Genomic DNA, 115,343 nt, shown 5'->3' with positions numbered 1-115,343 from the left:
ATGCTAAAAGCGCATAAAGATCAAGGCACGCCAATCGACTTGAGTGTGGTACTGCGAGATTACCTTGCACAGCACCCTTACACTCATCATTTTGATTTAGCTCGCATTATCGTCGATCAAGCTGTACGTCTAGGGTATTCAGAATCGGATTACCAAGCGATTCAACCAGACTGGAAAGCAATCAACGAATTTGGGGCAAAGGTACAAGCGAATGTCATCGACCGATACTAATGAATACATGTCAGAGAATCTGGCAAAAGCAATTTCTAACCCTCTGTTCCCAGCGCTAGACAGCATGCTTCGAGCAGGGCGTCATATCTCAAGTGAAGATCTAGACAACCACGCGTTGCTGTCGGATTTCGAACTTGAGCTTTCTTCTTTCTACCAACGCTACAACACCGAATTGGTGAAAGCGCCAGAAGGTTTCTTCTATCTTCGTCCTCGTTCAACGTCTCTGATTGGCCGTAGTGTTCTTTCTGAACTGGATATGCTGGTGGGTAAGGTACTGTGTTTCCTTTACCTAAGCCCAGAGCGTCTTGCGCACGAAGGCATCTTCACTAACCAAGAGCTGTACGACGAACTGCTTGCTCTAGCAGATGAAAATAAGCTGATGAAGCTAGTGACGAACCGTGCTACCGGTTCTGACCTTGATAAAGAAAAGCTGTTTGAAAAAGTACGTACGTCACTTCGTCGTCTGCGTCGCCTAGGCATGATCATCAACATCGGTGAAACCGGTAAGTTCAGCATCAGTGAAGCGGTATTCCGCTTTGGTGCCGATGTACGTATTGGCGATGACATGCGTGAAGCGCAGCTGCGTCTGATCCGTGATGGTGAAGCGGTAGTGCACACCAAAGAGCCAAGCCAAGGCAGCTTATTGTCTGAAGAAGATCAAGACGACCAAGCCCAAGAAGAAACAACAGAAGAGGGTGAAGCATGAGCATGATTGAACGCGGTAAATACCAATCGCTGACCATGGTCAACTGGAACGGCTTCTTTGCCCGTACGTTTGACATCGATGGTCTGGTCACCACGCTATCAGGTGGTAACGGTGCAGGTAAATCAACCACAATGGCGGCGTTCATCACCGCATTGATTCCTGACCAAACGCTGCTGCACTTCCGTAACACGACAGAAGCAGGCAGCAGCCAATCGTCTCGCGACAAAGGTCTGTACGGTAAGCTACAGCCGGGCGCGTGTTATGCGGCGCTTGACGTGGTTAACTCACGTAACCAACGCCTATTGTTCGCAGTAAAACTGCAGCAAGTTGCAGGTCGTGATAAGAAAGTAGACATCAAACCGTTTGTTATCCAAGGTCTTCCAAGCCATGTGAAACCAACAGATATCTTGGTTGAAAGCGTATCTGCGACTCAAGCTCGTGTACGTCAAATCAATGAAGTAAAAGAATCAATCGCAGAATTTGAAGGCGTTCAATTTAAAGCCTTCTCTTCTATCGTGGATTACCACGCACAAATGTTTGAATTCGGTGTGATTCCGAAGAAACTGCGTAACTCTGGTGACCGTTCTAAATTCTACCGCCTGATCGAAGCATCGCTTTACGGTGGTATCTCAAGTGCGATTACCCGTTCGCTACGTGACTACCTTCTGCCACAAAACGGCGGCGTGAAGAAAGCGTTCCAAGATATGGAATCGGCGCTGCGTGAAAACCGCATGACGCTAGAAGCGATCAAAACTACGCAAGCAGACCGTGACTTGTTCAAACACTTGATCACAGAGTCGACTAACTACGTGGCAGCGGACTATATGCGCCATGCTAACGAGCGTCGTAAAAAACTAGAACAGACATTGTCTTTGCGTTCAGAGTTATTTGGTTCTCGCGAGACCTTGATTGAGCAAAACAATCTGCTTAATCGCGTTCAAGAAGAGCTGGAACTGCTGATCGAATCAGAATCTTCTTTAGAGCAAGACTACCAAGCGGCTTCTGATCACTTGCAACTGGTGCAAAACGCGCTGCGTCAGCAAGAGAAGATCGAACGCTACCAAGAAGATCTTGAAGAGCTGAGCGAGCGTCTTGAAGAACAAATGATGGTAGTGGAAGAAGCGCAAGAACGCGTGATGATGGCTGAAGAGCAAGCTACCGTTGCAGAAGAAGAGGTGGATAGCCTTAAGACGCAACTTGCTGATTACCAGCAAGCTCTTGACGTTCAGCAAACTCGCGCCCTTCAATATCAACAAGCAGTTCAAGCGCTGGAGAAAGCGAAGCAGCTACTTGGCGATGACAGCCTAACGGCGGAATCGGCTCAAGCGCTTGTCTCTGAGCTTAAGAGCAAAGAATCAGAACACACCAATGCGTTGCTATCGGTTAAGCACAAACTGGACATGTCCTCTGCAGCGGCAGAGCAGTTTGAAACCGCGCTTAAACTGGTACAAAGCATCGTTGGTCAAGTTGAGCGCAAAGACGCGTCTGAACATGCGAAAACTGCAATCGCGAAAGCGCGTGAGTCACAACAAATCGCACAAAACGAACAGCAATGGCGAGCACAACACCGTGATCTCGAACGCAGCCTTAACCAGCAGCGTCAAGCACGTGAACTGGTTGCTGAATACAAAAAGCAATATCACGTTGAACTAACCGATGAGGTTACGTTTGAACAAGAACGTGAACGTCATGCGACGCAAATCGAATCACTAGAGATAGCTCAAGAAGAAGTTCGTGATCAGCGTGGTGAACAGCGCCGTCTAGAGCAAAACGCGGTGGCAGAAATCAGTAAGCTTGAAGCAATAGCACCAGCTTGGATCGCGGCGAACGATGCGCTAGAGAAACTGAGAGAGCAGAGCGGTGAAGAGCTTGAGGATCGCCATGCGGTAATGAACCACATGCAAGTTGTCCTTGAACAAGAAAGGGAGCTGTCTTTAGCTAAAGATAAGCTTGCTGAGCGCCGTAGCCAGCTAGACTCTGAGATTGAGCGTCTTGCTTCTCCTGGTGGTTCAAATGACCCTCGCCTGAAAGGTTTGGCAGATACGCTGGGCGGTGTATTGCTGTCTGAGATCTACGATGACATCACGATTGATGACGCGCCTTATTTCAGTGCGATGTACGGTCCGGCTCGTCACGCTATCGTTGTTTCTGACTTGTCAGGCATCGAAGAGAAACTGGTAGAGCTAGACGACTGTCCAGAAGACTTGTACATCATTGAAGGTGACATCGATGCCTTTGATGACAGCTCGTTCGATGCAGAAGAGTTAGAGGGCGCGGTTTGCGTTCGTATGAACGATCGCCAAATGCGTTACTCTCGCTTGCCTGAGATCCCATTGTTTGGCCGTGCGGCACGTGAGCAGCGTCTAGAGTTGCTGCGTAACGAACGAGAAGAAGTGGTAGAGAAACACGCAAAAGCGGCGTTTGATTCTCAGAAAATGCAGCGCTTGTACCAAGCGTTTAACCTATTTGTGTCTAACCACATTCAGGTTGCTTTTGACGCCGATCCAGAACAAGCACTGGCAACTATTCGTGATAAGCGTAACCAAATTGCTCGCGTGTTGGCGGATCTGGATGCGAAAGAGCAACAACAACGTTCTCAGCTTCAAACCAGCAAGCAAGCGTTGTCTTCTCTGGACAAGCTAGCGTCACACATGGTGCTTGTTGAAGATGAGTCATTGCAAGCGCGTTTTGATGAGCTAGAAGAGAAAATCGCTCAGCTTGCAGAGGCGAAGAACTTCTTAAGCAACAATGCAAAAGCCGTCGCGCAATTAGAGAATATTGCGTCTGCGCTTGATGCTGACCCAGAGCAATTCGACGCGCTAGAAGCAGAATACAAAGCGGCAGACGAACAGCTACAAGATCTTAAGAAGCAAATCTTTGCACTCTCAGATCTCGTTGAGCGTCGCCACTACTTCGCTTACTCAGATTCAGTAGACCTACTGAACAAGAGCAGCGAACTGAGCGAGCAGCTAAAAGCAAAACTGGTTCAAGCTGAACAAATGCGTACACGCTCTCGTGAAGAGTTGAAACAGTCGCAAGGCCAAATGAACCAATACAACCAAGTATTGGCGTCATTGAAGAGTTCACACCAAGCGAAACTGGAAACGGTTCAAGAGTTCAAACAAGAACTTCAAGAGTTTGGCGTGAACGCGGACGAAGGTGCTGAAGAACGTGCAATGCGTCGTCGTGATGAATTGCATGAGCGTCTACACACGTCTCGTAGCCGTAAGAGCGAATACGAGCGCACAATCACCTCTACTGAACTAGAGATGAAAGGCTTGGCGAAACGTCTGAAGAAAGTTCAGAAAGAATACGTTGAGCTACGTACCTTTGTGGTTGCAGCGAAAGCTGGCTGGTGCTCTGTACTTCGTCTGGCGCGCGAGAACGATGTTGAACGTCGTCTACACAAGCGTGAACTGGCTTACATGTCAGCGGATGAACTGCGTTCGATGTCGGATAAATCACTGGGTGCGCTGCGTCTAGCGGTTGCGAACAATGACGACCTGCGTGATGCGCTGCGTCTATCAGAAGACAACGCTCGCCCAGAGCGTAAAGTTCTGTTCTATATTGCTGTATACCAACACCTTCGTGAGCGTATTCGTCAGGATATCATCCGTACTGATGACCCAGTTGAAGCAATCGAAGAGATGGAAGTCGAGCTGGCGCGTCTAACGGAAGAGCTAACGCAACGTGAAAACCGTCTAGCGATCAGCTCTGAGTCGGTAGCGAGCATCATCAAGAAGACGATTCAGCGTGAGCAAAACCGTATTCGTATGCTGAATCAAGGCTTGTCGAACATTTCGTTTGGTCAGGTGAAGGGCGTACGTCTAAACGTGAAGATCCGCGAAAGTCACGAAGTGCTACTGAACGGTCTAGCGACACAACAAGAGCAGCACAAAGACCTGTTTGAATCGACTCGCTTTACTTTCTCCGAAGCAATGGCGAAGCTGTTCCAACGTGTGAACCCACATATCGATATGGGTCAACGTTCTCCTCAGGTTTTGGGTGAAGAGCTACTGGATTACCGTAACTACCTAGAGCTAAGTGTAGAAGTGAACCGTGGTACAGATGGTTGGCTACAGGCTGAGTCTGGCGCGCTATCAACAGGTGAGGCGATCGGTACTGGTCAGTCAATCCTACTGATGGTTGTTCAAAGCTGGGAAGAAGAATCACGCCGCCTGCGCAGTAAAGACATTGTGCCTTGTCGTCTGCTGTTCTTAGATGAAGCAGCGCGTCTGGATGCGAAATCGATCGCGACATTGTTCGAATTGTGTGACCGTCTGGATATGCAGCTTCTTATCGCGGCACCAGAAAACATCAGCCCAGAGAAAGGTACGACCTACAAACTGGTGCGTAAGGTGTTTAAAGACCACGAACACGTACACGTAGTGGGTCTGCGCGGTTTTGGTCAAACGGATAAGCCTAAGACCGAAGCACAAGAGATGATTGAAGAGTTTGAATCGTAAACTTCGAATCTAACAAAACGCCTGCAATTAATGCGGGCGTTTTTGTATCTGTTTACGAGGCAGGCTTCGAAATACATAAGATAAGCCGAGACTGTAGGACGGCAGTCTCGGCTTATTAGCGGAACTTAATGAGGAAGCGACGTTTATTCCTCTGGAATATCGTCCCTGACTTCGATCATTTCAGCAAGCTCTTCAAGTGCTTGGACAGAAAGCTCAGACAAGCGTTGTAGGTGTTGGTCTAAGCTCTCTTGTTCTTCAAGCTCTGGTTCATCATTGTTTGTTTGTTTTATTAGCATTTCCCAACCTCTCAAGTTGAGTAAGGGGAGCTCTCATCATACTCAAAAGGCAAAGTAGAAAAGAAACGATCTATGTTGATTTTGTTAGCTCGATCATTGATTCAACTTATATATGAGAAGGATGTGTTTAATAAGGAGAGCAACTGCAAGGTTTTTGGATGCGGGAACAAAAACGCCAGTAATCATGACAATTACTGGCGAGTAATAACGAACATTATGTCGGAGGGTTAGAACAACGGCTTCACACCGAACTGCTCTGCCGCGTAAGCGACGCGTTCAATCGGTTTTGGATACTCAGCAGGTGTGCCAAGGCTCTCTATGTGTTTCAAACGAGGAAGCAAGCCTGCACCATTAGCGATTTGGATTGCCAGACCAGGGCGAGCGTTAAGCTCTAAAACCATAGGTCCTTCATCTTTATCCAGCACCATATCCGTACCCATGTATCCCAAACCTGTCATTTCCCAGGCACTTGACGCAAGCTCCAGCAAGCGCTCCCAATGCGGTACTTGAAGGGTCGAAAGGTCTTTACCTGTATCAGGGTGATGAGTAACTGGATGATCGAACTGCACCGCTCTGACGGCTTTACCTGTCGCGATGTCAATGCCTACTCCTACGGCACCTTGGTGAAGGTTTGCTTTGCCGTCGGAAGCCGCTGTAGAACAGCGCATCATCGCCATAACTGGATAACCTTTAAATACGATGATCCGAACATCTGGTACGCCTTCATAACTGAAGCCATCAAAACAGTCATCAAACTTGATTAAGTTTTCAACCACAGCAACGTCATTTTTACCACCAAGAGAGAAAAGGCCAGCAAGCGCATTACTAATGTGACGCTCGACCTCATCCCTACCAATTGTAGAGCCGGAGGGTTTGGTATATACCCCGTTTTTGTGAGACGTAACAACCAGAATGCCTTTACCGCCACTACCTTGTGCAGGTTTGATTACAAAACCAGGCCAGTTCTCAACCATTTTGTGGATAGTCTTAACTTCAGCTTGGTTGTGAATAACACCGATCAGGGCAGGAACTGTTGCTCCTGCTGCCTGTGCAATAATTTTGGTCTTTAGCTTGTCATCGACAAGTGGGTATTTAGAACGATCATTGTAACGGCCAATATAGCTGTGGTTACGCTTGTTCATCCCCATAATGCCTTTATGGCGAAGCTTAGACGGCGAAGTAAAACTTTCGAACATCGTTTAGTCCTCCGCTAGTGGTTTGAAGCGTCGTAGCTCAGTGAGGCGGTAACCTGTGTAAGTACCTAGTAATAGAATACCGGCCAGAACAATCAACTGTAGACCAATGAAGTTAAAGGTTAAGTGTTGAATGTATGAGTTCGTCATTGCAAGGTAAACTAATACCGCTGTCAGCAATGAACCACCACCTTGCAGAGCAACTTCCTTCGCACCTTCTTCTTCCCATAGGATTGACATACGTTCAATCGTCCAAGACAAGATGATCATAGGGAAGAAGGTAATTGTTAGGCCTTCTGTTAAGCCCATTTTAAACGCAACAACGGTGAACACCGAGATGATCATAATAACGGTAATAATGACCGCAGATATCCTTGCTACCAGCAATAAGTTCAACCTAGACAAATAGCTTCGAATAATCAGGCCTGTACCTACAATTAGCAAGAAACCGACAATACCCGTTAATAGTTGAGTTTGAACAAAAGCAACGGCAATCAACACCGGCATGAAGGTACCGGATGTTTTCAGGCCGATAATCACACGCAAGAACACAACGATCAGAGCACCAATAGGGATGAGCATGATGGTTTTGAACATCGCTTGCTCTTCCAAAGGTAAGCTATGAATTGAAATATTCAGTAATCCATCTGCTTCTATTTTGTTGTTTGTAGCTTGTTGTGGTGTCATTTCTTGCTTAATCATCGAGAAATGCACTTGGCTATTTTTACCACCAACAAGGTCAAGTAAGGATACGTTTGATTCATCCCACACTAACAAGTTGGGTTTCACTGCTTTTTGTTCGGATTTTGGCGAAAACAGTACCCAATCTTTACCTGACCAAACCTGAACCATTGGTTGAATTGTTTGGCGTCGACGACCATCTTCTAGTTCGATAACACCGACGGTTTTGCTTTGTATACCTGCGGTAAGCAAAATATTATGCAGTGCATCAGTACGGCTGAAATCGTTCAGTAGTAGCGACGAGTTTTGGCTATCTGGGTCATTAAGCGCTTTGATAAGCTCACGAGTAAACGTCACATTATCGGCTGAGCGACTCATCGCACGTTCGATAAGGGCATTTGCCGCTGCTGCTTGTGGTGCTGATAGCGTTGGTGGCGTAATGTCTTCCGTTGGCGGTAAAGGAGTGACTTTAGCCTGAGGGTCTACTAAGAACTGGGCTTTGTAGTATATGGTTTGTGGCCCTTGAGCTTGGCGAATTGACCATTCTGCACGACGGCCTGAATCGTCATTGATGTAGGAAACGCCATAACCTGATGAGGAAGCAGATTCACCGATAAGTGTGTAACCACTTTGTGTATGAGGTGCTGCAAGTGACGCTTTTACTTCGTTGCCGTTAGCATTGAACTCAATACGAGCTTCTACATCCCACACCTGGCGAGTTTCGCCTGGCGTCCAAGGCACGCCGTAGTTTTCATGTCTGAAAACACTCAGAGCAATGCCCGCAATCACCAATAAGATGATAGAAAGGTAAAACGGTATTTTTGACGTCATAATCTACCTTATTATTTTTTATCTTCGTCCGTTTGGATATAGGTACGACTTACATCGACAAGTGCTATGTCGCGCATAAATTCTCTACCCAGTAAAATAGGATGGTTCATATGTGAGCGATCTGCCAACGTAAATTGCGCTTTTTCATGAATTTTTCCAACGCGCACCCAAAGTTCTACCACAGCGCGGCGTTCTAACTCTTCACTGGTAACCTGGCGGATTTTGACGTAGCGAATGACAGGAGCTTCGATCCAAGTACTTTTCTCTTCTTCGGATTTACTGGTGTCTGCTAAGTGGAATCGGACCCATTTTTTGCCATTTCTTTCGAACTCTTCAATATCAACGGCATTTAAAGACGACGTCGCAGCACCAGTGTCGATACGTGCATCAAAAGTTTGCTTAATCGACTCTACCGTGACCTTTTCGATAGAGCCAAGGACAATATCGTGAGTTGGGGTTGGTTCCACAGGAGCGGGAGATTGGACAATAATCGGCTCTTTCGGTTTTTTTACTTCTGCCATTGCTTCATCGCGAAATGTAAGAAGTTCAACCTGTAGTTTATCGACTTGTTCTTCAAGGCTGTCGATATAGTCCGATTGGTTGCTGAGCTGTAGCTCTAGGTTGGTAATGCGATTATTGACATTCGCTTCTGAATTTTGAATCGCCGCTAACGTTTCTTGGTGGTACTGTTCGCCTTTGGTTAGTGAGCATCCAGATAGTAAGGCGATGGCAACAATCGGGGTCAATCGTAATAACATTGAAAACCTTGGGATTGGATTAAGTTGTTTATTTTTTAGGAGTTTAGCTTATATCGATAAAGCCTCACAAGTAAGAATGTTTCTCTATTACTTATTGTTTGAGGAATAGTGATGAAAAGCCAAAAATCAAGGACATAAAAGCGCATCCTTATTTAGAGCGTGCTTATATTTTGACGTGAAAAATGGATTCAAAAAACAAACTCGCTCATTACGAGGAAAGAGGGTAATGTCTTAACTCGTAAAATGAGTTAAGACAATGTCAGGAATCTCAGCGAATTATGATTTGCGAGCGACAAGAACCGCGCGGCGAGGGGCAGGATAGCCTTCTACAGTTTTGCTTGGGTCGTTCGGATCTAAGTAGTCAGGTAGAGAGTTATGCGTCATCCAATCTGTGGTACGTTGTTCGTCTACGGACGTGATGTTTTCATCAACGATACGAACATCTTCAAAACCGACCAATTCTAGCCACACTTTTAGGGCTTTTGCTGAAGGGAAGAAATAGACATTACGCATTTGCGCGTAACGAGAAGTCGGGACCAGTACTGCATTCTCATCACCTTCAATCACGAGTGTTTCCAATACGAGTTCACCACCAGATACCAATTGATCTTTTAGTTGCACTAAATGATCGAGAGGCGAGCGGCGATGGTAAAGCACGCCCATGCTGAATACCGTATCGAACGCTTCTAACTTAGGTAGTTGTTCAATGCCCAATGGCAGTAGGTGTGCACGTTGGTCATCGCCCATTAGTTTACGAATTGCTTCGAACTGAATCAGGAACAGGTGAGATGGATCGATACCGACAGTTAAGCGTGCACCTTCGCCTAGCATGCGCCACATGTGGTAGCCGTTACCACAACCTACATCGAGTACGCTGCGATTCTTTAATGGTGAAATATGCGGAAGCACGCGGTCCCATTTCCAATCACTGCGCCACTCAGTATCAATATGGATGCCGTGTACGTGGTATGGGCCTTTGCGCCAAGGATGGAATGTACGAAGTAAGCTTTCTAGCTTTTTAAGTTCCCCTTGAGGCATCGGCTCATTGTTTGAAATCGTGACAGAATCAACAATGTCGATGTTGTCCGGCCTACCCGCTGGGATTTTGTTCAGGGCTTTCAACCAGCGACCAAAGTCACCGTGCTCTGCATTTTGCCAATCCGTTAGCTGTTGTGGAAGCACATTAAGCCAAGGTTGAAGACGGGTGTCTTGTGCAATCAATTGGTAGAAATTTGCAAAGTTAAACATAGTTAGTTAATCGCTGAGTTGATGGGTATAAATTATTAACAAAAGCCGAAATCGGCATGGTTCAGGCTTTGTATGCATGGTCTATTTAATCGCGAACATGGAGCCGAAGTTAAAGCATTGGAACCAAACATCGTAGCTAGAAAAGCCAATTTTAGCGAAACGCTCTTTATGCTCTTTCTTTGAATCTGGGCGCATTACATTTTCTATCGCGCTGCGCTTTTGGCTGATTTCTAGTTCGCTATAACCATTCGCACGTTTAAAGTCGTGGTGAAGGTCAATTAATAGTTCATTCGACACTTCATCTTCGAAGACGAATTTCTCAGATAGAATCAAAATGCCGCCCGGACGAAGGCCAGCGTAAATTTTTTCGAGCAAGGAGTAACGATCTTCTGGAGAGAGGAATTGCAAAGTGAAGTTCAACACCACCACTGACGCGTTTTCAATTTCGATATTGCGAATGTCTGCTTCTACTACATCCACAGGAGTGTCACTGCGGTAAGCGTTGACGTGAAGTTTACAACGCTCAACCATCGCCGGAGAGTTGTCCACTGCGATGATTTGGCAACCTTCTTGTTTGATATGGCGACGCATAGACAATGTTGCAGCACCCAAAGAACAGCCAAGGTCATAGATGTTTGAGTGAGGTTTTACAAAACGCTCTGCCAGCATACCGATTGCAGAAATAATATTGCTGTAACCCGGTACCGATCGTTGAATCATGTCAGGAAATACTTCCGCTACGCGTTCATCGAACGTGAAATCCCCAATTTTATCGATTGGAGCCGAAAAAATAGTATCTGGATTGCTCTTAGGGTTCATAACTAAGTCTCTGCATACAAGCCGCCTGAAAATGTCAGGCACCAAAAAAGGCGCGTATTTTATGGGAATTTCGCGCCTCTGTCATGTGTTGCGTTAGAACATCTGTAACTGCGAGTTGCCATCGTCAGCTGGGAAAGGTGCTAACTCAGGGAGCGTGATACGTTTTTGTATGTCTTTATACAGGTTTGCAGCCAACTCTGGCGCAATTATATTGTCTGCGGTATGGATCATGACATATGGCTGTTTACCTTCGGCAATCCATTGTGGCAACTTGTTGAGCCATGGTTTAAAAAACTCGTAATTTTGCTGTTCTTCTGGATGACCAATAAAGCGAATCAAAGGGTGTGAAGCGGTAGCAATGGCGTGAACAGGGACTCGTGGTTTTTTCATTTGCGCATCAATGATCGCCTCATTGTCGGGCTTAGCGGCAAAGACTGGGCGGCTATCCATAATAATACGGTCAATATTATTCTCTACTAACCATTGGTTAAGTGCTCGCTCTTCTTCGCCTTTGGAGAAAAACGCCATATGGCGAACCTCAACACCGAGAGGGAAGTTAGGTGGAAAGTTCGCACAGAACTTTTTCAGTCGATCAAGGTGCTCAGGACCAAATGCGGCTGGTAATTGAATTGTCCATTGGCCCACACGGTCATGCAAAGGCTCCATGACTTTCATGAAGTCTCTCAGTTGTTCGCTGCAACCTCTTAGCATTTGCTCATGAGTGATGGCTTTAGGAAGTTTGAAAGTAAAGCGAAAATCATCGTGGGTTGCGGCTCTCCAGTTTTGCACTGTATTGAGCGTCGGTGTGGCATAAAATGTCGTGTTGCCTTCCACGGTATGAAACACTTGCGCATACCTTTCTAAACGTTCAGCGGGCTTTGTCCCGCTGCCGTAAAAACTTTGTTGCCATTGGTTGTGTGACCACATTGTCAATCCAAGTCGAAGAGGTAAGTTATCCATTATTCTTTACTGCTTGCTACTCGTGTGAATACTTTACGAGAGTTTTGCTGAAATAGGTAATTTCACGCTATAATCCTCCCCAATTTTTTCGCTTTGGTGCGCTTTTGAACATTTGTTGTACTAAAAAGCACCAGTGAATGATAAAACACACGTAATTGTATGTTGAGTAGTCGATTTTCGTGGACATTCAGCGTATAACTGAATCTTTACTCTGCTTAGCAATGAGGCTGACAGAGCGTAGTTAACAACATTTGAGAGATTGGGAATTTCATTATGCGTACCCATTACTGTGGTCACCTGAACAAGTCCCTTGCAGGACAAACTGTAGAACTTTGCGGCTGGGTTAACCGTCGTCGTGATTTAGGCGGTCTTATTTTTATTGATATGCGAGATCGCGAAGGTATCGTTCAGGTAGTTGTTGATCCAGATATGGCGGATGCGTATGAAGTGGCGAACACACTTCGTAATGAATTCTGTATCAAACTAACGGGTGAAGTGCGCGTTCGCCCAGAGAGCCAAGCAAACAAAGACATGGCAACAGGTGAAGTCGAGATCCTTGCGAAAGGTCTTGAAATCATCAACCGTTCTGATGTTCTGCCTCTAGACTTCAACCAAAAGAACTCTGAAGAGCAACGCCTGAAGTACCGTTACCTAGATCTACGTCGTCCTGAAATGAGCGACCGCATCAAGCTACGTGCTAAAGCGTCTAGCTTTGTTCGTCGTTTCCTAGATGACAACGGCTTCCTAGACATCGAAACGCCAGTACTAACAAAAGCGACACCAGAAGGCGCTCGTGACTACCTAGTACCTAGCCGTGTTCACAAAGGCAGCTTCTACGCGCTTCCTCAGTCTCCACAGCTATTCAAACAGCTTCTAATGATGTCTGGTTTTGACCGTTACTACCAAATCGTTAAGTGTTTCCGTGATGAAGACTTGCGTGCTGACCGTCAACCAGAATTCACTCAGATCGATATCGAAACGTCATTCATGACGGCTGACCAAGTTCGTGCAACGACTGAGAAAATGGTTCGTGAAATGTGGCAAGAGCTACTAAACGTTGACCTAGGTGAATTCCCAGTAATGCCGTTCAGCGAAGCGATTCGTCGTTTCGGTTCGGACAAGCCAGACCTACGTAACCCACTGGAACTAGTAGACGTTGCTGACCTAGTGAAAGATGTTGAGTTCAAAGTATTCTCTGGCCCAGCAAACGACGAAAAAGGCCGTGTTGCCGTTATTCGCGTTCCAGGTGGTGCATCTTTGACTCGTAAGCAAATTGATGGCTACGGTGAATTCGTTGGCATCTACGGTGCGAAAGGTCTAGCTTGGATGAAGGTTAATGACCGTGCAGCGGGCATGGAAGGTATCCAATCTCCAGTCGCTAAATTCCTAAATGAAGACGTGATCAACGGCATTCTAGATCGTACTCAAGCGGAATCTGGTGACATTATCCTATTTGGCGCTGATAAAGCGGGTATCGTTGCAGAAGCAATGGGTGCGCTACGTCTGAAACTAGGTAAAGACCTAGAGTTAACGGATGAGTCTGCATGGGCTCCACTATGGGTTGTTGACTTCCCAATGTTCGAAGAAGATGACGAAGGCAACCTACACGCGATGCACCACCCATTCACATCGCCTCTAGGTGTGACTGCAGAAGAGCTAAAAGCAAACCCTGCTGCGGCAAATTCTAACGCTTACGATATGGTTCTAAATGGCTACGAAGTGGGCGGCGGCTCTGTTCGTATCCACAACGCAGATATGCAAGAAGCCGTATTTGATATTCTAGGCATCACACCTGAAGAGCAACAGCTTAAGTTCGGCTTCCTGCTTGATGCGCTGAAATTCGGTACGCCTCCACATGCTGGTCTTGCATTTGGTCTAGACCGTCTAGTAATGCTGCTATGTGGCACAGAGAACATCCGTGATGTTATCGCGTTCCCTAAAACAACAGCAGCGGCGTGTCTACTAACAGACGCACCAAGTATTGCGAATCCAGCAGCGCTAGAAGAGCTAGCAATCGCAGTAACTGCAGCGAAAGAAAAAGACGCAGAATAAGCGCACAACATTTGAAGAAAACTCCCGCAACTGCGGGAGTTTTTGTTTAAATAAACCCAAGAAACTTCCAAAGCAATTTCCCAAGCAACGCTTTTAGAACATGTTTTGTTATTAAGCGTCAAAATACATTAAAAGGTGAATTATGGCTGGTCATAGTAAATGGGCGAATATTCGTCACCGTAAAGCAGCGCAAGATGCGAAGCGCGGCAAAATCTTTACTAAATTAATCCGTGAAATCGTTGTTGCGGCAAAAGAGGGGGGCGGTGAGCCAGAAAATAACCCACGTTTGCGAGCAGCAATTGATAAAGCACTGTCTAACAACATGACACGTGACACTGTCAACCGCGCGGTCAGCCGAGGTGCTGGTGGTGAAGGCGACGACAACATGGAAACCGTGATCTATGAAGGTTATGGTCCAGGTGGTACGGCGGTCATGGTCGAATGTATGACGGATAACCGAAATCGTACGGTATCTGGCGTACGCCATGCATTCTCAAAGTCAGGCGGTAATCTGGGGACGGATGGTAGCGTCAACTATCTTTTCGACAAGAAAGGCGTGATTTCATATGGCCCAGGTTTAGATGAGGATGCGGTAATGGAAGTAGCATTAGAAAGTGGTGCTGATGACATTGAAACGGCAGAAGATGGCTCGATTGATGTCTACACGGCCCCAGGTGACTTTGGATTCGTAAAAGATGCCCTTGATGCCGCAGGTTTTGAGGCAGAGAACGCGGAGGTGTCGCTGATCCCATCTACGAAAGCAGATTTGGACGCGGATACTGCGCCAAAACTACTTCGTTTGATTGACGCTTTGGAAGATCTGGACGACGTTCAAGAGGTTTATCACAATGGTGATATCTCTGACGACGTTGCGGCTACGCTAGATTAAACTCAAGGTGTCGGGAGCGGTATTTGCTCCGAAGTTAGCAAGTAATAATAAAAAGACTGAGGCCGAATTAGGCCTCATTTTTAGGAACATTCATGTCAATTATTTTGGGCATTGACCCAGGTTCGCGCATTACCGGCTATGGGGTCATTCGTCAAAATGGACGCCACTTGCAATACCTTGGTAGTGGCTGCATTCGTACTTCAGAAAAAGAACTTCCGGGTCGACTTAAACAGATTTATGCAGGCGTCACGGAAATCATTACCCAGTTTCAACCGGATGTTTTCGCGATCGAGCAAGTGTTTATGGCCAAAAACGCGGATTCAGCGCTAAAACTTGGCCAAGCTCGTGGCAGTGCAATTGTTGCTGCGGTGAATGCGGAGTTGCCGGTATTTGAATACGCGGCTCGTCTTATTAAGCAAGCTGTCGTCGGCACTGGTGGCGCGGACAAAGCGCAAGTTCAGCATATGGTTCAGCAGATGCTTAAATTGCCCGCCAAGCCTCAAGCGGATGCGGCCGATGCTTTAGGTGTGGCGATTTGTCATGCCAATACTAACAAGACTCTCGTTGCCTTAGCGGGCAAAGCAACCAGTGCCAGAAAAGGGCGATATCGATAAAATTAACTGGATGTCTATCCAGTTCTTTATTATCCTGTCGCAAATTCATTTCCAAAGAGTATTTATAGTGATTGGACGTCTTCGTGGCATACTGATTGAAAAGCAACCACCTGAAGTATTAATTGAAGTTAATGGCATTGGCTATGAAGTCCAGATGCCAATGAGCTGTTTTTACGAACTGCCAAATGTTGGCGAAGAAGCCATTATTTATACTCACTTTGTTGTCCGTGAAGATGCGCAATTGCTATACGGTTTCAACACGGTAAAAGAACGAGCACTTTTCCGTGAAGTGATCAAAGCCAATGGCGTTGGTCCTAAACTCGGTCTTGGTATTCTCTCTGGTATGACAGCAACGCAATTTGTTACTTGTGTGGAACATGAAGACGTTTCTACACTGGTTAAGCTTCCAGGCGTTGGCAAGAAAACCGCAGAGAGATTGGTTGTTGAAATGAAAGACCGCTTGAAAGGGTGGGGCGCTGGCGATCTATTTACACCATTTACGGATGCTGCTCCTGCGGATTCTGGTGCGACATCCAACAACGCGGAAGAAGAAGCAATCAGTGCGCTTCTAGCTCTAGGTTACAAGCCGACTCAAGCGTCGAAAGTGGTATCTCAGATCGCTAAACCGGACATGAGCAGTGAGCAAATGATCCGTGAAGCTCTAAAATCAATGGTGTAACGCTGGTTGCACAGTGAACATTTGTTCAAGATAACTCATTCTCTAAGGTTAATGCCAATCGCTTAACGATGTTTTTGTGTCATTCCAGCGAGCCTGGCGAGAGTGGGAATCTAATAGCAGCACGCTGAGCGGTTAATGAAACAATTTGACCATAAATCGCTCGGATAGAAGATCCTGTATCACGCTCCTTCGTCGCTGTACAGGATGACGAGATATAGAAATATGCCACTTGCTGTTAAACGAGCGGCATTATTCTCTCAGGTAACCATTTTTCAAGGTAAAAAGATGATTGAAGCCGATCGTTTAATCGCGCCAGAAAACCCTGCCTTTCGTGATGAAGATGTCATTGATCGTGCTATTCGGCCAAAAAAATTAGCGGATTACCAAGGTCAGGACCATGTCCGTGACCAAATGGAGATCTTCATTAAAGCTGCTCAGTTACGTAGCGAAGCACTTGATCACCTTTTGATTTTTGGTCCCCCAGGTTTGGGTAAAACCACACTTGCGAACATCGTTGCCAATGAAATGGAAGTGAACATTCGCACTACTTCAGGCCCTGTACTTGAGAAAGCAGGCGATTTGGCCGCGCTGTTAACCAACCTCGAAGAAAACGATGTGTTGTTCATCGATGAGATTCACCGCTTGAGCCCGATGGTTGAAGAGGTGCTGTATCCGGCGATGGAAGATTATCAACTGGATATTATGATCGGTGAAGGTCCGGCCGCTCGTTCTATTAAGATCGATTTACCACCATTTACGTTAATTGGTGCGACGACCCGAGCGGGCTCTTTAACGTCACCATTGCGCGACCGCTTTGGTATTACTCAGCGCCTTGAGTTTTATAAGATAAAAGACCTCCAAGATATCGTGCAGCGAAGCGCGGATTGTTTAGGTTTATCAATGGAACCTGAAGGTGCATTGGAAGTGGCAAGACGTGCGCGTGGCACACCACGTATTGCTAACCGTTTGCTACGCCGTGTTCGTGATTATGCGGAAGTAAAAGGCAATGGTCACATTTGTGCCGATGTTGCCGATAAGGCGTTGAATATGCTTGATGTGGACGCCGAAGGCTTCGATTACATGGACCGTAAGCTACTACTCGCGATTATGGAAAAATTTGGTGGTGGTCCGGTCGGGCTCGACAACATGGCAGCGGCGATAGGTGAAGAAAAGGACACTATTGAAGACGTTCTTGAACCTTATCTTATTCAGCAAGGTTATTTACAACGCACTCCGCGTGGAAGAATCGCGACAGATCGTGCGTATTTGCATTTCGGAATTGAAAAATAAGATTCCCTCGCTGGGCCTTTGTTGCCCAGCGCTTCATTAAAGTTGACCAAACTCACATTTTTTGAATTTTTTCTCATACTGGTTTAGTAAGTAAAAAGCATTGATTGTTAACTCGATGTTTGCTTGCAACTGGTTAATTTCTCTCCTGATTACTCTCTCTTAACATCCGTATCCAATACTGGTTGATCTAGATCAATGTGATGGATTTTTGTGCAAATTCCGCGCATAAACATTGATGTATATCAAAGCGCGTTACGGCTATAAACCTTTTGAAACAATCTGTTTTTACAAGTAATATTAGCCCCAGCTATATTAGCTGATGCTTAACAATTAACTAACCAATGAAGCACATTTTTGCAACAATGAGTTGTGATAATTCAACATTTTTCAAGTGTAAATAACACCTGAATATGGATTGCAATATGTAGAGAGTGTCATTCAGCCGACACATAGGAGTTACCATGATTGACGTAGTTGATCTATCGCGGTTGCAGTTTGCACTGACAGCGATGTATCACTTCCTATTCGTACCATTGACCCTTGGTATGGCCTTCCTTCTGGCCATTATGGAATCGATGTACGTAATGACGAACAAGCAAATCTATAAGGACATGACCAAGTTCTGGGGTAAGCTATTCGGTATTAACTTTGCACTTGGTGTGGCGACAGGCCTTACCATGGAGTTCCAGTTTGGTACGAACTGGTCTTACTACTCCCACTATGTAGGTGATATCTTCGGTGCACCGCTAGCGATCGAAGCACTTGTCGCATTCTTCCTGGAGTCAACTTTTGTTGGTCTATTCTTCTTCGGGTGGGATCGTCTATCTAAACGCCAACACTTAGCGGTTACCTGGCTTGTGGCACTAGGCTCTAACTTCTCCGCTCTTTGGATTCTTATCGCAAACGGCTGGATGCAAAACCCAGTAGGCGCAGATTTCAACTTCGAAACCATGCGAATGGAAATGGTGAGCTTCTCTGAGGTTGTACTAAACCCAGTTGCTCAGGTTAAGTTCGTGCATACGGTTGCTTCTGGTTACACTTGTGGCGCAATGTTTATTCTAGGCATCAGTTCATACTACCTATTAAAAGGTCGTGACATTGCGTTTGCTCGTCGTTCGTTTGCTATTGCTGCTTCTTTCGGTATTGCAGCTATCTTATCTACCATCGTTCTTGGTGACGAATCTGGCTACGAGCTTGGTGAAGTTCAAAAAGTGAAACTCGCTGCAATTGAAGCAGAGTGGCACACTGAACCTGCACCTGCCGCATTTACGTTATTTGGTGTTCCTAACCAGGAAACGATGCATACCGATTACGCAATTAAGATCCCTTACGTAATGGGTATTATCGCGACACGCTCTTTTGATGAGCAAGTAACAGGTCTTCGTGATTTACGTGATGAACACGTCGATCGTATTCGTGACGGCATGTACGCTTATGAACTTCTAGAGAAGCTTCGTGCGGGCGACAAGTCAGAAGAAAACATGACTGCGTTTGATGAAGTGAAAGGTGACCTAGGTTACGGTCTACTTCTAAAACGCTACACAGACAATGTTGTTGATGCAACAGAAGAGCAAATCCAAGCTGCTGCGGACGACTCAATCCCAACAGTATGGCCGCTATTCTGGTCATTCCGTATCATGGTTGCTTGTGGCTTCATCATGTTGTTTGTCTTTGGTGCGGCGTTTATCCAAACGTGTCGTCAGAAGATTGAACAGAAACAATGGATTCTAAAAGCTGCACTATTTAGCATTCCACTACCTTGGATTGCAATTGAAGCGGGTTGGTTCGTCGCTGAGTACGGCCGTCAGCCTTGGGCTGTAGGTGAAATTCTACCAGTGCATGTTGCAGCTTCTGCGCTAACTGCAGGTGAAATCTGGACTTCACTCTTCGCAATTCTGGCGCTATACACGGTATTCCTGATTGCAGAAGTTTACCTAATGTTGAAATTCGCTCGTAAAGGCCCAAGTAGCCTGAAAACGGGTCGCTACCACTTCGAGCAAAATGCTGACTCTGTTGAAGACAAAGTTAGTCGCCAAGTAGAAGCGTAAGGTAAGGAGATAACAAGATGTTTGATTACGAAATCTTGCGACTCATCTGGTGGGTACTAATCGGTGTTCTACTAGTTGGTTTTGCAGTAACAGACGGCTTCGATATGGGTGTAGGCGCGCTTGTACCTATCATCGGTAAAAACGACACGCAACGTCGTGTCATGATTAACTCAATTGCTCCTCACTGGGATGGTAACCAAGTTTGGCTTATCACTGCTGGTGGTGCACTGTTCGCAGCTTGGCCTTTGGTTTACGCAACGTCATTTTCAGGCTTCTACTTAGCGATGATTTTGACACTAGCAGCGCTATGGCTTCGTCCTCTTGGCCTAGACTACCGCTCTAAAATCGAAGATCCAAAATGGCGCAATAGCTGGGATATCTGTATCTCAATCAGTGGTTTTGTTCCGCCAATCATCTTTGGTGTAGCGTTTGGCAACCTTCTACAAGGTGTACCATTCCAATTGAGTGAGTTCTTGATGCCAACATACCATGGCTCATTCTTTGGTCTACTAAACCCATTTGCACTGTTGTGTGGTCTAGTAAGCTTGTTCATGATTTTGATGCAAGGTTCTACTTGGCTACAAATGAAAACAACAGGCGAAGTGCATGTGCGTGCGCGCAACGTTGCTCAGTTGGCTGGTTTACTGACGGTTGCTGCGTTTGTAGCGGCTGGTTTCTGGATCCAAAATATCGATGGCTACGTCATTGTTGGCGGTATCGACACTAACGCAGCTTCTAACCCTCTAAACAAAGAGGTTATCCGTGAAGCTGGTGCGTGGATGAAGAATTTTGAAAACTACCCATTACTATGGGCTGCTCCTGTACTAGGTGTTGCAATGCCGCTTCTCGCTGTATTGGCATCTCGTCTTGAAAAATGTGCGATTTCGTTCATTACTTCAAGCTTGGGTGTTGCTGGTGTTATCTTTACTGCAGGTTTTGCGATGTTCCCATTCATCATGCCTTCAGACTTAATGCCAAGCCACAGCTTAACAATGTGGGATGCAACGTCATCTGAGCTGACTCTGAACCTAATGACAGGCGTTGCGTTTGTTATGGTGCCAATCATCCTTGGCTACACATCTTGGACTTACTACAAGATGTTTGGTCGCCTTGATGACCAGTACATTGAAGACAACAAAAACTCACTTTACTAAGGAGCATTTACTATGTGGTATTTCGCATGGATTCTAGGTGTACTACTTGCTTGTGCATTCGGTATCATCAACGCTCTTTGGCTAGAGCACTCAGAAATGATGGATAAAGACAGTGAGTAACCTCGCTGATAAGGTAGCGAAACTTCACGCACCAATGGATAAGACTCTGCTACGAGTCTTATCTCTCATCCTTGGCTTTATGCACGTAGGATTGGTGATGTGGGACCCTGAAGCTTACCATCAAGCAATTGGTGGTTTTAACTCAATCATCGCACCAGCACTGATTTGGTCTGTATGTTCAAGCATGGTGTATGGGGTGGGCTTCAAGCCAAGAAACTGGTACTGGCAAGTTTTGTTTAGTCCTTATTTCTCGTTAGCTATCTTAATTTATCTAACGGCACTTTATTTCATTTAGGCTGAAATATGCTGTAATAAAGTCGGTTACTAAATCATCGAATAAAAGCTAGGTATCTCGCCTAGCTTTTATTTTTTCTACAAATTTCAAAAATATTTCCTTAGCTCGGTACCAATTGCTGTCGCTTCAGTTATAGTAATTACTTTAAAGAATTGAATATATTGGTACTTCCTTGCAAGGCACATCAAATCTCTTTCACTGGCCGATCACCGTGTACTATGAAGACACTGATGCGGGCGGTGTTGTATATCATTCTAATTATCTAAAATTCTTTGAGCGCGCACGGACAGAGATGTTACGTGCTAAAGGCATTTCTCAACATGTTTTACTGGAACAAAATATCGGCTTTGTTGTCCGACACATGGATATCGATTTCAACCAAGGGGCTAGGCTGGACGAGCATCTGACAGTCGTAACCCGAGTGTCAGAAATAAAACGTGCTTCTCTGCAATTCTGTCAAGAGTTGGTCAATGATCAAGGCAAGATATTGTGCAAGGCCTCGGTTAAGGTAGCATGTATCGATAATAAGAAAATGAAACCAATAGCTATTCCAACCTTTATAAATTCGGAGCTAACAAATAGTGACTGCTGATATTTCCATTTTAGATCTCTTTCTTCAGGCCAGTCTGTTGGTAAAGCTTGTGATGCTGACGTTGCTTGGCATGTCAATTGTGTCATGGGCAATGATCATCAAGCGCAGCAAAGTGCTTTCTCAAGCATCAAAAAATGCAGAGCAGTTTGAAGACAAATTTTGGTCGGGTACTGATCTTTCTCAGCTTTACCAAAAAGTAAAAGCGCGTAAAGACGAAATTGAAGGCACAGAAGAAATCTTCTACGCAGGTTTTACAGAGTTTGCTCGCCTACGTAAGAGCAACGCAAATTCACCAGCTTACATCATGGAAGGCACTGGCCGCGCAATGCGCGTTGCTGTTTCTCGTGAAGTAGATGAGCTAGAAACAAGCTTACCGTTTTTGGCAACAGTCGGTTCTATAAGCCCTTATATCGGCCTATTTGGTACCGTTTGGGGCATCATGCACGCCTTTATTGCGCTGGGTGAAGTAAAGCAAGCTACGTTGTCTATGGTTGCACCGGGTATCGCCGAGGCACTTATCGCGACAGCGATGGGGCTATTTGCGGCTATTCCGGCAGTAATGGCGTACAACCGCCTAAGCAATAAAGTGAGTAAACTAGAGCACACTTACGCAACATTTTCTGAAGAATTCCACAGCATCCTTCATCGTCAAGCGATGGCTGGCCGAGACAGCGCGGATAAGGAATAAAGCATGGCGGGTTATCAACCTAAAAAGCGAAAAATGACAGCGGAGATCAACGTTGTTCCGTATATCGACGTAATGCTCGTACTGTTGATCATTTTTATGGCGACCGCTCCATTTGTGACTCAAGGCGTCGACGTTGATCTTCCGAAAACATCGACCGCAGAATCTATGCAAGACCTTGCTGGCGAGACTGACAGTAGCTTTATTATCATCGAAATTGATAGCGAGGGTAATTTAGGCCTAAGCGTAAATGATGAAGAAGTTCAGCGAGGTTTGTCGTTGCAAGATGTTATTGTGCGAGTGAAAGCGGAGCGAGAGGTTAAGCCGGATTCACCAGTTGCGGTAGGTGGCGACGCGGCAACACCATATGCCGATGTTGTTCTATTGCTAGATGAACTAAGTCGAGCTGGTATCCCTAAGGTAGGTCTAATGACCGATATCAGGGAATAGACATCAATTATCTATGAAAGATCACAAGAAGAAACCCAACCAATACGCCAAACCGATAGCAATATCGGTTGGTTTGCATGCAATTCTAGTTGCAGCCCTGCTTTGGGGGACGGACTTCAACATGTCTAAACCAGAGCCTACAGGGCAAATGGTTCAAGCTGTTGTCATCGATCCAAAACTTGTGCAGCAACAAGCGAAAGAAATTCGCCAGCAACGCGAAAAGGCAGCGAAAAAAGAACAAGAGCGTCTTGATAAACTGAGACGCGAAGCAGAGCAGCTAGAAAAAAACCGCAAAGCTGAAGAAGAGCAAATTCGCAAGTTGAAAGAGCAGCAAGCGAAAGATGCTCAAGCGGCGCGAGAAGCAGAAGCTGCACGTAAGAAAAAAGAGCAAGAGCGCAAGCAGGAAGAAGAACGTGTTCGCAAAGAAAAAGAGCGAGCTGCTAAGCTAGAAAAAGAGCGCAAGGCAAAAGAAGAAGCCGTGCGTAAAGCTGAGCAGGAGCGTTTAGCAAAAGAAGCGGCTATAGCAAAAGCTGAGCAAGAACGTTTAGCTCGCGAAAAAGCAGCAAAAGAAGCGGAAGAAAAAGCACGTCGTGAGCGTGAAGCTGCTGAAAAAGCTGAACAAGAGCGCATTGCAAAAGAGAAAGCGGCAAAAGAGGCAGCGGAGCGAGAGCGTAAAGCGAGAGAAGCAGCTGAGCGTGCCGAGCGTGAGCGTAAAGCTCAAGAAGCCGCGTTAGATGATATTTTTGCGGGTCTTGAGGATGAGGTCAGTAAAAACAGTGCTGCGCGCAATCAATTTATTGACGACGAACTTTCTCGTATGTCATCCATCTATACTCAAAATATTCAGCAAAAGCTGATTAAGGATGACTACTTGCTGGGAAAGGAGTGTAGGGTAAACATCAAATTGATTCCGACAGGAACTGATATGATGGTCTCTGGTGTTACCGTTTTGAGTGGCGATACTCGAGTATGTGCTGCGGCGAAGCGAGCAATAGCTCAGGTAGGGACGTTCCCTAAATCTTCAGAATCAGCGGTCAATGAAAGACTAAAAGACATCAACATAACTGTTGCTTTGGACTAAAAGGAATAAGACGTGATTAGACGCCTTTTACTAGGAATGTTTGTACTGTTTAGCAGTATGACAAATGTGGCGAATGCCGCATTAGAGTTGGTCATTACCGATGGTATTGATTCAGCACGACCAATTGCTGTTGTTCCGTTTAAGTGGGAGGGCACACAAGCGCTTCCAACGGATGTTTCTGCTGTTATCGCCTCGGATTTACAACGTAGTGGTAAATTCAGCCCAGTTCCAACGAGCAAAATGCCACAAACACCGTTCAGTGAATCAGAAGTTAATTTTGATGCTTGGACCAATTTAGGTGTGGATGCGCTATTGACTGGTTCAATCAAGCAAAACGACCAAGGTGACTACGTTATCAACTATCAACTTGTTGATATTGTGCGTGGTCAGTTAACAGGTGGGAAGAGTAAGGCGCTTGGTAGTGACGGTGAATTGGTTCTGTCAAAAGATCATGTGCTGTTCAATAAAGTAGCCACTGTTCAAGGGCCTCGTATGCGTGAGTACGCTCACCGAATCTCTGATTTGGTGTATGAGCAGTTAACTGGCGACCGTGGCGCTTTCATGACTCGTATCGCATATGTGGTAGTGAACGATAAAGACCGTTTCCCTTACCAACTTCGAGTCGCTGATTACGATGGCTACAATGAGCGTCTGGTTTTACGTTCTAAGCAACCATTAATGTCACCAGCGTGGTCACCAGATGGTAAAAAGCTTGCGTATGTTAGCTTCCAAAATGGCCAAGCAGAAATCTTCATCATGAACATCTACACCGGTGAACGTGAGAAAATTACTTCATACCCACGTCACAATGGTGCGCCAAGATTTTCGCCAGATGGCAATAAGTTAGCGATTGTTCTTTCTAAAACAGGCTCGCTTCATGTTTATACGTTTGACCTTAACACTCGTAAGCTGACGCAAATTACGCGTGGCAGATCAAATAATACGGAACCGTTCTGGCATCCGGATGGAAAATCGTTGATTTTCACATCGGATAGGGGTGGTAAACCACAGATTTATCAAGTAAATTTGGGCAGCGGTTCTATTGACCGTTTGACTTGGCAAGGCAGCCAAAATTTGGGTGGTCAGATTACTCCTGATGGGCGATTCCTAGTTATGGTGAACCGCAGCAACGCAGGATTTAATTTGGCGAAACAAGATTTGGAAACTGGTGCTCTTCAAGTCTTAACTAAGACCTTGCTTGATGAGTCTCCTAGTATTGCCCCAAACGGTGGCATGGTTGTGTATAGCTCGATTTACAACAAGAAAAACGTACTATCGATGGTGTCAATTGATGGTCGATTCAAAGCTAGATTACCGGCAACAAATGGGCGTGTTCGAGCGCCTGCATGGTCACCGTTTTTGTAGTAATAAGTTTGATTAATAAAGGAAAATAAGATGCAACTGAACAAGGTTCTAAAAGGGCTACTAATCGCGCTTCCTGTAATGGCTGTTACAGCGTGTAGTTCAAGCGACGACGCTGCTTCTAACACTGGTGCAGCAACAAACAACAATGGCGCAGTGGAAACAACAGTAGCTACGCCAATTGATCAAAGCGGTCAGTTGACAGAGCAAGAGCTAAAAGAGCAAGCGCTACGTGAAACTCAAACAATCTACTTTGCTTTTGACAACTCAACAATTGCAGCAGATTACGAAGAGATGCTAGCGGCTCACGCTTCTTACCTAAGCAAGAACCCAGCACTTAACGTAACTATCGAAGGTCACGCTGATGAGCGTGGTACTCCTGAGTACAACATCGCTCTAGGTGAGCGTCGTGCACAAGCAGTAGCGAACTACCTACAAGCACTAGGTGTTCAAGCTGACCAAATCTCAATCGTTAGCTACGGTGAAGAGAAGCCACTTCTTCTAGGTCAATCAGATGAAGTTTACGCTAAGAACCGTCGCGCGGTTCTAGTATACTAATTCGAGGTAATCCTCATGTTCAGTAACACTAAGCGCGCTGTTGCGCTTACGTTACTGGCAAGTGCAGCGAACTTTGCGTTCGCTGCACCAGCTCCAGTATCCGATCTCAACAGCACATCATCCGTCTCTAAGAGCCGTTCATCTGAAACGGAAGTAGAGCGTCTAGAGCGCTTGCTACAAAACCGCAATCGCGTTCAGCTCCAAATGCAACAGCAAATTGACCAAATGTCACAAGAGATCAGTGAATTACGTGGTCAATTAGAGCGAAATAGCTACGAAATGAAGCAAATGTTGCAACGTCAACGAGAGTTGTTTGTCGAGCTGGATCGTGTTCGTGGAGAGATAAAATCCGCGCCTGCGCAAGAAGCGAAACCGGCTAAAACAGGTGGTCAGTACACACCAAATGTTGATGAGCAAACGGCATACCAAAATGCAGTCGACCTCATCCTCAAGAAACGTGACTACACTGGCGCAATTGCAGCGTTCCAGCAGTTCCAGAAAGATTATCCTGATTCTACATATTCAGCGAATTCTCACTACTGGCTAGGTCAGTTGTACTTCGCTAAAAAGCAGGATGAGGATGCAGTGAAAAGTTTTGCCGCTGTTGTGTCTTATAAAGACTCCAATAAGCGAGCCGATGCGTTGCTTAAGTTAGGCGAAATCGCTGAGCGTAATAACAATGCAGCTCAAGCGAAAAAGTACTACCAACAAGTGGTTGATGAATACCCAGGTAGTGCATCTGCAAAACTTGCCAGCTCTAAGCTGTAAGACGTTATGTTTTGAAAAGGAAGCTTCGGCTTCCTTTTTCTTTTCCATTTTCTGTTGGTGCAGAACGGCTAAGTCGATAGCAATGATGCAGAGCCTCTGACCTTATGTTGCACCGAATTTAGCTACTCGGAAATGCTACCTGTAACAAAGATATACGGCTAGACCGCTAGAAATCCCCGCGACAAGTTGGTTTTTGAAAATTAACGAGGTTACAATACTCGGATTAAAGGAAGTTGCGTAGAGCAAGAGCAATGAGCCATATATTAGATAAAATCGACACTGTTTACCCATTCCCACCGAAACCAGTTCCATTAAGCGAAGAAGAAAAAGCATCTTACATTGAGCGTATTAAAAAGTTACTCAAAGAAAAAGATGCGGTACTTATCGCACACTATTATACCGACCCTGAGATTCAAGCCCTAGCTGAAGACACTGGCGGGTTTGTTGGTGACTCGTTGGAAATGGCGAAGTTTGGTAATCGTCACCCTGCAAGTACATTGATTATTGGTGGTGTTCGCTTTATGGGCGAGTCGGCAAAAATTCTGACACCAGAAAAGCGCATTCTAATGCCAACGTTGGAAGCGGAATGTTCGCTCGACCTTGGCTGTCCTGCGGATAAGTTCAGCGAGTTTTGTGATGCTCACCCTGATCATACGGTTGTAGTTTACGCAAACACCTCAGCAGCGGTTAAAGCCCGTGCCGACTGGGTCGTTACATCGAGTATTGCGCTTGAAATCGTGGAACACTTAGACGCTGAAGATAAGCCAATTATTTGGGGACCAGACCGTCACCTAGGATCGTACATCGCTAACAAAACTGGCGCAGATATGCTGCTTTGGCAGGGTGAGTGTGTGGTTCATGATGAGTTCTCTGCTGATGCGCTACGAAAAATGAAGAGCGTGTATCCAGATGCGGCTATTTTGGTTCACCCTGAGTCACCAGCAAGCGTCGTAGAACTTGCCGATGCCGTTGGATCAACGAGTCAGCTGATCAAAGCAGCGAAAGAGCTTCCTCACAAACAAATGATCGTTGCGACAGACAAAGGCATTTTCTTTAAAATGCAGCAACTTGTGCCAGAGAAAGAACTTATCGAAGCGCCAACCGCAGGTGCAGGCGCAACATGTCGCAGCTGTGCACACTGTCCTTGGATGGCAATGAACGGTTTGAAAGCAATTGAGAAAGCGCTTAGTGAAGGTGGTGAAGAGCACGAGATTTTTGTTGACGAAGAACTTCGTGTTAAATCCCTTATACCGCTTAACCGCATGCTAGGTTTTGCTGAGCAGCTAAATATGCAAGTGAAAGGTAATGCTTAAAAAGTAGGCGTAACTGAAAGTAAATCTCAAAAACCAGCCGAATATGGCTGGTTTTTTTGTGTCTTACTATCAATGAGTTACTATTGATGCAATCAATGAATATCGAGGTCATAAATTTATGGCGGTGTGGTTAGTAGTTAAAAAGTGGCTTAGTTCCCACCTTCTTAAATTGAGCAACCGAAGCCTTCTCATCTTTAGTGGCTTATATGTGAGCCTTTCATGGTGGCTGCTGGTTCTCGCTGGTGAAACCGCATTAACAGACAGTTTCGCTAACTTTATCTATTACCTCATGGTTACGGCGAGTACGGTGGGTTATGGCGACCATTCTCCTGTAACAGATTTGGGTAAATGGGTTGTCGTACTATTTGTAATCCCCGGCGGTTTGAGCTTATTCGCCGCATTATTGGGGCGTGTCGCTGGAGCAGCGATGGACTATTGGCGAGCGGGTATTTTAGGAAAACGGAGAGTAAGAGTGGAAAACCATATTGTATTGTTGGGCTGGAATGGAGCGAGAACGATGCACCTTATTCGCATGTTACAACATGAAGAAGAGGGAAAGCGCCCGATTGTTTTATGCAGCCGTTCAGAAATAGAGAACCCGTTACCTGGCGAAATCAGTTTTATCAAAGTGACCAGTTATACCGATTCGCAAGAGATGAAAAACGCCAATATTGCCGAAGCCGCTTGCATTATTGTGGATAATCTCTCGGACGACATTACCTTGTCAGCCGCTCTGTACTGCGCATCTGTAAACCCTTCCGCTCATTTGGTCGCTTACTTTAAAGATGAAGCGCTAGGCCGACTTCTAAGTCAGCATTGCCCGAAAGCGGAATGCATACCTGCTGTTGGCGCAGAAATGTTGGCAAAAGCGGCGGTTGACCCGGGCTCAAGTGCGCTTCATCAGGAGCTTTTGGCTTCAACACGAGGTATGACTCAATACTCAGTTATTTATCCTGAGGAGCAGTCTGCCACCACTATTGAGAATCTCTTCGTTTTTCTCAAAAGACGCCATCATGCCACGCTGATTGCTTTTGATATTGGCGATGGTATTCAACTCAACCCAGATTTAGATGCTGAAGTACCCGCGAGTACCAAGCTGTTTTACATTGCAGATGAACGTATTGAAGATTTTGCCTGGAAAGAAATGAACAAGGAACAATAATGCACATGATTGCTGGCCTGTTAGCAGGCTTCCCAAACTTTTTACTCTATTTCTCTGTTTCTATTATTTTTGTATTGGCGTTTAAGTTCATCTACGTCAAGTTGACGCCATACGATGAGTGGCATCTGATCAAAGAAAAACAAAATACAGCAGCAGCGATTGCGCTAAGTGGGGCCTTCCTTGGTTACTGTGTCGCGATTTCGGGGGCGGCAAAAAACTCGGTCAATATCGTCGATTTTATGGTGTGGGGCGTTGTTGCAATGCTTGCTCAAATTATCGCATTTGCAATTGTACGCTTTATTTTACTTCCGAAAGTGGCAGAGCGTATCGAAAAAGATGAACTGCCAGCCGGTATTGTATTAGCCGCAGTTTCTGTTTCGGTCGGCGTATTGAATGCCGCTTGCATGACTTACTAGGAGGAACGATGAAGCGGAGTTCTAACGTTAAACGTTCTTCCATGGACAAAAGCTTAAAGCTTGGGAAAATTCTTCCCTTTGCTGCCTTTGGTGGTATTTTCTTCTTTGCTACGTACGAGTCAAAAACAGAAGGGTACATTTTTTCTGATGCTGATGAGTGTAAATCTAACTCGCCTGAGTTTAGTGAACAGTGTGACATTGCATACCAAGAAGCTTTAGCTCGTGCCGAACAAAATGCCCCTCGCTACCGCAGCGAGTTCGAATGCGAGAATGATTTCTACGAGGATGATTGTTACTACAGTTCCAGTTCCCGAGCTTATGTACCTAACTTTGGCGGTTTTTTTTACAGTCGCTCATTAAGCGGGTTGAAAGGTTATAACAAGAGCTATTACTCAGAGCCGATGTACCGTTATAAATCCAAATTCTATAATGGAGCAGGACAATTCTTTGGCTCCTACCGAAATCAGCCGACCAAAGTTGCGACGAATAGCCTTAATAAACGTGGTGGCGGCACCATTGGCAGGGCGATGTCTCGAGGCGGGTTTGGTAAAGCGGTGTCGGTCAGTCGAGGCGGTTAAAAAGCACTATGTTTCGACGAGAAATACAAGAGCGCGAAAACTGGCGTGAATTAGCACGCCAGTTTGGTTTTGGTTTCCATACCATGTATGACCAACCGTATTGGGATGAGAGTGCTTACTATCAATTCACGCTGGAGCAAATTGAGCGCGATATAGAAGCGCCCACTGAAGAGCTGCATCAGATGTGCCTGGCTATTGTGGATGAAGTCGTTCGGAGTGAGCGGTTGCTGACGCAATGTGCGATCCCTGAATCTATGTGGGAGCAGGTCGCTTCTTCATGGAGACGAAGCGAACCTTCGCTTTATTCGCGGCTGGATTTCGCGTACAACGGGACCTCGCCAGCAAAATTATTGGAAAACAATGCGGATACGCCAACCAGCTTGTTTGAAACTGGCTTTTGGCAGTGGGTGTGGCTAGAAGATGTTGTAAATAAAGGTCGAGTTCACCAGAGCGCGGATCAATTCAATATTCTTCAAGACTTTTTGATCGAGCGCTTTGCTGAAATAGCAAAATACCAACCAGGACAAACACTTCACTTTAGCTGCTGCAAGTACACTGAAGAAGATAAAGGGACTGTCCAGTATTTAGAGGATTGCGCGCGAGAGGCAGGGTTAGCAACGGCATTCGTGCATGTCGAAGATATTGGAGTGACGGAAGATGGTCTGTTTGTGGATGCTGACGACAGAGCGATTCGTTGGATGTTTAAGCTTTACCCTTGGGAGTTTATGTTTGAAGAGGAATATGCGAAGTACTTAGCGACTGCGAACGTAAACTGGTTAGAACCGATGTGGAAGTCGATTCTATCCAATAAAGCACTTTTACCGTTATTGTGGGAGCGCTTTCCTAACCACCCGAACCTTTTGCCCGCTTATTTTGCTAACAATTCAAAAGCGAACACTATGAGAGATTATGTCATCAAGCCACTATTTTCTCGAGAGGGCGCGAACATCGAGATCGTCATCGATGGAAAACGTTTTGTTAAAACGTCAGGGCCTTATGAATCTAAATTTAATATCGTCCAGCAATACCATCCACTACCTAAGTTTGGGCAAAACCATACGTTAATTGGCAGTTGGTTGGTCAATGATAGAGCTGCCGGTATTTCGATTAGGGAAGACAGTAGCTTAGTGACTCAAGATATGGCGCGGTATATTCCACATGTAATTTTAACATGATCAAAAAAGCTCTCCATTTGGAGAGCTTTTTGTCTATTCAGCCGTTCAATCTTGATGGTCGACAGCGTTGCGTCTATTGTTCTTCAGCTAATGCAACACCGCGCTGGGTAAGACCACATAACATCACTGGCATTGCATTGAAGATCTCTTCAAACTGCTCTAAGCCTTCCATACCTTGTTCGGCCAATGTTTCAATGGTTGTTTCTGGGTCGTAAAGCATAGTAAGAGAAAGTAAAACACCACCGAGTAGGGCATTATCTTCGCTATCCTCAGGCATCAACGTTTCCCAGTCATCACGCGCAAGTTGCCAGCCTTGTAATACACCTTCACAGAAATCGCGAGCCTGACTTGTTACAATGTCTTGCTCATCTAGCGCGCACCCTGCAGGCCACTGCCAAGTGCCTTCTAGGAGAGCGGGACGAGTTTGGTTCCACATTTGTACAATCTCGTCAATGTACTGCTCTAGTTGTTCACCGTCAGTAAATGGCGCTGTTTCTTCTCCACCCCATAAGAATGGCAACCACTCTTGAGGCATTAATACGTTTGGCGCTGCAGCCATCGCTGTTACAAAGCCTTGAGTTTTTGCTAGGTTTAGTAGTTTACCGTCAAGTTCTGGGAGAGAAAGGATGTCTTGTAGTTTCAAAATAGAATACCATTTGTTAATGGGCTGGTTGATTGCGCTCATCTTACCAATCAATTAGTGATAAATCGATATTAGGGAATGATTCACACATCTATGGAAATTCGCTCATCACTTAGAAAAAAAAGCATTCTCGCCCTAACACTTTACCTGTGCTTCTTTATCGCCACTATCGGTTCTGTCGCCTATTTGGTTGTTGAGCCACCGGTTAGACAAAAGCTAGAGCAAAACCTAGAGTTACGTACCCAACTCCTGGCTCTTGAGATAAAAGAGCCCCTCCTCAGTTCTACAGGTGTATTGAGCAGCTTAGTAGGGCTAGCCCAAGGGACTGAAAATATTCAATCTCTCAACACAATAATTCCACATATACTTCAATTGAGTGACAAGATGCTTGTTAGTGGTGGCGTATGGCCTAAACCCGAACTAAAAGCAGAACAATGGAGATATAAAAGTCTATTCTTCAATAAAAACAGTGATAGTGGTATTGACCAAATTCACTCCTACAATAACCCCGAATCTGGCGGTTATGATAATGAAGCCTGGTATGTCGCTGCCGCCGATGCTCCGGTAGGTTCTGTTAGTTGGTCTACGGTTTACATCGATACCTTTACTCAGGTCCAGATGATTACCGCGTCTTCTCCGTACTACCAAAACGGTCGATTCGCTGGAGTTGTAACGGTAGACCTATCACTTGATGCACTTTTTCAGTTTATTCGAGAGCACACGAACCAGCATTCTTTGGGGGTAGTGGTTCGCGATGCTGACTCAAACGTGATTATTGAACACAACTTTCAACTGACGGACGAAATTTATGTCAGCGAGCTTGATTTCGGAGAGTTCGATTGGCGCATGGAAGTTGTCAACGCAAAAGCTAAAGTCGCTGATCAAGTGTTTGAACAAGTGATGAGCGTTGAGGGGAGGATCATTCCATTTTTGCTCTTGTGTGTCTTGGTCGGTTACTACTTACTGAATCGCTATATTGTTGAACCAATTGTTCGCATTGCCGCTAAGATTGATGACTCGAAAACTGGTGGGATCATAGATATTGACTACGATAGCGATGACGAAATCGGACAGCTTATCGAGAAGTTCAATGAAAAGACGATCTATTTAGAGCAGGAGAGAATAAAAGCTCAGGCTTCGACAAACGCTAAAACGGCATTCTTAGCCACATTGTCCCACGAGATTCGCACACCAATGAACGGTGTACTAGGAACTGCCCAGATACTGTTAAAAACACCACTTACCGATGAGCAGCGTAAGCACCTGAGAACACTTTATGATTCAGGTGATCACATGATGACATTACTCAATGAGATTTTAGATTACTCAAAAATTGAACAAGGGCATGTTGAGTTTGAAAATAAGCCTTTCCCAATTGAGTCGATTATCGGCAGTATCAAGAGTGTTTATCAAACGCTATGTGCAGAAAAAGGTCTTCGCTTTAGAGTAGTCTCGCATTTACCAACGGGTCGTTGGTACAACAATGACAAAGCCCGTTTGCGTCAAGTACTGTTCAATCTACTCAATAACGCTGTTAAGTTCACCGATCGTGGCATCGTAGAGGTAGAGCTAGCCGAGAAATCGAGTAAGGCTGGCACCAAGCTGATACTAAAGGTAAAAGATACAGGGATTGGTATTTCAAAAGAGGCACAAAAACGCATTTTTCGTCCTTTTGAGCAAGCAGAGTCATCAACGACTAGACGGTTTGGTGGTACAGGGCTTGGTTTAGCAATAGTCAAAGAAATCGCGGAACATATGGGTGGGCAAGTGGTTGTAGAGAGTCAGGAGGACGCTGGAACGACTTTTACTGTCGAAATTGCCCTTACACCTTGCAAGCCGGGTAAAGTAGAGTCAATCAATACACATAAATTGAACTGTAAAGGGTTGAAAGCACTCATTGTTGAAGACAACCGAACAAATGCGATCATTATGGAAACTTTCCTCCGAGCCAAGGGCTTTGAGTGCACAAGTGTCGAAAATGGTCAGCTTGCAGTCGATGAGGTTGCGAGCAAACCATTTGATTTGATACTGATGGATAATCATATGCCTGTTCTAGATGGCGTTGGGGCCATATCAGCCATTCGAGCAATGAGTTCACCTGCTAAGTCGGTACTGATTTTTGGCTGTACAGCGGATGTGTTCAAAGAAACACAAGAACGTATGATTAATGTAGGAGCAGACCACATAATAGCGAAACCAATAGTGGAGTCTGAATTAAATGATGCACTGTATCTTCATGCGACACAGTTATATCAGTACCAATCGGACTTTGATGGAAATGCAGCAGATAGCTTTAATGCTGAAAAGTGGTTACTCAACTTCTATGTCGCTCTAGATAATGGACATCTTAATGAAGCACTTGAGGCTATTTCAGCGATCATTGCGGAGGCTCCCCCTTGAACTCAGTGACGACGTTTCTTCAGTCGCTGAACGGATAAGAAGTAACTTAAAGCGTCAGCAATCCCCAGACCAAGATGATATCGATACATTAACGATTTTGCTGGCCTCACCATAACTGAATCAATATGGCGCAACTGTGAATTGTTCTTACTATTCATACGTCATCCAGCTTCGTGACAAACTCTTCTAACCTGCAATGAACAGGCTTGCAGTTTTACTTTTACGAGTAAAGCAGCAAGACCTTCTACTGTGATTATATCGGTAATACTCTGAATTTTCGCAGCTTGGTAGCATAAGCTATAGGAGTGACTGTTTACAGTCCGAGTTTTGTTCTAACTTTACGTCAAAATAATTATCGTAACCCCTTTTTATGTAAGTGAAATCCGTGTTTTTGTACCATTTTTACGTAATTTTAGGCGTTTTTACTCGTCATTGGTGAAAAAAACTACTTTTACTTTAAAAGTTGGTTATAAATTTACAACTTAATTTTAAATACAGAGCCATAAGCTAGTTTTTGTGTGTTCTAATTGCGTCATTAACTGGCTTGGTGTCTTTTTAGTGGTTAATAGTTTTATTATTTTTATTAATTGCAGTGTTTGATTTTAAGGGTTTTGTAAATGAAGTCTCGTGGACCATTTTGTATTCGTCACGCCGCAGCGGATACCTTTGCTATGGTTGTTTTTTGCTTTATCACAGGGATGATTGTCGAGATTTTGATTTCAGGGATGACATTTGAGCAATCTCTAGCATCGCGTACGCTATCGATTCCAGTGAATATCGCCATTGCTTGGCCGTATGGGGTTTTTCGTGATTGGGTGCTGCATCAAGGTAGTAAGGTGTCACCGTCTTCCTTTATGAAAAACATCTCTGATCTGGTCGCTTATGTACTATTTCAATCTCCAGTTTATGCGGGTATCTTATTCGCAGTTGGCGCGTCTACAGATCAAATTGTGACCGCAGTGGCAAGTAACGCTGTTATTTCTTGTGGCATGGGTGTGTTGTATGGGTACTTCTTGGACATGTGCCGCCGTTGGTTCCGTGTTCCCGGTTATTCTCAAAGCATCTAAATGCCCCAGTTTTGCTCAATTTAGTTACTTAGTGAGCAATCGATTCGAAAAGGGCGCTTTTTTTTATGTTTAGCCTTGACCATCAGGCACATAATCATTAAATTAGCGCCTCGTTAGCCAATGATGCTAACCAAAATTTGATTCGGTGAGTTGTCCGAGTGGCTGAAGGAGCACGCCTGGAAAGTGTGTATACGGCAACGTATCGAGAGTTCGAATCTCTCACTCACCGCCACATTCTATAAGCCCTTGTAGTGTAAGAACTTCTTATAATACAGGGGTTTGGTGTTTTAATGTAAGCTGCCTACTGGTACAAAGAGTAGGTACAATGTCGAACATCATGGCAAGTCCTTATAAGCATCCTCAAACTGGTGTTTACTACTTTAGAATGGCTGTCCCAAAAAAGCTGGTTCCTATAATCGGTAAGACAGTCTTCAAGAAATCTCTTCAAACGAAAAACCTTTCTGAAGCAAAGCAGCGATTTCCTCAGCATCTTGATGATGCGCTCAAGCAAATCGAGTTCGCTAATTTAAAGCTATCTAATTCATCTGATATTGAGCTTAATGTCCGTGATTGCGCGATCATTGCCGAGCGTTGGTATCTGCGTGTCAAAGATGAGGTTGATGGTAATGGTAACTATGATTGCTATCTTCGATATGAATGGTATGGCGTTGAGGGCGATAAGCGTCTCCACGTATTCGGCTTGTCTGACACATTTGAGTTTAGTGGTCTAGATGCGTCAAAAGCTACTGAAGAGGAATACCAAGAGCTTTTGGAAGGTTTTAAAGACTTCATTGAGGAACAGCTAAAGATAGAAGGTTTAGTTGTATGTGAGACAAGCGCTTCATATAGACGTTTGGTCTGTGCCTTTTACGATTACGCCCGTCGAGTTGAGTCTCTCTGCTTGGCTCGTCACAAGCGAGACTTTGGGTATGAGCCCGTAACCAGTTCAATCGCTAGTGAGCCCATTTCAGTACCTAGGCCTGATAAGATACCGTCTAGGGCTTTGAAACCATCTCAGAACTCCATTTCGAGTCTATTGAAGCGTTACCTTGAGTCTGCATCTATTAATGGCAAAGCTTCTCAATCCTTGGCAGAGGTTGAGTCTCAGATAGAGCGTCTTATAGAGATAATAGGGGATCTAGATGTTGCTGATGTAACGAGAGGTCATATCTCAAAATACAAAGATACCCTGTTACAATTGCCTAAGTCTAAAGCTAAAGAGATTAGAAACAAATCAGTACCTGAGCAGCTTGAGCTTGTTAAAACAAAAGGGCTTGAGACAATCTCTCCTTCAACCGTTAAGACTATTCTCAGAAAGACTTCTCCTGTATTTGGCTATGCTGTTGAGCTTGGTCTGATAGACGTCAACCCGTACAAAGGCGTAACACTTCCTAAAGTACAGAATAAGTCTGCGGTAGCGGAAGCTAAAGGTTTTACTCCTAGTGAGATCAATCAGTTATTTAAGCTAGATATATTCACTGATGTCACTGCTAGTAAGCCTTATGGCATGGCTTGTTATTGGGTGCCTCTTCTATGCAGGTATACGGGTTCTCGGATTGAAGAAATGGTTCAACTTAGAAGTTCAGATATACAACGATCAGACGAAGATATTCACTTTATTTATGTTCGTGAGGGTGAAGAGCAGAACGTAAAAAACGTTAAGTCTGTTCGACAAGTACCGATTCATGAGCACCTCATTGATTTAGGCTTTTTGGATTATGTGGCGTCCTGTGGAGAGTTTCTATTCCCTGAGCACAAGCCAAACAAACACGGTAAAAGGTCTGGTGCTATTGGTAAATGGTGGAGTAAACAGGTCAAGACGGTAGGCATAACCAAGCAGCCATCACACTCGTTTAGGCACTCTTTGAGAACAGTTTTGCGTGGTCTAGGAGTGGTTGATTCTGTTAGTGATGCTATCACTGGTCACGCTCCGGCTAATATCGGTGCAGCATACGGTACGGTTGATATGAAGGCTAAGAAGAAAGCAATAGACTGTTTGCCTAGGTTGGCTGTCCCACGCCTTTGGTAGCTTTTAGTTAATGTATTTACACTGTTGTGTACACCTAAAGTCTCCCCACTGTTCACACGTGTACACTTTGGTCTTAAATAGCCCGTAGGCCTTGTGGTATAAGGCTTACGAGCTCGCAATGTCATTTCTAAAAGTCGTAGTTTTCGGTTACGTTAGGAGCTTTATTTCCACTATTTTTATCTTGAATACTCCCTTCGATAGTCCCAGCTTGTTCCAGCCACTTACTCCGTTGAGATATCGAGATACCTAATTGAGATCCCCTAGTGACCTTTCTTAAACCTTCCCTGAAGATATCCTCTCCAAAGAACTCAATGAGGCGGCTGATGCTATTTGAGACGTCTTTAATTTGCTTTTGCTCCCACTGCTCATCATCTTTGTCAGATATATTATCTTTGCCCTTAAAAGCATCTGAGAGGCGTCTAATCTTCGGAAACCCCTTAGAGTCCCAGCAGCTTTGGGGTAGGTAATAACGTGACTCCAAGCCAAACTGGAGGCCTTCAACAAAGCTCTCTAAGTCGTTCATCTCGATGTCAGTCCCTAATGCTTCTTTACAAGCTTTTAAGCCGTTAGCAATGTGTGCAGCCTGACCACGACTACATCCAACAAGCTCACATACTTGAGAGACGCTCAGGTCAAACTCTCGGTTAACAATTAGCTTGCGAAACTGAGCTTGCATTATTTCATCCTTAGTAACTCCAACTCCATGCGCTTGATTGACATCTTGGGCTGCTGAGAATGCCTCAGCGTAAGTACGGTTTTCTATGATCAACGAGTTAATCATCAATTCAGCATCAGGGTTTTCTTCAAGGTACTTCAAACAAGCTCCAGTGCGGTGGAAACCATCCACTACGTAATACTTATCATCAACCACAAAAACAGTGATAGGCTGCCTTATAGGCTGTCCATTACGAAGGTCTTCAAGAATCTCCTTGCTTTGACTCTCTTGCTTAATCTCTTGCGCTGAACGTACTCGTTTTTCTTTAATGAGTTCAACGTCACGGGCTTGCATCGCGGGATCGAGTATGAGAGTTCGAGGGTCTAAATACGCAAATCTGCTATCTGCCATGAATTGATTCATAGTGTGTTATGTACCTGTAGGTCTATGACTGATTATTAATGTTTCTCTTTTTGGTTTGATTGGAACCCTAGGAGGGGGGAGGGTTCGGGGTAATACATATCGAACATGATTGCGGCTAGTAGTAATCTTTACACCAAATGAGCGGATCGTTTTTTCATTTTTTTGTGATTACGGTATTTTAAGCTTTTACCAAGGCTCTTTGGACTGTGGATAAGGAGACTCCCACTTCGGAGGCGATCTTTCTTAAAGACATTCCTTGTGAACGTAGCTCAGCGATACGCTGGTGGTTAGTTGTGTTAGTTGGTCTACCTTTATACTTCCCTGCTGCTTTAGCTTTCTCAATGCCTTCCTGACGTCTTTCCTGAATCATTGCTAACTCGAATTGAGCTACAGCTCCTAGCATGTTCAGCATGAGCTCAGACATATGATCGCTTCCACCAGCATTAAAGCTTAGGTTTTCCTTGTGGAATCTCACGCTAACACCTTGGTTAGTCCAGTCGTTTATTAGCTGCTTTAAATCAACCAAATTACGCGCTAGGCGGTCGATGCTATGAACGTGGATTGTATCTCCTTCTCGAACGTAGTCTTTAAGAGCTTCTAACGCTGGCCGTTTAGTTGAGCCACCACTGCATTTATCTGTAAAGCTCTTATCAAAGGTGATACCAGAATCTGTAAGTTGACGGTCTGTATTTTGGTCTGTGGTCGAAACTCGCAGATAAGCTATGTGTGCCATTAGGTGTACCCGTTTAACTCTGAGATGTTAGAAATTTTATTGTGGTCACAATTTTAATTCAACCCTAATGGGTACTGTTTGATCAAGGTTTGACCGTAGTCGTTTGGGTATACCTAATGGGTATGTTGAGCAATATACACACAAGGCGTCTAGATATTACTCAATCAGTTCAGTGGGTTACTTACATAATTCAAATGATATGTAATAATCCGCCCCCCAAAAAAATTAATAACAACAGAGGCTGGAAATGAAAAAAGTACTATTGTCTATTGCTATCGCCGGTTCACTGCTGTCTACGGGTTGTGCTCAGCGTGTTGCGGATTTCACACTGGCATCGACCAAAAATGTCGACCTAAATGGCGGTGAATTTGTCAAAGGCCCTCGTGTAACTGGTGAGGATGCAAAGCCTATTATCATTGTTCCTTTAGGTGTTCCTAGCGTTAAAGAGGCTGCTGATAAAGCGATTGAAAATGATACATGTGCAGTAGGTCTAACAGACGTTACCGCTGATTCAGAGTTCTTTTCATTCCTTGTGGGTTTCATCTCATACAAGGTTGAGGGAGACTTAGTGATCGACAAGTCTAAATCTGGTTGTGAGAACTGGAGTAGTTAATTAGCTGCGATATCATGGGGAGTGTGTTGAGCACTCCCCAATATTTTTGTAAATGAACCTTAGCTTAACCAATCCCTCGTGGTGATTCTCTCCGCGTCCCATATTGATTCAACCACTTCACAACCATAGAGCAGAGTGTGCTCTTATAGTTCTTAATACCGCTTCGCCAAACTCCTGTAAGGATGAAGTCTTCTATCAGAATAGCCTTTCCGGTACGCATTATTATTCCACTTCTTATCTGAGCAATTTACTGTCCTGTTTATTTCTCTGTAGTTTTGTAACTCTATGAAAAAAAATTCTAAATTGTAAATTCAATAACCAGCGTTACGTATGTCTGAGTATCATTGTAGTGGTTGGTAGCTGCCCACTCACATCATGTTTACTGTAGGAGTCGATTTACCAAGTGTATTCCTGTTTGGAATCACGATTGAGAGTGTCTAGGAAAAGGTACAAAAAACTGGTACAAACAATGGAAGTTGTATATATTTAAGTGGTTGATTTTAAATGTTTTAAACTTGGTAGCTAGCAATCGAGAGTTCGAATCTCTCACTCACCGCCACATTCTAAAAGGTCTGATTTATCAGGCCTTTTTTCGTATCTACACTAAAGTAATGCGTCATTGAAAGTACACAAGAGTGCTCAAGGTGCAAGCGCCATTCTATCTACAAGCCAACTATTCACATCTCACCTCGATACAACGCCAAAATTGAAGATGCTATACAGAGGCCGCCATAATCTGATTGGTGCGGGTTAGCCTATCCGCTTTAATCTAGAATTTAGCAGCCATATCACATGAGGTATGAATACGGCCACAAGAATGAACGTAGTGCTACTAGATGCTAAGCAAAACAGCCATGAACACGAATACAACAGCAATCATACCAAAGAGATCTGTGTTTGGATTGAGGTCATCAGGGTTAAATTTTTCAATGCTTTGCGTCGTTTTGCATCTTATCTTCATGTTCTTGTCCTTATTTCATGTACGATTTCAACAGCAACATAACATGCAATTGAGTGTTCACAAGTCATAAAAAGCATAAGTATACTTGTACCTCATTGAGCGCAAAAAATACTCAAAACGTTTTAAAGTGGTGGTCTACCTTTTGTAACATCAAATATTCTTTCTGTTTTTGTGCCTGTATCGCTATAGTTGAGAAACGGTTATCTCGTTCTAGTTAGGAACAAACTACTGGCTGCCGCTACATTCTCTCAGCGTTCCCACTCAGTCGCCTTGGGTAGATACTTTAGTCGTGAGTACTGCAAAAAACGCCGCATGAGCAGCGGCGCTTTGTTGAGGAATTACCTTTCCTACTTGTAGCTAAGTTCTGTCGCTTTGCCTTTGAAGATCCGGTATACCACAAAGGTGTAAAGCAATATCACCGGCATAACAATCATCACACCGTAGCCCACGATTATTAATGTCGCAGGTGAGGAGGCCGCTTGTTGTGCGGTCATCAACCCCGGCACAACTTCTGGGAAGAAGCTGTACGCAAGACCTAGAAAGCTCAACGCGAAAATGACGGTGACACCAAAGAAAGGCCAGCGCACACCCAGATCATTCACCATTGGAACCTGACGCAAATAGCGATCAACTAGGAAGATGGTTGCCAATACAATTAACGGAACTGGGGCAAGCAACAAGATTTCTGGGAAGCTGAACCAACGCAAGGCAACTTGTTGATTTACAATTGGGTTTACAACACTCACTACCAAGATACCCAGAGCCGCTAACCAACCAGCACGGCGAGACCAACGCGCCGAGCGTATTTGCAAATCACCTTCCGTTTTCAGTACCAACCATGCGCCACCGATGTAAACGTACGCCGCTGTTACACAAAGTGCGCTTAACCATGCAAAGCCAAATGCTTCGGTTGATTGCTCAAACCCCATGATGTAACGACCCACCATGTAACCTTGGGTTAGTGCGGTGACTAGAGAGCCAATTCGGAAGCACCAATCCCAATGAGGTTTATGATCCGAGTTGGCTTTGGCTCGGAAGTCGAATGCCACGCCACGCATTATCAGTGCGATAAGCATGATGGCGGTCGGCATATAGAGCTCCGTTAAAATCAAACTGTGAGCGGTAGGAAAGGCAATCAGCAGAATACCGACGGCTAACACCAACCACGTTTCATTCGCGTCCCAGAAAGGGCCGATAGAGGCTATCATTCGGTCACGTTGCGCTTCATTATCACTTGGCAACAGGATACCGACGCCAAGGTCGTAGCCGTCGAGCACGGCATACATAAAGACCGAGAAGCCAAGCAGCAGAAGATAAATTTCTGGTAGATAGTCGAGCATGATTAGGCCTCTTGTTGTGTCAGTGGGACTTCATGGGCAGCAACGTCTTTGCGCGCCAAATAGAACAGGGTATGGATGTACGCAACCAGTAATGCAGCGTAAATGGCTAAGTACATAATGAGCGAAGTCATCACACTGCTGCTCGCAACCGTGGTGACGGCTTCTGATGTACGCAATACACCGCTGACTAGCCAAGGCTGTCGACCAATCTCAGTAACATACCAACCCGCAAGTGTGGCAATCCAACCAGAGAACGTCATGGCTAATACCGTGTACAGGTAAGGTTTAGGTAGCGTTTTTTTGCGTGCTAGTTTCACCGCGCCATACCAGCTAACCAGCAGCATAAGAACACCCACACCGACCATCACGCGGAAACCAAAGAACAAGGGCTTCACTGGCGGGTGATCAGGTGCAAACTCGTTAAGTCCTTGGATTTCCCCGTCTAAGTCATGAGTAAGAATCAAACTCGCCAGCTTTGGGATGCCCACTTCAAAATCATTGCTGCGAGTTTCTTCATTTGGCATCGCAAACAGAAGAAGGGGCGCGCCTTGCTCGGTCTCCCACACACCTTCCATTGCTGCTATTTTTGCAGGTTGATGTTCAAGCGTGTTTAACCCGTGCAGGTCACCGACAAAGATTTGTATCGGGATAAATCCAGCCGCCGCGAACAGCGCGACTTTTAGGCCAAGTTTGGCTGAACGGTGATCTGGCTTTTTCATTATTTGATAAGCCGAGATACCTGCAATCAAGAAGCTGGCAGTCAGCGCCGATGCTAATAGCGTGTGTAGAAGACGGTACGGTAAAGAAGGATTGAAAATGACTTCTTTCCAACTGGTCACATGAACAATGCCGTCAATCACTTCATAGCCACTTGGTGTGTGCATCCAGCTGTTAAGCACCAGAATCCAAAATGCGGACATACTTGTCCCAACAGCAACCAGAACGGTGGCGAGAGTATGAACCCATTCCGGTACTCGTCCTCGTCCAAAAAGCATTACACCCAGGAAGGTGGCTTCCATAAAGAAGGCGGTCATCACTTCGTATCCGAGCAATGGTCCAGCTACGTTTCCGACTCGTTCCATAAAGCCTGGCCAGTTGGTACCAAACTGGAAACTCATCGTAATGCCGGATACCACACCCAAGGCGAAAGTGAGAGCGAATATCTTGACCCAGAAGTAATAAACATCGAGCCATACGGGGGCTTGGGTGCGGTTATATCGCCACTTGAAAAACACCAACATCCATGCCAACGCAATGGTGATGGTCGGGAAGAGAATGTGAAAGCTGATATTGGCCGCGAACTGGATCCGCGACAGCATGAGGGTATCTAACATCTTGGTTCCTCAAAAACGTGCCATACTAAAAATCGTGTCTATCTGTAATTTAGTTACGAAAAGTCGGGCAGTTTGGATTCATGTATCGAGAAATACAGGTGATTCTGTTTTCTTCTAACCATGATTTATATCAACTAAGACAAAGAAAGGAGTGTAGGAAATTGTCTCAAAATGCCACTAATAGTCGCGAGAAGTGAGTAAAAGAAAGCAAATGTAACTGAAGGAGCATGGATTAAGATTAGTTCGAATTATCCTTATGATGGTTTCGATAATCCTGAAATAAAATTACAGAAACAATATTTTTAGTAAGGAAATTTGCCTTGCCTTCACTTTGAACCTCCATACTATTTATACACTAGTCATGTCGAGATCATCTCAAACACAGCAAGCTTACTGACAGTTAAGGTGGGAAACTTTAGCTAATTGATAAACTCAAAATTGCGCCGTTAATGACATATGCATCATAAGTTCGTTAGCACTCGACCAGAAGTGCGATAGGCTACATTTTTATACTAGCGAACGATTTAGCACTAGGTAATTCGGCTTTCACTAAATCAACAAGTCGACTGCGGACCATTTTCGATTCCTGATGAGTTTCAATCCAAACTGACACTTACTTTTCAGCAAGTGTGCTAGTGTCTTTCTTGTTATTTATTAAATAATTAATAAATGCCGATATGGTAAAGAGAGTTGTGGACAGCTATCTCGAGCAGTAGACTGACGCTAGCCAGAGAGTCTGACTTTGAGGGGGGCATTCTACATGAATCTTGGATTCTGCCACCGCAAAGCTGATATTGAATTTGATGGAGATGGATAATGAACGACAGTTGGGCTAATTTCTTTCCTTACTTTGCTGGAGCTTTTAAGCTTATTGTATTAGGGATAGGAGCCTACTTAGCCATTAAATGGCATTTTGACGAAGAGCGAAGGGTAAGAGAAGCGGAAGGTGTGGTGTTTGATAACCCAAGTCTCATGAAAAAGTTTGCGAAGACGCTAACTCTGCCATTCCTTTTGTGTCTTCTAGTTCTTCTTGTTATATATGCTACCAACTGGTTCCTGTACTGACGGCTTTATTGTTTGTTGTAGTAAAGTTGAATGCTGCCACCTCTGAGAGTCGAGCCGTAGTTGAAGTTAACGCCTATGCCGAAATTGTCCAACCAATCAAAGGGCTTTGGTGCATAAAATAGCCATCCTATAGAAGCTTCGTAGTAATGCGGACTTCCAAGTTCGTCGCTTAAATCATGCGAAAGGTCGACTCTTTTAATCCCAGTAAATAAAGCTTGCTCACCGTGATAAATATTGTAGTAACCGGTGATTTCATTAGATAGGTACCAACCTTTAGGGTTGCCTATATTGCCGTTATTTGCGCTTCCCCAGCTGTGCCCAATGAATGAATTCAATGTCGAACTGGCATGCCATTTCCCCCAACTTGTGGGAGACGTGTATTTGGCTTTAATGGATGGTTGAACTATTGCCGCCCATGCTGAAACGTTAACGGCACGGCCGTCTAGGATTCTTCCAATGATGGATGAAAGTTTATTATCGGTAGAGAATGAGTTTTTATAACGCATAAGGTGAGTCGTCGTTCTGGTGCTAAGGGTGACGTTTTCACTTGCTTTGTATAGATACCCATAACCAATCGATGCACCGTATGTCCTTTCCTTGAGAAGATCCTTACTTGTGCCGAATAGTTTGAGATCATTCTCTGTTTGTATCGTAAATGCCTTAAACGACAGCTCATGTAAGTCCTCGCTGCCCTCTATGTCAAAGTTAGTCGTGTAAGGGAGAACATATACGGATTTGCTTCGACGTTCATTGATTGACTCGTCAGTCCCGAACTCTGGGTTGGCGGTATCAAATAATGCATTCGGATCAAAGTCGCCAATACCAAACGCAATTGCGTCAGTGTCGGACAGCAACACCGCGATAGAAAAACGTTGTTGGAGAAGGTTGCTAATTTCCTTATCTAGTGGATCCGCTTGAGCAGTGTGAGGAAGAGAGAGTAGGAGAGCGAGCGAAACGACTCGCCACTCCACTGAGGCGAAGTTGGGTTGGAACATTTTGGCTCTTTCAAATGGTTCATGCATGGAGTTTTCGGACGTACCGGTACGCTAACATTAGTTTAATCGTTGAATGGTCGGTGTAACTTTGAGAAATCTATGTTTTCTCATATTGATATGAAAAAGTTCCTTAAACGAGTTTAGCTTCAATGTGTATGCTGCACCAGATTTGTTTAGCAACATCATTCTTTTCTGAAGATGTAGCAAGACTTTGTGACTAGGTTGCATTATTTTCTTTAATGTGTCTCTTGAGAGGAAAATAGCAAACTTTTTTATTGCCTTGGCGCTCAAGAAAATCTGAATCGTTCACTGTGCTACTGGTTAACTTCGAAAACTTGTAAGCATCCTGTCTGCCAACATCACGACTAACATCATCAAGGAGTACCCTTAAATACGTCAGATAAACAATGGTTTTTTTTGAGCTTTAGAAGAAATGTTCGGACCTTTGCATATTCCGCGGTGGTGCTCAATCCAAGAACTGTGTTTTGTATGTGTCCTCAGTAAATCATTGAGTCGATCTATTCTTCAAAATGTGGTCCCTTTAAATTCACTTTCTGTTACATATTTTTCGTTTTGAAAGAGCATTTTAATTTGCATCTTTTGAAAAGATCTATTTGTTAAATTTTGTATAAAATCAACTAATTGTTGAAATTAGAACCCTTGTCAAAAAGTCATTAGATTTCATGTTGAATAGCCTCTTTTACCTAATGGTATACTCTATTTGTTTGATATAATTTCCGGCAGTTTGTATACCATAAATAAAGAGAGTCTATTCATGTTCCAGAACTTAACGATCAAGCAGAAGATAGTGATTCCGCTGTCATTGATTATTGGATTGTTTATTGTGAGCTCTGTATTAAACGTTATGACAAGTTGGAAGCAATCTGAATTGAGTGAGACACTCAACGAACAGATCGTGCCGAACTTATTAACGATTGAGGATGCTTATCGCGATCTTTACCAAGCAACATCTGCAATCCAAGGTGTTGCACTTTCTGATACTCAAAACGATATTGATCATCACATCGGTGAATACAAAGACAACGCCTACAAAGCACTGCCACGTATGGAACAAATGATTGAGCTATCACAAGCCGGTGTGATGCCTTCTACACATGGTAATGAAGTTCGAACGCTTGTCTCTTTGGGTGAAAAGTGGTTAGCAAGTTATGAGGCGATGCTACGTTTACCTCAATCTCAATGGCGTGGTTACTACAATGAGCACAAACATACCTTTGAAGACCAATTTATCGAGGTTAGAGCGCAGCTTAACGTTGTAAAAGATGCAATAGAAGAAAAGCAAAGCCAATTGAAGGACGAAATATCAGCGGCTGCAACAAGAGCAGAACTCATTCTTGAGGCTGGCATTGTGATTGTTATTTTTGCCGCTATCGCGATGGCTTTTTTGTTGTTACAAACGGTTGTGAAGCCTATCAATGATATTAAAAATGCGATGACAGAAATTGCGTCCGGTGAAGGTGATCTAAGTCAGCGAATCGATGTAAAAACACAAGACGAAATTGGCAATTTAGCAGACGCATTTAACCAGTTTGTGTCCAAAATTCAAATGACAGTCGCTCAGGTAATTGAAAGCTCAAATACCTTACGTAACGAAATGGCAAATCTTAGCTCGTTGACCACGACCATCGCGAACTCGACCGTTTCTCAGCAAAAAGATAGCGAGGCGGTAGCGGCGGCAGTGCATGAAATGCAAGTCACCAGCAGAAATGTAAGCGATAGCGCTAACGAAGCCGCGGTTGCGAGCCAAACAGCGAATGATGAACTTACCAATACCAATGTTATTTTGGATCAAACGGTTAGCTCAATTCGCAGCCTCGCAAGTGAAATCGAAAGCGCAAGCCACGTCATTAACACATTGGATCATGATGTGAGTAACATTGCGTCCGTACTGGATGTAATTCGTGGTATTGCCGAGCAAACAAACTTATTAGCGCTTAACGCAGCCATTGAAGCGGCTCGCGCTGGAGAGCAAGGGCGAGGCTTTGCTGTGGTAGCGGACGAGGTTCGTTCTTTAGCCAGTCGTACGCAACAGAGTACGGGAGAAATCCAAACCATGATTGAAAAGCTACAATCTGGTGCAGGACAAGCTGTAGAAGTGATGCGCGGTAGCCAAAATAGCAGTGATGAAACGATCAAGTCCGCTGGCCGAGCGAGTGAATCCCTTTCTGAAATCTTGAACGCGATTTCACGTATGAACGAGATGAATACACACATTGCAACGGCTGCGAGCCAGCAAAGTACAGTAAGTGACGAAGTAAATAGCAACGTACAAGGCATTGCAGACAGTAGCACTTCAATTGTGGAAATCGTAAACCAAGCGCAAGCTTCTTTAGCCATGTTGTCAGAGCAAACTCAACGTTTAGATCATCAGGTCAGTCAGTTCAAAGTATAAGCTTGAGAACAGCAATCTCACTGACGAAATAACCCGCTTCTTAGCGGGTTATTTTTTAGATAAGTGGCGAACCTGACTTGTGAAATTTCGACTACATTTACATTCCTTTCTCACTTTAGTTCGTATACCAGAGTGGGCAAATAACCCTAGACAGCGGTAACAAACTCTGTACAGCGTGATGATGCTTTTATCATCACTTTTGCTGCTTTTTAACCATTGCAATTGCACACAGGAAAATGTGATTTCCAACCCAAAATCTTCAAATTTGAGAACTTCATAACACCTTTACCATAAACGTTTTTCGTAAGCGTATAGAACTGTAAATTTTGTTGTATGTACAACACTGGGTATTTATCATCCTAATTAATTTGTTCTGGATATACATCCTTTAGTCATTATTAAGTCATTCTAGAAGCTTTTAATAAGGAATCTTGAAGGCTTGTCGGTAGATAAGAGAGAAAAATTCATGAGACGTAAAACCACGCTATCTCTGCTGATTGCGTCGAGCCTTTTTGTGGTTGGATGTCAACCTAGCGAAGAAGGATCGAGCCAAGGAGGGGGGCCTGCGCCCGCAACCGAAGTAGAAGTGTTAACAGTGCAGCCAACGCGCCAAGCATTGACAGTAGAGTTGCCGGGTCGTAGCCGAGCATTCAAAGAAGCGGAAGTTCGTCCGCAAGTCACTGGCATTATTTCGGAGCGAAATTTTGTTGAAGGTGGCCTTGTTGAACAAGGACAGTCGCTATATCAAATTGATGATTCATCATTTCAGGCGGATTTGCTGAGCGCTGAAGCGGAATTAATCCGTGCGCAAGCTGCGGCAGAGTCGACCTATGCCACGGTGAAGCGTTACAGAACCTTGATCACCAAAAAATCCATCAGCCAACAAGACTTGGATGAAGCAGAAGCGGCATACAAAGAAGCGAAAGCGCAGGTCCTAGTCGCAAAAGCCAAGATCAACACAGCAAAAATCAACTTAGATTATACGCAAGTCAAAGCTCCGATTAGCGGGGTGATCGGTAAATCGAGTGTGACAGCGGGTGCGTTGGTTACGGCTAACCAAGCTGCCAAATTAGCGACCATTCAGCAGCTTGACCCTATCAATGTTGATATTGTGCAATCATCCGCGCAACTGCTGCGTTTGAAAGCATCACTCTCCCAAGGCCATATGCAAGAAGATGACTCTGCGCAAGTTACATTGATGCTTGAAGATGGCAGCACTTACGAACACAAAGGCACAATGAAATTTACTGAGGTCAATGTGAACGAAAGTACGGGCAGCGTGACGCTTCGTGCCGAATTCCCAAACCCTGACGGTTTGTTGCTACCTGGAATGTTTGTTCGTGCGACGGTCATTACTGGTGTCGACCCTGATGCGATTCTAATACCACAAAATACGGTATCTCGTGATGCGACAGGTAAAGCGACAGTGATGACGGTTAATGGCGAGAACAAAGTGGAAGCGAAACCAGTGAAGACTGCCGAAGCGATCAATAGCCAATGGCGCATTATTGATGGTTTGAACGCGGGTGATAAAGTCATTACCGCCGGTTTACAAAAGATAGGGCCAGGCAGTTCGGTAACTATCCAAAACGGTGAACAGGAGTAATCATGGCACGATTTTTTATCGATCGTCCGGTATTTGCTTGGGTTCTCGCGATTCTAACGATGTTGGCGGGGGTAATGTCATTATTCAATTTACCCGTCTCGCAATACCCAACGATTTCACCGACGACGATCACCATCAGTGCTCGCTATCCAGGTGCATCAGCAAAAACCGTTGAAGACTCGGTAACGCAGGTTATCGAGCAAAACATGACAGGATTAGATTACCTTCGCTACCTATCCTCGAGCAGTGATGCATTTGGTAATGCGACAATTACCCTGACGTTTGATAGCGAAGCTGATCCTGATATCGCGCAAGTACAGGTGCAGAACAAACTGCAATTGGCATTGACTTCATTGCCGATGGAGGTACAAAACCAAGGTATTGTCGTCAATAAATCCAATACGGCATTTCTCATGGTTGTCGCAGTTTATTCTGAAGATCCTGACTTTACAGAAAACGATATCGGCGACTTTGTTGTAACGAATATTCAAGACCCGATAAGTCGTGTAACTGGCGTAGGACAAGTGCAGGCGTTTGGTGCGCAGTATGCGATGCGAGTTTGGCTGGATCCATTTAAGCTTACGCAGTTCAACTTGACCGCAATCGATGTAGCGAACGCGATCAGTGAACAGAACGCGCAAGTTTCTTCAGGTCAACTGGGTGCGGCACCTGCGCAGGAAGGTCAGTTGTTGAATGCTACGATTTCTTCTGCAAGTCGTTTGAGCAGTGTAGAAGAGTTCCAAGACATCATTCTTAAGTCCGACGCCAGTGGTTCGAATGTTTATTTGAAAGATGTAGCTCGCGTTGAGCGTGGTGCAGAAAGTTATGATATTCGAGGCCAATATAATGGCTTCCCAGCATCGGGGTTAGGTATTTCATTAGGTACTGGCGCAAACGCGCTTGAGACAGCCAATGCGGTGAAAGAGCGTTTAGAACAACTGAGTGCAACGTTCCCAGAAGGGTTGCAGATTGCTTACCCATTTGAAACAACGCCATTCGTCAAAGCCTCGATTCAAGAAGTGGTTAAAACGCTATTAGAAGCCATTCTTCTTGTGTTCTTAATCATGTACCTGTTCTTGCAGAACTTCCGTGCGACGATCATTCCAACGATCGCAGTGCCTGTCGTATTGCTCGGAACCTTCGCTATTTTGTACGCGACTGGATTTAGCGTAAACACGTTAACCATGTTCGCGATGGTTCTGGCTATCGGTTTGCTGGTGGACGATGCCATCGTTGTGGTGGAAAACGTCGAGCGTGTGATGCATGAAGATGGTTTAGAGCCCAAAGAAGCGACCAAAAAATCGATGGGGCAGATCACTGGTGCCTTGATTGGTGTGGGTTTGACGCTTTCAGCGGTATTCGTCCCTATGGCGTTTATGTCTGGTTCTACCGGGGTTATTTACCGTCAGTTCTCGATAACTATTGTGGCGGCTATGACGCTTTCCGTTTTGGTTGCGATAATTCTGACTCCGGCATTGTGTGCTACGTTGCTGAAAAAAGGCGATGCTGAGCTTCTAGAGAAGAAAGGCTTCTTTGGCTGGTTTAACCGCAAGTTTGATGCGATGACAGCAGGCTATGAAACCGGCGTTGCTAAACTTTTAAAACGCACAGGTCGCATGTTGGTTGTATTTTTGGCAATGAGTGCAGGTGCTGGCTGGTTGTTTATGAACCTTCCAACATCATTTTTGCCAGATGAAGACCAAGGCACAGTATTCTCAATGGCTATTTTGCCGCCTAACTCAACACAAGAACAGACGGAAAAAACACTTGAGAAAATGCGTGACTTTTACCTAGTAGACGAAAAAGACAATGTAAAGTCTGTCTTCTCCGTTGCTGGATTTAGTTTCGCAGGTCAAGGCCAAAACATGGGGATGGCATTTATCGGCCTGAAAGATTGGTCTGAGCGTGAAGCGCCTGGCGCTGATGCGGCTTCCATTACGGGCCGAGCGATGGGGTACTTCTCTACCATTAAAGAAGCTTTGGTGTTTGCGTTCGCCCCTCCAGCGATTCAAGAGCTAGGTAACTCGACAGGTTTCGATTTCTATCTCCAAGACTCGTTGAATAAAGGGCACGATGCATTAGTTGCGGCTCAAGGGCAACTTCTGGGCATGGCTGCACAAAACCCGAAACTTGTCGGTGTTCGTCCAAACGGTCAGGCAGATGCGCCAATGTACAAAGTGAACATTGACCACGTCAAACTTCGTGCTTTGGATGTCAGTATCAATGACGTAAACCAAATCCTGTCAGCTGCATGGGGCGGGGCTTACATTAACGATTATATTGACCGCGGTCGTGTGAAGAAAGTGATGGTGCAAAGTGATGCGGAATACCGCATGCAGCCAAAAGATTTCGATTCATGGTACGTACGCAACGCTAAGGGAGAGATGGTGCCTTTCTCTGCTTTTGCGAGTGGCGAGTGGACCTATGGTTCTCCTCTTTTGCAGCGCTTTGATGGTTTGCCAGCAATGAATATTCAAGGCGGTGCAGCTCCTGGTGTAAGTACTGGTGAAGCCATGGAAGAAATTGAAGCAATGGTAGAAAAGCTACCAGAAGGTTTCACGGTGAACTGGAATGGTATTTCGTATGAAGAGCGCCTTTCCGGAAACCAAGCGCCAATGCTATATGCGCTATCTATCCTCGTTGTATTCTTAGTTCTTGCCGCTTTGTATGAAAGTTGGTCAGTACCTTTCGCCGTGGTGTTAGTTGTTCCTCTTGGTGTGCTTGGTGCTGTGCTTGCGGTAATGACGCGCAGTATGGATAACGATGTGTTCTTCCAGGTGAGTTTATTAACGACGGTCGGCTTGGCAACTAAAAACGCGATTCTGATTGTTGAGTTTGCAAAGGACTACTATGAGAAAGGCGCTGGGCTTATCGAAGCAACCTTACATGCTGTTCGCGTTCGTCTGCGCCCAATTATCATGACATCGCTTGCTTTTGGTTTGGGTGTGGTACCACTTGCTATCAGTTCAGGTGTGGGATCGGCAGGTCAAAACGCAGTAGGTACCGGCGTACTTGGTGGCATGATCAGTGCCACGATATTGGGTATATTCTTCGTCCCAATCTTCTTTGTAGTGGTTGAGCGATTGTTTGATCGACGTGCGAGAAAAGAGTCGGAGGCAGAGTTGTCTGAGACCAGCACTAAACCCAGTCAGCAAAGCGAGTAGGACTTGGTTGTTTTAACTGAGTTATACTAGTGATAATTAACACGATTAAAGGGCGCTTCGGCGCTCTTTATTTTATGTTTTCACTTGGTGGTTACCGTCTATGACGCGAGCCTGAAAGACGGCGTGTTGTGTGCAGTATCAGCACAGTCTTTTCGACCGAATGAAAGCCTAAAGAAGAAAAACGACGATGAAAGATCAGAAAATTTCCCCAATTTCCGTTTTGGATCAAAGCCCTATGTTTGTCTGCGGTGTGATGCAGCGCATGTACCGCAATCGTGCCCAAGCCGAGCTCTCTCGGCAAAATTTGATGACACTAGAAATGGCAAGTGCACTGGCCGCTTTAGAAGAATTTCAACCTATGAGCCAGCAAGCGTTGGCTGATGCGGTTCGAACTGAGCGAAGTGTAGCAAAGCGGATGGTGGACAATCTGGAAAAGAGAGGGTTTGTTCAAGTTTCTAAAAGTAAATCGAATCAGCGCCTTAAAATGCTAAGCATGACAAAAAAGGGGGCAAATGCTTTAAAGCAAGTTCATCAAATCATGACGAATTTACAGAAAGAGTTTTTTTCTTGTTTGTCGGAATCTGAAGCGAGTGAATTTTTTCGTCTGGTAAGAAAGCTCACTTTTGCGAATCACGACCGGTAACTTACATCAATGCCGTTTAGCGTCTTTATTTTATCGCGGACCAATTATATTAAGTTGTAGAACTTAAGAAATAGGATGCCCAACGTACAGGTCACTGTAGAAAGCACCGTAGTGAGTGCGATGATATTTGCGGCTAATGTGGCATTGCCTCCCATGGAACGCGCCATGACATAGCTGGCAGCAGCGACTGGAGAGGCGTTCATAAAGAAAAGAATACCTAGCTCAATTCCTCGAAATCCTACTAAGTAAGCCCCCATGGTGATGATGACCGGTGCTACGATGAGCTTGTAACTGCTCGCAAACCAAGATGGACCTTTCTCTTTTCTCATCAAGCTAAAGTCAAGTGAGCCACCCGTACACAACAGCGCCAAAGGCAATGTCATTTTGGACAAGTAGTCTCCTGCGTCAATAACCACATTCGGTACTGGAATAGCGAGTAAATAAAAAGCCATTCCTAGAACAATGGAGATTATGAGCGGATTCCTAGTCAGTGTTCGGCCCATCATCTTTGCTGCTTGCGAGGCAGACGTTGCCCCCTTGGGCGATAAGCAAATTACCGCTTGGACGTTATAAATAAATGTGGTGACCGCGACATAGAGCGCTGCTAGCGCCACACCTTGAGAACCATACGCATTGGCAACGTAAGCGATACCAATAATACCTGTATTTGCTCGGAACCCACCTTGGATGAGAACGCCTTGGTCAGGCGATGCTTTGAACAGAAGTTTGACGGAAAGGTAGGTGAAAATGAAAAACGAAATACTAGCGATGACGCCGAAATTGACGAATCCACTTGCCGCGGAAAAGTCGTGTTCTGAAGCCACAATGCTGACAAATAACATTGCAGGCAAGGTAACTTGAAACACCAGTTTAGAGCCTACTTCGATAAAGTTATCGTTGATTAGACCAAAGCGCTTAAAAAGAACGCCAAGTACCAACATCAAACAGATAGGTCCGGTTATCGACAAAGAGAATTGCAACTGATGTAAAACAGCTTCCATGTAAGTATCCGCAGCAAAAGAAAAAAGTGTTCCTGTTGCCTATTAAGCCACAAACCCGGAAGGTAGGACAGTAACGTGATGAAATTTTCTTCTGTTGTAGGTTCCGGAGTCATTTACACTCCAAGTTATGGACGAGGTCCCAATTTAACAAAGCGGTACTGGTCCTACGTGCGATATGTTGGTTAACTCGTTGTCGTGATGCATCCACATGCGTATTAGATGTGAGGGCTGGTCATCGTAGTTATGGATAGGAGTTCATCAATGAAAAGGAAACACAACAAAACTGTACTGTGTGCGTTTGTCTCTGGTTCGGTATTTGGTGCGGTTTTGGTCATTGCGATGTCTTTACCAATGTAATCCTCTTAATTGGCTGTTGGAACACTCACTCTAATTCAGTACAAAACAGATTGAGTTCTGCGGTATGTGCTGTTAGTTTAAAAAACATGAAAATACACGTTCGCCCTTCATTAACAACCTTCTCTTGGTGGCGCTCTAAATAGAGCGGCGCGGAATACTTACATTCTTAAGCTGCTGGATGGTAGCTAAGAGTGTTTGATCTTTTTTATCTCCAGTAGCGATCTATTAAATACTTGGAGACAAATATGAATACCCATAAAAATACATCTCAGCGTGAAATTATACTTACCGGAGATCGAGCAACAGGTCCATTACACCTCGGGCACTATATTGGTTCATTGCAACAACGAATCAAATTGCAAACGGAGCACGAGCAAACGATCTTGGTTGCGGACATGCAAGGGCTGACGGATAACGCGCATAACCCATCAAAGGTATCCTCTAATATTCTCAATGTCGTTGCAGATTATTTGGCTGTTGGTATCAACCCCACTCAAACTACGATCACGTTGCAGTCTCAAATTCCAGCGTTAGCCGAGTTGACAATGTATTACAGTAATCTTGTTTCTATCGCACGATTAGAGCGAAACCCTACGGTTAAAAATGAGATTCAGAGTAAAGGTTTTGAACGCTCTATTCCCGCAGGCTGTTTAACGTATCCAATTTCTCAAGCTGCTGATATTACGGGGTTTCATGCGACGCTAGTACCAGTGGGTGATGACCAACTGCCGATGTTAGAGCAAACTAATGAAATCGTGAGAAAAATAAACCATCTAGGTGGAAAAGAGGTTCTTAGAGAATGCCGTCCATTACTTAGTGATGCACCTCGTTTGCCGAGTACTGACGGTAAAAATAAGATGTCTAAAAGCATGGGGAACGCAATCAACTTAGGGGCCTCCGAAAAGGAGATTTCCGCGGCAGTGAAATCTATGTATACCGATCCCAATCATCTGAAAATTGAGGACCCTGGCCAAGTCGAAGGGAATATTGTATTTATCTACCTCGATGCTTTTCATCCTGATAAAAATTATGTCGAACAGCTAAAAGACCAATATCGACGAGGTGGGTTAGGTGATGGTTTGACCAAGAAAGTGTTAGAAGAATGCTTACAAGAGATGCTTCGCCCTATTCGAGAAAAGCGCGCTATGTATTTGAATGATAAAGCGCAACTGATTGATATTTTAAAACAAGGTAGTGAGCGTTCTCGCGAGAAAACCGAAAAAGTGCTATTTGATGTGAAAGATGTATTTGGTTTGAATTTGTTCTGAATTAAAAGTAAAGAGTTGAACATAAGGCACGACGGTTGGTTAACAACGTGCCTTTTTAAGCTCCCAGTCAGTCAAAGCGCATTGTTAAGAAGAAAAAAATTCACGACGAAAATCCGCGACTTCTTGTTGGTAATAGCTTTGCCATTCCGGTTCTGACAAATGTGAATGGCTAGAGGCTCTTTGTGTTCTTAGCTTGGACTCAAGTTGTTGTAATGCTTGTTGGTAATCTTTGACTTGTTTTTTTTGCTCTGTAATTTGCTGCTGACGAGCATGAATGTTTTTACTTTCTTCTTTCGTTAAGTAAGTTCGTTCTAGCTCTGCGATGAGCGCCAAGCGATCTGGTAGGCTCATACTATTAGGAATCAGGGTGACCGCACGCTCATATTTTTCCTGGTCGCTTGTTAGCCCGATAGCATCTGCATGTTCTTGCCAGTCAATGGTGAGTTGCTCGAAAGATCGCAAAAAGTTATCTGGGCTTTGAGTGTCCAGCTTTTGGGCTTCTAAGTTGAAATCGTACAGCGCGAACTCATCCGCAAAAACAACATCAGCCAATTCCCCCCAGATGCTTCTTGCTTCGTTCTTCAGCTGTGCAACACGCGACGCCAGTGATTGTTGCTCATCAAATAACAAATTTCCTACACTCTCTTGCCATTGGCTGCTGAGCTGAGGGTAGTTCGCCAAAAGCTGGAATCGAGCTGAAGATAAATGCGCCTCAAACAAGGCGATCTGCTCTTCACAACTACGGTTCAACATACACTCATGCCAAAACGTCTCAAGTTCAGCGACAAGTTTCCTGCCTTTGAGTTGAGTTAATCGCTCAGTCGTTATTTGAACTGTGGAAGGGAGCTTAGTTGTTTGTGGTGAAGTATCTGTATCGGGCACGATGCTGCTTGTTTGTGGTGATGTACTGGAGACACTCTGATTTTTTGTCTTAGGGAAAGGAGAGGAAGCGAGCTCTTCTTTTTGAACATCGTGACTGAAAGTTAAAAATATCATGCCCGCCATAATGGCGGACATGATTATCAAAGCGATTTTCTTCATGGCTTGATTGTTGCGCTTACTGGGAAATGGTCAGAAAGGTTATAGTGTTTCCATAAACTCTCTGCGGTTGTGCGCGGCACGTCTACACGGTTGTCATTGAATGATTTCACCCCGTATTCACTACTCACCATAACATAGTCAAGGTATTCCACGTTTTCGCCACCTGATAACGCTTCACCTGCGAAGTTATTGATACGGGGATCAAAGGTTGACTCCGTGTAACCAGAGTACTGAGGCTCTATGGCGCTTAAGTTAGCGATCATTTGTTGGTAGTCACCAGGGAACTTTCTTTTGTTGACGTTAAAGTCGCCGCTGTATACCACAGTTTCGCTTGAAGGAATGTTAAGAGATTGGGCGAGTGCGCGGATTTGTTTGAACTGGCGCTGACGATACTCACGGGCGGTGTCTGTATCGAAAGATGCGGTATGGGTAGCAAACACATGGTAAGCCTGACCACCTTTAATTATTTCCGCATAATTTACGCCTTTATCGGCAAAGCAGTCTGTACCAGAGCAATCGGGAAAGACATATTGCGCTTCATTCACGATAGGGTAGCGACTAACTATGATTACGCCACCATCATGAATATTAACGCCTTCTTTATCTAACATCTTTGTTTGGTAAGGATATTCCTTGGCTAACTCACGTAAGAATGCTTCACGGCCGCTGGCAAACACCTCTTGCAGCGCCAAAACATCGTAACCTTTTACATGTTGAGGAATCAGTTCGTAACGATCTCCAATGTGCGATGCAATAGCCGTCAACGCCCAGATGTTATAAGTCATCAACTTAAGGTTTTGTTCTTCGTTGTCGACAGACTCCGCTACCTTGCTTGGCGTGATGGTGTAGTAAAGATCATCATATCGAGCGGTACTGTCTGACTTAAATGCCAGTTCGGTTTCTCTCGTACCAAAAGCGTTAGTGTTGGCACGATGAATGTTACGATCATCTTTGAGAGATAACTCGACATCGGCTGCGGATAAGCCGTATTCAATGGTCGAATTGTACCAATGGCCTTCCATTATTTGATTGAGTGTTATGCTTTCACCTTCGGGGCTAGAAACCACCGTTTCAAAACGGTAAGTTTGATTTGATTTCACGCCCTCCCAGCGGTTGAAGCTTAATACAGATTTAGTTTCCCACGGACCAAGTACCTGCACATGTTGTTGCCACTCGTCTCCGTATTGAAGCAAATCACTACCTTCATGTTTTACTTGAATAGTTAACGGTTGATCAGAGTTATTCGTTAGGTAAACGTCGGTATCTGCAATGCTGGGTAACGCTATCAAGCTACTTAATAAAAGGCTCCACTGCGAAAATTTCATCTTATTTTTCCATCATTTGAACTAGAGTAATCATTCTTGTTTATAAATGTTACTTGCACGTTAAATATGGATGACATCTAAGCCAGTGTTGAAAATTGTTATCAGAATGTGATCTTTATTCAATGGTGAGGGTGGAGGTATTGAGTGTGTTGCCGTTGAAGCGGTGGAAAATAATACCAACAGTCAACGAATTGCATTCACTGCAATCAAGCTGTCATCTTTGCTCTATAAGTTGTGCGGCGTCATTCATCTAGCCATATGGCTAGAACTCAAATTGATAGATGGAGCACCATGGCTAGAGCAGTAAATCCAACCGATGAAACCATCATTAAATTGTTACAAGAGCAAGGTCTGATTAGAAGTGAAGCAGAAGCGCGTTTAAAGAAAGAGGTGTACCGCTTGCAGCCTAATGAGATAGCAAAAGTAAAAAATTATGCCCAGCATTTTGGGATAAACGCGAAAGAAAAGCTCATCGATGAGATCTTGGATCTGCGCCGAGAAGCGCTCATGAAAAGATGTAGACACAATAAGGAGCATACGAGCCTATCTCTAAAATAGCATGTGATAAAACTATCAATTACTGGTCAAGATTTGATCTCTCAAGCCGATGTATATAAGAGCGTTCAATGATATCGAGCGAAAAAACAGTGTGTTTTAGAGGTTAAGCTTTCACTTAAGTGAGAGGTTTGGAAAGGCTGCGGGGAGAAAGTGCATGCGTATTAAAGACTTAAGTGTCGTAAAGAAAATATCGGTTAGTTATTTAACCGTTTTTGCCGTGTTTGGTTTAGTGTCAGTAATGTTGGTGCAAGGTTTGTTAACACTGAATAAAGACATCTCAGTGTTAACAGATAAAAGTTTACCTTCTGTTGCGATTTTGAAAGGTATCCAAGTTGATATTACTAAAGTGCGTAAAGATGAGTTCTCTTTATTGCCAAACGCAAATCACCCCAAAATTGGTGAGTGGTTAAAAGGCCTCGACCAATGGCGTTCTGATGTGCAGGCTGGTATTGCAGAATACGAAAAGCTCGACCTTAATAAGCGTGAAACGCAGTCTTTTAGCGTTTTTAAAGAAACTTGGAATCAATACATCAAAGAAACGAAGACTTACAACGCACTGCTAAGCCAAGGTGATGCTGAAAGTGCAAATGATGTGATTTTATCGAGTTTCGATACCTACTCAAAAGCGTTGAGCAGCTTGGATGATACCCTCGCGTTGAACGATGAGTTGGTGAATTTGATTGGTGAAGAAGTACAAAGTGAAGCGGCATTTACACAATACAGCGCTGCTGTTGGTGCGCTCGTCGTCGCATTGGTCATGGTAATGTCTGCCATGCTGCTTTCTCGAGTCATTTGCGGGCCTGTTGATCGAGCATTGGAATTCGCTTCTAAAATCGCCAAGGGTCAATTGAATAATCAAATCGACGAAAGTGAATTGAGCAAAGACGAGTTAGGAATGTTGCTTAAAGAGCTTGTCGGTATGCAAACAAACTTACATTCGCTGGTTTCTGAGATTAATGACTCAACGATTCAGCTAACGGCAGCAGTAGAGGAAGTGAGTGCTATTTCTTCTCAGACCGCCTCTGGTATGCAAAATCAACAAATTGAACTTAGCTCGGTGGCTTCTGCGATGACAGAGATGCAAGCTGCTGTAAGTGAAGTGGCACAAAATACCGAAGTTGGCGCAACCTCTGCTTATTCGGCTGCGGAAGTGGCAAAGCAAGGAACGGCGACGTTACAACAAACTATCGCAGTAATTGAGCGTGTATCACATACGATCCAAGAATCAGATGAACTGGCACGTGAGCTTGAATCGAGCTCAAACAATATCAATGTGGTCGTCGATGTGATCCGCGGGATTGCCGAGCAAACAAACTTGTTAGCACTGAACGCCGCAATTGAAGCCGCTCGGGCTGGTGAACAAGGACGTGGGTTTGCTGTTGTGGCAGATGAGGTTCGTTCTCTGGCGCAACGCACTCAAGACTCCACTTCACAAATTGTGGAAATTGTTAATCAGCTACAAGAGAGCAGCAGTAAAATAGGGCATTCAAGCCGTGATTGTCAGGAGGGTATTTCTCAGTGTGTTGAGCAAGTTAATGACGCTGATAGCCAGATAAAAGAAATTGAACATTCTGTCGATAACATAGCGCAAATGAGCACACAAATCGCAACGGCGTGCAGTGAGCAGAATTCTGTATCCGAAGAGCTGAATCGCAGTGTGGAGCATATTAATAGTGCTTCAACAGAGATGGCTGAGGGAGCTTCACAAACGGCTGTGGCTTGTCAGCAGATTAGTAGCCTAGCGCACAACTTGAAAACTCGAATGGGTTCATTCCAGCTCTAGTTGTTGTGTTTCAGCTTTATTCCTAACCTCATTGCTACAATAAATAAGCCGGACGAAATGTCCGGCTTATTTATTCTCTGTCTATATAAGTTCAGAGTATGCTCAACCTTGGGAGAATATGCTCGCTAGGCTGGGATACCACTGTGAAACTTAAAATCTGTATCTGGCGTAGAAATTAAATCTGCCTCTATACGTCCAAAGTAGGCGATGCGCTCGCTGATATCTTTGCCTGCGATTTGCTCCGCTAATACAAGATAATCCTGGTAATGGCGTGCTTCTGAACGTAATAAAGAAATGTAGAACTTTGCGATATCGTCATCCATATGTGGTGCTAGTTTGGCAAAACGCTCACAAGATCGAGCTTCGATGTACGCACCAATGATGAGTTTATCGATCAGCGTTTCCGGCTCATGAGTCTTCATATGCGAAATCAGTCCTTTAGCATAACGACTTGCTGGAATATTTTTGTACTCAATTCCACGACTTTCCATGATCTCTAAAACTTGATAAAAGTGGTGTAACTCCTCTTTTATCAAAAGCACCATCTTATCGATCAAATCTTGGCTATATGGTGAGTCGGACTTAGCCATGATTGCCTTAGAAATATTGCTCTTGCCTTTTAAAGTTTCCAATGAGCCTACGTTACGGTAAGCAAAATCTTCGTAGGGCTTAAACCAGTCAAGTAGAGCATGTGAACTGGATTGATCAACGGCATACTTACGAATTAAAAACATGGCAGATTGGCCAGCTTTTAGTTCGCACAGTAGGTGGTCTAACAAAATGGTTTGAAGGTTCTCTGGTTTCTTTGCTTCCTCTACCCATTCATCAGGTGTACTGCATTGCAGAAATTGGTTAATGGGAGCAAGAAGATCTTGATAGGCGTCTAGATTCATCATTTTAGTTTTAGTACTTCACATTTTTATTGGGCATATCCGTTGTCTTGCGGATAGAAAAAAGGCTGCAATTGCAGCCTTTCTTGACCTGAAGTGAATGTTACCACTTTTTCTTCTCGCCGAAGAGTGCTTCCATGTCATTGTCACGCTCTTTGTCAGCAATCTGCTGCATTTCAGCATCGCTTTTATCTTGGCGCTTTTTATCTAAGTCACCCAACATCTCTTCAAGCTTTTGTTTCGCTTGAATAGAATAAGGATCGCTCTTAGTGCTCAAAGCATCGATACCTTTACGCAGCAGTTGAAGCGCGGTGCCTGGTTGGCCACGAGCGATAGAGTCGTTTGCTCTTTTGATGACATTTTCAATGTTGATGCGAATTTGCATCGTTTCCAAGCGCGCATTTTCGGTGACGTAGGTCTGGGTATCCAATCGGCCTTTGTTGTGCTCGTTACGGATAGTGTCGCGAAGTCGTTTAACCAGCTTAAGCATGACGATAGCTTGTTTATCACTACTCGGCATCTTGAAAGTGGTACTCTCGCCTGTAGGGCCATTCTCTTTTAGCTGCGTAATCTGCTGCTTCATATTTTCGATACGTTGAGCAAGTTGCTTGTTCTTCGGATCCAGCTCATGCATGCTCTCTAGCGCGTCAAGAATACGATTGTTTAGACACAACAACAGCTCTTTACTAAAAGGGATATGGTGCGCATGACCAATCAACTCTTCAGTACCATCTATCAAGGCTACATATCGCGCTGATTCCTGCCTTTTTGCGGTTTCAACTTTAACCTTATATTGCAACATAATGTTATAGCCTAGGATTAACACCAGTAGGATGGCTACCAAAGCGATTATTAAACCAATATTCATATCTTTGCGTCTGCTTTACTTTTCTGCGGCTAGCGTTAAAGAATACATGAATCTTATCTTACTCGGCACCTTATTTGTTTGATTATTTTGTCTCTCCCACGTTTTAGTTACTGATAGAAGTCACATCATAGAACTTCGGTCATTTATTGGCTCAACTTTGTGCATATTGTTTCTTTCTTGAAGATTATTAGTATGTGATTGAGGTATAAGTTAGAAATTGCTGTTCATTTCGATTTGAACGCGTTATAACTAATTATTATATCGCTCGCTTGAGTGGCCAATAAACTCTCTCATGAATAAGTAAGGGATTACGATGAAACTGCAGCAGCTGAAGTATATTGTTGAGGTTGTAAACCATAATCTGAATGTATCTGCAACGGCGGAAAGCTTATATACCTCTCAGCCAGGTATCAGTAAACAGGTTCGGTTGCTGGAAGATGAGTTAGGCATTCAGATTTTTGAACGTAGCGGTAAGCACTTAACGCAAGTGACGCCAGCTGGTGAAGAAATTGTACGTATCTCTCAAGAAATTCTCGCTCGTGTAGAAAGTATCAAAGCGGTGGCTGGAGAGCACACCCATCCAGAAATGGGGACGCTGAATATCACCACGACACATACGCAGGCTCGTTATGCACTGCCAGATGTCATCAAAGGTTTTACTTCTCGTTATCCAAAAGTGTCGTTACACATGCACCAAGGTACACCGTCACAAATGTCTGAGGCGATAGCTAAAGGCACAGCGAATTTTGCGATTGCGACAGAAGCGCTTCACTTATATCAAGATGCCATCATGCTGCCTTGTTATCACTGGAATCGTTCAATAGTTGTGCCTAAAGACCACCCACTAGCGAAGAAAGACAAAGTAACGATCAGTGATCTTGCCGCTTACCCATTAGTCACTTACGTGTTCGGTTTTACTGGCCGTTCAGAGCTGGATACAGCATTCAACCGCGAAGGTTTAACCCCGCGAGTGGTGTTCACTGCAACTGATGCAGACGTCATTAAAACTTACGTTCGTATGGGTATTGGTGTGGGTGTGATTGCAAGCATGGCTGTGGATGAAGAGCAGGACGGTGACTTGGTTGCAATAGATGCGAGCCATTTGTTTGGCGCGAGCACCACGAGCATCGGCTTCCGCCGTGGTACATTCTTACGCTCTTACATGTTCGATTTTATGGAGCGTTTTGCACCGCACTTAACGCGTCCAGTGGTTGAGCAGGCGATTTCGTTGAAGTCTAATGCAGAAATCGAAGAGATGTTTAAAGACATCGAGCTTCCGGTGAGATAACACTTCATTGATGTTTCGATTCCCTCTACAATGCGCTCGTTGTAGGGGGAGTTATGAAAACGCAATTTCAATTTATTAATGACTGCTTAATCGAAAACCAATCTTTGTGGCGATTCGAGCCTTTTAAAAGCAGCATTCACACATCATTACCTTGGCAGGAGCAACATCCTCGACTGTGCCAATGGCTAGCGTCTCTTACTCCCTCTCAAATCGAAGAATACAAAGCAGCACCAGAACTCGCGTTAAAAGCACTTAGTCCGTTTTTGCCTGAGCTTGAACAACTCGCAGAACTGACTCATTTAGAGCTTTTGTCGTTAAACGGCTTGGAACTCGCTCGTGGTTTAGATAACGGTATTCCGGGACGTAAGTTGGAGCAAATTAGCTCGATGGGTGAAGCTGCAATTCAACAACACTGTGGCGAAGAATGGCTAGAATGGTGCTCAGGTAAAGGTTACTTGGGGCGAATCCTGACAACGCAAACCGATCAGCCTGTAACCAGCTTTGAATACCAACAAGCACTGTGCGATTCGGGGCAACAAGCAGCCAATGAACATCATTGGAAGATGACGTTTATTCAAGGCGACGCGTTTGATAGCAAAGCGAAAGCCGTGTTTAAGCCAACGCAACACGCAGTAGCACTGCATGCATGCGGTGACCTTCACGTTCGTCTAATGCAGTACGGCAGTGAAAATGGGATTGCTGCGATGACCATATCACCTTGTTGTTACCACTTGATTCAGTCGGAACAATACCAGCCGATGTCGGAATCGGGCAGGGCTTCTTCTCTCTCATTGTCTAAGCAAGAACTGCGTATCCCATTACAACAAACGGTGACGGGAGGAGAGCGCGTGCGTCGTCATCGTCAGCAGGAAATGATGTTTCGTCTTGGGTTTGATTTGATCACGCGACAAGCTTTGGGAATGGCAGAGTATCAGCCTGTGCCGAGTATCCGTAAGTCGCAATTAAGTGATGGTTTTGAATCGTTCTGTCGCTGGGCAGCGGAGCAAAAAGGCATTGTTCTTCCTCAAGAAATCGATTTCTCTCATTTTGAAAAGTTAAGCGAACAACGCTTCTGGCAAATGGAGAGAATGAGCTTAGTGCAACTTGTTTTTCAACGTCCGTTGGAGATCTGGCTCGCATTAGATAAAGTGCTTTATCTTGAAGAACGTGGTTACCGTGTTAGATTGTCAGAGTTTTGCCCTAAATCGGTCACACCTAGAAATATTTTAATTTGTGCATATAAGATTTAGTTATTCTTTATAGCCAAACGCTCTATATGAAAAAGCCCACTTATGAGTGGGCTTTTGTAAACAAAACGTGACAAGTTATGTTTTATTTTGTCATTAATTAAACATAGCGATAGCTTGAGTTGGTTTAACGTATTCCAAGTCAAAGCTTTCTGCTACTTCTTTACACGTTACTTTTCCGTGAATAACGTTTAGACCTTCAAGGAAGCCTTTATCTTCTAGAAGTGCTTCGCGGTAGCCTTTATTTGCTAACTTCACGATGTATGGAAGTGTAGCGTTGTTGAGTGCAAATGTTGAAGTGCGAGCAACTGCGCCAGGCATATTTGCTACACAGTAGTGAACCACTTCATCAACGATGTAAGTTGGATCTGCGTGAGTTGTCGCGTGCGAAGTTTCGAAACAACCGCCTTGGTCAATTGCCACGTCAACCACTGCCGCACCAGGCTTCATCTTAGCAATGTGCTCTTTAGTGACCAGTTTAGGTGCTGCTGCGCCAGGAATTAGAACGGCACCGATAACAAGGTCCGCTTCTAGAACATGCTTCTCGATAGCGTCTTCAGTAGAATAAACCACTTTTGCGCGACCTTGGAATTCTTCGTCAAGCTTACGAAGTGTGTCTACGTTACGGTCTAGAATGGTGACGTCAGCGCGAAGGCCAACCGCCATACGAGCAGCGTTTGCACCAACAACGCCACCACCAACGATAACGACTTTTGCAGGTTCAACACCAGGTACGCCGCCTAGGAGTAGACCACGACCGCCGTGCGATTTTTCCAACGTTTGCGCGCCAGCTTGGATAGACATCCGACCTGCCACTTCTGACATTGGTGCTAACAGTGGCAAACGACCCATATTATCTGTTACAGTCTCATAGGCTATACAGACAGCTTTGCTCTTGATTAGCTCATCAGTTTGTGGAAAATCTGGTGCTAGGTGTAAATAAGTAAATAAAATTTGCCCTTCGCGGAGCATTGCTCTCTCTACTGCTTGGGGTTCTTTTACTTTTACAATCATGTCTGCTTGCGCAAATACGTCAGCAGCATGAGGGAGAATGGATGCGCCGACAGCGATGTAATCATCGTCTGAAAAACCAATGCCGGCACCTGCATTGGTCTCAACTAAAACTTGGTGACCATGTGAGATGAGTTCTCTCACGCTAGCTGGGATCATACCAACACGATATTCGTGATTCTTGATTTCCTTCGGTACGCCAATGATCATCCTGTATCCTCTTTCTATAATGGTTGTATTAACTGTTAGTAGGGTGTTATTGTCGAATTAATAACTAGTATAGTTATAGATTTGTAAAATTTGGCACCAAATATTAAAAAGTTGTAGTATATTTTTTTGCAAGGAAGTAATAAGGTGGAATAAAAAATGGCAGACAACTATAAAAAGCCGTCCAAGGAACTAGACCGTATCGACCGCAACATTCTTAATGAGCTGCAGAAAGACGGTCGTATTTCAAACGTTGAGCTTTCAAAACGTGTGGGACTTTCTCCAACGCCATGTTTGGAGCGTGTACGTCGCTTAGAGCGTCAGGGTTATATCACAGGGTATACTGCATTATTGAATCCGCAGTTCCTGGATGCATCACTATTAGTATTCGTTGAGATTACGCTAAACCGTGGTGCGCCGGATGTGTTTGAGCAGTTTAACTCAGCTGTTCAAAAGCTAGACGACATACAAGAGTGTCATCTTGTTTCAGGTGACTTTGACTATCTTCTTAAAACCCGTGTATCAGATATGGGTGCTTACCGCCGACTATTGGGCGATACGTTACTACGTCTACCTGGCGTAAATGACACTCGCACATACGTTGTTATGGAAGAAGTGAAACAATCTAACCAGCTTGTGATCAAAACTCGTTAATTTCTTGCAAAGAAAGCGGTATATGCTTCCGCTTTCGCCAGAGAGTAATTGGGTTTTTCTCCTTGATATGGTTAAATCAATTTACCGAGCGGCTTGATGCCGCTCGGAATGTTTTGCAATTTCCTATTTCATTTCCATATTCAAGTTGATTTATGTTCAAAGAGAACGCAAAGAAAGTCGAAACCATTATCAAAACCAGTGAAGAGCCCCAGTCTTCACGCTTAAATGGCTTCCAACGCTTAAAAGAGTGCTGCTTTATCGTTGGCGTTCTTAGCTCGGTATTGCTTGCGGTTGCACTATTTACCTTCAGTCCGGCCGATCCTTCTTGGTCCCAAACCGCATGGGGAGGGGATATCGATAATGCTGGTGGCCTTTTCGGCGCTTGGCTAGCCGATACTCTATTCTTCACATTTGGCTCTCTCGCTTACCCAATCCCTTTCTTGCTAGCGGCGGCTGCATGGGTGATTTGCCGTAAACGAGGAGAAGATGAGCCCATTGATTTCATGCTATGGGGTACAAGGCTGCTCGGTCTGGTCGTCCTTATTATGACCAGTTGCGGTCTTGCCGATATTAATTTTGATGACATTTGGTATTTTTCATCCGGAGGTGTGGTCGGGGATGTGTTGTCTAGCCTCGCTTTACCTACATTGAATGTACTCGGTACCACATTGGTATTGCTGTTCTTGTGGGGAGCGGGCTTTACGCTCTTCACTGGCATCTCATGGCTTAACATCGTGGAATGGCTTGGTGATCGTGCGTTAGCACTAATTGCCGCGCTTGCAAATAAGGCAAGAGGTTCAGAGCAGGAAGTTTTAGAACCTCAGCTTGATGAGTTTGTAGAAGACAAAGTCTCTACGCCTAAACACAATGTAGACCATGAAATTGATGATGAGCCGCTTCCTCATTTAACGGCGTACGATGTCGATGAACCGAAAGAGCCGGCGCCAGCGCATGAGTATCCTATTTATATGCCGCAAGCGAAACCTGATAAGCCTGCGGAACAGGCGATGGTAGAACCGACGCCACCACAACGCAAGGCTACGGTTAATGCTGCGCCAGTTTATTCTGAACCTGAGCCTCAAATACAACCTATCCATACGGTTAACACTGATAACGTTGATCCGCTCTTGGAACGCACCAAGCAACTGAATGTTACGATAGAAGAGCTTGAAGCAGCGGCGCAACAAGCAGATGACTGGGGAACTGAAGAACAGGCAGCACCATCATTTGCAGACACTTACTCTTCCTATGTAGAGCCACATACAGCTACAGAAGAACCGATCAGTGTTGAACCAGATTATGCGGAGTACGAACAATTTGAAGCAGAGCAAGTACAGCCGCCAAGTATTGAGCATCCTGTACATGAAGAGCCTGCAATTGATTCTGCTGTATTAGATAGCATCACGGCGCAAACAGAATCGAGCCAACATATTGAGCCTACGATCTCTGACTTTGATGTGTTAGATGATGAAGACGAAGTGGAATCTCAGCCTGCACAGCAAGCACAGCCAACAACGCCTCATCAGCAAGTTGCAACACCTTCAACAACATTTGAACCTGCACCTCAAAAAGTGGAGGTGGAAGAGGTCCAAGACAACGACCAAGATGTTACCGCATTCCAAGATATGGTTTCCAATGCGCAAGCCAAAGTCGCTGCAACACAGAACCCATTTTTGGTACAGAAAGAAGAAAACTTGCCAGTTCCGGAAGAGCCACTCCCAACGCTCGAGTTGCTTTATCATCCAGAAAAACGTGAAAACTTTATCGACCGTGATGCGCTAGAGCAGGTCGCTCGATTGGTAGAGAGCAAACTCGCTGACTACAAAATCAAAGCCGATGTGGTTGGTATTTATCCTGGTCCAGTGATCACTCGTTTTGAGCTTGATTTGGCGCCAGGGGTGAAAGTAAGTCGTATTTCTGGTCTTTCAACTGACTTAGCGCGTGCATTGTCTGCGATGGCGGTACGTGTTGTGGAAGTAATCCCTGGCAAGCCTTACATCGGTTTGGAACTGCCAAACATGAGTCGTCAGACGGTCTATTTATCTGATGTCATCAGTAGCCCTCAGTTTGAGCAAGCAACGTCACCAACAACGGTTGTGCTAGGTCAAGACATTGCGGGCGAAGCTGTGGTGGCAGATCTTGCGAAGATGCCTCACGTGTTAGTAGCAGGTACAACAGGTTCTGGTAAGTCGGTGGGTGTGAACGTGATGATTTTGAGCATGCTGTATAAAGCAGGTCCAGAAGATGTACGCTTCATCATGATTGACCCGAAAATGCTAGAGCTTTCTATTTATGAAGGTATCCCTCATCTTCTTTCTGAAGTTGTGACTGATATGAAAGACGCATCAAATGCTCTGCGTTGGTGTGTGGGCGAGATGGAACGTCGTTACAAATTGATGTCGGCATTAGGTGTACGTAATGTGAAGGGCTTCAACGAAAAATTGAAGATGGCAGCAGAAGCGGGCCACCCAATCCATGACCCGTTCTGGCAAGAAGGCGACAGCATGGATACTGAACCGCCATTGCTAGAAAAGCTGCCTTACATCGTCGTTGTTGTTGACGAATTTGCTGACCTGATGATGGTGGTAGGTAAGAAAGTTGAAGAACTGATTGCTCGCTTGGCGCAAAAAGCGCGTGCGGCAGGTATTCACTTAATTCTTGCGACTCAGCGTCCATCGGTTGACGTTATTACCGGTCTAATTAAAGCGAACATTCCAACTCGTGTTGCGTTTACGGTATCGACTAAAACGGACTCTCGTACAATCCTAGATCAAGGCGGCGCAGAATCACTACTTGGTATGGGTGATATGTTGTATCTACCGCCGGGATCTAGTCATACAACTCGTGTTCACGGTGCATTTGCATCAGATGATGATGTTCATGCTGTTGTAAACAACTGGAAAGCGCGTGGTAAACCGAACTATATTGAAGAGATCATCAGTGGAGATCAAACTCCAGAAAGTCTATTGCCAGGTGAGCAAATGGAAGCGGATGAAGATGTAGACCCGCTCTTCGATCAAGTTGTTGAGCACGTGGTTCAATCACGTCGAGGTTCGGTTTCCGGTGTTCAGCGCCGATTTAAGATAGGTTACAACCGTGCCGCCCGTATTGTAGAGCAGCTTGAAGCGCAGGGCATCGTAAGTGCTCCGGGTCATAACGGTAACCGTGAAGTACTGGCACCTGCGCCACCAAAAGATTAATGAACTTGTTTTACTCACCTCAGTCCAACTGAGGTGAGTGGTTCTAATAATAGGTATCTGAATGAAAAAACTATTTTCAGCGAAACTTTTCTCTGCGCTTGTTTTAAGCTTTTCCCTCTTTTCTACCGCACACGCAGCATCTCCTAAAGATGAATTAAACAAACGCCTTTCTATGAATGATGGCTTTAGTGCGGATTTCTCTCAGCAGGTTATCAGCCCTGAAGGCGAAACGGTTATGGTAGGAGAAGGTATGGTTGAAATCGCTCGCCCAAGCCTGTTCCGTTGGAGTACAACATTCCCTGATGAGAACCTATTGGTCTCTGACGGTAAGACATTGTGGTACTACAGCCCATTCATCGAGCAAGTGAGCATCTACTGGCAAGAGCAAGCAACAGAGCAAACGCCATTTGTTTTGCTAACGCGTAACCGAGCAAGTGATTGGAATAACTACAAAATATTTCAAAAAGGTGACCAGTTTACTCTCATTCCTACCGCAGTAGACTCCACACAAGGTCAATTCCAGATTAATATTGATGCCAAAGGTGTCGTGAAAGGCTTCAACGTGGTTGAGCAAGACGGCCAAAAAGGTTTGTTCACCTTTAACAACGTGAAGCTGGGTAAACCAAAAGCAGACAGATTCACATTCACAATTCCAAAAGGTGTGGAAGTGGATGACCAAAGGAATTAATTGGTAGTGAGTAATTACACATTAGATTTCTCGGGGGACGAAGATTTTCGTCCCCTTGCTGCTCGTATGAGACCGGAAACAATCGAGCAATACATTGGACAGCAGCACATTTTAGGCCCTGGTAAGCCACTGCGCCGTGCGCTAGAGGCGGGTCACATTCACTCTATGATCCTTTGGGGACCACCAGGCACAGGCAAAACGACATTAGCGGAAGTGGCTGCAAACTACGCCAATGCTGAAGTAGAGCGTGTGTCTGCCGTAACGTCTGGTGTGAAAGAAATCCGTGCAGCAATCGAGAAAGCACGTGAGAACAAAATGGCGGGCCGCCGCACCATCTTATTTGTGGATGAGGTGCATCGCTTCAACAAATCTCAACAAGACGCGTTTTTACCGCATATCGAAGATGGCACGGTTACCTTTATTGGTGCGACGACAGAAAACCCGTCGTTTGAGTTAAACAACGCATTGCTGTCACGTGCACGTGTCTACAAGCTAACGTCTCTCGATAAAGATGAAATCTCACTGGCGCTGAATCAAGCGATCAGTGACAAAGAGCGTGGCTTGGGCAATACACCCGCACATTTCGCTGATAACGTATTAGACCGCCTAGCAGAACTGGTCAACGGTGATGCTCGCATGTCTCTCAATTATCTTGAGCTGCTCTACGACATGGCAGAAGACAATGCGCAAGGTGAAAAAGAGATCACGCTTAAGTTGCTGGCTGAAGTGGCAGGGGAGAAAGTCTCTCGCTTCGATAACAAAGGTGATATCTGGTATGACTTAATCTCTGCGGTCCACAAATCCATTCGTGGCTCTAACCCAGATGCGGCGCTTTACTGGGCTGCACGTATGATTGCTGCGGGTTGTGATCCTCTTTATATTGCCCGTCGATTACTTGCGATAGCATCGGAAGATGTCGGCAATGCGGACCCTAGAGCCATGCAAGTGGCACTCTCCGCGTGGGACTGTTTTACACGCGTTGGTCCAGCAGAAGGTGAACGTGCGATTGCTCAAGCTATTGTTTATCTCGCGTGCGCTCCAAAGAGTAATGCCGTTTACGTTGCTTGGAAACAAGCGCTAGCGGACGCTCATAACTTACCTGAATATGAAGTGCCGCATCACCTTCGAAATGCGCCAACCAGTTTGATGAAAGACATGGGTTATGGGGCTGAGTATCGTTATGCTCACGATGAGCCTGGTGCTTACGCAGCAGGTGAGCAATATTTGCCGCCTGAAATGGGCGATCGTAGGTACTATCAGCCGACAAATCGTGGTCTGGAGACCAAAATCGGCGAAAAGTTAGATTACTTGGCTACTTTAGACGCAAATAGCCCACAAAAGCGCTATGAAAAGTAGGCGTTTTTGGATACATTTGTTTAGTAAATTTTTTTAACGCGTACGCTTGGAAAGTGCGCGTGATTTCACAACAAAAAGCATAGGATTAACAATGCTGGATTCTAAATTACTTCGTACAGAGCTGGATGAAACAGCTGCTAAACTGGCGCGTCGTGGCTTTAAGCTAGACGTAGATACTATTCGTAAACTTGAAGAACAACGTAAGTCCATTCAAGTAGAAGTAGAAAATTTACAATCCACGCGTAACTCCATCTCCAAGCAAATCGGCCAAAAAATGGCGGCTGGCGACAAAGAAGGCGCAGAAGAGATCAAGAAACAAATCGGTACGCTAGGTAGCGATCTTGATGCGAAGAAAGTTGAACTTGAGCAAGTAATGGCTCAACTAGACGAATTCACGCTTTCTGTACCAAACATCCCAGCAGATGAAGTGCCAGATGGCAAAGATGAAAACGACAACGTTGAAATCTCTCGTTGGGGTGAGCCAAAGTCTTACGACTTCGAACTGAAAGATCACGTTGACCTAGGCGAAATGGGCGACGGTCTAGACTTCGCAAGTGCAGTTAAGATCACTGGCGCACGTTTCATCGTGATGAAAGGCCAATTTGCTCGTCTACACCGTGCAATCGCTCAGTTCATGCTGGATCTTCACACTGAAGAGCACGGCTACACAGAAATGTACGTACCTTACCTAGTAAACTCTGACAGCCTATTCGGTACTGGTCAGCTTCCTAAGTTTGGTAAAGATCTTTTCCACACTGAGCCGCTAGTAGAAAAAGTAAACGACGAAGAGCCACGTAAACTGTCTCTAATCCCTACTGCAGAAGTACCTGTAACGAACCTAGTTCGTGACACGATTTCTGACGAAGCGGATCTACCAATTAAGATGACAGCTCACACGCCATGTTTCCGTTCAGAAGCAGGTTCTTACGGTCGTGATACTCGTGGTTTGATTCGTATGCACCAGTTCGACAAAGTTGAGCTAGTACAAATCACTAAGCCAGAAGATTCAATGAACGCACTAGAAGAGCTAACAGGTCACGCTGAGAAAGTTCTACAACTTCTAGAGCTTCCTTACCGTAAAGTGGTTCTATGTACAGGTGACATGGGCTTCGGCGCTCGTAAGACTTACGACCTAGAAGTTTGGGTTCCTGCTCAAGAAACTTACCGTGAAATTTCTTCATGTTCTAACATGTGGGATTTCCAAGCTCGTCGTATGCAAGCACGTTTCCGTCGTAAAGGCGAGAAGAAACCTGAGCTTGTACACACGCTAAACGGTTCTGGTCTTGCTGTAGGTCGTACAATGGTTGCTATCCTAGAAAACAACCAAGAAGCAGACGGCCGCATTGCAATCCCTACAGTACTTCAGAAGTACATGGCGGGCGCAACGCACATCGGTTAATTCATTAACCACTAGAACACCAAAACCCAGCCTTAGTGCTGGGTTTTTTGTTATCTGCGTCGAGTGAAAATACGTTGTTATGTAAATGTAGGGTGAGGTATTGCATAGTTAGCCTAAATTATTAAAACCAGCCCCTAATGATATTTTTCTAAGCTTCATTGAGCGTGACAAGCTCCTCCAAAAGATAAAGAGGAGGTACTTTCATGGCTTCAATAAGAATAAGCGGCTCTGTTGGCTTGGGTGGTAAAAATGTGGATGCTGATATTCGTACGGTACAAAGGTCTATTAACCAATTGCTTGGTTCTTTAAAGGGAGTAAAGGAACTTAAAGTGGATGGGAAACTAGGCTCTAGACCGGAAAACTCCAAGACTGTCGCCGCAATTAAAGCTTTTCAGAAAAGCCTTGTTGGGATGGTTCGTCCAGATGGAAGGATAGATGTGAATGGAAGAAGCCATCGTAAGCTGAATGATTATTTAAAACGAACACCTGAGACTGCGGTGGCATATACGTTACCTTTGGTTGGCTCAAGAGATGCGTTGACGGACTTGGATTATCGCAAAGTAGCTGAAACCCTTGAATGCGAAGTCGCTGCTATTAAAGCTGTAGCGGAAGTTGAGAGCCGAGGAGAAGCCTACTTTAGCAATGGTAAGCCAAAGATTTTGTTTGAGGCTCATATATTTTCGAGACTCACTTCAAGAGCCTACGATAACAGTCATCCAAGTATTTCAAGTCGGCATTGGAATCGAAGTCTGTATGTTGGTGGTATCTCAGAATACGTACGTTTAAATAAAGCGATTGAACTGAATTCAAATGCAGCAATCCGCTCCGCATCTTGGGGACGTTTCCAAATTATGGGCTTTAATTTCAAGTTAGCTGGTCATGTTACCGCTGAATCCTTTGTTAAAGCTGTATTCGAGTCAGAGAAGAAACAACTTGAGGCTTTTGTTACGTTTATCCAAAAGTCTGGCTTAGGTGAACATATAAGAGATAAAAATTGGGCTGCCTTTGCTCGTGGTTACAATGGTTCTGAGTATCAGAAAAATCAATACGACGTCAAATTAGAAAAGGCTTACAAAAAATATGCTTCGATTAAAAATGCTGCGTAACATTTCTTTGCTTGGACTTATTTTTAGTTCATCTGCTTGTGCTTCCAGCCACACTAATACTGCGCTATTTAAGTGTGATGCTTCACATCCTAACCGTCTAGAAATATCAATAGAAAATATAAACAGTCAGGTTCTACTGTCGGAGCTTAACTTAGGGGGGAGCAGTATTGAAAGAACCTTAGCTGTAAAGGACTTTAAATTAGACCAGTATCATCGAGCGTTGGTAGATGAGAAGTCACTGGAATTTAGTATTGGTGAGCGCGTCATATTAGTCAGTGAGTACTTTAGCGAGGAGTTTGGTGAGGTAGAGAAAATACTCAGTGTTACTTTGAGAGAGCCTGAGCAAACGCAGTACTTTGAATGTGAGGAAGGGAGTATGAGTAACCTTGCATTGCTTTTCCATGAGAGTGCCGAATAATCGATTACAGAGTAATTATTACTAAAACGTAATAGTGTTTTCGAATTTATCCTAATTATCTTGTTATTTGTAATCGATATAATCATCCACCTTACCACGGTAAGTAGATTTTCTCATTCAAGTAACGAGGAGGGCTTATGGCCGTAGGGTGGGCAAATGACGATAGCGTCAGCCAACAAATTCAAAACACAATAGACGACGAGATTTCCCGTGTTCGTGGCAGTATCACAAGGGGTGAAAGCGCCCATTATTGCGATGAGTGTGGTGATGAGATCCCAGAAGCACGTCGTTTTGCTATGAAAGGCGTTCGTTTGTGTATCGAATGTCAGTCAACAATCGAATTGGTGTCTCAACGCCAAGCATTGTTCAATCGACGAGCGAGTAAAGACAGTCAACTCCGATAACTTTACTGTTCTAATAAATAATGAGACGGTTTGAGTCTCATACTCAAACCGTTTTCATATTGAATTGGACTATGAAGCGAAGCAGTCTTTACGTTGCAACGCAGCATCAATCGCGTTAACTAGCTTCTCAATATCTTCCGGCTTGCTGATGAACGGCGGCATCATATAAATCAGTTTGCCAAATGGACGAATCCAAACTCCGTGTTCAACAAACAAGGCTTGGATGGTTTCCATATTCACAGGGCGATGCGTCTCCACTACGCCAATGGCACCTAGCCAACGGGTGTTCTTCACCAACTCGTATTCTTCAAGTTTTGGTAGTAACTCAGAAAACAGCGTTTCAATTTGTTGGGTTTGTTGCTGCCAATTACCTCGCTCAATCAATTCCAAACTTGCGGTGGCAACAGCACAGGCGAGTGGATTCCCCATAAAGGTTGGACCGTGCATAAAACAGCCTGCATCACCACCACAAACGGTGTCTGCTACGTGTTTGCTCGCCAGAGTCGCAGAGAGGGTCATGTAGCCGCCAGTGAGTGCTTTCCCGACACACAGAATGTCTGGTTGAATGTCTGCATGTTCGCAGGCAAACAACTTACCGGTACGACCAAATCCGGTAGCGATCTCATCTGCAATCAATAACAAGCCGTATTTGTCGCAAAGCCTACGCACGCCTTTGAGAAATTCTGGATGGTAGATGCGCATGCCGCCTGCGCCTTGAACAATAGGTTCTAGGATCACCGCAGCAAGTTCTTCATGGTGCGTTTCAATCTTGTGCTCGAAGTCAGTAAGGTCCTCTGGCTTCCATTCATCCCAATAACCACAAGTTGGTGACTCCGCAAAGATATGCTCAGGCAAAAAGCCTTTGTAAAGAGAGTGCATTGAGTTATCAGGATCGGTAACCGACATAGCCGCAAAGGTGTCGCCGTGATAACCGTGTCGCAAAGTAAGAAACTTCGGTCGGCGTTCGCCTTTTGCATGCCAATATTGCAGTGCCATTTTTAAGCTGACTTCTACGGCAACGGAGCCTGAATCGGCAAGGAATACATGTTCAAGGTTATTTGGTGCAAGGGACAATAGCTTCTTACACAAACTGATTGCTGGCTGGTGGGTAATCCCGCCAAACATCACGTGAGAGACCTGATCGATTTGCTGGTGAGCGGCTTGATTTAAATGCGGATGGTTGTAGCCGTGGATCGTCGACCACCAAGAAGACATGCCATCGACCAGCTCAGTACCGTCTTCCAATTTAATATGAACACCATTTGCCGATGCCACTGGGTAGCAGGTCAGAGGTGTCAATGTCGAAGTGTAAGGATGCCAGATATGCTGGCGGTCGAAGGCGAGATCCATGTGCGATTCCAATAATAATTGAGGTTAAAAAGTAGACAGATGTAAACTTTGTTCTTTTGCGTTGTGTTGACAGTTTATCGAGACTCAGTAGACTGTCAACACAACAACAAAAGTGACTAAAGGAATACACGTGGAAGTTCGTCATAACTGGACGCATGCTGAAGTGCGCGATCTCATGGAAAAACCATTCATGGATCTCCTATTCGAAGCGCAGCTTGTACATCGTCAATATCAACAAACCAACCATGTTCAAGTAAGCACGCTTCTGTCGATTAAGACTGGTGCTTGTCCAGAAGATTGTAAGTACTGTCCTCAGAGTGCTCGTTACACCACAGACATCGAGAAAGAGCGTCTGATGGAAGTAGAACGCGTACTCGATGCTGCGCAAAAAGCCAAAAATGCTGGTTCTACTCGATTCTGTATGGGCGCAGCATGGAAAAATCCAAAAGAGCGTGACATGCCGCATTTGACCGACATGATCAAAGGCGTGAAGGACATGGGTTTAGAAACGTGTATGACATTAGGTATGTTGACACCAGATCAAGCAAAGCAATTGGCAACCGCAGGTCTGGATTACTACAACCACAACCTAGATACCTCACCTGAGTTCTACGGCAACATTATTACCACACGTACTTACCAAGACCGTTTAGATACTTTATCTCACGTACGTGATGCTGGCATGAAGATCTGTTCCGGTGGCATCATCGGCATGGGTGAAAGTGCTAACGACCGAGCAGGTTTGTTGGTTGAATTGGCTAACTTGCCGGTACACCCTGAAAGCGTTCCAATCAACATGCTCGTGAAGGTAAAGGGGACACCACTGGAAGAGGTGGACGATGTTGAGCCATTCGATTTCATTCGCTTGATTGCGATTGCGCGCATCATGATGCCTCAATCAGCGGTTCGTCTATCGGCTGGCCGTGAAAACATGAACGAACAAATGCAAGCGCTGTGTTTTATGGCGGGTGCAAACTCAGTCTTCTATGGCTGCAAACTTCTGACGACTCCAAATCCTTCTGAAGATAAGGACATGATGCTGTTCAATAAGCTCGGTATTAACAGCCAAGAGGTGTCTCAAAAGCCTGATGAAATCGAAGAAAACGAGTTACTCGATCGCGTCGTAGAGCGCGTTGCTGCCCGTCCGACAAAAGACGACCTTTTCTACGATGCCAGCGTTTAAATCTCGTATCGAGTCCGCCCTTGCTGAGCGTAAAACGCAAGGGTTGAATCGCTCTATGAATGTGGTGTTTGCCGGTAACCAGTCCGTTTTGGAACACGAAGGTAGACGCTACATTAATTTCTCAAGTAATGATTATTTGGGATTGGCTAATGACCAAGCGCTTGTTCGGGCTTGGCAGCAAGGTTTAAGCGTATATGGTAGTGGCAGTGGAGCATCACCGATGGTGACTGGCTTTAGTGCCGCGCACAGCAATTTAGAAGCCGCACTGACCGAATGGTTGGGTTACGACAGAGCAATTCTGTTTGGTTCTGGATTCAGTGCTAATCAAGCCTTGTTGTTCACCTTGTTGGAAAAATCAGACGTATTGATCCAAGACCGTTTGAACCATGCCTCACTGATGGAAGCGGGGGCGTTGTCACCAGCTAAGATGAAGCGCTTCAAACACAATGACATCGAGCACCTAAAGTCGCTGATTAATAGCGAAGACAACCATCTAGTTGTGACTGAAGGGGTATTCAGCATGGACGGCGACTGTGCGCCGCTTAGCGATATAGCTGAAGTCACTCGTAGTCATGATGCTTGGTTTGCTGTCGATGACGCTCATGGTATTGGCGTTCTTGGTCAATCCGGTGGTGGTTCTTGCGAGTTGGCAACGGTTAAACCCGAGATACTGATCGTTACTTTCGGCAAAGCGTTTGGTATGTCTGGCGCGGCTATTTTATGTGACCACGCAACGGGAGACTTTTTGACTCAGTTTGCTCGTCACCATGTGTATTCCACAGCGATGCCTCCGGCACAAGCCTACGCGCTCACGCATGCGGTTTCTATGGTTCAAGAGCAGTCTTGGCGACGTGAAAAGCTCTCTGAGCTTAGTGAAGTGTATCGAGATAGCCTTAGCGACCTTGAGGGGTTTGTTGAGACTCAAACTTCGATTAAGCCCTTTTTGATTGGTGAATCTGAATTGGCTTTGCGAGTAGCAGGTGCTTGTCGCCAAAACGGTATTTGGGTGACTGCTATTCGCCCTCCGACGGTGCCTAAAGGAACGTCTCGTCTTCGAATCACACTCACTGCCAATCACACTAATGAACAAGTTAAAACGCTTTCAATCGCATTGAAGCAAGCATTAGGAGCGCTGTAATGGATAATGCAACTACCGCATTAGCGCAAACGCTCGCGTTAGAGAGTTTCCATCAAGATAAAGACGCGATTGCCTCTTCGTTTGGTAAAGCAGCAGAAACATACGATAAACATGCGGCTTTTCAACGTGATGTCGGGCATCAGCTGCTTGATAAACTTCCTGAAAACTTGACGGGAAAACGTGTATTGGATTTAGGTTGTGGCACGGGTTATTTCTCCCAACTACTTCAACAACGCGGTGCGGAAGTAGTCTGCGGCGATATCTCTCAAGCCATGTTAGATAAAGCAGAGCAGCGTTGTGGTGCAGTACGAATGCATTACCAAGTTGCTGATGCTGAAAACTTACCATTTGACGATGATAGCTTCGATTACGTGTTTTCAAGTTTAGCGCTGCAATGGTGTACAGATTTAAGTTACCCACTAAAAGAAGTGCGCCGCGTGCTAAAAAATGGTGGGAAAGCGTGGTTCTCTACACTGGTTGATGGATCACTGTATGAGCTGCGTGCATCATGGGAAAAAATTGATGCATATCAACACGTCAATAACTTTCTAACGCTCAATCAGGTAAAAATTGCGTTAGCGCAATCTCGATGTGACAGCCATCAACTAGACTTGACCACCATCACAGTTTGGTACGACTCTGCATTTTCAGTTATGCGTGACCTCAAAGGTATAGGTGCAAATCACGTAAGCGGGCGCTCACACGGTTTAACTAGTCGCGAGACTTTGTTAAAAGTTGAGCATGCGTACCAAGCGTTTAAAAACGATCAAGGTCTTCTACCTGCAAGTTATCAGGTTTGTTTTGGAGTAATACATCTATGATTGATGCTTTTTTTATTGCTGGTACGGATACTGATGTTGGAAAGACGGTAGCGTCTAAAGCCATTTTGCAAGCGATCGCAGCAAAAGGACTAAACACTATTGGTTATAAGCCAGTGGCAGCAGGGAGTGACAAGACTGAAGCGGGATGGCGCAACTCTGATGCTTTACACTTACAAGACGCCGCAACACTCGATGTGGCCTATGATGATGTGAACCCATACGCTTTAGAGTTGCCTGCTTCTCCCCACATTGCAGCGAAGCATGAACATGTCGAAATAAGTTACGATGTTCTGAGTCAAAAACTGGCTCAACATAAGCAGCAAGCCGATGTTGTTCTCGTTGAAGGTGCTGGAGGCTGGCGTGTGCCAGTATCCGATACGGACTGTTTATCTACATGGGTAAAAGAAGAGCAGTTACCTGTTGTACTGGTGGTTGGCATTAAATTAGGCTGTTTGAGCCACGCTTTACTCACAGCAGAGAGTATTAAAGCGGATGGTTTGAATCTTGTTGGCTGGGTGGCAAACCGCGTCAACCCAGGCACAGAGCACTACGCTGACATTATCGAGATGCTAGAAGCACGTATCGATGCACCTAAGCTTGGGGAAATTCCATATATTCCAAGTGCTAAACGTAAAGAGCTAGGCAAGTACATTAATGTAGAGCCGTTGCTAAACACTGACTAATGGTGTTTAGGATAAAAGACTAAAAAACCCAAAGGGCTGCGCAATGCAGCCCTTTCTTGTTGGTGTAACCTAAAAAGTCAGATTACTTATCTTGGCTGAGCCCCATCAATGCTTGTTGTGTTTCTGCAACACGCTGAGACATATGATGATCGGTTGAAATACCAAGTTGTTGCTTTGCCTCGTCCTCTGAGATGCCTAGGTGACAACGTAGTAAATCAATAGCCATTTGATAGTCGTTAGTTTCTACCATGGTTTTTCCCTCAATACATGGAGTTTTTGAGCTCACCCAATGCACTTTTTGCAATGTACTTAGAGTGGCTCTGTTTTGTTCATCTCATTCGAATTTAGCATGTCCATGTAGCCGCACAATAAGACCAAAGTCTATAGCAGAGCTAACGTACTGTTTTTGGTCTATTAAAAAATTTCTAGCTAAGTTGCTAAGAGGTGATAGATTTAACACCAAGATCATCTATCAATAGATCATGGGTAGCTCAGAGCTTATTTTATCATTTTGATAAATGTATATGAACGGAGGTTCCAGCTCCTACCAAAGCATGTTTTGAAATCGCTTGAATCAAATATTTCAGTCCCGAAAACAAATGTTGCAATTTATTGCTTAACCTTGTTTTTATCGCGGATAGACTATATCTATAACGCACGGAACATGAAAATCAACGGAATTGGCTTTTATAGCGATTACCATTTGTTCCTTATAACAATCCGTTTTAAAAAAACGATAAGCTTCCTCGGAGAAAAGTAATGAAGCGAATTATGTTATTCCTAGCAACTAACCTAGCTGTCGTGCTAGTGCTTAGTGTTGTTCTGAATATTGTTTACGCTGTAACTGGAATGCAACCAGGCAGTCTGTCAGGTTTACTTGTAATGGCTGCTGTATTTGGTTTTGGTGGCGCATTTATTTCGTTGATGATGTCAAAGGGTATGGCGCTACGCTCGGTTGGTGGTATGGTCATTGAAAGCCCGCGCAACGAAACGGAGCATTGGTTAGTCGAAACTGTGGGTCGTCAAGCTCAACAAGTGGGTATTGGTATGCCAACGGTGGCTATTTATGATTCACCAGATATCAATGCATTTGCGACAGGTGCAAAACGAGATGACTCTCTTGTCGCAGTTTCTACTGGTCTTTTACACAATATGACTCGTGATGAGGCAGAGGCAGTACTTGCACACGAAGTGAGCCATATTGCAAATGGTGATATGGTCACGATGACGTTGATGCAAGGTGTCGTGAACACGTTTGTTATCTTCCTATCACGCTTTATTGCCAATATCGTGGCATCGAACGATGATGAAGAAGGCCAAGGTACAAATATGATGGTTTACTTTGGCGTATCCATGGTGCTTGAACTGGTATTTGGTTTCCTAGCTAGCTTCTTGACTATGTGGTACAGCCGTCATCGCGAATTCCACGCGGACGCAGGTGCTGCGCGCCTCGTTGGCAAAGAAAAAATGATTGCGGCTCTAGAGCGTTTGAAGGTGAGTCATGAATCTCAACTGGATGGCACCATGATGGCGTTTGGTATCAATGGCAAGCAGTCGCTGACTGAGCTACTAATGAGCCACCCTCCGCTAGATAAACGTATTGCAGCGTTGCGAGGCCAGCAATACTAATTGTTCCTACTTAAATAATTGTTAATCTGCTGAAAAGGCTTGGTTTTGACCAAGCCTTTTTTTTTCGCCGATTGATCGCGTGCGAACTTCATCACGTACTACTTACAGAAATAAAGTTATACAAAATTATTTTTGTACAACTTTGGAGGAATGAACTATCTTGTACATATAATAATTTTGTACAACTTAATGGGCGTGTAGGAGTAAAAAATGGACATACAGTCTGTTGGCAATATCTATCAAAAGCTCAACAAAGCGAACTTACATCTGCTTAAGGATATATATCACCAAGATGTAGTATTTGAGGACGCAGCGCATCGTTTAGAAGGATGGCCAGCACTTTCGGATTATTTCACCTCATTATATGCCAACGTCATCAGTTGTGATTTTGTAATCCATGAGCATCAACAAGTCGGAGATACAGGCTTCCTAACTTGGACAATGGACCTTCAGCATCCCAAACTTCAGAAGGGTGCGCCTATTCTCGTCAATGGTGTTTCGCACCTCAAATTTAGCGAAGGTCAGGTCATTTATCACCGAGACTATTTTGATCTCGGAGAGATGCTCTATGAGCATTTACCGTTACTTGGTTCAGTCGTTAAAACCATCAAGCAAAGGTTAGGACAATGAACAACACCATCTTAATCACAGGCGCCACCTCCGGAATAGGAAGGCAGCTTGCCCTAGATTACGCGAACTCAGAATGGAATGTGATTGCTTGTGGTCGGAATCAAGATGTTCTTGCAGAACTGGAGGCAGTTTCCTCCAAAATTCATACATTGCAGTTTGATGTGACAAATTATGAGGAAACTCAGCAGGCGCTCTCTAATTTGCCATTTACGCCAAACACATGGGTTTTTAACGCAGGCGATTGTGAGTACATGGATGAGGGAGTGGTCGACGCGAAACTCATGGCGCGTGTGATGAACGTAAATGTTGTCGGTGTTGCCAACTGCGTTGAAGGCTGCCAAGTGCATTTAGAGAGAGGGCACCGCATTGTTATTGTTGGCTCTATCGCATCAGAAGTGGCATTGCCTCGTGCTGAAGCTTACGGCGCATCCAAAGCGGCAGTCAGTTATTTTGCACGCACGCTCGCCGTCGACTTGAAAAAGAAAGGGATCAAAGTGGTAACGGTGTTTCCTGGTTTTGTTGAAACGCCGTTGACTAACAAAAACGACTTCGAAATGCCAATGATCATTTCTACTCAGCAAGCGTCGGACTCTATCAGGAAGCAGTTAGCCGCCAACAAGACCTATATCTATTTCCCGGCGAGATTTACCAGTATTTTACGTTTTATCTCGTTACTTCCATACAGTTGGCAAGCTCGCCTAACTGCTAAACTCGTATCATAAGAAGGAATAAAAATGAAAACAGCAGGAAGAAAGAAGATAGCGATTGTGGGAACGGGAATCTCTGGCCTTACTTGTGGTTATTACTTGCATAAAGAACATGATGTAACGCTGTTTGAAGCGAACGATTACATCGGTGGCCATACTGCAACCGTTGATGTGAGCCTTGATGGTAAAGAATACGCGATAGATACTGGGTTCATCGTCTATAACGACCGTACGTACCCTAATTTCATTAAAATGATGAGCGAGATTGGCGTTGAAGGTCTGCCGACTCAAATGAGCTTCAGTGTCAGAAATGATGGGAACGGACTAGAGTACAACGGCCACACAGTGTCGACATTGTTTGCTCAAAAACGTAACTGGGCAAACCCTAAATTTTATCGATTTATCTTCGAGATACTTCGTTTCAATAAACTTGCCAAGCGCTTCGCTAGCGAGCAGTCCACGCACTCTCAGACGTTAGGTGAGTTCCTTGACGAACACAAATTCAGTGCTTTCTTTACCGATAACTACATATTACCGATGGGCGCTGCGATTTGGTCGTCGACTTTGGCTGACATGCGCGCATTCCCTCTTATGTTCTTCTTACGTTTCTTCCTCAACCACGGTCTGCTAGATGTGACTAACCGACCACAATGGTATGTGATTAAAGGTGGTTCACGTTCATACATTCCACCATTGACCAAAGGCTTTGCGGAGAATATTCGTCTTAATAGTCCTGTCGAAAAAGTGGTTCGCAACGAAAAAGGGGTTGGCGTTCAAGTTCGCGGAGAAACGCATTGGTTTGATGACGTTATCTTTGCTTGTCACAGTGATCAAGCAATGAGAATGCTAGAGGATATCAGCCCAATTGAGCAGGAAATCTTGGGGGATATGACATACCAAGCAAATGAAGTTGTTCTTCATACCGACTCTGCCGTACTACCAAAACGTAAGGCAGCATGGGCATCATGGAACTACCTATTGGAAGGCAGTGAGGAGGAACAGCAACGCCTCCCTTCGCTAACTTATAACATGAACATTCTTCAGCATATTCAATCAGAACACACGTTTTGTGTAACGTTGAATAGTACTGAGCAAATTAACTCAAATAAAGTCTTGCGTTCGTTCACTTATCATCATCCAGTATTCACCACTGAGTCTATTGCAGCGCAGCAGCGCAAAGATGAGATACAGGGCAAACAAAGTACCTGGTTCTGTGGCGCTTATTGGTACAACGGTTTTCATGAAGATGGCGTGCGTAGCGCGCTTGATGTTGTGAAAGAACTAGAAGAAAAGTACCGCGAACAAAATGTGGTTCCTTTCGAAAAAGGCGCAGCGTGATATGGATAGCCAAATGAACAGCCGATTGTTTATAGGCAACGTTCGTCACCGTCGATTCACGCCGGTGAATCATGAGTTGAACTACTCTTTATTTATGCCCGCCATCGATGTAGACGAGCTCGATGCTTTAGAGAAAAAAGTATGGGGTTTTGGTTCGCGTTGGTGGCATTGGGCTCGCTTCAAGCGCAGTGATTACATTGGTGAAGGTAGCGTCAAGTCGGCAGTGCACAGCAAAATTGAAGAACTGACAGGTGTTCGCTGTACTGGCAAGGTAGTCGCAGTCTGTCACTTGCGTTATCTAGGGCTTTATTTCAGTCCCGTTAATTTCTACTACGTTTATAACACGGAAGGAGAATGGAAGTATCTCCTCGCAGAGGTGAGTAACACTCCTTGGAATGAACGACATTACTACGTGGTGTCAGCAGATAAAGAAGAAGAAAAGTTTGGTTGGGAACAAGTTAAAGCATTCCATGTTTCACCATTCAACCCGATTGACCAACTCTACCGCTGGAGAATTAAACCTTTGACAGACAAGTTGAATATTCATCTTGAATGTCACAAAGGAGAGAAACACTTTGATGCCACCATGGTTATGAAAGCCAAGCCACTTTCAAGCAAAACCTTATTGAGGTGTTTGATCGTTACACCAATACAAACGGTAAAAGTAATGGTTGGTATTTATTGGCACGCATTAAAACTTTGGGTGAAAGGCGCACCCTTTTATTCTCATCCTAAATATTCAACTCATGAAGAAATAGAAGCCGATACTGAAAAAACAGACAAAAAAAATAAAAAGCACAAGGAGAATTCTGCATGTTAAATACTAGTTCTATGACATTGCCGCGTAAATTGACGACAACGCAAAAAGCGGCTCGCGGAGTTATTTTTCAATGTCTGCAAAAAATGGAAATCGGCTGCTTAACAGTTATTGAAAGTTTTAAGACGGAAACGACAGAGCGAAGCGAGCGTTTTAGTGCGCCAAATGGGGAGTACAGTGGTCAACCTGTTGTCGCTACTATAGAGGTAAAACATCCAGGCTTTTATTCACGGATCTTGCAGGGCGGCAGTATTGCTGCTGGTGAGGCTTATATGGATGGGTGGTGGGATAGCCCCGATTTAACCTCATTAATGAAACTGATGGCCCTTAACATGCGTGCTCTAGATAAACTCGAAGAGCAAGGCAGTTGGTTGACTAAAATACTGTACAAGTTCAGCCATTGGTCAAACAGAAACTCTGAAGAGAACTCACGTAAAAATATCCATGCGCATTACGACTTGGGTAACAACCTATACGAAGCGTTCCTTGACACCAATATGCTGTACTCGTCGGCGCTTTACAATCATGCGGATGACTCTCTAGAGCAGGCTCAAATCAACAAAATGGATCGTCTATGTCAGCAACTTGAGCTGAAATCTACCGATCATGTTGTTGAAATTGGCACTGGGTGGGGCGCTATGGCGATTTACATGGCTGAACAATACGGTTGTCAGGTCACCACAACAACGATATCTGAAGAGCAACACGCGTACGCGGAGCAAAAAATCAAAGAGCGTGGCTTAGAAGACAAAATCACTCTACTCAAAGAAGATTACCGAAACCTAACCGGCACTTATGACAAGCTCGTTTCTATTGAAATGATTGAAGCTGTGGGCAAACAATTCCTGCCTTCGTACATTAAGGTCTGTGAGTCTTTATTAAAGTCCGGTGGCTTGATGGCGATTCAAGCGATTACGATTGCCGATCAGCGTTACGATTACTACAGTAACAACGTCGACTTTATCCAAAAGTACATTTTCCCGGGTGGTTTTTTACCGTCGGTAACCTCACTAACCCAAGCCACAACAAAATACAGTGACTTAGTGACGCGAGACTTGTTCGATATTGGTTTGGACTACGCCAAGACGCTGAACGAATGGCACTTACGTTTTAATCGAGCAGAGAATGAAGTGCGCTCGTTTGGCTACGACGACCGCTTTGTGCGTATGTGGCGCTACTATTTGAGCTACTGTGAAGGTGGCTTTTTGGCTCGCACGATCAGTGCCGTTCACATGACGTTTCAACGCCCGTAGTTCGTTATGAAGGTGTTTCTTGCTTCGACATGGTTCCAACTCTGCTGGTTTGCAGCGGTGCTTGGAACCTATCAATGGCAATGGGTGACGTTATTCCTTACTTTGGCAACCCTACTATATTGTTTGAAAAGCGATGCATCTTCGCTCAAAAGTATTAGTGTGATCGTCACGGTCGGGCTCGTGCTTGATACGCTCAATCAACAACTCTCGGTCTTTGTCTTTCCAACCCCATGGCTGCCAGTCTGGTTATTATGCTTGTGGGTTTTGTTTTCTTGGTATGCCTATCAACTTAAGTCAATTTTGTACCGTTTCCCAAAAACCTACGTATCAATAGTAGGCGGTATCGGAGGAACGGCGAGCTACTTTGCTGGCCATAAACTCCAAGCCGTTGAATTTGGATTCAGCACTGGCGCTACACTGGCAATGTTGTTTGTCGAATGGTGCGTCATGATGCTCTTGATACTCAAGGTGTACGGAAATGAAAAGCTTGAAGAGAGACTTAACTCAGAGACTGACTAGGTTGCTTGCGTTGGTAATAGTAACTGGTTCTTTTGCTCTGCAAGCTCAACCTGTTGGAAATAGCGAAGCTGCCAGCAACATTGCGAATTGGAAGGGGTGGAAAACTGTTGGAGAAGCCCAACTTACTTGGTTCATCTTCGATATTTATCACTCAAGATTAAAAGCGCCTGATGGAAAGTTCATCGTAAGCGATGACGTATCGCCACATCCCCTTGCATTGGAAATTAATTACAAGAGAGACATCAGTAAGCAACAGCTGCTTGATGTGACGGATGAGCAGTGGGCGAAATTGGGTTTTACTGACTCATATCGAAAAGATTGGATTAGCGAGCTCGATCGTATGTTTCCTGATATTCAAAAAGGTGACGAGCTTACTTATCTAACAGATGGAAAATCTGGTCAGCTTTTTTATAAGCAGGTTGGGGACGTGCAAGTAAAGAACGTTGGCATCATTGAAGACGAACGAATGAACGATGCATTTTTGGCTATATGGTTATCACCCAACACAGAATTTCCGAAACTCCGAAAACAATTGATAGGGCAGGTTAGATAGTGTTTAAACGAATTTTTAAATCAGCGACTTTAGTGGCAGCTGTTTTTCTTTCGGCATGTTCCGCAGACATTGATAATTACCGCTCTTCTACACCGACTTTTGACGTATTCGGTTATTTCGCAGGCGACATAAAGGCGTGGGGGATGGTGCAAGATTATACCGGACAGCAAACGCGTCGCTTTGAAGTCGATATAGTGGGTACTGTAGCGGGTGATACGCTGACGCTGGTGGAAGACTTCGTGTTTGATGACGGAGAGGTGGACCAGCGAATTTGGGTTATCACTAGATTAGAAGACGGTCGTTATGAAGGTAAGGCAGACGATATTATAGGTGTAGCAACAGGGGAAGAGCAGGGCAATGCGTTACAGTGGCAATATGACTTTGAGCTACAAATGGAGGATTCATCAGTGACGGTTGCTTTTGATGATTGGCTTTATCGTCAGGATGACAGACACGCTTTCAATCTAACGAAAATAAAAAAGTTTGGTGTGGAAGTAGGAACAATAACCTTGTTCTTCCAAAAGCAGCCATAACAAATGGGGCTGATCTTCAATTAATAATCCATTCCATATAACTAAAATTATTTTCTCCCGACCTAACTCTCCTAACTAAAAAAGGTTGACGCTTTCGCGTCAACCTTTTAGGTATCTGGTCGTTACAGGAGGATTACAGCTTATCTGTCAGCTCGATTGCTTGACCGATATAGTTCGCTGGCGTCATCTCTTTCAGACGTGCTTTCTCGTGCTCAGGAAGCTCAAGACCGTCGATGAAGTTACGCATTGCTTCGCCGTCTACACGCTTACCACGAGTTAGCTCTTTCAGCTTCTCGTATGGCTTCTCGATGCCGTAACGACGCATAACTGTTTGTACTGGCTCAGCTAGTACTTCCCAGTTCTTGTCTAGTTCAGCAAGAAGCGCTTCACGGTTTACTTCTAGCTTGCTGATGCCTTTAAGCGTAGAAGTGTAAGCGATGATAGCGTAGCCAACACCAACACCAAGGTTACGTAGAACCGTTGAGTCAGTTAGGTCACGTTGCCAACGAGAGATAGGCAGTTTCTGTGCTAGGTGGCCGAATACAGCGTTCGCAAGACCTAGGTTACCTTCTGAGTTTTCAAAGTCGATTGGGTTAACTTTGTGAGGCATTGTTGAAGAACCGATCTCACCTGCAATAGTTTTTTGCTTGAAGTGGCCTAGTGCAATGTAACCCCAAACGTCACGGTCGAAGTCAATCAGGATAGTGTTGAAACGAGCGATAGCGTCGAACAGCTCAGCGATGTAATCGTGCGGTTCGATTTGAGTTGTGTAAGGGTTCCAAGTTACGCCTAGAGACTCTGTGATGAACTCTTCAGAGAACTTGTGCCAATCTAGCTCTGGGTAAGCAGAAAGGTGTGCATTGTAGTTACCTACTGCACCGTTGATTTTCGCTAGGATCTCAACGTTTTCGATTTGCTTGAATTGACGCTCCATACGGTACGCCACGTTTGCCATTTCTTTACCCATAGTAGATGGAGAAGCAGGCTGACCGTGTGTACGAGATAGAAGAGGAATGTCGCGGTATTCCACTGCTAGTGCTTTGATAGCGTCGATTAGGTTACGGATTTCTGGAAGAATCACGTTCTCACGCGCTTCTTTAAGCATTAGAGCGTGTGATGTGTTGTTGATGTCTTCAGAAGTACATGCGAAGTGGAAGAACTCGTTTACTGCGTGCAGTTCAGGAACGTCTGCTACTTTCTCTTTTAGGAAGTACTCAACCGCTTTTACGTCGTGGTTAGTTGTACGCTCGATCTCTTTGATACGGCGTGCATCTTCTTCAGAGAAGTTTGCAGCAAGGTCGTCTAGGAATTGGTTTGCTTCTGCGCTAAACGCTGGCACTTCTGCAATTTCAGCAGTAGCAGCAAGCTTTTGTAGCCAGCGGATTTCAACGATAGTACGGTACTTTAGTAGACCGTATTCACTGAAAATTTCGCGTAACGCAATTGTCTTGCTTCCGTAACGGCCGTCTACTGGTGAAACAGCAGTCAATGCTGACAGTTCCATGATGTTCTCCTGAATTGGGTTTCTAAATTTCGTGAGCTTTATACCAATAACTGTGGCAATTGTCACGAATATTGCGCAAACGTTTGCGCGAGATTTGTTTTAGTCGAAAAAAATGAGCTCGCGATAAACGCGAGCTGCTTATTTGATATTTTACTACAGACGAGCAAGAAGGATTTGTGCTTGCTCTACCATCTTCTTGCGCCCGAAGATTAGGTGGCGACGCTTACCACCAACTTGACGCCAAAGAACTGCACTACGAATGCCAGATAACAACAGCGCACGAACTTTGTGTTGGCTTGCCGTCTGCTGCAGTACAGATGGCGTGCCCGTTACTTGAATGCGTGGGCCAATAGGGCTAACGACATCCAGATAGATGCTCGCTAAATTGCTGATCATTTGATCGTCTAGTAGCTCAAAGTGCTCTGACTGACGCTTGGCCATTTGAATACGATCGCCAAGCTGAGACATAGCATCGTTACGAGAGCTTAACTTACGTTCTAACGCCATTAAACTAATAATGTAACGAGTAATTTCACTGCCTGATGGTGTGCTATCAATCCCTTTAACCAAGCATTCTAGGCCGAGCTTTAGATCGGCTTCGCGACCGAATACGCCAACTGTGTTAGCAGGGTTCGTGCTCAAAATAGCGTTGATTGATGTTTCAAAAGCATCTTGATCACAATGTCCGTTTCTCGCTACCTGTTGAACTAAAGCAACAGCTTGGCAAATCCCAGCGAAAGCGATAGTACGGTCATAAAGTGTATTCGCCACGTAACGACTCCTAAGCTTGAGAATATTTAATGCGTTGCTCGATGATGCCGCCACCTAGGCACACGTCACCTTTGTAGAACACTGCTGATTGACCTGGAGTTACAGCAATTTGTGGCTCGTCAAAGATAACTTTAATGTTTTCATCATCGATAGGGATGATTGTACAAGGAATATCTTCCTGACGGTAACGAGTTTTCACTGTGCACTTCATAACATCGCGAATTGGCTCACGATCTACCCAGTGAAGTTGTGATGCAAGTAGACCTTCTGATTTCAACATTGGATGGTCTTTACCTTGAACGGCAATCAAAACGTTACGTTCTAGATCTTTCTCACCAACGAACCATGGGTCCTCGTTACCACCGCCGCCTTTACGGCCACCAATGTGTAGACCTTTACGCTGACCAAGTGTGTGGTACATCAGGCCTTGGTGTTGACCAATCACTTCGCCTTCTGGAGTCTCGATATTACCAGGCTGAGCTGGAAGGTAGCGACTCAGGAATTCCGTAAACTTACGTTCACCGATGAAACAAATACCAGTAGAGTCTTTCTTCTTCGCCGTGATTAGATCTTGTTCTTCCGCAATGCGGCGTACTTCTGGCTTCTCTAGGTCACCAACAGGGAATAGGCTACGTGCGATTTGCTCGTTGCTTAATGTGTACAGGAAGTAGCTTTGATCTTTGTTGCCATCTAGACCACGCAGCATCTGTGGTTTTTCACCATTTTCTGGGAAAGAGCGACGCACATAGTGGCCCATTGCAATGTAATCAGCATCAAGTACTTCATCAGCGAATTCTAGGAATGCTTTGAACTTGATTTCTTTGTTACAAAGAATGTCAGGGTTCGGAGTACGGCCAGCTTTGTATTCAGCAAGGAAGTACTCAAATACGTTATCCCAGTATTCGGCAGCAAAGTTGATAGTGTGTAGGTGGATGCCTAGCTTGTCACATACTGCCTGAGCGTCAGCAAGATCTTCTGCCGCTGTACAATATTCTTCGTTGTCATCTTCTTCCCAGTTCTTCATGAAAAGGCCTTCTACTTGGTAGCCTTGCTGCTTTAGAAGATACGCGGAAACAGATGAATCAACGCCGCCGGACATACCGACGATGACTTTCTTTTGGCTGTTATCAGACATTACTAAACACCACTTAAATAAACGGGATGCAGATTCTATCAGAATCCACAGACCGGTGACAGATCCGAGATCGAAATCACAATTCGTTTCGCTGGATTTTTCTTCAACAAAGATTCGAACGAGTAATTTCGCAAGTATAGAAGAGGTATATATGGCATAGTTGGCCAAAATCCAAGAGGAAACACCAAATGACAGAAGAAAACCAATTTATGCAAGAAAGTGAGTTGATTGAAATTGTTGAAAATCAGCTCGAAGATGGCAACCCGCTTAAAGTAAAAGAAACCCTTATGCGTTTAATGATGACTGGCACACCACGTGAAGATGCGGTTGCGATGATGGCATGTGCGATGTCAATTGAGATTTTTGATGTAATGAAGAATGAAGGTGAGTTCAACCTAAAGCGTTATAGCGAGCACCTTGAGCAACTACCAGATCTCAGCTTTATGGAAGGTGAATAAGCCACCTAAAAGAAAAAAGCTGTCAGCAAACGTTTGCTATAATCGCTTTTATTGCTGCTTTATTATTAGCGGTATAGAATCCGCTCTCCTTTTCATCCCCTTACTCAGACTGACAATATGAAATTTCCTGGACAACGCAAATCGAAGCACTATTTTCCTGTTCATGCTCGTGACCCGCTGGTGAGCCAAGCACAAGAAAGCAAGAAGATGACGCGCACTCACATCATTGGTATTGACCAAACCTTGGTTGATATTGAAGCAAAAGTTACAACGGATGTGATTGAAAAGTACGGTCTGAGTAAAGGTCACTCTCTGGTTATCGATGACGAAAGAGCAGAAGAGTTATACCAGCAACTGAAAGAAGAGAACTTGATTACCAATGAGTATGCGGGCGGTACCATTGGTAACACGCTACATAACTACTCCGTGCTAGCGGATGATCGCTCCACACTACTTGGAGTGATGAGCCAGGATATTAAGATTGGCAGCTACGGTTACCGTTATCTTTGTAATACATCAAGCCGCATGGACTTGAACTACCTACAAGGTGTAGATGGTGCAATTGGCCGTTGTTTTGCTCTTATCACAGAAGACGGCGAACGTACTTTTGCTATCAGCGAAGGGCAAATGAACCAACTCCATCCTGATAGCATTCCAGAGAAAATCTTTAAAAATGCATCAGCACTTGTACTGACGTCATATCTAGTACGTTGCAAAGACGGCGACCCAATGCCGGAAGCAACAATGAAAGCGATTGAGTACGCGAAAAAGAATGATGTGCCTGTTGTTCTGACTTTAGGCACAAAGTTTGTTATTCAAGATGACCCTAAATATTGGCAAGAATTCATTCGAGATAACGTTTCAGTCGTTGCGATGAATGAAGATGAAGCAGAAGCACTGACGGGGGAATCTGATCCACTTGCTGCGTCTGATAAAACATTGGAGTGGGCTGATTTAGTATTGTGCACGGCGGGTCCTGTAGGTCTATTTATGGCTGGGTATACGGAAGATAGCGCGAAGCGCGAAACTTCTTTGCCATTACTTCCAGGGTCAATTGCTGAATTTAATCGTTATGAATTTAGTCGTCCGGCGAAAAAAGACTCATGCGAGACGCCAATAAAAGTGTACTCGCATATCTCGCCATATATGGGTGGTCCAGAAAAAATTAAGAATACAAATGGCGCAGGTGATGCCGCGTTATCTGCTGTTCTTCATGATATGGCAGCAAATAAATACCATAAAGAAAATGTGCCTAATTCAAGCAAGCACAGTAACGAGTATTTAACTTACTCTTCTTTTTCTCAAGTCTGCAAATACGCAAACCGTGCGAGCTACGAAGTTCTCGTGCAACATTCACCACGATTGTCGCGCGGACTTCCTGAGCGAGAAGATAGCCTAGAAGAAGCATACTGGGAACGTTAATACGAAGCGGTTTAATTAACTATTCTGTAACTAAAGTAAAAGGCGCATTAAGAAATGTGCCTTTTTTATTTGTAATGGTTTAAATAAAAAAGGCTCCCTATGGGAGCCTTTTAAAAATAGCACGGATCTAGATTAGGAACTCATCCAGAGATTTACCTGCATCAAGTTGCTCTTGAATCGCCGAAGGTGTACGACCTTGGCCAGTCCAAGTTTTCTCATTACCGTTTGAATCTGTGTATTTGTATTTAGCAGGGCGAGGTGCGCGCTTCGCTTTGCCTTTCGTCTTAGTTTCGCCAGATAGCGCAGTAATAAGTGCTTCTACATCAATACCGTCTTGAGCGATTTTCTCAGCAATCTCTGCAAGCTTAGCTTCTTGCTCTGCTTGTGCTGCGCGTTCTGCTTCTTCTGCTTCACGACGCTCATCTACGACAGTAGTGAGTTTATCTAGAGCTTCTTCCAATTGTTCTAGAGTCAGCTCACGAGAAAATGCACGAAGGCTACGGATATTTAGAAGGGTTTTAGTCAGCTCTGACATAACGATTCCTATTAAAAGGTTAATGTGTTGGGCACTTTTTATCGTTACGATTAAATAATGCCAATCTATAAATAAACAAAGAGTCCTTATATTTAACTTTATCTTTTCCTTATGTGCAAATGCTAAATCAAGATTTTGTTTAAATTTGACTATTTTTTAAAGCAATTAATATTATTACACTCGAAATAAATCATTATTAGATGAGAACTAAAATCAACAATCATTATTGTATAGAGAGAGTGACAGCTTGGTTTTTTATAAAAAAATTTGAGTTATTACTTAAAAATATGAAGCATCCATCTTTAATGCTGTGTCATATATCCTTAATTTATTGATATAAGATAAACCATGATATTTCTAAGGTAGTAATAATGTTTCATAAATAACATGATTGATGTGATTTCAGTTGCACAAAACTTATGGAAGTAGGCAAGGTTTATAAATTATCTCAGTCATTATTTATTTGTTTAATTTAGTTTGATGTGTTGCATTGACTCTCATCATAAGTACAATGGCTGCCACCTGATGCAATATTGCAGACAATTTGTTGTTAATTTGTACAGTTAGTGGTTAATTGTTTGTTGTTGCCGTAGAGGCGCGGTCTCGAAGAGTAGCTATTATTGGGGTGATGCCAATGAATAATAGTGGAAGGCGAAGATTGCCGAAGTAAGTAACTCATCAAAGTTACTTGCTGGGGTTGTATCTGAAAGGAACAACACTGCCATAGTATATATTCACATTAAACTATGGAGCGCTACTGTAGGGTTGGGTGGAGTGTTCGCTTCCCTGTCGCTAAGTTCAACATGAGCACGTATCGTATGCTACGTGACTTGTCTGCAGTAGATCTCTAGCCAAACTTTGGTTTTTGAAGATCATGAATTTAATAGATTTTTCTAGTTCTCCTGTTTCATTATTGCCACCTATTGTCGCTTTGACTTTGGCGATTTTGACTCGACGTGTATTAGTTTCCTTGGGTGTAGGTATCGTGCTAGGTGCGGTGCTACTTAATAGCTGGTCTATCAGCGACACCGCAGGTTACGTCAGTTCTCAAGTTTCTTCTGTCTTTATTGAAGATGGCGGAATTAACACTTGGAACATGAGCATTGTTGGTTTCCTAATCTTATTAGGTATGACAACAGCTTTATTAACGCTATCTGGCGGTACTCGTGCTTTTGCTGAATGGGCACAATCTCGAGTGAAGAGTAAACGCGGCTCCAAACTTCTTGCCGCCTTTTTAGGCGTATTCATTTTTGTCGATGATTACTTTAATAGCCTTGCTGTTGGTGCGATCTCTCGCCCAGTAACCGATCGCTTTTATGTGTCTCGCGCTAAGCTTGCGTACATTCTAGACTCAACCGCTGCTCCAATGTGTGTAATTATGCCTGCTTCTAGCTGGGGTGCTTACATTATTACTATTATTGGCGGGATCTTAGTCTCACATGGGATCACAGAGTATTCGGCTCTTGGCGCATATGTTCGTCTTATTCCAATGAACTTCTACGCCGTTTTTGCGCTGCTAATGGTGTTCGCTGTTGCGTGGTTTGGTCTTGATATTGGTAAAATGCGTGAGCATGAGATCTCTGCATCGCAAGGTCGTGGCTTTGATAAAGACAAAGAAAATGACTCGCAAGAAGCGCATGACCTAAACGAAGAGCTAGATATCCGTGAAAGTGAAAAGGGTAAAGTGTCAGATTTGATACTTCCTATCGTGACGCTGATTATCGCGACTATCGCTTCAATGCTTTACACGGGTGGCCAAGCATTGGCTGCTGATGGTAAGGAGTTTGCGCTTCTTGGTGCTTTTGAAAATACAGATGTAGGTACATCACTAATCTACGGTAGCTTGCTTGGCTTAGCAGTTGCACTGTTTACTGTTGTGAAGCAAGGTCTACCAATGGCTGAGATCGCACGTACACTTTGGATTGGTGCTAAGTCTATGTTTGGTGCGATTCTAATCTTAGTATTTGCCTGGACCATTGGTTCTGTTATCGGTGATATGAAGACTGGTACTTACCTTTCGACAATGGCGCAGGGCAATATCAACCCTCATTGGCTCCCAGTTATCCTATTCTTGTTGTCTGGCCTGATGGCGTTCTCAACAGGTACTTCATGGGGTACGTTCGGCATCATGCTTCCAATCGCTGGAGACATGGCTGGCGCAACAGACGTAGCGCTAATGCTACCGATGCTGAGTGCGGTTTTAGCTGGTGCGGTATTCGGTGACCATTGTTCACCAATCTCAGATACGACTATCTTGTCATCGACGGGTGCACGTTGTAACCACATTGATCACGTATCAACACAGCTACCTTATGCATTATCAGTCGCGCTTGTTTCATGCGTCGGCTTTATTGCCCTTGGTATGACTGCTTCAATAGCGTTCTCGTTCATTGCAGCGTCGATAACATTCATTATCGTTTGCGCTATTTTGTCATGGCTTTCAAAGTCTAAAATAGCGTCTTGCCAGAGTGCGTAATTCACTGATTTAAAAAGTAAATTTATAGGAGGCTTCGGCCTCCTTTTTTATTTGTATTATACAATTCGAATTTTTTTAAAATTAAGGGTTGAAAAAAGTAATCAGCTTGGTTAGTGTTGTTGGTAACAAAGCAAATGAGAAGAGCCTTGAAATAAGTATGCGTAATTTTGTAATGAACATTCATCACCATCATCACCCAATCTAGTCTTTCGGGCGATGTACGCATACCCGGGAGGCAGGAAACTCCCGGAGGTAAAATCAAAGTAAAAGCAGATTTTAAACCCTCGGGAGACTTCAATCTCCCGAGGGTTTTTTAGTTTTATTAGTTTGAAAAATACTTAGATATCAAAATCTTGCATAGGGACAAAGCAATGCAAACACAACGTTTAAGAATCGCAATTCAGAAAAAAGGTCGTCTTAGCAAAGAGAGTCAAGCTCTACTAAAACAGTGCGGCGTAAAGTTCAACGTAATGGGCGAGCGTTTAGTTGTCCATTCTGAAAATATGCCAATTGATTTACTCTTGGTTCGTGACGACGACATCCCAGGTTTAATTATGGATGGCGTGGTTGACCTTGGCTTTATTGGCGAAAATGAACTAGAAGAAGTTCGCCTTGACCGCAAAGCATTAGGTGAACCCTGCGAGTTTGTTCAGCTTCGTCGACTTGATTTTGGTGGCTGTCGTTTATCTATCGCAATCGACAAGGACGAAGAGTACAACGGTCCACAAGACTTAGCTGGCAAGCGTATTGCTACAACGTATCCTCAACTTCTAAAAGCGTACATGGATGAAGCCGGCGTTCCATTCTCTACATGTATGCTGACAGGCTCTGTAGAAGTTGCCCCTCGCGCGGGTCTCGCTGATGCTATCGCTGATTTGGTTTCTACAGGTGCAACACTGGAAGCGAACGGCCTTAAAGAAGCTGAAATTATCTTCAAATCAAAAGCGACATTGATTCAACGCACAGGTGAGTTCGACGCAGACAAAGTGGCGCTAATCGAAAAGCTGTTAACTCGCATGCAAGGCGTGCAGCAAGCGAAAGAATCTAAGTACATTATGCTTCACGCCCCAGCAGAGAAGTTAGATCAAATTAAAGCACTACTGCCAGGTGCTGAAGACCCAACTGTTCTTCCTCTTTCTGCAGATAAGCAGAAAATGGCTGTTCACTTAGTGAGTTCTGAAAACCTATTCTGGGAAACAATGGAACAGCTGAAAGAGTTGGGCGCAAGTTCAATTCTCGTTCTACCAATTGAAAAAATGATGGAGTAAGCATCATGAGAACAGTCGTTTGGCAATCATTAAGTGAGAATCAGCAAGACTCTATTTTGGAGCGCCCTGCTATTGCAGAAGGTGCCAATATCACCACTGCTGTGGCCGAAGTTATTGCTAAAGTTCGAGAAGAAGGTGACTCTGCTCTTATTGAGCTGACAGAAAAGTTTGACCGTGTTAAGCCTGAATCCATTCGTGTTTCTTCTCAGGAAATTAAGGCAGCGTCAGAGCGTTTGTCAGAGTCAATGAAGAGCGCACTAGAGCAAGCTTACGCCAATATTTCTAAGTTCCACAAAGCGCAAAAGCCGCAACCGATCAAGGTGGAAACCCAGCCAGGTGTCCTTTGTGAACAAGTAACACGCCCAATTCAAAAAGTGGGTTTGTACATTCCTGGTGGCAGTGCGCCTTTGCCATCGACTGTTTTGATGCTCGGCGTTCCTGCAAAAATTGCAGGTTGTCGTAAAGTCGTTCTTTGTTCTCCACCCCCAATCGCTGATGAGATCCTTTATGTCGCGAAACTGTGTGGCATTGATGAGGTGTATAACGTCGGTGGTGGCCAAGCAGTTGCTGCAATGGCTTATGGCACCGAGACTGTATCGAAAGTAGATAAGATCTTTGGTCCGGGCAACGCTTACGTGACCGAAGCAAAACGTCAGGTAAGTAATGATTTCCGTGGTGCTGCGATTGATATGCCAGCAGGTCCATCAGAAGTTCTTGTAATTGCCGATGAAACCGCAGATGCAGACTTTATCGCTGCGGATCTTTTGAGCCAAGCGGAACACGGTCCTGATTCTCAAGTGGTACTTGTGACTTCTTCTCCTGTGATTGCTGATCAAGTGACGGATGCGGTTCAACGTCAGCTTAAGGAGCTATCTCGTGAAGACATCGCAGAAAAGGCTCTGGCATCAAGCTTGATCATTATTTCCGAGTCGATGACGCAGTCAGTTTCTATTTCCAATTACTACGGTCCTGAGCACTTGATTGTTCAGACTAAGAACCCTCGTGAGCTTCTACCTCTACTTGATAATGCAGGCTCTATCTTCCTTGGGGATTGGTCGCCTGAATCTGCGGGAGATTACGCATCGGGGACTAACCACGTCCTTCCTACTTACGGTTACACACGTACTTATTCAAGCTTAGGTTTGGCGGATTTCTCTAAACGAATGACGGTTCAGGAGCTTTCTGCTGATGGTTTAAAGAACCTTGCACCAACGGTAGTCACGATGGCTGAAGCAGAAGGTCTGGACGCTCACAAACGTGCTGTTACTATCCGCGTAGAAAAATTAGCAAGTAAGAAAGAATAAGAGAGTAATGAGATGGAAAAGCTAGCGCGTAAACAAGTCCAACAGCTTACCCCTTATATGTCGGCTCGCCGAATCGGTGGTACGGGTGACGTATGGCTAAATGCCAACGAATCACCATTTAACAATGAATACAAAACAGACTTTGCTCGTCTTAATCGTTACAGCGAATGCCAACCGAAAGAACTGATTTCCGCTTACGCAGCGTATGCGGGTGTGAAGCCAGAACAAACACTGACTTCTCGCGGCGCAGACGAAGGTATTGAGTTATTAATTCGTGCATTCTGTGAGCCGGGTGAAGATGCGATTCTTTACTGCCCACCAACTTACGGCATGTACGCCATCAGTGCAGAAACCATCGGTGTAGAGCGCAAAACCGTGCCGCTAACGTCAGATTGGCAACTAGACCTTGCAGGCATCGAAGCTAATCTGGATAACGTGAAACTGGTTTTTGTATGTTCGCCAAACAACCCAACAGGTAACTTGGTTAAGCGTGAGGACATTGTGTCTCTGCTTGAGATGACAAAAGACCGAGCAATCGTGGTGATGGATGAAGCATACATCGATTTTTGTCCAGAAGCGTCAACGGTAGATTTACTGGCGCAATACCCGAATCTTGCGATTCTGCGTACTCTGTCGAAAGCTTTTGCGCTTGCAGGTCTGCGTTGTGGATTTACGCTTGCGAACGAAGAGCTGATTAATGTACTTCTTAAAGTTATCGCACCTTACCCAGTCCCAGTTCCAGTGGCAGAAATTGCGACTCAGGCACTTTCGGAAGCTGGTTTAGCGCGAGCGAAGTTTCAAGTTCTCGATTTGAATGCAAACCGTGCTTACTTGCAAGTTGGCCTTTCAATGATTCCGGGCTTGGAAGTGTTTGAAGGGTGGGGAAACTACCTATTGGTGAAATTCCCAGATGGCGATGACCTTTTCAAAGCGGCTTGGGATACGGGCATTATTTTGCGTAACTCGCCAATTGAAAACTGTGTGCGTATCAGTGTGGGTAACCGTGACGAGTGCGAAAAAACGCTTGGATTTATCAGAAACTACTACGCATAAATAGAGACAGAATTTATCGCTCTCGCTCAATAGCGGGAGCGCCAAAAGAATAGCAATAAGGAAGTTCGAGTGAGCAAACAAAAAAAAATCCTCTTTATCGACCGTGATGGCACCTTAATTGTTGAGCCGCCGATTGATTTTCAAGTAGACCGTTTAGATAAACTAAAACTGGAGCCATTTGTTATCCCAAGCCTGTTGTCGTTGCAGGATGCAGGATACCGTCTAGTGATGGTCACGAACCAAGATGGTTTGGGTACCGACAGTTACCCACAAGAAGATTTTGATGCACCACACAACATGATGATGGAGATCTTTGAATCTCAAGGTGTGAAATTTGATGACGTGCTGATTTGTCCTCACTTTGATGAAGATAACTGTTCATGCCGTAAGCCTAAATTAGGCTTGGTAAAAGAGTATCTTCAAGGTGGCAAAGTAGATTTCCAAAACTCTGTTGTGATTGGCGATCGTCAAACCGATCTTCAACTTGCAGAAAACATGGCAATTCGTGGCATTCAATACAACCCAGAAACCATGGGTTGGAAACAGATCCTAAAAGATCTGACGGTGAAGGCGCGCGTAGCTGAAGTGGTTCGCACCACAAAAGAAACAGACATCAAAGTAATCGTTAATCTTGATGAGCAAGGCGGCAATGACATCTCTACAGGTCTTGGCTTCTTTGATCACATGCTGGATCAAATCGCGACGCACGGTGGATTCCAGATGGTGTGCAAAGTGGAAGGTGACCTGCACATTGATGATCACCACACAGTGGAAGATACCGCTCTTGCGTTAGGTCAAGCGTTGAAAGAAGCACTGGGTGACAAACGTGGTATTGGTCGTTTTGGCTTTAGCTTGCCAATGGATGAGTGTTTGGCGCAATGCGCACTAGACCTATCAGGTCGTCCTTACCTTAAGTTCGACGCGCAATTCAGCCGTGAGCAAGTGGGTGATCTTTCAACAGAGATGGTGGTTCACTTCTTCCGCTCTTTGACTGACACATTAGCATGTACGTTGCACCTTTCTTCTGCGGGCAACAATGATCACCACATCATTGAAAGTCTATTTAAAGCGTTTGGCCGTACGTTACGCCAAGCAATCAAAGTAGAAGGCACTGAGCTACCAAGTAGTAAAGGCGTGCTTTAAGGCGAATCTTAGCAAGGAGAAAAACAGTGACAGAACAGAAAGTTGTCATTATCGATACTGGCTGTGCCAACGTCTCTTCGGTGAAGTTTGCTATTGAACGCCTAGGCTATGACGTAACTATTTCAAAAGATCCGCAGGTCGTATTGTCGGCAGATAAGCTATTCCTACCGGGTGTGGGCACTGCCAGCGAAGCGATGAAGAACCTAGAAGAGCGCGATCTTATCAGCTTGGTAAAACAGGTAGAAAAGCCTTTGCTAGGTATCTGTCTAGGCATGCAACTGTTGGGCAAAGTGTCTCAAGAGAAAGGCCAGAAAGCCGACGAGTTAGTTGAGTGTCTTGGACTTTGTGATGGCGAAGTGAAGCTACTACAAACTGGCGATTTGCCGCTGCCGCATATGGGTTGGAACACAGTCTCTGCAAAAGCAGGTAATCCACTTTTCAAAGGTATTGAAGAAGGAGAGTATTTCTACTTCGTGCACAGCTTTGCGATGCCTGTTGGGGATTACACCATTGCCGAATGTGATTACGGAAATCCATTCACTGCTGCGGTTCAAAGCGGTAACTATTATGGTGTGCAATTCCACCCTGAGCGTTCTTCAAAAGCGGGCGCGAAGCTTATTCAAAACTTCTTAGAATTATAAAAGGGATTTAGTGTGATTATTCCAGCTCTTGATTTAATTGAAGGACAGGTGGTTCGCCTTTATCAAGGTGATTACGGCCAAGTAACTGAGTACAAAGTCGACCCAGCAGAGCAGTTCAACTTGTACCACCAAGCGGGTGCTAACTGGCTGCACTTAGTGGATTTAACTGGCGCGAAAGACACGACAGCACGTCAACTTGATTTAATTGCAAAGCTACTAGCAAGCACGCCAGCGAACATCCAAATCGGTGGCGGAGTGCGCACAGAGCAAGACGTGATTGATCTGCTAGAAGCGGGGGCTCAGCGTGTTGTCGTTGGCTCAACAGCAGTAAAACAGCCAGAGCTTGTGAAAGGTTGGATGGAAAAATACGGCGCAGAGAAAATCGTTCTCGCGCTAGACATCAACATAGATCAAGACGGTACGCGTAAAGTGGCGATCTCTGGTTGGCAAGAAGACTCAGGCGTGACTATCGAAGCTCTGATCAACGATTACCTGACGGTAGGTTTGCAGCACGTGCTTTGTACGGACATTTCTCGTGACGGTACGCTAGAAGGCTCAAACGTAGAGCTTTATGTCGACCTATGTAAACAGTACCCACAAGTGCAGTTCCAATCTTCAGGCGGCATCGGCTCATTAGCAGATATCGAAGCACTAAAAGGCAGCGGTGTGGCTGGCGTGATTGTTGGTCGCGCGCTGTTAGATGGTAAGTTCACAGCAGAGGAGGCATTTGCATGCTGGCAAAGCGAATAATTCCATGTCTTGATGTCCGTGATGGACAAGTGGTAAAGGGCGTTCAGTTCCGCAATCACGAGATCATTGGCGACATCGTTCCTCTGGCGCAGCGTTATGCGGAAGAAGGCGCTGACGAGCTTGTGTTCTACGATATTACCGCTTCAAGTGATGGGCGTGTCGTTGACAAAAGTTGGGTCGCTCGCGTTGCTGAAGTGATTGATATTCCCTTCTGTGTCGCTGGTGGTATTAAATCAGCGGAAGATGCAGCGCGCATTCTTGAGTTTGGTGCAGACAAAGTGTCTATTAACTCACCTGCATTGGCTAACCCGCAACTGATTACTGACCTTGCTGATAAGTTTGGTGTGCAATGTATCGTCGTTGGTATCGATTCATACTACGACAAAGAGACAGGCAAGTATCAGGTTTACCAGTTTACTGGCGATGAAGAACGCACCAAAGCAACTCAATGGGAAACACGTGATTGGGTGCAAGAAGTACAAAAGCGTGGCGCTGGTGAAATCGTACTGAACATGATGAACCAAGACGGCGTACGTAACGGTTACGATATTGAACAACTTAACATGGTGCGTGAAGTGTGTAACGTGCCATTGATTGCATCGGGTGGGGCAGGTGCTATGGAGCACTTTGCGGAAGCATACCAAAAAGCAAATGTGGATGGCGCGCTTGCCGCATCGGTATTCCACAAACAAGTCATCAATATTGGTGAACTAAAGCAGTATTTGAAACAACAAGGCATTGAGGTACGACTATGAGTGTGAAAGCCGCCGAAGTAAGTTCGCTAGTTGAGCGAATCAACTGGGAAAAGGTGGATGGTCTGGTACCTGCTATCGTACAAGATTTCCAATCAAGCCAAGTGCTGATGATGGGTTATATGAACCAAGATGCATTGGCAAAAACGGGCGAAACAGGTCAAGTGACGTTTTTCTCTCGTACCAAGCAGCGTCTTTGGACGAAAGGTGAGACCTCCGGCAACGTATTGCAACTAGTGAACATGCAGCTCGATTGCGACAACGATACGCTACTGGTGAAAGTGAATCCCATTGGTCCTACGTGTCACTTGGGTAACACAACTTGCTGGGATGTGGACCCTCAAGAGGAGTCACAAATGGTGTGGCTTCATCAACTTGAGCAGCTATTGGCTGCCCGCAAGAGTGCCGACCCAGATTCCTCTTATACTGCCAGTCTTTATGCCCGTGGCACCAAGCGTATTTCGCAAAAAGTGGGCGAAGAAGGCGTTGAAGTCGCGCTTGCGGCGACGTCGGGCGATAAGGCGGAGTTAGTGTGTGAATCTGCAGATTTGATTTATCACTTAATGGTATTGCTTCAAGACCAAGGCTTATCGATGAATGACGTAGTGAATAAACTGAAAGAGCGTCATAAGTAAGCTTGCGATAAGTGAAAGCCCCTATGCTCTCGAGCCTAGGGGCTTTTTACTTTAGTGTTCTTGATTCGGGGCAAAAACCGGCAACAGTGCTGGTGGCGATTAGATTCTGAATCACGCTCGTCCCTCGCTGTTCAGAATGACGGTATATTTTCTAATGGTACTTGCAGTAGAGTTATTTACTTCAAATAGGTACATATATTCACGTCACTCCAACGAACCTAGGCGAAGTCAAGAATCCAATTAAATCGAGCTCAATAAGCTAGGAGTGGATGATCTTACCCACAACACTTCTTAAATTTCTTACCGCTTCCACAGATACACGGGTCGTTACGACCTACTTTTAGGCTACTCACTGGTTGGTTTAGGCGAGGATCTTGTTCTGGTTCTTCTTCTAGCTCTTCTTCTGGAAACGTGCCGTCAATGTAGTACCAAAGCCCATTTTCTTTTACAAAGCGGGAACGCTCTGTCATACAGTAGCGTTTGCCGTCTTCATCAAAATAAGCGCTAAACTCTACAAAGCCTTCATTGTCATTACTGCCAGCTTCTGTTTTTACAACTTCAAGTTTGCACCAATCGCTGTCGATAGATTGGGCAATGCCTTCACGTTGCTCTTCTGCATTACAGATTGGATGATAAGTGTTGACCACGTAATCGACTAGACCTAACACATGCGCACTGTAACGAGAGCGCATTAACTGCTCTGGAGTGGTGACATCAGCATGGTTGTTGTGGGCAATTTCACAACACTGTTGGTACGTGCGGTTAGATCCGCAAGGGCAAGAAGAAGCCATAAAATGAAATCTCGATTAATTAAGCGGTAAAAACAAACAACCTCACAATTGCGAGGCTGGAGGTGAGGCATTATAGCGATTTAGGGCGTTTGAGACAGCAGTTCTTGAGCCCACTCGGTAGATTGATTAAAAGCGTCTGCTAATTGAGGTTCGGTTAATTTAAGAACGGTGCAATATCGCTCGGCTAACTCCCAGTCCGCTTGTTCATAGGCGATCGTCATCGAAAGTAAGTGACCAAGTACGCCTTTTCGACTGGTTAATGCGAGTTTTATATCTTCGTCAACGGGGATATCTTCAATGACATCAGAGAGCGGTTGATCGAGCAAAGATCCGAGTAAAGAAAACATGCCTGTCAAAAAAGCCTGCCCAGGGTCATACCTAGTGTTCATTTGACTAAGTAACAGTTCACACATTCGTGCACGCTGAATCGCTAAAGAGTAAAGAGAGTCAGGTTTATCTTCTTGAACGGACGCAATTGCAACTAAGGAAATAAAGCGTCGTAGTCGCTCTTCACCCAGATAAATAAGCGCCTGTCTGAACGATTTGATCTTAGTCGTTAATGTATAGCCTGAATTTACGTAAGTAAGCAGCTTGTATGACAGCGTCACATCAATCGAAAACAGACGTTCAACCTCATTGAAGTCGATGGGCTTATCTGCAATCTCTTTACAAAGTTGGATGACGGTAAGAAACGCGGGGTTCAACCGTTTTTTCTGGATCATCTCAGGTTTGCTAAAAAAATACCCTTGAAAATAGTTAAAACCGGCTTCTAGGGCTTGCTCAAACTCTTCATAGGTCTCTACCTTTTCCGCAAGAAAGTCGATTTTAAATGGGCTCAACGCCTGAATAAAAATGGCAGCTTTCTTAATCGGCACAAGTCTAATATCAAACTTGATCATGGAAACGTATGGAAGAAAACGCTTCCAAGCTTTCGTCGGAACAAAATCATCCAGAGCAATTTTGTATCCGCACTCATGAAGGTGCTTGATGGCTTCTAACAGTTCTTCTGTCGGTTCGCAGTCTTCAAGGACTTCAATGACGAGAGATTCTTTAGGGAACAAAGTTGGGACCAAGTTCACCAAGCTTTGATGCGGAAAGTTAACAAAGCCAAGTTTGTTTCCTAATGTGTTGTAATGCGTCGACAAAAAATGATCGGATAGCAGTCGACTAGTAGCCAGCTCTGGTTCTACTTCAGGGAAGGTATTTTTAGGGCCGTCTCGAAAGAGGAGTTCGTAACCTATGGTTCGTTTTTCTCTATCCAGAATCGGTTGGCGAGCTACGTAAGAATACTTCAATTAGGTACTTCGTTCTGTTTAACTTAGTATTATGATAATAGCGATTTTTTACAAAATATCTACGACTTGAGCGTGAATCTTCTACACGCTCTACATGCTTAACGCAAATTCTGTATGAACGGTCTCGTTTGCAGGTCAAAACTATCAGAATTTACTTTTAAAACTGAGCCTTGCGTATACCAATCCCCTAAAACAATTCGGGTCTTTTTAATGCCATCGACGTCAAAAAAATGTGTGTTCGGGCGATGTGTGTGACCATGAATCATTATGTTGACGCAGTTCTGAGACATCACTTTCTCGACCTCATTTTGGTTAACGTCCATGATATCTAATGACTTGCTCATTTTATCATCACGAATATCGGATTGAACTTTTGAGACAATTTTCTTCTTAATGAACCAAGGAATACGGTTAAACAACCATTGTAGCCATGGCTTGTGAACGGTTTTTCTAAACTCTTGGTATTTCACATCGTCAATGCAGAGCGTATCGCCATGTAGGATTACGGCTTTTTGACCATAAAGATCAATCGTGCAGACATCGTCGAGTAATGTCATACCGGTTTCTTTGCAAAAGCGTTTGCCGAGTAAAAAATCTCGATTGCCTTGGATGAAAAAAGTTGGCACACCCGCATCCGTCAGTGCTCTAAATTCTGCACGGATTTGGTCTGCAAAAGGGGTGTTGTCATCGTCACCAATCCAGAATTCAAACAGATCGCCGAGTACATAAAGTGCATCAGCTTTTGTTGCTTCTGTTCGCATGAACGTCACAAAACATTCCGTGATATCAGGACGTGATGGGGTAAGGTGAAGATCGGAAATAAATAATGTCGTCATAGAAATAAGGGGAAGCTATGCCTCCCCATTAACTTATCTTTTAAAAATAATTCCTAAGAATTACTCTTCAATTGTTGTACCAGTGATTACTACGTCTTCTAGAGGTACGTCTTGGTGCATGCCGTAAGAACCAGTGCTAACACCTTTGATCTTATTTACGATGTCCATGCCTTCGATTACTTCACCAAACACACAGTAACCCCAACCATCTAGGCTTTCGCTACGGAAGTCTAGGAATGTGTTGTTGTTTACGTTGATGAAGAACTGAGAGCTTGCTGAATGCGGCTCCATAGTACGTGCCATAGCAAGTGTACCCACTTTGTTGCTTAGGCCGTTGTTTGCTTCGTTCTTGATAGGTGCACGAGTCGCTTTTTCACGTAGACCAGACTCCATACCACCACCTTGGATCATGAAGCCGTCAATAACACGGTGGAAAAGCGTGTTGTCGTAGAAACCGTCGCGGCAGTACTGAAGGAAGTTTGCGCTTGTCTCTGGCGCTTTCTCTTCGTTTAGTTGAATCTTGATGTCACCAAAATTAGTGTGAAGGGTGATCATGCTACTTTCCTTTACTGTGTTGTGTTGAGCCCGAGATTCTAGCCTAAGTTCTAGTGCTTTAAAAACTCAGGAAGAGGAAATTCTTCGTTTTGTGCTTGAAGTTTAGCCGATTATCGTTTTATCGGTTAATTGCTATTACCTAACTAGGTTGGAGTTGATATACTCATCTTCTTTTATTCATTCACAATCATAGATAGAGATCATGTTAAAGATATATAACACACTCACAAGACAGAAAGAGGAATTCAAACCAATTACAGCTGGCAAAGTCGGTATGTATGTCTGTGGAGTTACCATCTACGATCTCTGTCACATTGGTCACGGTCGTACTTTCGTCTCTTTTGACGTTGTATCACGTTACCTTCGCTACTTGGGCTATGATCTGACGTTTGTACGTAACATCACAGATATCGACGATAAGATCATCAAACGTGCCGCAGAAAATGGTGAGTCTTGCGATTCATTGACTGAGCGTTTGATTGGTGAAATGCACGCTGATTTTGATGCTCTGAACATGAAACGTCCGGACGTTGAACCTCGTGCGACACAGTTTATTGCTGAAATCATCGAATTGGTTGAGAAGCTAATCGAGCGCGGTTTTGCATACGTTGCAGATAACGGTGACGTAATGTTTGAAGTGGGTAAGTTCAACGAATACGGCAAGCTTTCTAAGCAAGACCTTGATCAGCTTCAAGCTGGCGCGCGCGTTGATATCGAAACAGCAAAACGCAGCCCTCTAGACTTTGTACTTTGGAAGATGTCTAAGCCGGGTGAACCAACGTGGGAGTCACCATGGGGTCCTGGTCGTCCAGGTTGGCACATTGAGTGTTCAGCAATGAACTCTTCAATCCTAGGTAACCACTTCGACATTCACGGCGGCGGTTCTGACCTTCAGTTCCCACACCATGAAAATGAAATCGCGCAATCATGCTGTGCACACGATACACAATACGTGAACACATGGATGCACAGCGGCATGGTAATGGTAGACCGTGAGAAGATGTCTAAATCTCTAGGTAACTTCTTTACTATCCGTGACGTTCTTGGTCACTACGATGCTGAAACAGTGCGTTACTTCCTAATGTCTGGTCACTACCGTAGCCAGTTAAACTACAGCGAAGATAACCTAAACCAAGCACGTGCTTCGCTTGAGCGCCTGTACACATCTCTACGTGGTTTAGACCTAAACGCGGCGCCTGCTGGTGGTGAAGAATACGTATCTCGCTTCACTGCAGCGATGAACGATGACTTCAACACACCAGAAGCGTACTCAGTTCTGTTCGACATGGCGCGCGAAGTTAACCGCCTGAAGACAGAAAACCTAGAGAAAGCGAGCGAACTCGGTGCGCTAATGCGTGAACTAGCTGACGTGATCGGTATTCTTCACCAAGATCCTGAAGCCTTCCTAAAAGGTGATGCGGGTAACGATGATGAAGTGGCTGAAATCGAAGCTCTGATCAAGCTGCGTAATGATTCTCGCGCTGCGAAAGATTGGGCGAATGCAGATATGGCTCGTGACAAGCTGACCGAAATGGGCATTGTTCTGGAAGATGGTCCAGAAGGCACAACGTGGCGTCGTAAGTAATTGAATTTTCATTTTTAAAGGGCTGATAATTCAGCCCTTTTATTTTCCATTTCCATAAATTAAAACTTTAACTTTAGGTAATGCTCTGTGGCTCAGATGTATTTCTATTACTCAGCAATGAATGCGGGTAAATCAACAACGCTTCTTCAATCCTCTTTCAACTATCAAGAACGCGGCATGACGCCAGTTATTTTTACGGCTGCGCTAGATGATCGTTTTGGTGTCGGTAAAGTGAGCTCTCGTATTGGTCTTCAATCTGACGCACATTTATTTCGTCAGGATACCAATTTGTATCAAGAGATCGCAGGTCTGAATGAGGTTGAAAAACGTCACTGTATTCTTGTTGATGAGTGTCAGTTCTTGTCGAAAGAACAAGTTTATCAACTTACTGAAGTCGTTGATAAGTTGCATATTCCAGTATTGTGTTACGGCCTTCGCACCGATTTTCTAGGCGAACTTTTTGAAGGCAGTAAGTATCTATTATCTTGGGCAGACAAGCTGGTTGAGCTCAAAACAATCTGCCATTGTGGCCGCAAAGCGAATATGGTTATTCGTACCGATGAACACGGCGTGGCAATTAAAGAAGGCGATCAAGTTGCGATCGGCGGTAACGATAAGTATGTCTCCGTATGCCGCCAACATTACAAAGAAGCGCTCGGTAAATAAGCCGTATTGATACAGAAAAGCCACCGTACTTGGTGGCTTTTTGTTGTCGGTTAGAAAAAGCTAGCCTAAGTCAAAACCAAACCGCTCGAGTAAAACCTGGTAAGAAGATTCAACTTGATGAGGGATGTTCTGCTTGGTTTGAAATCCTTTCTCTGGATAGCTTTTTACGCGAGAGAAATCTTCCATTAGTGCTTCTAGCACCATCATTAATGGCATGTCTTCATTAATGTATTCAAAAAATGGAAGAGCCGCAGAGCTTACTTGGAGCTGAGTGTAGGGTGACTGCCACTGTTTTTCAAATGTCGCGATTGCTCTACGCTCCATAAACGGTTTTTGTACCAGAATAAACGAGGAACACTGTTTTCCTTCCTCTTTTAATCGTTGCTCAGTAAAGCGAACATTTTCTCCACTGTTTGTGGATTCAGTTTCGAGCAAAATTGCTTCACTTGGAACGCCCGACATCTTTGCAATCTCGGCAAAGGTTTCTGCTTCGCTTTTTTCAAACAGTCCATCTGTGAAGCGACCTTCACCCCCTGAAAATACAATCAAAGGTGCCAACTTTTGGTGGTAGAGCTTGGCAGCGTGCTCCGCTACACGCACATCATTACTGCACATCACAAACAAACAGTCCGCAGGCTTCAGTTTATGTTTGAGTTGCATGTAATCCCAAAGCGTTTCTATATGTCTATAGAGTCTCATAGCGCATCCAAAGTTGAATTGAAGTGAAATCGATAACCAAGTGAGAGTAGTTTGTCAGCAAGAATACGCTTGTCAGCTTGCTCTGTGACGGGTGGAAGAGGTATCTCACTTCCGATTTTGTTTATGGCAGCTTGGTAGAACTCAGCCTTGCTGACAGTATGAGGTGTCGTAACGTTAATGACTTGGTTGCTTAAATTGCCTAAGGCAAATTTCGCAGCCGAGACAGCATCATCTTGATGAAGCATATTAGCTGGTGCTTTACGACTAACTTGTTGAAGCCTTGCTGCAAAGCGAGATGGGTGTCTATCTGGCCCGATTAATCCGCTACAACGCAGAATAACAAAGCTAATATTCGAGTCGATAACATGCTGCTCTGCTTGAAGCATAATACGTGCATTGTCAGAGAAATAAGGGCTTTCGGCTGCTAAAGAGAGTGACGCGTCAGCTTCTTCCATATCGGAAGCAAGGTTAGGGTAAACCGTGGTAGAGCTGATCATGAGAAGTTTTTCAACGTTGTTTTGCTTAGCTGCGTTGGCAAGTATTTGCCATTGCTGGGCATATTCTTGACCGCGTCCTTTACGAAATCCTGGAGGAAAAGCACCGATAACGTGCGTAATTTGATGCTGTTTGAGCAGCTCATCTAGCCGTGCTGTGGCGTTCAATTGATTGAAATCGAACAATACGGAGTGAGTTAATGAGGTGGGTAACTCTTTTAATCGAGTTTGGCTACGACGAGTGACGACAACATAGTGTCCATCTTTCATCAATGTTTCTGCTAGCGGAGTTCCGAGCCAGCCTGCACCTACGATCAATGTATTTGCCATTTGGGTCTTCCTACTTACTTATGTCTGCCCGAATAGGTTGAGCAGTTCTGCTTTAGCTTGTTGATGGAGGGGATCTGAATGCCATTTCTGGTGCTGAATAAGGTCAACATTGACTTGCCAAGCCAGTTTTGTGAAATCATCCCCAACCTTTTTTAATGTATTAGGTGAATACGCGACTAAATGCTGTGGTAGAAAGCACCAACCAAACCCTTTATTCGCCAATTCCAACAAAATATAGTAGTTATCAGCGTACCAGATATCTGGGCTAAATGCTTGATTGAGACCACATGGCTCTGCACTTTTGGATCGTATGACCAATTGACGATGTTGTTTTAGTTGATCAATGTGAGTGATTTGCTGCTTTGCTAAAGGATGTGTTGAAGAGACATAGACATCAAATGCAATATTGCCAAGATTGGTGAAATCGATGTGCCTTGGCATTTGTAAATCACTCAAAATAATCCCAGTCGTGGCGCGTTCCGACTTAACCAATTCAATGATATCAGGGCTTGATGCCGTTAAGCATTCAACTTGTAAGTGTGGAAAGCGTTGCTCTAACTTCTTTAGCACATCCGGCAAGCGAGTCAGAGGAATCCCTTCATCAATAGCTAAGACTAATTTGTTCGTTGGCGTGGAAAAGAGCTGCGATGCCCTATTGTTTAGGCGGTCGAGTTGGCTGATTGTTGCTTGTGCATAGGGTACGAGAGCGAGGCCATTCTCAGTTAATTTAGGGTACCTGCCTGATCGATCGAAAAGCTCAACGCCACAGTCGATCTCCATATTCATGATGTGCTGGCTCACTACAGATTGAGCTCGCCCCAGTTTTCTAGCTGCTCCTGAAAATGATCCTGCTTCTGATGTAGCAATGAAAGCTTGCAGTTGTTCGATGGTAAACATATCGCTTAAACCGATGGTATCTAACTTTTGGTTATCTAAATAATAGATAAAATTCTAAGCATTGAGTAGAACTATTTGGACAGAGAAATATGACTCGTAACGAACGAATTTTTCATGCAGTACTTTTTGAGTTAATCGCACTCGCGATTGTTGTACCAGCGGCTTCATTGATCACTGGAAAGGGCTCTAGTGATCTCGCGTTGGTTGGGGTCGGGTTGAGCATGTATACCGTGATATGGAACTACATCTACAACTTGTACTTTGATAAGTGGTTTGGTGACAATCGAGCTGAGCGAAGTTTAGCTATGCGGCTTGGACACACTATTGGTTTCGAGGGAGGATTGATCTTTATCTCTCTACCTGTGATTGCCTGGTTCTTAGAAATTACGCTTCTTCAAGCTCTAATGCTGGAAGCCGGCTTCCTCGTTTTCTTCCTATTTTATGCCACTGGTTTTAACTGGTTGTATGACAAGGTTCAACCATTTAGCAAAATGAAAAAGCGATTATTGCCACAGGCATCGACAGGAAAAATATAGGACTAAAAAACGCCACCGAGTTCGGTGGCGTTTTTTGTTCAAATTACACAGACAGAACTCTCAAAATCTTATCTGCATGTTCTGCAACTTCAATGCCTTCGTCTGTTAGATAACCACCGTCAGGCTGTGTACAAAGTTGCTTCTCATATAGACGAGCAACGGCTGCCTGCATTTCTTCTGACGCGTCTGTATGAACTTTAATACCAGTTGCAGCACTACTTAGGTCGAACTGAAGAAGTAGATTCAATTCGGCGATATGTTCAGCTGAATATTTCATAAATGATTCCTTTGCGCTTTTTTTACCAAGCTAGTCTGAAAAGTAGCGTTGGGCAACATTCAACGACAAGAAGTGTTAAGTATGGCGCTATCAGACTGATATAACGCAGGATCTTTGTTCGAAAGGCCGAATACTTGTTAAGTATCAATGATACTTAAGGTAGCGAATGATAGGCGCTATTTATTGCTTGATCTCCCAATAACAACGATTTTAGTAAACACGCCAAATAGCACTTGAAAAAATAGGGAAATAGAGCGATTATCCGCGCCTCTTTAAATGTTTCTAAATGTTACACCAGAATGAACTTTAATCAGTTTGACTCACTATTACCGCCACAAGCTGCGGAACGCGCGGCTGAAGTGGGGGTAGGCAAAGCAACGAAAGCTCCAATCAAATCTTTTCTGCTCGCCATTTCTGCGGGGCTTCATATTGGTATTGCTTTCATCTTCTATACCACAGTAACGACAGGCGCAGGCGAGCTGCCTTGGGGCATTACACGACTCATTGGTGGTCTGGCATTTAGCCTTGGTTTGATTTTGGTGGTGGTTACTGGCGGCGAGCTTTTCACTAGCTCTGTGCTAACACTAGTTGCGCGTGCGAGTGGAAAAATCTCTTGGCAAGCACTTATCAAAAACTGGTTGGTGGTTTACTTTGGCAATATGGTTGGGGCCATTTTGCTCGTGGCCTGTATGCTAGTTACCAAGCAATATATGTTTGATCATGGCCAAGTTGGTCTTAACGCGATGGCGATCTCCCAACACAAATTACATCATGGTTTCTTTGCTGCTGTTGCGCTTGGCATTATGTGTAACGTATTAGTTTGTATTGCAGTTTGGATGACGTTTAGTGGGCGAACATTGACAGATAAAATAGCGGTCATGATTTTGCCTGTGGCTATGTTCGTGTCGGCAGGTTTTGAGCACTGTATTGCGAACATGTTCCAAGTACCTATGGCGATTGGTATTAAGTACTTTGCGCCAGAAGCGTTTTGGCAAATGACAGGGGCAGATATTGCAAACTACGCGGACTTAAACATGATGGGGTTCATCGTAAACAACCTAATTCCTGTTACGATAGGAAACATTATTGGTGGTGGCGTATTTGTTGGCATGTGGTATTGGATGATTTATCTACGCGATGAAGATAACCATTTGCGATAAGTTTAGAAGATCACAAGAAAGGCGAACCAGATGGTTCGCCTTTCTTTTTATTTGTCTCTGCAAATGTCAAATAAGTCGAGTCATGCTAAATCAACTCTTCGTTGATGCCAAAATCGGTTGGGAGCCAATGAGAAGTTACTTCCTTTGGTTCTTGAACGAGCCAATCCAGAGGTGCATCGGACAGGAGTTCATCGTAATTTTCTTTGATCATTAAGACATCCATGTACGTCTCTCCAAGTTTGTGGTCACTGCCTTTACTATAAAATTAGAACATGTCAGTCACGTGATCAATGCATGACGATTCGATTGATCACTTATGTTGCTATGTTTCTGGTTGCGTATGGGTTTTGGGGGCTTATCCACATTTTCTGTGGATAACCTGTATCAAAGGTCGTGCGTATCTAAACTTGCAAAGAAAATTTCATAAAATTAGAGGCTTATATCAAAAAGAATTCTGCCTGACTTTTCATCTGAAAGCGTCTTGATGAGTGCTCGAAGAATAGTTGAGTTATTCAGTTATAAGTACGTTCGACTTGGCACCATAAGTTGTTTAACGGGCTTTACCCACAAGCGCCAACTAACCGTGAGTTTTGGTCGA

At 44.5% G+C, this 115,343-nt stretch carries 109 protein-coding genes, 2 tRNA genes, 1 pseudogene, 1 riboswitch and 1 other annotated feature (2 of these 114 only partly in view); of the genes and pseudogenes, 76 read left to right on the top strand and 36 right to left on the bottom strand.

Annotated elements, in window-relative coordinates; all coding sequences use genetic code 11:
- The 3 genes in view from mukF to mukB are tightly spaced (at most 2 nt apart) and all read left to right on the top strand, a layout consistent with a single transcriptional unit that may run on beyond the window.
- A protein-coding gene (gene mukF, locus R7E38_RS03695) for a chromosome partition protein MukF (protein WP_017634722.1) crosses the window boundary here: on the top strand, positions 1-231 show its end. The gene continues 1,107 nt to the left of window position 1, outside the view; the window shows 231 of its 1,338 coding nt (coding positions 1,108-1,338); its start codon lies beyond the left edge, outside the window; the stop codon is at positions 229-231.
- Positions 212-937 carry a chromosome partition protein MukE gene (gene mukE / locus R7E38_RS03690; RefSeq protein ID WP_005378379.1) on the top strand — a complete coding sequence of 242 codons (726 nt, stop codon included), beginning with the start codon at positions 212-214 and terminating at the stop codon, positions 935-937. Before mukF ends, mukE begins: the two co-directional genes overlap by 20 nt.
- Positions 938-939: 2 nt before the next feature.
- Positions 940-5,403, top strand: a complete 4,464-nt coding sequence (gene mukB, locus R7E38_RS03685; protein WP_226082944.1) for a chromosome partition protein MukB — start codon at positions 940-942, stop codon at positions 5,401-5,403.
- A gap of 143 nt (positions 5,404-5,546) precedes the next feature.
- On the opposite strand, the gene R7E38_RS03680 is transcribed toward mukB, so the two are convergent.
- The 7 genes from R7E38_RS03680 to R7E38_RS03650 form a co-directional block, all read right to left on the bottom strand.
- Positions 5,547-5,699 carry a hypothetical protein gene (locus R7E38_RS03680; RefSeq protein WP_165401733.1) on the bottom strand — a complete coding sequence of 51 codons (153 nt, stop codon included), beginning with the start codon at positions 5,697-5,699 and terminating at the stop codon, positions 5,547-5,549.
- 227 nt (positions 5,700-5,926) lie between these two features.
- Positions 5,927-6,895, bottom strand: coding sequence for an alpha-L-glutamate ligase-like protein (locus R7E38_RS03675; RefSeq protein WP_005378387.1), 969 nt, complete (start codon positions 6,893-6,895; stop codon positions 5,927-5,929).
- 3 nt (positions 6,896-6,898) lie between these two features.
- Complete coding sequence (locus R7E38_RS03670) at positions 6,899-8,404, bottom strand: inactive transglutaminase family protein (protein ID WP_005378389.1); 1,506 nt, start codon at positions 8,402-8,404, stop codon at positions 6,899-6,901.
- Between the two features lie 11 nt (positions 8,405-8,415).
- Positions 8,416-9,162, bottom strand: coding sequence for an ATP-dependent zinc protease (locus tag R7E38_RS03665; protein ID WP_005378391.1), 747 nt, complete (start codon positions 9,160-9,162; stop codon positions 8,416-8,418).
- A 276-nt stretch (positions 9,163-9,438) separates the two neighbouring features.
- Positions 9,439-10,410, bottom strand: coding sequence for a tRNA 5-methoxyuridine(34)/uridine 5-oxyacetic acid(34) synthase CmoB (cmoB, locus tag R7E38_RS03660; RefSeq protein WP_005387902.1), 972 nt, complete (start codon positions 10,408-10,410; stop codon positions 9,439-9,441).
- An 81-nt stretch (positions 10,411-10,491) separates the two neighbouring features.
- Positions 10,492-11,229: a carboxy-S-adenosyl-L-methionine synthase CmoA gene (cmoA, locus tag R7E38_RS03655; protein WP_017635063.1), complete on the bottom strand. Its 738-nt coding sequence runs from the start codon at positions 11,227-11,229 to the stop codon at positions 10,492-10,494.
- 93 nt (positions 11,230-11,322) lie between these two features.
- A complete protein-coding gene (locus R7E38_RS03650) occupies positions 11,323-12,156 on the bottom strand; it encodes a DUF72 domain-containing protein (RefSeq protein WP_226082847.1) in 834 nt (277 codons plus the stop codon).
- A gap of 306 nt (positions 12,157-12,462) precedes the next feature.
- Between R7E38_RS03650 and aspS the strand changes: the two genes are divergently transcribed.
- The 21 genes from aspS (at position 12,463) to R7E38_RS03545 (ending at position 31,470) form a co-directional block, all read left to right on the top strand.
- Positions 12,463-14,241 (top strand): aspartate--tRNA ligase, encoded by a 1,779-nt coding sequence (aspS, locus tag R7E38_RS03645; protein WP_005378401.1) that lies wholly within the window; start codon positions 12,463-12,465, stop codon positions 14,239-14,241.
- Between the two features lie 142 nt (positions 14,242-14,383).
- On the top strand, positions 14,384-15,130 hold the full coding sequence (locus R7E38_RS03640) for a YebC/PmpR family DNA-binding transcriptional regulator (protein WP_226082849.1): 747 nt from the start codon (positions 14,384-14,386) through the stop codon (positions 15,128-15,130).
- A 92-nt stretch (positions 15,131-15,222) separates the two neighbouring features.
- The gene (gene ruvC, locus R7E38_RS03635) at positions 15,223-15,744 is read left to right on the top strand and encodes a crossover junction endodeoxyribonuclease RuvC (RefSeq protein WP_005387909.1); all 522 of its coding nucleotides are present in this window, start codon (positions 15,223-15,225) and stop codon (positions 15,742-15,744) included.
- 67 nt (positions 15,745-15,811) lie between these two features.
- Positions 15,812-16,423: a Holliday junction branch migration protein RuvA gene (gene ruvA / locus R7E38_RS03630; RefSeq protein ID WP_005378313.1), complete on the top strand. Its 612-nt coding sequence runs from the start codon at positions 15,812-15,814 to the stop codon at positions 16,421-16,423.
- 285 nt (positions 16,424-16,708) lie between these two features.
- On the top strand, positions 16,709-17,713 hold the full coding sequence (gene ruvB, locus R7E38_RS03625) for a Holliday junction branch migration DNA helicase RuvB (RefSeq protein WP_005378312.1): 1,005 nt from the start codon (positions 16,709-16,711) through the stop codon (positions 17,711-17,713).
- A gap of 461 nt (positions 17,714-18,174) precedes the next feature.
- Positions 18,175-19,761: a cytochrome ubiquinol oxidase subunit I gene (gene cydA, locus R7E38_RS03620; RefSeq protein ID WP_005378311.1), complete on the top strand. Its 1,587-nt coding sequence runs from the start codon at positions 18,175-18,177 to the stop codon at positions 19,759-19,761.
- Positions 19,762-19,778: 17 nt separating this feature from the next.
- Positions 19,779-20,915, top strand: coding sequence for a cytochrome d ubiquinol oxidase subunit II (gene cydB, locus R7E38_RS03615; RefSeq protein WP_005387923.1), 1,137 nt, complete (start codon positions 19,779-19,781; stop codon positions 20,913-20,915).
- Positions 20,916-20,927: 12 nt separating this feature from the next.
- Positions 20,928-21,035, top strand: a complete 108-nt coding sequence (cydX, locus tag R7E38_RS03610) for a cytochrome bd-I oxidase subunit CydX (protein ID WP_000270284.1) — start codon at positions 20,928-20,930, stop codon at positions 21,033-21,035.
- Entirely contained in the window at positions 21,028-21,330 is a 303-nt protein-coding gene (ybgE, locus tag R7E38_RS03605) for a cyd operon protein YbgE (protein ID WP_005378304.1), read from the top strand. Before cydX ends, ybgE begins: the two co-directional genes overlap by 8 nt.
- Positions 21,331-21,502: 172 nt before the next feature.
- A complete protein-coding gene (ybgC, locus tag R7E38_RS03600) occupies positions 21,503-21,922 on the top strand; it encodes a tol-pal system-associated acyl-CoA thioesterase (RefSeq protein ID WP_017820044.1) in 420 nt (139 codons plus the stop codon).
- Positions 21,912-22,610, top strand: a complete 699-nt coding sequence (gene tolQ / locus R7E38_RS03595; protein ID WP_005378301.1) for a protein TolQ — start codon at positions 21,912-21,914, stop codon at positions 22,608-22,610. The genes ybgC and tolQ overlap by 11 nt, the downstream gene beginning before the upstream one ends.
- A gap of 3 nt (positions 22,611-22,613) precedes the next feature.
- Positions 22,614-23,057 (top strand): ExbD/TolR family protein, encoded by a 444-nt coding sequence (locus R7E38_RS03590; protein ID WP_005378298.1) that lies wholly within the window; start codon positions 22,614-22,616, stop codon positions 23,055-23,057.
- A 13-nt stretch (positions 23,058-23,070) separates the two neighbouring features.
- Positions 23,071-24,138 carry a cell envelope integrity protein TolA gene (gene tolA, locus R7E38_RS03585; protein ID WP_017820045.1) on the top strand — a complete coding sequence of 356 codons (1,068 nt, stop codon included), beginning with the start codon at positions 23,071-23,073 and terminating at the stop codon, positions 24,136-24,138.
- A 12-nt stretch (positions 24,139-24,150) separates the two neighbouring features.
- Complete coding sequence (tolB, locus tag R7E38_RS03580; RefSeq protein WP_005387925.1) at positions 24,151-25,503, top strand: Tol-Pal system beta propeller repeat protein TolB; 1,353 nt, start codon at positions 24,151-24,153, stop codon at positions 25,501-25,503.
- 30 nt (positions 25,504-25,533) lie between these two features.
- A complete protein-coding gene (gene pal / locus R7E38_RS03575) occupies positions 25,534-26,058 on the top strand; it encodes a peptidoglycan-associated lipoprotein Pal (RefSeq protein WP_005378293.1) in 525 nt (174 codons plus the stop codon).
- A gap of 15 nt (positions 26,059-26,073) precedes the next feature.
- The gene (ybgF, locus tag R7E38_RS03570; protein WP_005387926.1) at positions 26,074-26,826 is read left to right on the top strand and encodes a tol-pal system protein YbgF; all 753 of its coding nucleotides are present in this window, start codon (positions 26,074-26,076) and stop codon (positions 26,824-26,826) included.
- 251 nt (positions 26,827-27,077) lie between these two features.
- Complete coding sequence (gene nadA / locus R7E38_RS03565) at positions 27,078-28,139, top strand: quinolinate synthase NadA (RefSeq protein ID WP_158173767.1); 1,062 nt, start codon at positions 27,078-27,080, stop codon at positions 28,137-28,139.
- Between the two features lie 118 nt (positions 28,140-28,257).
- Positions 28,258-29,301 (top strand): potassium channel protein, encoded by a 1,044-nt coding sequence (locus R7E38_RS03560; protein ID WP_226082851.1) that lies wholly within the window; start codon positions 28,258-28,260, stop codon positions 29,299-29,301.
- Positions 29,301-29,717: a DUF350 domain-containing protein gene (locus R7E38_RS03555; protein WP_318081680.1), complete on the top strand. Its 417-nt coding sequence runs from the start codon at positions 29,301-29,303 to the stop codon at positions 29,715-29,717. Before R7E38_RS03560 ends, R7E38_RS03555 begins: the two co-directional genes overlap by 1 nt.
- 8 nt (positions 29,718-29,725) lie before the next feature.
- Positions 29,726-30,295, top strand: coding sequence for a DUF1190 domain-containing protein (locus tag R7E38_RS03550; RefSeq protein ID WP_025766906.1), 570 nt, complete (start codon positions 29,726-29,728; stop codon positions 30,293-30,295).
- 8 nt (positions 30,296-30,303) lie between these two features.
- On the top strand, positions 30,304-31,470 hold the full coding sequence (locus tag R7E38_RS03545) for a glutathionylspermidine synthase family protein (RefSeq protein WP_054575114.1): 1,167 nt from the start codon (positions 30,304-30,306) through the stop codon (positions 31,468-31,470).
- 73 nt (positions 31,471-31,543) lie between these two features.
- Here the strand turns inward: R7E38_RS03545 and R7E38_RS03540 are convergent, their stop codons facing one another.
- Positions 31,544-32,155, bottom strand: a complete 612-nt coding sequence (locus tag R7E38_RS03540; protein WP_005378278.1) for a YecA family protein — start codon at positions 32,153-32,155, stop codon at positions 31,544-31,546.
- 51 nt (positions 32,156-32,206) lie between these two features.
- On the opposite strand from R7E38_RS03540, the pseudogene R7E38_RS03535 reads away from it, so the two are divergent.
- The 4 genes and pseudogenes from R7E38_RS03535 (at position 32,207) to R7E38_RS03520 (ending at position 37,609) form a co-directional block, all read left to right on the top strand.
- A pseudogene (locus R7E38_RS03535) lies at positions 32,207-34,628 on the top strand (ATP-binding protein).
- 502 nt (positions 34,629-35,130) lie between these two features.
- Complete coding sequence (locus tag R7E38_RS03530) at positions 35,131-35,580, top strand: L-alanine exporter AlaE (protein WP_054575116.1); 450 nt, start codon at positions 35,131-35,133, stop codon at positions 35,578-35,580.
- Positions 35,581-35,724: 144 nt separating this feature from the next.
- Positions 35,725-35,812: transfer RNA gene (locus tag R7E38_RS03525), tRNA-Ser, on the top strand.
- Between the two features lie 93 nt (positions 35,813-35,905).
- Positions 35,906-37,609, top strand: a complete 1,704-nt coding sequence (locus R7E38_RS03520; RefSeq protein ID WP_193291840.1) for a site-specific integrase — start codon at positions 35,906-35,908, stop codon at positions 37,607-37,609.
- A gap of 127 nt (positions 37,610-37,736) precedes the next feature.
- Here R7E38_RS03520 and R7E38_RS03515 read toward each other — a convergent pair whose 3' ends face one another.
- Both R7E38_RS03515 and R7E38_RS03510 read right to left on the bottom strand, forming a co-directional pair.
- Positions 37,737-38,675, bottom strand: a complete 939-nt coding sequence (locus tag R7E38_RS03515; protein ID WP_318081678.1) for a hypothetical protein — start codon at positions 38,673-38,675, stop codon at positions 37,737-37,739.
- A 190-nt stretch (positions 38,676-38,865) separates the two neighbouring features.
- A complete protein-coding gene (locus R7E38_RS03510) occupies positions 38,866-39,420 on the bottom strand; it encodes a recombinase family protein (protein WP_069513722.1) in 555 nt (184 codons plus the stop codon).
- Positions 39,421-39,667: 247 nt separating this feature from the next.
- Between R7E38_RS03510 and R7E38_RS03505 the strand changes: the two genes are divergently transcribed.
- Complete coding sequence (locus R7E38_RS03505) at positions 39,668-40,033, top strand: hypothetical protein (protein WP_029848594.1); 366 nt, start codon at positions 39,668-39,670, stop codon at positions 40,031-40,033.
- A 484-nt stretch (positions 40,034-40,517) separates the two neighbouring features.
- A tRNA-OTHER gene (locus tag R7E38_RS03500) sits at positions 40,518-40,592 on the top strand.
- 273 nt (positions 40,593-40,865) lie between these two features.
- Here the strand turns inward: R7E38_RS03500 and R7E38_RS03495 are convergent.
- From R7E38_RS03495 to R7E38_RS03485, 3 genes are all read right to left on the bottom strand, one after another.
- The gene (locus R7E38_RS03495) at positions 40,866-40,994 is read right to left on the bottom strand and encodes a hypothetical protein (RefSeq protein WP_017635045.1); all 129 of its coding nucleotides are present in this window, start codon (positions 40,992-40,994) and stop codon (positions 40,866-40,868) included.
- Positions 40,995-41,341: 347 nt separating this feature from the next.
- A complete protein-coding gene (locus R7E38_RS03490) occupies positions 41,342-42,334 on the bottom strand; it encodes a cytochrome d ubiquinol oxidase subunit II (RefSeq protein ID WP_005378274.1) in 993 nt (330 codons plus the stop codon).
- 2 nt (positions 42,335-42,336) lie between these two features.
- Complete coding sequence (locus tag R7E38_RS03485; protein WP_203345785.1) at positions 42,337-43,668, bottom strand: cytochrome ubiquinol oxidase subunit I; 1,332 nt, start codon at positions 43,666-43,668, stop codon at positions 42,337-42,339.
- Between the two features lie 816 nt (positions 43,669-44,484).
- Between R7E38_RS03485 and R7E38_RS03480 the strand changes: the two genes are divergently transcribed.
- On the top strand, positions 44,485-44,733 hold the full coding sequence (locus R7E38_RS03480) for a hypothetical protein (RefSeq protein ID WP_005378271.1): 249 nt from the start codon (positions 44,485-44,487) through the stop codon (positions 44,731-44,733).
- A 5-nt stretch (positions 44,734-44,738) separates the two neighbouring features.
- On the opposite strand, the gene R7E38_RS03475 is transcribed toward R7E38_RS03480, so the two are convergent.
- The gene (locus R7E38_RS03475; protein WP_167415112.1) at positions 44,739-45,728 is read right to left on the bottom strand and encodes a Solitary outer membrane autotransporter beta-barrel domain; all 990 of its coding nucleotides are present in this window, start codon (positions 45,726-45,728) and stop codon (positions 44,739-44,741) included.
- 775 nt (positions 45,729-46,503) lie between these two features.
- On the opposite strand from R7E38_RS03475, the gene R7E38_RS03470 reads away from it, so the two are divergent.
- The 4 genes from R7E38_RS03470 (at position 46,504) to R7E38_RS03455 (ending at position 53,554) form a co-directional block, all read left to right on the top strand.
- On the top strand, positions 46,504-48,141 hold the full coding sequence (locus tag R7E38_RS03470) for a methyl-accepting chemotaxis protein (RefSeq protein WP_053307463.1): 1,638 nt from the start codon (positions 46,504-46,506) through the stop codon (positions 48,139-48,141).
- 466 nt (positions 48,142-48,607) lie between these two features.
- A complete protein-coding gene (locus tag R7E38_RS03465) occupies positions 48,608-49,747 on the top strand; it encodes an efflux RND transporter periplasmic adaptor subunit (RefSeq protein WP_064353779.1) in 1,140 nt (379 codons plus the stop codon).
- Between the two features lie 2 nt (positions 49,748-49,749).
- Positions 49,750-52,911, top strand: coding sequence for an efflux RND transporter permease subunit (locus R7E38_RS03460; protein WP_054577971.1), 3,162 nt, complete (start codon positions 49,750-49,752; stop codon positions 52,909-52,911).
- 187 nt (positions 52,912-53,098) lie between these two features.
- Positions 53,099-53,554, top strand: coding sequence for a MarR family winged helix-turn-helix transcriptional regulator (locus tag R7E38_RS03455; RefSeq protein ID WP_226082854.1), 456 nt, complete (start codon positions 53,099-53,101; stop codon positions 53,552-53,554).
- Between the two features lie 44 nt (positions 53,555-53,598).
- On the opposite strand, the gene R7E38_RS03450 is transcribed toward R7E38_RS03455, so the two are convergent.
- A complete protein-coding gene (locus R7E38_RS03450; protein ID WP_005388415.1) occupies positions 53,599-54,555 on the bottom strand; it encodes an AEC family transporter in 957 nt (318 codons plus the stop codon).
- 602 nt (positions 54,556-55,157) lie between these two features.
- Here R7E38_RS03450 and trpS point away from each other — a divergent pair.
- The gene (gene trpS, locus R7E38_RS03445; RefSeq protein WP_318081675.1) at positions 55,158-56,180 is read left to right on the top strand and encodes a tryptophan--tRNA ligase; all 1,023 of its coding nucleotides are present in this window, start codon (positions 55,158-55,160) and stop codon (positions 56,178-56,180) included.
- 84 nt (positions 56,181-56,264) lie between these two features.
- Here the strand turns inward: trpS and R7E38_RS03440 are convergent, their stop codons facing one another.
- Both R7E38_RS03440 and R7E38_RS03435 read right to left on the bottom strand, forming a co-directional pair.
- Positions 56,265-57,221, bottom strand: a complete 957-nt coding sequence (locus R7E38_RS03440; protein ID WP_136976037.1) for an ATP-dependent dsDNA exonuclease — start codon at positions 57,219-57,221, stop codon at positions 56,265-56,267.
- Positions 57,218-58,546 carry a sphingomyelin phosphodiesterase gene (locus R7E38_RS03435; protein WP_136976039.1) on the bottom strand — a complete coding sequence of 443 codons (1,329 nt, stop codon included), beginning with the start codon at positions 58,544-58,546 and terminating at the stop codon, positions 57,218-57,220. Before R7E38_RS03435 ends, R7E38_RS03440 begins: the two co-directional genes overlap by 4 nt.
- A 291-nt stretch (positions 58,547-58,837) precedes the next feature.
- Here R7E38_RS03435 and R7E38_RS03430 point away from each other — a divergent pair, with 291 nt between their 5' ends.
- Positions 58,838-59,104 carry a hypothetical protein gene (locus R7E38_RS03430; RefSeq protein ID WP_025766895.1) on the top strand — a complete coding sequence of 89 codons (267 nt, stop codon included), beginning with the start codon at positions 58,838-58,840 and terminating at the stop codon, positions 59,102-59,104.
- Between the two features lie 154 nt (positions 59,105-59,258).
- Positions 59,259-60,887: a methyl-accepting chemotaxis protein gene (locus R7E38_RS03425; protein ID WP_226082856.1), complete on the top strand. Its 1,629-nt coding sequence runs from the start codon at positions 59,259-59,261 to the stop codon at positions 60,885-60,887.
- Between the two features lie 125 nt (positions 60,888-61,012).
- Here the strand turns inward: R7E38_RS03425 and miaE are convergent, their stop codons facing one another.
- On the bottom strand, positions 61,013-61,783 hold the full coding sequence (gene miaE, locus R7E38_RS03420; protein ID WP_047100806.1) for a tRNA isopentenyl-2-thiomethyl-A-37 hydroxylase MiaE: 771 nt from the start codon (positions 61,781-61,783) through the stop codon (positions 61,013-61,015).
- Between the two features lie 97 nt (positions 61,784-61,880).
- Positions 61,881-62,645: a hypothetical protein gene (locus R7E38_RS03415; protein WP_005378247.1), complete on the bottom strand. Its 765-nt coding sequence runs from the start codon at positions 62,643-62,645 to the stop codon at positions 61,881-61,883.
- Positions 62,646-62,958: 313 nt separating this feature from the next.
- Between R7E38_RS03415 and cysB the strand changes: the two genes are divergently transcribed.
- Positions 62,959-63,933 (top strand): HTH-type transcriptional regulator CysB, encoded by a 975-nt coding sequence (gene cysB / locus R7E38_RS03410; RefSeq protein WP_005388967.1) that lies wholly within the window; start codon positions 62,959-62,961, stop codon positions 63,931-63,933.
- Positions 63,934-63,986: 53 nt separating this feature from the next.
- Positions 63,987-65,183 carry a methyltransferase gene (locus R7E38_RS03405; protein ID WP_171342743.1) on the top strand — a complete coding sequence of 399 codons (1,197 nt, stop codon included), beginning with the start codon at positions 63,987-63,989 and terminating at the stop codon, positions 65,181-65,183.
- Positions 65,184-65,276: 93 nt separating this feature from the next.
- On the opposite strand, the gene ald is transcribed toward R7E38_RS03405, so the two are convergent.
- A complete protein-coding gene (gene ald, locus R7E38_RS03400) occupies positions 65,277-66,401 on the bottom strand; it encodes an alanine dehydrogenase (protein WP_318081674.1) in 1,125 nt (374 codons plus the stop codon).
- Positions 66,402-66,557: 156 nt separating this feature from the next.
- Between ald and lrp the strand changes: the two genes are divergently transcribed.
- The 8 genes from lrp to R7E38_RS03360 all read left to right on the top strand — a co-directional run bounded on the left by lrp (position 66,558) and on the right by R7E38_RS03360 (position 75,623).
- Positions 66,558-67,052: a leucine-responsive transcriptional regulator Lrp gene (lrp, locus tag R7E38_RS03395; RefSeq protein WP_005378234.1), complete on the top strand. Its 495-nt coding sequence runs from the start codon at positions 66,558-66,560 to the stop codon at positions 67,050-67,052.
- Positions 67,053-67,204: 152 nt separating this feature from the next.
- Positions 67,205-70,252, top strand: coding sequence for a DNA translocase FtsK 4TM domain-containing protein (locus R7E38_RS03390; protein WP_025766892.1), 3,048 nt, complete (start codon positions 67,205-67,207; stop codon positions 70,250-70,252).
- A gap of 61 nt (positions 70,253-70,313) precedes the next feature.
- Complete coding sequence (gene lolA / locus R7E38_RS03385; RefSeq protein ID WP_104975210.1) at positions 70,314-70,940, top strand: outer membrane lipoprotein chaperone LolA; 627 nt, start codon at positions 70,314-70,316, stop codon at positions 70,938-70,940.
- Positions 70,941-72,296: a replication-associated recombination protein A gene (locus tag R7E38_RS03380; protein ID WP_017821702.1), complete on the top strand. Its 1,356-nt coding sequence runs from the start codon at positions 70,941-70,943 to the stop codon at positions 72,294-72,296. It begins immediately after the preceding gene.
- Positions 72,297-72,387: 91 nt separating this feature from the next.
- Complete coding sequence (gene serS, locus R7E38_RS03375; protein ID WP_005437179.1) at positions 72,388-73,695, top strand: serine--tRNA ligase; 1,308 nt, start codon at positions 72,388-72,390, stop codon at positions 73,693-73,695.
- 203 nt (positions 73,696-73,898) lie between these two features.
- Positions 73,899-74,801, top strand: coding sequence for an N-acetylmuramidase domain-containing protein (locus R7E38_RS03370; protein ID WP_104975211.1), 903 nt, complete (start codon positions 73,899-73,901; stop codon positions 74,799-74,801).
- On the top strand, positions 74,791-75,219 hold the full coding sequence (locus R7E38_RS03365) for a hypothetical protein (protein WP_115386395.1): 429 nt from the start codon (positions 74,791-74,793) through the stop codon (positions 75,217-75,219). Before R7E38_RS03370 ends, R7E38_RS03365 begins: the two co-directional genes overlap by 11 nt.
- Before the next feature lie 137 nt (positions 75,220-75,356).
- Positions 75,357-75,623: a DksA/TraR family C4-type zinc finger protein gene (locus R7E38_RS03360; RefSeq protein ID WP_132936554.1), complete on the top strand. Its 267-nt coding sequence runs from the start codon at positions 75,357-75,359 to the stop codon at positions 75,621-75,623.
- A 69-nt stretch (positions 75,624-75,692) separates the two neighbouring features.
- Here R7E38_RS03360 and bioA read toward each other — a convergent pair whose 3' ends face one another.
- Positions 75,693-76,973, bottom strand: a complete 1,281-nt coding sequence (gene bioA / locus R7E38_RS03355) for an adenosylmethionine--8-amino-7-oxononanoate transaminase (RefSeq protein WP_115385863.1) — start codon at positions 76,971-76,973, stop codon at positions 75,693-75,695.
- A 130-nt stretch (positions 76,974-77,103) separates the two neighbouring features.
- Between bioA and bioB the strand changes: the two genes are divergently transcribed.
- The 4 genes from bioB to bioD are packed head-to-tail and all read left to right on the top strand — an operon-like array spanning position 77,104 to position 80,798.
- Positions 77,104-78,156 carry a biotin synthase BioB gene (gene bioB, locus R7E38_RS03350; protein ID WP_086369529.1) on the top strand — a complete coding sequence of 351 codons (1,053 nt, stop codon included), beginning with the start codon at positions 77,104-77,106 and terminating at the stop codon, positions 78,154-78,156.
- A complete protein-coding gene (gene bioF, locus R7E38_RS03345; protein WP_017821706.1) occupies positions 78,143-79,294 on the top strand; it encodes an 8-amino-7-oxononanoate synthase in 1,152 nt (383 codons plus the stop codon). Before bioB ends, bioF begins: the two co-directional genes overlap by 14 nt.
- The gene (bioC, locus tag R7E38_RS03340) at positions 79,294-80,115 is read left to right on the top strand and encodes a malonyl-ACP O-methyltransferase BioC (protein WP_005388087.1); all 822 of its coding nucleotides are present in this window, start codon (positions 79,294-79,296) and stop codon (positions 80,113-80,115) included. The genes bioF and bioC overlap by 1 nt, the downstream gene beginning before the upstream one ends.
- On the top strand, positions 80,112-80,798 hold the full coding sequence (gene bioD, locus R7E38_RS03335) for a dethiobiotin synthase (RefSeq protein WP_005378217.1): 687 nt from the start codon (positions 80,112-80,114) through the stop codon (positions 80,796-80,798). Before bioC ends, bioD begins: the two co-directional genes overlap by 4 nt.
- An 82-nt stretch (positions 80,799-80,880) precedes the next feature.
- Here the strand turns inward: bioD and R7E38_RS03330 are convergent, their stop codons facing one another.
- Positions 80,881-81,048 carry a hypothetical protein gene (locus tag R7E38_RS03330; protein ID WP_005378215.1) on the bottom strand — a complete coding sequence of 56 codons (168 nt, stop codon included), beginning with the start codon at positions 81,046-81,048 and terminating at the stop codon, positions 80,881-80,883.
- 509 nt (positions 81,049-81,557) lie between these two features.
- On the opposite strand from R7E38_RS03330, the gene htpX reads away from it, so the two are divergent.
- The 9 genes from htpX to R7E38_RS03285 all read left to right on the top strand — a co-directional run bounded on the left by htpX (position 81,558) and on the right by R7E38_RS03285 (position 88,777).
- Positions 81,558-82,427 (top strand): protease HtpX, encoded by an 870-nt coding sequence (gene htpX / locus R7E38_RS03325; protein ID WP_005388085.1) that lies wholly within the window; start codon positions 81,558-81,560, stop codon positions 82,425-82,427.
- A gap of 210 nt (positions 82,428-82,637) precedes the next feature.
- Positions 82,638-83,057 (top strand): nuclear transport factor 2 family protein, encoded by a 420-nt coding sequence (locus R7E38_RS03320; RefSeq protein WP_005378211.1) that lies wholly within the window; start codon positions 82,638-82,640, stop codon positions 83,055-83,057.
- A complete protein-coding gene (locus tag R7E38_RS03315) occupies positions 83,054-83,779 on the top strand; it encodes an SDR family oxidoreductase (protein WP_025766886.1) in 726 nt (241 codons plus the stop codon). Before R7E38_RS03320 ends, R7E38_RS03315 begins: the two co-directional genes overlap by 4 nt.
- Before the next feature lie 12 nt (positions 83,780-83,791).
- Positions 83,792-85,102: an NAD(P)/FAD-dependent oxidoreductase gene (locus tag R7E38_RS03310; protein WP_213907078.1), complete on the top strand. Its 1,311-nt coding sequence runs from the start codon at positions 83,792-83,794 to the stop codon at positions 85,100-85,102.
- Between the two features lies 1 nt (position 85,103).
- Positions 85,104-85,922 carry a DUF1365 domain-containing protein gene (locus tag R7E38_RS03305; protein ID WP_213898122.1) on the top strand — a complete coding sequence of 273 codons (819 nt, stop codon included), beginning with the start codon at positions 85,104-85,106 and terminating at the stop codon, positions 85,920-85,922.
- A complete protein-coding gene (locus R7E38_RS03300; protein WP_025766883.1) occupies positions 85,916-87,172 on the top strand; it encodes an SAM-dependent methyltransferase in 1,257 nt (418 codons plus the stop codon). The genes R7E38_RS03305 and R7E38_RS03300 overlap by 7 nt, the downstream gene beginning before the upstream one ends.
- A gap of 6 nt (positions 87,173-87,178) precedes the next feature.
- Positions 87,179-87,691, top strand: a complete 513-nt coding sequence (locus tag R7E38_RS03295) for a DUF2878 domain-containing protein (protein ID WP_053303214.1) — start codon at positions 87,179-87,181, stop codon at positions 87,689-87,691.
- Positions 87,651-88,244: a chalcone isomerase family protein gene (locus R7E38_RS03290; RefSeq protein WP_017634389.1), complete on the top strand. Its 594-nt coding sequence runs from the start codon at positions 87,651-87,653 to the stop codon at positions 88,242-88,244. Before R7E38_RS03295 ends, R7E38_RS03290 begins: the two co-directional genes overlap by 41 nt.
- Positions 88,244-88,777: a DUF3833 domain-containing protein gene (locus R7E38_RS03285; RefSeq protein WP_226082859.1), complete on the top strand. Its 534-nt coding sequence runs from the start codon at positions 88,244-88,246 to the stop codon at positions 88,775-88,777. The genes R7E38_RS03290 and R7E38_RS03285 overlap by 1 nt, the downstream gene beginning before the upstream one ends.
- Before the next feature lie 133 nt (positions 88,778-88,910).
- Here R7E38_RS03285 and purB read toward each other — a convergent pair whose 3' ends face one another.
- The 3 genes from purB to mnmA all read right to left on the bottom strand — a co-directional run bounded on the left by purB (position 88,911) and on the right by mnmA (position 92,187).
- The gene (gene purB / locus R7E38_RS03280) at positions 88,911-90,281 is read right to left on the bottom strand and encodes an adenylosuccinate lyase (protein ID WP_005378198.1); all 1,371 of its coding nucleotides are present in this window, start codon (positions 90,279-90,281) and stop codon (positions 88,911-88,913) included.
- Positions 90,282-90,434: 153 nt separating this feature from the next.
- Positions 90,435-91,052, bottom strand: a complete 618-nt coding sequence (gene hflD / locus R7E38_RS03275; RefSeq protein ID WP_005378194.1) for a high frequency lysogenization protein HflD — start codon at positions 91,050-91,052, stop codon at positions 90,435-90,437.
- A 10-nt stretch (positions 91,053-91,062) separates the two neighbouring features.
- Positions 91,063-92,187 (bottom strand): tRNA 2-thiouridine(34) synthase MnmA, encoded by a 1,125-nt coding sequence (gene mnmA, locus R7E38_RS03270; RefSeq protein WP_226082861.1) that lies wholly within the window; start codon positions 92,185-92,187, stop codon positions 91,063-91,065.
- A gap of 188 nt (positions 92,188-92,375) precedes the next feature.
- Between mnmA and R7E38_RS03265 the strand changes: the two genes are divergently transcribed.
- Positions 92,376-92,645: a hypothetical protein gene (locus tag R7E38_RS03265; protein WP_005378190.1), complete on the top strand. Its 270-nt coding sequence runs from the start codon at positions 92,376-92,378 to the stop codon at positions 92,643-92,645.
- Between the two features lie 117 nt (positions 92,646-92,762).
- Positions 92,763-94,067 carry an inosine/guanosine kinase gene (locus tag R7E38_RS03260; RefSeq protein WP_005378187.1) on the top strand — a complete coding sequence of 435 codons (1,305 nt, stop codon included), beginning with the start codon at positions 92,763-92,765 and terminating at the stop codon, positions 94,065-94,067.
- A 127-nt stretch (positions 94,068-94,194) separates the two neighbouring features.
- Here R7E38_RS03260 and R7E38_RS03255 read toward each other — a convergent pair whose 3' ends face one another.
- A complete protein-coding gene (locus R7E38_RS03255) occupies positions 94,195-94,602 on the bottom strand; it encodes an H-NS family nucleoid-associated regulatory protein (protein ID WP_005378185.1) in 408 nt (135 codons plus the stop codon).
- A gap of 582 nt (positions 94,603-95,184) precedes the next feature.
- A riboswitch (Lysine riboswitch) is annotated at positions 95,185-95,367 on the top strand.
- Positions 95,368-95,476: 109 nt separating this feature from the next.
- Between R7E38_RS03255 and tet(35) the strand changes: the two genes are divergently transcribed.
- The 9 genes from tet(35) (at position 95,477) to hisIE (ending at position 104,624) form a co-directional block, all read left to right on the top strand.
- On the top strand, positions 95,477-97,078 hold the full coding sequence (tet(35), locus tag R7E38_RS03250) for a tetracycline efflux Na+/H+ antiporter family transporter Tet(35) (protein WP_017634691.1): 1,602 nt from the start codon (positions 95,477-95,479) through the stop codon (positions 97,076-97,078).
- Between the two features lie 180 nt (positions 97,079-97,258).
- Positions 97,259-97,396, top strand: a sequence feature (His leader region).
- Between the two features lie 53 nt (positions 97,397-97,449).
- A complete protein-coding gene (hisG, locus tag R7E38_RS03245; RefSeq protein ID WP_005378180.1) occupies positions 97,450-98,346 on the top strand; it encodes an ATP phosphoribosyltransferase in 897 nt (298 codons plus the stop codon).
- A gap of 5 nt (positions 98,347-98,351) precedes the next feature.
- A complete protein-coding gene (gene hisD / locus R7E38_RS03240; RefSeq protein ID WP_025766878.1) occupies positions 98,352-99,650 on the top strand; it encodes a histidinol dehydrogenase in 1,299 nt (432 codons plus the stop codon).
- Positions 99,651-99,662: 12 nt separating this feature from the next.
- Positions 99,663-100,703, top strand: coding sequence for a histidinol-phosphate transaminase (gene hisC / locus R7E38_RS03235; protein ID WP_017634689.1), 1,041 nt, complete (start codon positions 99,663-99,665; stop codon positions 100,701-100,703).
- 69 nt (positions 100,704-100,772) lie between these two features.
- The gene (hisB, locus tag R7E38_RS03230; protein WP_025766877.1) at positions 100,773-101,846 is read left to right on the top strand and encodes a bifunctional histidinol-phosphatase/imidazoleglycerol-phosphate dehydratase HisB; all 1,074 of its coding nucleotides are present in this window, start codon (positions 100,773-100,775) and stop codon (positions 101,844-101,846) included.
- 26 nt (positions 101,847-101,872) lie between these two features.
- Positions 101,873-102,487 (top strand): imidazole glycerol phosphate synthase subunit HisH, encoded by a 615-nt coding sequence (hisH, locus tag R7E38_RS03225; RefSeq protein ID WP_006743042.1) that lies wholly within the window; start codon positions 101,873-101,875, stop codon positions 102,485-102,487.
- Positions 102,488-102,499: 12 nt separating this feature from the next.
- Positions 102,500-103,237 (top strand): 1-(5-phosphoribosyl)-5-[(5-phosphoribosylamino)methylideneamino]imidazole-4-carboxamide isomerase, encoded by a 738-nt coding sequence (hisA, locus tag R7E38_RS03220; protein WP_005390889.1) that lies wholly within the window; start codon positions 102,500-102,502, stop codon positions 103,235-103,237.
- Entirely contained in the window at positions 103,219-103,992 is a 774-nt protein-coding gene (gene hisF, locus R7E38_RS03215; RefSeq protein WP_004749837.1) for an imidazole glycerol phosphate synthase subunit HisF, read from the top strand. Before hisA ends, hisF begins: the two co-directional genes overlap by 19 nt.
- Entirely contained in the window at positions 103,989-104,624 is a 636-nt protein-coding gene (gene hisIE / locus R7E38_RS03210) for a bifunctional phosphoribosyl-AMP cyclohydrolase/phosphoribosyl-ATP diphosphatase HisIE (RefSeq protein ID WP_005378160.1), read from the top strand. Before hisF ends, hisIE begins: the two co-directional genes overlap by 4 nt.
- A 275-nt stretch (positions 104,625-104,899) precedes the next feature.
- On the opposite strand, the gene R7E38_RS03205 is transcribed toward hisIE, so the two are convergent.
- The 4 genes from R7E38_RS03205 to R7E38_RS03190 all read right to left on the bottom strand — a co-directional run bounded on the left by R7E38_RS03205 (position 104,900) and on the right by R7E38_RS03190 (position 108,101).
- Positions 104,900-105,415 (bottom strand): YchJ family protein, encoded by a 516-nt coding sequence (locus R7E38_RS03205; protein WP_042522052.1) that lies wholly within the window; start codon positions 105,413-105,415, stop codon positions 104,900-104,902.
- A gap of 80 nt (positions 105,416-105,495) precedes the next feature.
- Positions 105,496-106,710 (bottom strand): EAL and HDOD domain-containing protein, encoded by a 1,215-nt coding sequence (locus R7E38_RS03200; protein ID WP_005378158.1) that lies wholly within the window; start codon positions 106,708-106,710, stop codon positions 105,496-105,498.
- Positions 106,711-106,808: 98 nt separating this feature from the next.
- Positions 106,809-107,546, bottom strand: a complete 738-nt coding sequence (gene lpxH / locus R7E38_RS03195) for a UDP-2,3-diacylglucosamine diphosphatase (RefSeq protein WP_226082864.1) — start codon at positions 107,544-107,546, stop codon at positions 106,809-106,811.
- A gap of 60 nt (positions 107,547-107,606) precedes the next feature.
- Positions 107,607-108,101, bottom strand: a complete 495-nt coding sequence (locus R7E38_RS03190; RefSeq protein ID WP_005378156.1) for a peptidylprolyl isomerase — start codon at positions 108,099-108,101, stop codon at positions 107,607-107,609.
- A gap of 202 nt (positions 108,102-108,303) precedes the next feature.
- On the opposite strand from R7E38_RS03190, the gene cysS reads away from it, so the two are divergent.
- Positions 108,304-109,686 (top strand): cysteine--tRNA ligase, encoded by a 1,383-nt coding sequence (cysS, locus tag R7E38_RS03185; protein ID WP_005378155.1) that lies wholly within the window; start codon positions 108,304-108,306, stop codon positions 109,684-109,686.
- An 87-nt stretch (positions 109,687-109,773) separates the two neighbouring features.
- On the top strand, positions 109,774-110,352 hold the full coding sequence (locus tag R7E38_RS03180) for a thymidine kinase (protein WP_064353799.1): 579 nt from the start codon (positions 109,774-109,776) through the stop codon (positions 110,350-110,352).
- Positions 110,353-110,412: 60 nt separating this feature from the next.
- On the opposite strand, the gene R7E38_RS03175 is transcribed toward R7E38_RS03180, so the two are convergent.
- Genes R7E38_RS03175 through R7E38_RS03165 form a run of 3 tightly spaced genes read right to left on the bottom strand, consistent with a single transcriptional unit; the run spans position 110,413 to position 112,772 of the window.
- Entirely contained in the window at positions 110,413-111,051 is a 639-nt protein-coding gene (locus tag R7E38_RS03175) for a YdcF family protein (RefSeq protein ID WP_213968603.1), read from the bottom strand.
- Entirely contained in the window at positions 111,048-111,875 is an 828-nt protein-coding gene (locus R7E38_RS03170; protein ID WP_182038176.1) for an NAD-dependent epimerase/dehydratase family protein, read from the bottom strand. Before R7E38_RS03170 ends, R7E38_RS03175 begins: the two co-directional genes overlap by 4 nt.
- 18 nt (positions 111,876-111,893) lie before the next feature.
- Positions 111,894-112,772: a LysR family transcriptional regulator gene (locus R7E38_RS03165; RefSeq protein ID WP_005378151.1), complete on the bottom strand. Its 879-nt coding sequence runs from the start codon at positions 112,770-112,772 to the stop codon at positions 111,894-111,896.
- 89 nt (positions 112,773-112,861) lie between these two features.
- Between R7E38_RS03165 and R7E38_RS03160 the strand changes: the two genes are divergently transcribed.
- Positions 112,862-113,308 carry a PACE efflux transporter gene (locus tag R7E38_RS03160; RefSeq protein ID WP_182038174.1) on the top strand — a complete coding sequence of 149 codons (447 nt, stop codon included), beginning with the start codon at positions 112,862-112,864 and terminating at the stop codon, positions 113,306-113,308.
- A gap of 43 nt (positions 113,309-113,351) precedes the next feature.
- Here R7E38_RS03160 and R7E38_RS03155 read toward each other — a convergent pair whose 3' ends face one another.
- A complete protein-coding gene (locus R7E38_RS03155) occupies positions 113,352-113,585 on the bottom strand; it encodes a TIGR02647 family protein (RefSeq protein ID WP_005378148.1) in 234 nt (77 codons plus the stop codon).
- Positions 113,586-113,884: 299 nt separating this feature from the next.
- On the opposite strand from R7E38_RS03155, the gene focA reads away from it, so the two are divergent.
- Positions 113,885-114,745, top strand: coding sequence for a formate transporter FocA (gene focA, locus R7E38_RS03150; protein ID WP_005378146.1), 861 nt, complete (start codon positions 113,885-113,887; stop codon positions 114,743-114,745).
- An 85-nt stretch (positions 114,746-114,830) separates the two neighbouring features.
- Here the strand turns inward: focA and R7E38_RS03145 are convergent, their stop codons facing one another.
- Both R7E38_RS03145 and R7E38_RS03140 read right to left on the bottom strand, forming a co-directional pair.
- Entirely contained in the window at positions 114,831-114,968 is a 138-nt protein-coding gene (locus tag R7E38_RS03145; protein WP_005378145.1) for a hypothetical protein, read from the bottom strand.
- Between the two features lie 354 nt (positions 114,969-115,322).
- On the bottom strand, positions 115,323-115,343 hold the final stretch of the coding sequence (locus tag R7E38_RS03140; protein WP_017634681.1) for an ABC transporter permease. The gene runs 792 nt beyond the window's last position; only the last 21 of its 813 coding nucleotides appear in the window; its start codon lies off the right edge, out of view — the gene reads right to left on this strand; it ends in the stop codon at positions 115,323-115,325.

Origin of the sequence: Vibrio sp. Vb2131 (genome assembly GCF_033338535.1) — a bacterium.
GTDB classification, from domain to species: Bacteria; Pseudomonadota; Gammaproteobacteria; order Enterobacterales; family Vibrionaceae; genus Vibrio; species Vibrio alginolyticus.
Note: the sequence above shows the minus strand (reverse complement) of the source record. Positions and strands in the feature narration are given on the sequence as shown.

Coding starts and splice junctions, on each gene's coding strand:
- mukE (WP_005378379.1), top strand. CDS start 212: ATGTCATCGACCGATACTAATGAATACATGTCAGAGAATCTGGCAAAA.
- mukB (WP_226082944.1), top strand. CDS start 940: ATGATTGAACGCGGTAAATACCAATCGCTGACCATGGTCAACTGGAAC.
- R7E38_RS03680 (WP_165401733.1), bottom strand. CDS start 5,699: ATGCTAATAAAACAAACAAACAATGATGAACCAGAGCTTGAAGAACAA.
- R7E38_RS03675 (WP_005378387.1), bottom strand. CDS start 6,895: ATGTTCGAAAGTTTTACTTCGCCGTCTAAGCTTCGCCATAAAGGCATT.
- R7E38_RS03670 (WP_005378389.1), bottom strand. CDS start 8,404: ATGACGTCAAAAATACCGTTTTACCTTTCTATCATCTTATTGGTGATT.
- R7E38_RS03665 (WP_005378391.1), bottom strand. CDS start 9,162: ATGTTATTACGATTGACCCCGATTGTTGCCATCGCCTTACTATCTGGA.
- cmoB (WP_005387902.1), bottom strand. CDS start 10,410: ATGTTTAACTTTGCAAATTTCTACCAATTGATTGCACAAGACACCCGT.
- cmoA (WP_017635063.1), bottom strand. CDS start 11,229: ATGAACCCTAAGAGCAATCCAGATACTATTTTTTCGGCTCCAATCGAT.
- R7E38_RS03650 (WP_226082847.1), bottom strand. CDS start 12,156: ATGTGGTCACACAACCAATGGCAACAAAGTTTTTACGGCAGCGGGACA.
- aspS (WP_005378401.1), top strand. CDS start 12,463: ATGCGTACCCATTACTGTGGTCACCTGAACAAGTCCCTTGCAGGACAA.
- R7E38_RS03640 (WP_226082849.1), top strand. CDS start 14,384: ATGGCTGGTCATAGTAAATGGGCGAATATTCGTCACCGTAAAGCAGCG.
- ruvC (WP_005387909.1), top strand. CDS start 15,223: ATGTCAATTATTTTGGGCATTGACCCAGGTTCGCGCATTACCGGCTAT.
- ruvB (WP_005378312.1), top strand. CDS start 16,709: ATGATTGAAGCCGATCGTTTAATCGCGCCAGAAAACCCTGCCTTTCGT.
- cydA (WP_005378311.1), top strand. CDS start 18,175: ATGATTGACGTAGTTGATCTATCGCGGTTGCAGTTTGCACTGACAGCG.
- cydB (WP_005387923.1), top strand. CDS start 19,779: ATGTTTGATTACGAAATCTTGCGACTCATCTGGTGGGTACTAATCGGT.
- cydX (WP_000270284.1), top strand. CDS start 20,928: ATGTGGTATTTCGCATGGATTCTAGGTGTACTACTTGCTTGTGCATTC.
- R7E38_RS03590 (WP_005378298.1), top strand. CDS start 22,614: ATGGCGGGTTATCAACCTAAAAAGCGAAAAATGACAGCGGAGATCAAC.
- tolA (WP_017820045.1), top strand. CDS start 23,071: ATGAAAGATCACAAGAAGAAACCCAACCAATACGCCAAACCGATAGCA.
- pal (WP_005378293.1), top strand. CDS start 25,534: ATGCAACTGAACAAGGTTCTAAAAGGGCTACTAATCGCGCTTCCTGTA.
- ybgF (WP_005387926.1), top strand. CDS start 26,074: ATGTTCAGTAACACTAAGCGCGCTGTTGCGCTTACGTTACTGGCAAGT.
- nadA (WP_158173767.1), top strand. CDS start 27,078: ATGAGCCATATATTAGATAAAATCGACACTGTTTACCCATTCCCACCG.
- R7E38_RS03560 (WP_226082851.1), top strand. CDS start 28,258: ATGGCGGTGTGGTTAGTAGTTAAAAAGTGGCTTAGTTCCCACCTTCTT.
- R7E38_RS03555 (WP_318081680.1), top strand. CDS start 29,301: ATGCACATGATTGCTGGCCTGTTAGCAGGCTTCCCAAACTTTTTACTC.
- R7E38_RS03550 (WP_025766906.1), top strand. CDS start 29,726: ATGAAGCGGAGTTCTAACGTTAAACGTTCTTCCATGGACAAAAGCTTA.
- R7E38_RS03545 (WP_054575114.1), top strand. CDS start 30,304: ATGTTTCGACGAGAAATACAAGAGCGCGAAAACTGGCGTGAATTAGCA.
- R7E38_RS03540 (WP_005378278.1), bottom strand. CDS start 32,155: ATGAGCGCAATCAACCAGCCCATTAACAAATGGTATTCTATTTTGAAA.
- R7E38_RS03530 (WP_054575116.1), top strand. CDS start 35,131: ATGAAGTCTCGTGGACCATTTTGTATTCGTCACGCCGCAGCGGATACC.
- R7E38_RS03520 (WP_193291840.1), top strand. CDS start 35,906: ATGTCGAACATCATGGCAAGTCCTTATAAGCATCCTCAAACTGGTGTT.
- R7E38_RS03515 (WP_318081678.1), bottom strand. CDS start 38,675: ATGGCAGATAGCAGATTTGCGTATTTAGACCCTCGAACTCTCATACTC.
- R7E38_RS03510 (WP_069513722.1), bottom strand. CDS start 39,420: ATGGCACACATAGCTTATCTGCGAGTTTCGACCACAGACCAAAATACA.
- R7E38_RS03505 (WP_029848594.1), top strand. CDS start 39,668: ATGAAAAAAGTACTATTGTCTATTGCTATCGCCGGTTCACTGCTGTCT.
- R7E38_RS03495 (WP_017635045.1), bottom strand. CDS start 40,994: ATGAAGATAAGATGCAAAACGACGCAAAGCATTGAAAAATTTAACCCT.
- R7E38_RS03490 (WP_005378274.1), bottom strand. CDS start 42,334: ATGCTCGACTATCTACCAGAAATTTATCTTCTGCTGCTTGGCTTCTCG.
- R7E38_RS03485 (WP_203345785.1), bottom strand. CDS start 43,668: ATGTTAGATACCCTCATGCTGTCGCGGATCCAGTTCGCGGCCAATATC.
- R7E38_RS03480 (WP_005378271.1), top strand. CDS start 44,485: ATGAACGACAGTTGGGCTAATTTCTTTCCTTACTTTGCTGGAGCTTTT.
- R7E38_RS03475 (WP_167415112.1), bottom strand. CDS start 45,728: ATGTTCCAACCCAACTTCGCCTCAGTGGAGTGGCGAGTCGTTTCGCTC.
- R7E38_RS03470 (WP_053307463.1), top strand. CDS start 46,504: ATGTTCCAGAACTTAACGATCAAGCAGAAGATAGTGATTCCGCTGTCA.
- R7E38_RS03465 (WP_064353779.1), top strand. CDS start 48,608: ATGAGACGTAAAACCACGCTATCTCTGCTGATTGCGTCGAGCCTTTTT.
- R7E38_RS03460 (WP_054577971.1), top strand. CDS start 49,750: ATGGCACGATTTTTTATCGATCGTCCGGTATTTGCTTGGGTTCTCGCG.
- R7E38_RS03455 (WP_226082854.1), top strand. CDS start 53,099: ATGAAAGATCAGAAAATTTCCCCAATTTCCGTTTTGGATCAAAGCCCT.
- R7E38_RS03450 (WP_005388415.1), bottom strand. CDS start 54,555: ATGGAAGCTGTTTTACATCAGTTGCAATTCTCTTTGTCGATAACCGGA.
- trpS (WP_318081675.1), top strand. CDS start 55,158: ATGAATACCCATAAAAATACATCTCAGCGTGAAATTATACTTACCGGA.
- R7E38_RS03440 (WP_136976037.1), bottom strand. CDS start 57,221: ATGAAGAAAATCGCTTTGATAATCATGTCCGCCATTATGGCGGGCATG.
- R7E38_RS03435 (WP_136976039.1), bottom strand. CDS start 58,546: ATGAAATTTTCGCAGTGGAGCCTTTTATTAAGTAGCTTGATAGCGTTA.
- R7E38_RS03430 (WP_025766895.1), top strand. CDS start 58,838: ATGGCTAGAGCAGTAAATCCAACCGATGAAACCATCATTAAATTGTTA.
- R7E38_RS03425 (WP_226082856.1), top strand. CDS start 59,259: ATGCGTATTAAAGACTTAAGTGTCGTAAAGAAAATATCGGTTAGTTAT.
- miaE (WP_047100806.1), bottom strand. CDS start 61,783: ATGATGAATCTAGACGCCTATCAAGATCTTCTTGCTCCCATTAACCAA.
- R7E38_RS03415 (WP_005378247.1), bottom strand. CDS start 62,645: ATGAATATTGGTTTAATAATCGCTTTGGTAGCCATCCTACTGGTGTTA.
- cysB (WP_005388967.1), top strand. CDS start 62,959: ATGAAACTGCAGCAGCTGAAGTATATTGTTGAGGTTGTAAACCATAAT.
- R7E38_RS03405 (WP_171342743.1), top strand. CDS start 63,987: ATGAAAACGCAATTTCAATTTATTAATGACTGCTTAATCGAAAACCAA.
- ald (WP_318081674.1), bottom strand. CDS start 66,401: ATGATCATTGGCGTACCGAAGGAAATCAAGAATCACGAATATCGTGTT.
- lrp (WP_005378234.1), top strand. CDS start 66,558: ATGGCAGACAACTATAAAAAGCCGTCCAAGGAACTAGACCGTATCGAC.
- R7E38_RS03390 (WP_025766892.1), top strand. CDS start 67,205: ATGTTCAAAGAGAACGCAAAGAAAGTCGAAACCATTATCAAAACCAGT.
- lolA (WP_104975210.1), top strand. CDS start 70,314: ATGAAAAAACTATTTTCAGCGAAACTTTTCTCTGCGCTTGTTTTAAGC.
- serS (WP_005437179.1), top strand. CDS start 72,388: ATGCTGGATTCTAAATTACTTCGTACAGAGCTGGATGAAACAGCTGCT.
- R7E38_RS03370 (WP_104975211.1), top strand. CDS start 73,899: ATGGCTTCAATAAGAATAAGCGGCTCTGTTGGCTTGGGTGGTAAAAAT.
- R7E38_RS03365 (WP_115386395.1), top strand. CDS start 74,791: ATGCTGCGTAACATTTCTTTGCTTGGACTTATTTTTAGTTCATCTGCT.
- R7E38_RS03360 (WP_132936554.1), top strand. CDS start 75,357: ATGGCCGTAGGGTGGGCAAATGACGATAGCGTCAGCCAACAAATTCAA.
- bioA (WP_115385863.1), bottom strand. CDS start 76,973: ATGGATCTCGCCTTCGACCGCCAGCATATCTGGCATCCTTACACTTCG.
- bioF (WP_017821706.1), top strand. CDS start 78,143: ATGCCAGCGTTTAAATCTCGTATCGAGTCCGCCCTTGCTGAGCGTAAA.
- bioC (WP_005388087.1), top strand. CDS start 79,294: ATGGATAATGCAACTACCGCATTAGCGCAAACGCTCGCGTTAGAGAGT.
- bioD (WP_005378217.1), top strand. CDS start 80,112: ATGATTGATGCTTTTTTTATTGCTGGTACGGATACTGATGTTGGAAAG.
- R7E38_RS03330 (WP_005378215.1), bottom strand. CDS start 81,048: ATGGTAGAAACTAACGACTATCAAATGGCTATTGATTTACTACGTTGT.
- htpX (WP_005388085.1), top strand. CDS start 81,558: ATGAAGCGAATTATGTTATTCCTAGCAACTAACCTAGCTGTCGTGCTA.
- R7E38_RS03320 (WP_005378211.1), top strand. CDS start 82,638: ATGGACATACAGTCTGTTGGCAATATCTATCAAAAGCTCAACAAAGCG.
- R7E38_RS03315 (WP_025766886.1), top strand. CDS start 83,054: ATGAACAACACCATCTTAATCACAGGCGCCACCTCCGGAATAGGAAGG.
- R7E38_RS03310 (WP_213907078.1), top strand. CDS start 83,792: ATGAAAACAGCAGGAAGAAAGAAGATAGCGATTGTGGGAACGGGAATC.
- R7E38_RS03305 (WP_213898122.1), top strand. CDS start 85,104: ATGGATAGCCAAATGAACAGCCGATTGTTTATAGGCAACGTTCGTCAC.
- R7E38_RS03300 (WP_025766883.1), top strand. CDS start 85,916: ATGTTAAATACTAGTTCTATGACATTGCCGCGTAAATTGACGACAACG.
- R7E38_RS03295 (WP_053303214.1), top strand. CDS start 87,179: ATGAAGGTGTTTCTTGCTTCGACATGGTTCCAACTCTGCTGGTTTGCA.
- R7E38_RS03290 (WP_017634389.1), top strand. CDS start 87,651: ATGAAAAGCTTGAAGAGAGACTTAACTCAGAGACTGACTAGGTTGCTT.
- purB (WP_005378198.1), bottom strand. CDS start 90,281: ATGGAACTGTCAGCATTGACTGCTGTTTCACCAGTAGACGGCCGTTAC.
- mnmA (WP_226082861.1), bottom strand. CDS start 92,187: ATGTCTGATAACAGCCAAAAGAAAGTCATCGTCGGTATGTCCGGCGGC.
- R7E38_RS03265 (WP_005378190.1), top strand. CDS start 92,376: ATGACAGAAGAAAACCAATTTATGCAAGAAAGTGAGTTGATTGAAATT.
- R7E38_RS03260 (WP_005378187.1), top strand. CDS start 92,763: ATGAAATTTCCTGGACAACGCAAATCGAAGCACTATTTTCCTGTTCAT.
- R7E38_RS03255 (WP_005378185.1), bottom strand. CDS start 94,602: ATGTCAGAGCTGACTAAAACCCTTCTAAATATCCGTAGCCTTCGTGCA.
- hisG (WP_005378180.1), top strand. CDS start 97,450: ATGCAAACACAACGTTTAAGAATCGCAATTCAGAAAAAAGGTCGTCTT.
- hisD (WP_025766878.1), top strand. CDS start 98,352: ATGAGAACAGTCGTTTGGCAATCATTAAGTGAGAATCAGCAAGACTCT.
- hisC (WP_017634689.1), top strand. CDS start 99,663: ATGGAAAAGCTAGCGCGTAAACAAGTCCAACAGCTTACCCCTTATATG.
- hisF (WP_004749837.1), top strand. CDS start 103,219: ATGCTGGCAAAGCGAATAATTCCATGTCTTGATGTCCGTGATGGACAA.
- hisIE (WP_005378160.1), top strand. CDS start 103,989: ATGAGTGTGAAAGCCGCCGAAGTAAGTTCGCTAGTTGAGCGAATCAAC.
- R7E38_RS03205 (WP_042522052.1), bottom strand. CDS start 105,415: ATGGCTTCTTCTTGCCCTTGCGGATCTAACCGCACGTACCAACAGTGT.
- lpxH (WP_226082864.1), bottom strand. CDS start 107,546: ATGACGACATTATTTATTTCCGATCTTCACCTTACCCCATCACGTCCT.
- R7E38_RS03190 (WP_005378156.1), bottom strand. CDS start 108,101: ATGATCACCCTTCACACTAATTTTGGTGACATCAAGATTCAACTAAAC.
- cysS (WP_005378155.1), top strand. CDS start 108,304: ATGTTAAAGATATATAACACACTCACAAGACAGAAAGAGGAATTCAAA.
- R7E38_RS03175 (WP_213968603.1), bottom strand. CDS start 111,051: ATGAGACTCTATAGACATATAGAAACGCTTTGGGATTACATGCAACTC.
- R7E38_RS03170 (WP_182038176.1), bottom strand. CDS start 111,875: ATGGCAAATACATTGATCGTAGGTGCAGGCTGGCTCGGAACTCCGCTA.
- R7E38_RS03165 (WP_005378151.1), bottom strand. CDS start 112,772: ATGTTTACCATCGAACAACTGCAAGCTTTCATTGCTACATCAGAAGCA.
- R7E38_RS03160 (WP_182038174.1), top strand. CDS start 112,862: ATGACTCGTAACGAACGAATTTTTCATGCAGTACTTTTTGAGTTAATC.
- R7E38_RS03155 (WP_005378148.1), bottom strand. CDS start 113,585: ATGAAATATTCAGCTGAACATATCGCCGAATTGAATCTACTTCTTCAG.
- focA (WP_005378146.1), top strand. CDS start 113,885: ATGAACTTTAATCAGTTTGACTCACTATTACCGCCACAAGCTGCGGAA.
- R7E38_RS03145 (WP_005378145.1), bottom strand. CDS start 114,968: ATGGATGTCTTAATGATCAAAGAAAATTACGATGAACTCCTGTCCGAT.